The sequence below is a fragment of the Aeromonas sp. S9(2024) genome (genome assembly GCF_041403185.1).
Lineage (GTDB): Bacteria > Pseudomonadota > Gammaproteobacteria > Enterobacterales > Aeromonadaceae > Aeromonas > Aeromonas enteropelogenes.
The window spans coordinates 172,093-285,136 of sequence record NZ_JBGLRE010000001.1 but is presented as its reverse complement, the minus strand read 5'-3'; the positions used below and the strand labels follow the sequence as shown (position 1 = coordinate 285,136).

Sequence of the window (113,044 nt, the reverse complement as noted above, 5' to 3'; positions counted from 1 at the left end):
TGATCCCCGTCTCCATGCTGCCGGTGGATGGCACTTACCCCACCGCCACCAGCCGCTTCGAGAAGCGGGACATCGCCCGCGAGATCCCGATCTGGCATTCGGATATCTGCATCCAGTGCGGCAACTGCGTCTTCGTCTGCCCCCATGCGGCGCTGCGGGCCAAGTTCTATCACCAGGACTGGCTGGCGAGCGCCCCCGAGGCGGCCCAGTCGGTGCCGGTGACCGCCAGGGGCTTTCCCGACAGCCGCTACACCTTGCAGCTCTATCCGGAGGATTGCACCGGTTGCGGCCAGTGCGTGCAGGCCTGCCCGGTGCGGGCCGGGGCTGATGAAGAGCACGAAGGCGAGCGCGCCATCGTCATGATGGACAAGGCGCCGCATCTGGCTGGCCAGAAGCAGGCGCTGCACTGGTTCGAAAGCCTGCCTTGGCCTGCCCGCGAGCGGGTGGATTTTTCCACGGTGCGCGGCGCCCAGTTCCTCGAGCCCCTGTTCGAGTTCTCCGGCGCCTGCGCGGGCTGTGGCGAGACCCCTTACCTCAAGCTGCTGACCCAGCTATTTGGCGATCGCATGCTGGTGGCCAACGCCACCGGCTGCTCCTCCATCTATGGCGGCAACCTGCCGACTACCCCCTGGGCCAAGAACGGCGAAGGCAAGGGGCCGGCCTGGTCCAACTCCCTGTTCGAGGACAACGCCGAGTTTGGCTTTGGCTTCCGTCTCACCGCCGATCAGCACCACGCCCAGGCGGTGGCGGCGCTGCAGGCCATGAAGGGAGATCTCGGTGAGGCACTGGTCGATACTCTCATCAATGCCCCGCAGCGGCTGGAGTCGGAGATCCGCGCCCAGCGGAGCCGGGTGGCGCAAGTGCGCGAACGACTGGAGGAGGTGCGATCAAGCCGGGCTCAGGAGCTGCTCTCGCTTATCGATCAGCTGGTGCGCCGCTCGGTCTGGATCATCGGCGGCGATGGCTGGGCCTATGACATCGGCTCGGCGGGGCTCGATCATGTGCTCGCCTCCGGGCGGGATGTGAATGTGCTGGTGATGGATACCGAGGTCTACTCCAACACCGGCGGCCAGATGTCGAAATCGACGCCGCTCGGTGCCGTCGCCAAGTTCGCGGCGGGGGGCAAGACGCTGGCCAAAAAGGATGTGGCATTGCAGGCCATCTCCTACGGCAACGTCTATGTTGCCCGCATCGCCTTTGGCGCCAACCCGCAGCAGGCGCTGCAGGCCTTGCGCGAGGCCGAGGCCTATCCGGGCCCGTCCCTTATCATCGCCTATAGCCACTGCATCGCTCACGGCATCGATATGGAGCAGGGGCTGACCCAGCAAAAACGCGCCGTGGCCTCCGGGCACTGGCCGCTGATGCGCTACAACCCGGTATTGCGCAGTGCGGGGCAGAACCCCTTTAGCCTCGACAGCCTGCGCCCCTCCATTCCGCTTGCCGACTACCGGGCCGAGGAGACCCGTTATCGGGTGCTGGCCCAGAGTCATCCGGAGGAAGCGCAGCGGCTGATGCAGGTAGCGCAGCAGGTGGCGTGGCAGAAGTGGGCCACCTACGAGGAGATGGCCACCCGCGAGGCCAGCCAGTTCCATCCACCGGTGTGAGGATGGGGGTAATTCTGTATAACGAAGCGGGCCAATGGCCCGCTTTTTTGTATTGGAAGATATGGAGTGTCGATAGGGGGAGGTATCTATCAATACGACATAAATTATGGCTGATGTGATGGTGGTTTTATTTAAAATAATATTGTTGATATCTTAATCGAAGCTGGGCAGGATATACGGTACAAAACAGGATTTTATATAAATACTTCTCGCATGATAAATTGACTTGACTGAACCTTGGAGGTGAGCATGCAAAACTCTTATACCTTATATGTAGCAACAGCAGCATTAGTTGCTGCATGGCTTACTGCTGCATTTGCATTTTTCTCGCAGTTAAACTCTAAACACACAAAGATATCTGATTTTAGACAAGATTGGATAAACAGTTTACGTACAGAAGTTTCTAGCTTTATAAGTAATTTCAATAAGTGTGTATTTATCCAAAAGAAAAGGGACAGGAACAGAACTCAGGATAATGAGATTGCTAGAAAAGAATTAGATCAACAGTTCTACGATACTTATGGTCTATTATTGCAAAATAAAGTCATGATTAGTTTGCGAATTAATAAGAATGATGCAAATAAAAACCTAAATAATTTTAATAAGAAATTGCTGAATTCATTGGATGATGCAGTGTCTGTATTGAATGATAATAAATGCCCTAACCATAATATTATTAATGACTCCATAATTAACTCGGCTAGTGGAATATTAAAGTTGGAGTGGTGTAGGGTTAAAAGAGGTGAGCTGGGGTTTGTTATCACTTATATCATTAGTTCTATTATCTTAATTTTAGGTATTGTAGGCTTGGCCACCATTTACTTAAAATTACCTCATGTATTTTCTTGACAAGAAATTACTAGGAATATCTTCAGGGTCTACTCGATGAAAAAATTGAACAATGATATTTTGGAATGAGTATTTGTTGTACGAAGTCTGCAGGGCGACGCTTTCTTTTTATGCCGTGGCAGGTAAGCTGCGGGGCAAATAGCGTCAAGCAGGAGAAGGGACGATGACAGAGCAACATATCGCCGGGACGATCGGTATTCTGGGGGCGGGTTGGCTCGGGCTGCCGCTGGCGCGGGCCCTGCTGGCGGCAGGCAAGCCGGTGGCGGTGACGGTCAGCAGCGCCGAGAAGGCGGTCCGTTTGCTGGGGGAGGGGATCCATGCCCATCCGCTGACGATTTCTGCCCATATGCCCGCCGCTGATAAAAAAGAGCAGTGGCCCATCCCCTGCGAATCGTTGGTTATCTGCGTACCGCCCAGCAAGACCGATGACTATCCGCATGCGGTGGCAAAGGCCTGTCAGCTTGCCAAAGCAAGCGGCACCCGGCGAGTGCTGTTTGTCAGCGCCACCTCGGTATGGGGCGCAGGCCAAGCGGAGGGTGAGCAACCCAAGCCGCGTCATGCCCGCGGCGAGCGGATGCTGGCGGCGGAGCAGGCGGTGCAGGCGGCCGGTTTCGAGTGCGTGATGATAGTGCGCCCCTCCGGCCTCTATGGCCCGGATCGTCATCCGGGGCGCTTTTTGGCCGGCAAGACCCTGGAAGGAGGCGCCCAGGCGGTCAATCTGGTCCATCTGGACGATGTGGTGGCCGCCTGCCTGCTGCTGCTTGAACGGGGCAAGGATGGGGATGCCTACAACCTGAGCGCGCCGGTTCATCCGCGCCGCGAGCAGTTCTATCCCTTTGCCGCGCGCCAGTTGGGGTTGCCCGCGCCGGTGTTTCTCGAGCCTGCCGGGGCGTTTTTGCCCATCGACGGGCTGCGCATCTGCGAGCAACTGGGATTCAACTATCGCTGGCCCGATCCGGCCCACTGGTTCGCCGAGCTGGCGGCCCGTGGCAATTGAGGTTTGCCAAGGGGCAGATCGCCCCCTATCATGCCGCCCATCCATGAGAGAGAGGCAGTAATGATGGTAGATACACAACGTCACCCCGATGGGGAGCTGTTGCTGAGAACTCTGGCGATGCCAGCCGATACCAACCCCAATGGCGACATCTTTGGTGGCTGGATCATGTCCCAGATGGATATAGGTGGGGGCATCATGGCCAAGGAGCTGGCAAAGGGACGTATTTGTACCGTATCCGTCGAGGGCATGACCTTTCACAGCCCGGTTAAAGTAGGGGACGTGGTCTGCTGCTACGGCCGCTGCATGAAGATCGGCCGCAGCTCCATGAAGCTCAAGCTGGAGGTGTGGGTCAAGCCGGTGCTGCGTGAAAACGACGCCCAGCGTTACTGCGTGACCGAGGGGGTCTTTACCTACGTCGCCATCGACGAAAACGGCAAATCCCGCCCGGTTCCGGTGAGCGAGTGATCAGAGCAACCGGGCATTGATGATGGATATTTCCTGCTCAAGCCCGGTTTTTTGCCGTATCATGCGTTCCAGCATCTCTTCCGACCCGACGTATTGCAGGGTGTCAAACAGGCAGAGATCGCACTGCGGGTCCCGTCTGATCTGGTAGACGGTGGCAAGTTCCACTTGATGACAATTTCCTTGTTGATCATAAAACGTCACGTTGTACCTGAGTTCTTTCGCCATGGGGGCATCTCCTCCTGGTTGAGCGGAACGGGAACTTATCAGCTTAGTCGGCACTCATGACGTTTGTGATGGTCACAGCACAATGCAAAGTAGCCAATGAAAAATAGTTATCGCATTCTGGGTACCTCTCTGCTGACCCTGGGGTTGGTGGGCTGTTTCGACGTGCCGGATCAGAACCATCTGGTGACCGCGCAAGGAATCGTGCCGGATCTCGATTGCCAGCGCCCGCCACTGGTGGCGCTGGCGACCACGGCGCTGCCGCGCGAGTTCGGCATTACCGTGTGGAATCTCTACAAGGGGCAGCGCAAGAACTGGCGCGAGGGGATGGATCAGTACGCCAAGGGGCAGGATCTGGTGCTCTTGCAAGAGTCGGCGACCCGTCCCGAGATGCTCGACTGGCTGCGCGCCGGGAATTTCCAGTGGCAGCAGTTGCAGGCCTTTACCCAGGGTTCTGTTTCGTTTGGCGTGATGACGGTGGCCAAGACCCCGCAGGCGTTCGTCTGTGGCGTGCGCTCTCCTGAGCCGCTGCTGCGTATCCCCAAATCCGGGCTGGTGAGCCTCTATCCGCTACAGGGCGATCCTGATGGCGTGCTGGTGATCAACCTCCATGCGGTCAACTTCGAGCTGGGGATGGCCACCTTCCGCGAGCAGCTCAACGATCTGACCGCGCTGGTGCGCCGCCATCAGGGGCCGGTGATCCTGGCCGGGGATTTCAACACCTGGAGCGACAAGCGCCAGTTCTGGCTAAACAAGCTGGTGGACGAGCTGGGCCTGCAGGAGGCCGTGCCCGTGCCCGACTTGCGCCGCACCGCCTTCGGCCGCCCGCTCGATCACCTCTACTACCGCAATCTGGACCTGGTGGAGGTGAGCTCGCCCGCGACCGATTCCTCCGATCACAACCCCATCGTTGCCCGCTTCGCGGCCCAGTCGCTGACCCCCTGACAAGGGATGATGTGCGAGTTTTGCCCATAAAAAATCCGGCGCCATTGGCGCCAGATTTTTTATACGCTGCTGGCGGCTTGCCAGCACGGGATGACCCGCAGGAATTACTGGTAGAGGCCCAGATGCTCTTTGGCGTAGGCTTCGAAATCGGTGCAGCCACCGATGTGCTGCTCGTCCAGGAAGATCTGCGGCACTGTATTGACCGGCTTGCCGGCGCTCTTGGCCAGATCTTCCTTGGTGATGCCTTCTGCATGGATATCCACGTAGCGGAATTTGAAATCGTCGCGCTGCTCGACCAGCTGCTCGGCGATCTGCTTGGCGCGGACACAATAGGGGCAACCCGGGCGACCAAAAATCACTGCAAACATTTTATCTCTCCGTTATGGGGTCGTTAATTGAGGCTGGGCCCAGCATAGCCTCGCCTCGTGCTGACTTAAAGCTGAAATTGTCGATACCCTGCTGCGAGTGGCTCTATCGGCTCAACCCTGTGTGGCGAGCAGCCGAGAGAGGCTCTTTCGCTCGTCGTTTCAAGCTGGGGCAGAGTTTTATCGGGGCAGCCTTACCGCTGCCCCCTGCTACTGGGTCTGTTACTGGGCGGCAATCTGGATGGGTTGCTGCTGATAGATGCTCTCCAGCACGCCTTTTTCGAACACGGTCCAGGGCCAGGGCGCCTTGCTGGCACGATAGCGCTCGTGGGTGGTCGGATCCTGCGACAGGCCGCGCTGGAAGATGACGAAGGCCTTGCGCTGGCCACCGGCGGTGTCGATGAAGCCCGCCAGGTTGGAGGTGCCTGTGATGGTGCCGGTCTTGGCATGGACCTTGTTTTTCATCATGGGGGCAGTGACGCTGCGTCGCCAAGCCAGGGTGCCATCCACCTGGGAGCTTGGCAGCAGCTTGATGAAGTCGAGCTCGGCATCATTTTTCTGGATGAAGTTCAGCACCGACAGCATCTGGCGGGCGCTGATGAGATTGTGAGCAGAGAGGCCGGAGCCGTCGGCCAGGGTGGCGTTGCCAAGGTCAATGCCGTGCTTGGTGAGGATGGCGCGCACCGCCATGGTGCCGCTGCGATAGCTACCCGGCTTGTTGTAGTAGTGGCGGCCAACGGTTTTCAGGAAGGTGTCGGCGTAGAGGTTGTCCGATTTCTTCAGCATCTTGGCCAGCATGATGGGCAGGGAGACCGAGTAGTGGGTCGCCAGGGTCTGGGCACCGACCGGTGCCTTGTGGGTGATCCGCAGCAGACCGTCGTGCTTGATGCCGGCCCGGTCCATCGCCCAGCGGATGTTGTCCCAGCCCCAGGCCTCCACGTCGTGGATGGCAAAGCGCAACCCCTGGGGCTCCTTGTTCGGGGTGATACAGCCCTTGAGCTCATAGAAGTTGCCCTTGGCCATGTCCACCTCCAGGGCGCAGAACTGGCGCGCCATGTCGCCATAGCTCATCACCTCCACGTTGTCGGCACCGACACCGATGGCGACGCCTTTGGCGACATTGCCCACCGCCGGCTTGCCGATCTGGGTGGCGGTGATGGTGGCGTAGGCGCAGTTCTTGTCGATGATGACGGAGGAGACGGGTGCTGCGAAGCAGAGGGTCTGATCCCCCCACGACCAGCCATTGCCGCGCTCGTAGCCGTTGTAGGCGCCGGTATTGACGTAGACATTGCCATTGATGCGGTTGATGCCGAGCTGCTTGAACAGGGCCAGCAGATCCATTTTCGACAGGGTGGGGTCACCGACGAAGTTGATCCAGATATCGCCGTTGATGGCGTTGCCCTGCTTGGCACCGGGCTCGGCCTGGATATCGGTGGCGAAGCGGAAGTCGGCACCCAGCTCCAGGCGGGCGGCCAGGGCGGTCAGCACCTTCATGGTAGAAGCGGGGGCAATCATGTCATCCGCGTTGCGGGCAAACTCAATGCCGTTGTTGCCCTGCACTATGATGGCGTACTGGCCACCCTTGGGCGGGGTGAGCGGGGTGGCGTGAACCGCCATGGAAACGAGGGCGCAAAAACCAATCAACAGCCGCAGCATAGGATCCTCAAACTTGATGAAGGGCGTCGGCAGTGGAGTACCGACTCTGATAATCGACGATGTTCATCTGCCGACCGGCGCTCGTCCTCAATAGAGGGCGTTGGCAGTTCGATACCGGCCGTCATAATCAAAAATTTTCTCTTTCACCTGCCAAAAACGTCCTGACTTGCGCGCGATGACGAAATCCGGGTGACGGAACTGGCCGGATACGGCCAGCACGCTCTCCAGGGTGGCAAATTCGGGCTCCAGTCCCGGGGCGGGCCAATGATGACGCACAAAGCGCTGTTGAAACAAGCGCCGTGCGCCGACGGAGTGAAAAGCGAAGTATTCGCATAGGGTAAGGCCATCCTCGTCGTGATAGGTCACCTCCAGCCGCTCCCCCTGTTTGCCACGGCCAGCGGCCAGAGTGAGGCCGGCGCAGCGGATCACCATGCAGTCCTTGAGATTGAGCGCTTCTTTAAGCTTGTCGTCCGGATCCACCAGCAGCTGATTGCAGCTCTGGCAGCGGCGGGCGGCGATGTCGTTTTCGGCGCCGCAGGCGGGGCAGATCTTGGCTCGAAAGCGGTAGTCACACTCCTCGCGGTGGCCCTCGTCATCTTCAAACAACCCCTGACAGCGGCGGCCGTAGTGCTCTATGACCTTGCCCTCTTCGTCTGTCTTGCCCCAGAAGGTGTTGGCAAAGCCGCAGGCGGGGCAGGGCACCTGCACCGGCTCGGTGCCGGCGTGGGGCCTGGGTTCCCCCACCTCGGGGGCAAACAGGTTGAAGTTGTTGCCGGCATAATCGAGCACCAGGCAATCGGTTTTGCCCGGTGACAGGCGCAGGCCGCGCCCCACTATCTGCTGGTAGAGCGACACCGACTCGGTGGGTCTGAGCATCACGATAAGGTCGACATGGGGGGCGTCAAAGCCGGTGGTGAGCACCGCCACGTTGACCAGAAACTTGAGTTCGCGGGCCTTGAACGCGCTGATAAGGGCATCGCGTTCCGGCCCCGGGGTTTCGCCGGTGATCAGGGCTGCTTTCTCTCCTTTGGCACCCAGCAGGCCGTGAATTTCACGGGCGTGTTCGACGGTGGCGGCGAAGATCATCACCCCCTGGCGCTCGGCGGCATACTCCAGTACCTGGCTCAGAATATGGGGGGTGACCCGCTCCTGACGCTTGAGCTCGCCGTTGAGATCCGCCTCGCTGAACAGGCCGTTTTCCCGCGCTACCAGCTTGCTGAAGTCGTAGTGAACGATGGGGGCATCTACCATGCGCGGCGGCGTCAGGTAGCCGTTTTTCACCATGAAACGCAGGGGCAGCTCGAACACGCAGTCGCCAAACAGCCGATCCCCGTGGCTCTTCACCATGCCGTGGTAGTGGCGCCGGTAGATCCAGCCCAGACCCAGTCGATAGGGGGTGGCGGTGAGGCCGAGGATCTTGAGGGCCGGATTAGCGGCCTTGAGGTGTTCGATCACCTGATGGTACTGGCTGTCGTCATCGAGCGAGACCCGGTGGCACTCGTCGATGATGAGCAGGGAGAAGGCGCCATCGAAGGCCGCCAGATTACGCGCCACCGACTGCACCGAGCCGAACACCACCTGGGCGCTGGCCTCCTTGCGAGACAGTCCGGCGGCGAAGATGTCGGCCTTGAGCCCCCAGGCCTCGTACTTGGCGTGGTTCTGCTCCACCAGCTCCTTGACGTGGGCCAGCACCAGCACCCGGCCGCGAGCTTTTCGCGCCAGCTCGGCGATCACCAGACTCTTGCCAGCCCCGGTGGGCAGCACGATGACGGCGGGATCCGGATGTTTGCGAAAGTGGCTGATGACGGCGTTGACGGCGTCGGTTTGATAGGGTCTGAGAACGAACATGGGGAGACTGGCTGCTGCAAGATGGCGCCATTATAGGGATTCGGTTTTTAAATGTCTGGCTTAAAAACAGAGGGCCGGCAAGCGCGGCCCTCTGGACAGGAGATGGCAATGAAGCTTAGTGGAAGGGGAACAGGTAGTTGAGCCAGCTCGCCATCCGCAGCAGCACTTTGCGCATGATGGAAACATGGTGGAAGTGGTGGGTGTAGATGGCCGCCTGGCCGCTGGCACCGGCAATCACCTGATACTTGGACCACTCGGGGTCGGTGATCTTGATGGTGACCGGCAAGCGACCCGGGCGCTGGGCGGTGCTCTGGTCCAGCAGACCTGAGTTGGCCTGTACGTTACCGGCGGCGATGGCGGGCACCACGACAGTGACTTCGCCCTTGAAGATCTTGCCGGGAATGCCGTCGATCACCACTTCGGCCTCGTCGCCAACTTCCAGTCGCTGCATGCTGTTTTGCCAGAACCAGCCCACGTAGTAGTTCTCGCTCTGGTGTACGAAGGTCATGACGGGGCGATAGAGGTAGGGGGTGGCAATCATGCCCGGACGCAGCGCCAGTTGCAGCACGAAGCCATCGGAGGGGGCAAGCACCACCGTCTGCTCGAGGTCATAACGGGCTTTCTCCAGCTGGGCCTGTACGTCGTTGACCAGGGCGCGCTGCTGATCGAGCTGGGAGACCAGATCGTCGACATTGGCCTGGCTCACGTCGAGATCCCGCTGCTTGCCGATGCCGCGGCGCAGCAACTCCTGGGCGCGGTCACGATCCAGCCGGGCGGAGCGCAGGCGTGCGTCGATGGACTTGATGTGATCCTGGTTTGACTGCAGGCGGGCCTGCAGGCTGGCAACCTGCTGCTTGAACGGCGTGTCGTCGATACGGAACAGCACGTCCCCCTGTTTGACCTGCTGGTTCGGTTTGACGGGCACCTCCACGACGCGCCCCTTCACCAGCGGCACTATAGGGGTGGAGATATAGTAGTTGCGCGCCATTTCGGAGTAGGGGTGGTTGTAGTTCATCAGCATGATCAGGGTGCCGATGATCAACACGCCCCCGAGTACCGCCGTCGGTACTGTCCACTTGTTGAGCGGGATACGGAAGATTTTGAAGATGGCCACACAGATGGCCGTGTAGGTCAGGATCAGTAGCAGGTCCATGGCTTATCCCTTTTGTTCGCTCTGTTCGATATGGTTGAGGCGGTTTTTCAGCTCGGCCAGCTCCTCCCTGAGGGCGGCGAGTTCCTCTTCATCCTTTGCCAGACGCTTGTTGAAGCCCCAGCCGCGATCGGGGCGGTAGAGGGTTGCCCAGATCCAGAGAAAGGGCCAGAGGACATGGAGGGTGAAGAGACTGACCCAACCGGCGACATGAATGGCGTCCTGATGGGGGTGGTCGCGGTGCTTGGCTATCTCGTAGGGAATATCGTGGATCACGATGATGCCGTAGAAGATGACCAACCCGACAAACACGAGCAGACCGAGTGCAAAGTAATCAAGGGACATGTAGACCTCCGGCGGCTTGAGCACCCATTGATAATTGGTTTTTGTTGCCACTAAAGCAATTAATAATCACATCGTTAACGTGATATCGCCCGACATGATAATGCGGAAAGCCTGATTTGGGATGGGGTTTTCAAGGAAGGGCGTTAATATTGTTTTCATCAAAAAGGGGGCCGCACGGGCCCCCTTTTGATTCAGGTGTTATTTGCGTCAACTCTCGCTGGTCTGGCTCACCAGTGGCTGGCGGAACTTGATCAGGAAGGTGGCGGTGATCACGGCAGTGGCGACCAGACCGATGATGGTGGAGATACCCATCTCCAGACCAAAACCGATGGGGGCGTTGGCCAGGTAGGTGAACACCACGGCAGTCATGAACATGGCCGGGATGGTGCATACCCAGTGCAGCTTGCCCTCCTTGATGAGGTAGGCGGCAGCGGCCCACAGCATCATGACGGCGGTAGTCTGGTTGGCCCAGCCGAAGTAGCGCCAGATCACCCCGAACTCGGCCTTGGAGATGATGAAACCGAGGACAAACATGGGGATGGCGATCAGCAGACGCTTGGCCATCGGCTTCTGGGTCAGGTTCAGGAAGTCCGCCACGATGAGGCGGGCGCTGCGAAACGCGGTGTCACCCGAGGTGATGGGCAGGATCACCACGCCGAGGATGGCCAGGATGCCGCCAACGGTGCCGAGCAGGCTGGTGGAGACTTCGTGTACCACGGCAGAGGGACCGCCGCTTGCCAGGGTGGCGTTGAGCGCTTCAGTGCTGTCGTAGAAGGAGAGACCCAGGGTGCACCAGATGAGGGCGATGATGCCTTCACCGATCATGGCGCCGTAGAAAATGAAGCGGCCGGATTTTTCGTTCTGCATGCAGCGCGCCATCAGCGGGGACTGGGTGGCGTGGAAGCCGGACACAGCACCACAAGCGATGGTGATGAAGAGCAGCGGCCACAGGGGCAGATCAGTCGGGTGCAGGTTGGAGAAGTCCATCCCTGTGTTGTAGAAGCCCTTGCCGGAGACGATCAGGCCGATGATGAGGCCGACCGACATGAATACCAGCAGTGCGCCGAAGATGGGGTAGAAGCGGCCGATGATCTTGTCGATGGGCACTATGGTCGCCAGGATGTAGTAGGCGAAGATGGCCATGATCCAGTAGACCAGATCGGTGGAGGTCAGGTTAGCCAGCAGGCCTGCCGGGCTCAGCACGAACACCACGCCCACCAGCATCAACAGGACTACGGCGAACAGGTTCATGAAGTGCTTGGCGGCGTTGCCCAGGTGCTCACCGACCACGGTCGGCACCGAGGCGCCCTTGGCGCGCACCGACAGCATGCCGGAGAAGTAGTCGTGTACCGCACCGGCGAAGATGCAGCCAAACACGATCCACAGCATGGCGACCGGACCATACAAGGCACCCAGGATGGGGCCGAAGATGGGGCCGACGCCGGCGATGTTGAGCAGTTGGACCAGATAGACTTTCTTGTCCGACATGGGGACATAGTCAACCCCGTCCGCCATGGTGATGGCGGGGGTTTTCAGCTCGGGTTTCGGGCCAAATATCCGTTCGATGAATTTGCCGTATACGAAATAGCCGGCTACGAGCAAGCCGACGCATAGGAAGAACCAGACCATTGTTACGCTCCTGCATTGTTATTCTTTGATGTGCATGAGCAGTCTAGCGGGGATGGGCGCTGCCGGCAGTGGAAACGGGACGAGCGGCGCCATGGCGCTGCGAGTGGTTGGTGCCTGTGATCAGGCGCACACAAACGGCCTTACTCCAGACCCAGCCTATCCTTCAACTCCTTGAGGTAGCGGCGGCTCACCGGCACCCGGGCGCCGCTCGGCGTGACTATTTCCGCCAGCTGGTTTTCCAGCAGCTGGATTTCGAAGATCGCCTCGGGGGCGATCAGATACTGGCGGTGACAACGCAGCAGCGGGCTCTTCTCTTCCAGGGATTTGAGGGTGAGCTGGGTATGAAACAACTCACCCTGGCAAGCCACATGGACGCCGCCGAGATCGGAGAAGGCATACTCCACCTGATTGATGGGCAAGAGGCGCACCCGGTTGTGCAGATAACCCGGAATGTGGTGAATGGCGGGGGCCAGCTTCTCAATCGGTTGCGGGCTGATGTCCTGGCGCAGGCGGGCGATGGTCTTGGCCAGCCGGGCGGGTTCCACCGGTTTGAGCAGGTAGTCGAAGGCGTTCTCCTCGAACGCCTGGATGGCGTACTCGTCGAAGGCGGTGACAAACACGATGCGGGGCAGGGGATCGAGCATGGCCACCAGCTCCATGCCGCTGAGCTTGGGCATCTGGATATCGAGAAACACCACTTGTGGCTTGAGCTGCTGGATAAGCGGCAGCGCCTCGATGGCGTTGGCCGCCGTGCCCAGGATCTCGATGTCGGGATAGCCGGCCAATTGCTGGGCCAGCTCTTCACGGGCGTAAGGCTCGTCATCGACAAGCAGGGCGCGGATCATGATTTCCTCCTATCAAACATGAATGGGTGCATGGGGTCGGGCACAGGGCCGGCGCTATCTCCTGCTGACGCCAGGACAGAGATAACGGCCTGCATCAGGGAGCCACTTTTGGAATGGTGCAGGAGACCCGGGTCCACTGCTCCGGCTCGCACGCAACGCTCACCCCGTAGCGCTCGCCAAAGGCGCTCTTGAGTCGCCTGTCCACTATGGTCATGCCCAGGCCATCGCCGGCCGGCTGGGGTTGCCAGGAGCCAGCGTTGTCCTCGACGTGGATGGTCACGCAGTCGGCGTGCTCCTCGGTATAGAGGCGGATCCGCCCCTGCTCCAGCAGGGTCGAGATGCCGTGCTTGATGGCATTTTCAATCAGCGGCTGCAGGGTAAAGCTCGGCAGCTGCAGGTTGGCCAGATGGGCCGGGATTTCGTTGATCACCGTCAGGCGATCGCCAAAGCGGGCGAGCTCAATCTCCAGATAGGACTGACAGTGCTCTTGCTCCTCCTGCAGGGTGCTGAGGCCGCTGTGGCGCTTGAGGTTCTTGCGAAAGAACAGGGATAGGTGCAGCAATAGCTCGCGCGCCTTGTCCGGATCCCGCCGGGTGATGGCACTGATGGTGTTGAGGGTGTTGAACAGGAAATGGGGGTTGATCTGGGCCTGAATAAGCTTGAGCTCGGATTGCACCAGCAGCCGCTGTTGCTGCTCCAGCCGACCGGCCAGCAGCTGCTGCGACAGCAGGTTGGCAATCCCCTCGCCCAGGGTGTGGTTGATCTTGAGAAACAGCCGCTTCTTCGGCTCGTAGAGCTTGATGGTGCCGATCACCCCTTTGTCCCCCTGCAGCGGGATCACCAGCACAGAGCCGAGCTGGCACTGGGGTGAAATGCTGCAGCGGTAGGGCTGGCTGTTGCCATCGGCAAACAGCACCTTGTTCTGGGCGATGGCCTCCATGGTGGTGGCCGAGGTGATGGGGGTACCCGGCTTGTGGTGATCCTCCCCGATCCCGATAAAGGCGAGGATTTTGTCGGTATCCGTGATGGCGACGGCGCCGACCCCGGTCTCTTCCTGAATAATTTTGGCGATTTTGCTGCTCGCCTCCGGGGTGAAGCCCTGGCTCATGATCCCCACGGTGCGGTTGGCGATGTTAAGCGCCTTGGCGGAGAAGACCCGTGAGAACTTCTCGTACATCAATTGCTGGTCGCGGATCATGCTGATGAAGAGCGCCGCCCCGCAGGAGTTGGCCAGGATCATCGGGGTGGCGATGGTGCGCACCAGCAGCAGCGCCTTGTCGAAGGGGGCGGCCACCAGCAAGATGATCACCATCTGCAGCATTTCGGCGTAAAGGGTGGTGAAGAAGGCAACCTTGGGTTCAAACAGCGCGCCCATCTGGCCGGATCGCATCAAGCGCCAGTGCACCAGACCGCCCAGCAGTCCTTCACAAGTGGTGGAGATGGCGCAGGCCAGATCGGTAAATCCCCCCAGGGTATAGCGGTGCAATCCCCCGGTCAGTCCCACCAGAAAGCCCACCAGCGGTCCCCCCAGCAGGCCCCCCAGCACGGCGCCGACCGCCCGGGTATTGGCGATGGCATCATCGATATCCAGCCCCACGTAAGTGCCAAGGATGCAGAAAGCAGAAAAAATGATATATATCAGTATTTTGTGTGGAAGCCTGACGGAGTAGTTGGCCAGCGGGCGCAGCAGAGGGCTTTTTGAGAAGAGATAGGCGATCACCAGGCTGACGCTCATCTGTTGCAGCAAGGAGAGAACCAACTGCATAAAAAACGCTCCTCAAGGGAAAGATTAAAAAACAGCCTGTGTCTGAACAAGTGTGATCAGGATCTTGTTCTAGGGGGCCAATTTTGCGACGCGGGCCGCCAGTTTGCCAGAACATGTGGATAAAACCATATTAAATCAGCATGTTAAATTGATATTTGTGTAAGCGAGCCGGGGTTGCTATTGGTGGATGGAGCATAAATCTATCCGCTGGATAGGCTACATGGAGGTAGCATGCTCCGCCCGGCCACTGGCTGGGCGTTTTTTATACATGGCCGGATGGCAACTTTCCGGTGGGTATTCGAGTGATTATTCCGGTTTGTCCAATGAGTTATCCCCAGCTTCTGGGGATAACTCAAAAAGCGAAGTAATAACAGAAGCGGCGAGTCAGATTGAAGAACTGGCGCTGCCCCTCATCCAGATCCTCCTGTCTGATACAGCCCGTGATGGTGCGCTCGTCTTCCCGCAGATCGATCATGGTGACGGCTTCCGGGCGCTGGGCCTTGATATAGGGGAGCAACTTGGGTTTGAGGGGCATGGTGGGCTCGGTGGAGAGCACCAGCCCTATGCTGTCGTCGGACATTTTGACCAGAGAACCCGGTGGATACACCCCCAGGACCTTGATCAGCAATTTGACCAGATTCTGGTCAAATTTTTTCTGGGACAGCTTGTAGAGCTGGCTGATGGCCTGGCTGGGGGCGGCGGCACTGGCGCTGCTGCGGGGGTGCAGCAGTTCGTCATAATAGTCCACCAGCCCGATGAGACGGGCCAGCGGTGGTATATCCCCTCCCTTGAGCCCCAGTGGATAACCGCTGCCATCGAGCCGCTCGTGATGCAGATGAGCCACCTGGCGGATCTTCGGCTCGAAGGCGTTGAGCTGGGTCAGCATGTCCAGCCCGTATTGGGGATGCATGTTGAGAAAGTTCTGCTCGGCCTTGTTCAATTCTCCCCGCTTCAAGGTGATCTGGGTCGGCACCTTCAGCTCGCCGATGTCGTGGATAAGCCCCGCCAGCCCCGCCTCTTCCAGTGCGACCGGATTCATCCCCAGCTCGCGTCCCATCAGCATGGCGATGAAGGCGACGTTGAGGCTGTGCTGCAACAGAACATCGGTATGGGGGCTGCGGATCAGATGCAGGCCGAGGGGGCCTTCATGTTCGCTCAGGCGGGCGGCGGTATTGCGCACCAGCTGGGCGGCGTTGGCCAAGCCTTCATCAGGTTTGAGGTTGAGGGCGCCCAGGGCGTCGCGAAGCTCCGACATCGACTGGCCAAAGGCCTTGTCGGCGGCGCGCATGGAGCGGCGAAAGGCTTTCTCATCGAAGGGGGGAGGGCCGGAATCTGTCGGCTCTTCTGTGGCATCCAGCTCGTCAAGATCGGGGCCAGCATCCGGTACATCCCCGCGCAGCAAGGGTTCGACGGGGAGATCGCTCTTGTCCGGGTCAACCATCAGAAGGTGGAGATCGAGGTGGCGAATGATGTCGAGTTGCTGCTGGTCTTTGATCTTGAAGGTATTAAACATAAAAGGGTGGTTGGTCCATCCGGTTGGCAGATGGATGAAGTGGCCTACCTTCAACTGTTCTATCGAAACCTGGATCAGTGCCATTGGAATGCCTGCATTTCTTGAATGCCTCTCAAACAAGCTAGCAAAATCCGATGGATAGACAACTAAAAATCCGTTTAGCACCCTTGGAGAAGGGCCAGGTTGTGACCTCTTTCTCTCTTAATTCACTCTTAAGTTTCGCCGATTAGTCTGACGCCATGGTTTTAGTCAGTTAATCCGGGTCAATCATAGGCTGACCCGTTCGCTAGGAGTTGTTAATGCGTATTGCGCTCGGTGTGCTGAAGGCGAATTTGCTGCTGGTACTGTTTTTTGCGCTGGTGCTGAACTGGCCGATCTTTTTGCATTTCTACAAGGTGCTCAGCGGTCTGGAGCATGTCAAAACCGGATTCGTACTCTCCATTCCCCTAGTGTTGGTAGCGGCGCTCAATGCCGTCTTTATTCCTTTTACCTTCCGCTTTGTCCTCAAACCCTTCTTTACCCTGCTGATCCTGACCGGCTCCATCGTCAGCTACGCCATGCTCAAATATGGCGTTGTCTTCGATGCCGGCATGATGCAAAACATAGTGGAGACCAACAGTAGGGAAGCCACCTCCTATCTGAACGGGTCGGTCGCTCTCTGGTTCTTGCTGACCGGCATACTGCCGACCCTGGGGCTCTGGTCGCTGAAGATCCGCTATCCCGCCACCTGGTACAAGGGACTGGCGCTGCGCGCCGGTTCGCTGGCGCTCTCCCTGCTGGTGGTGGGCAGCATAGCCACCCTCTATTACCAGGATTACGCCTCGGTCGGGCGCAACAACAAGTCCCTTGGCAAGGAGATAGTGCCCGCCAACTATGTTAACGGGCTCTACAAATATGTCCGTGATGTGGTCTTCGCGACTCCGATCCCCTACCAGCAGATCGGCACCGATGCCAAGCTGATCGCCAAGGATACCAAGCCGACCCTGATGTTCCTGGTCGTGGGGGAGACGGCGCGCAGCCAGAACTACTCCCTCAACGGTTATGCCAAGGCGACCAACAGCTTTACCGCAAAAGAGGAGGGGATAGTGTCGTTTCGGGATGTGCGATCCTGCGGCACGGCGACGGCGGTCTCGGTGCCCTGCATGTTCTCCAACCTGACCCGCCGCGGCTACGATGATCAGCTGGCCGGCTCCCGTGACGGTCTGCTCGATGTGCTGCAGCATGCCGGTGTCTCCGTGCTCTGGAAAGAGAATGACGGGGGCTGCAAAGGGGTGTGCCGCAATGTGCCAACCATAGAAATTGCCCCCAGGGATTATCCGGCCCTTTGCAAGGGTGACTCCTGCTATGACGAGGTGCTGCTGGAAGGCTTGGATCAGCAGATCGCCGCCATGAAGGGCAACAAGCTGGTGGCGTTTCACCTGATGGGCAGCCATGGACCCACCTATTTCCGCCGCTATCCCGCCAGCGAGCGCACCTTCGTGCCGGACTGCCCGCGCAGCGACATCGAGAATTGCAGCAACGAGGAGCTGGTGAACACCTATGACAACACCATCCGTTACACCGACAAGGTGGTGGCTCGGCTCATCGACAAGCTGAAATCCCTGGAGAGTCAGTACAACGTGGGGCTGGTCTACCTCTCGGATCACGGCGAATCCCTCGGTGCCATGGGCCTCTATCTGCACGGTACGCCCTACAAGTTCGCGCCGGATGATCAGACCCGAGTGCCGCTGCTGACCTGGTTCTCCCCCCAGTTGCAGACGGATCGTCAGCTGAACATGGATTGTCTGCAGCAGGAGGCGGGCAGCAAGCGCTTCTCCCACGATAACCTGTTCCACTCGATGCTGGGGATCATGGATGTACAGACCAAGGTTTACAACGAAGCGCTGGACCTGTTCAAGCCGTGCCGGGCGGGGTAGGGGCCTAACTCCAGGCAAACAAGCAAAACAAAACGGCAGCCCGAGGGTTGCCGTTTGTCATTATGTACCTTGCGTCACCAGGGCTACTTCTGCTCCATGATGATCTGCAGCAGATCCCCTTCCAGCAGGGCCCGTTTCACCAGGGCAAAGCCGCCGATGGTGGGCTGGTTCTGGAAGCGCGCCTTCACGATGGGCAGGCCACGGTGGAAGCTTGGCAGCGACTGGTGTTCGACACAGCGGCGGATGGCCGGGAACAGGATCTCTTCGGCGGCGGTGATTTCGCCGGCGATCAGCACCTTCTGCGGGTTGAACAGGTTGACCGTGATGGCCACCGCCCGTCCCAGATGCTCCCCCACGTTCTCGATCACGCTGTGAGCCAGTTCATCCCCCGCTTGCGCTGCCTTGCACACCTCCTGGATGGTGATGTGCTTCTCCTGCAGCGAGCTCTGGTGGCCGCGGCTGATGAGCTCCTTCACCTTGTCGACGATGGCTTCGTTGGAGGCAATGGTCTCGAGGCAGCCGAAGTTGCCGCAGTGGCAGCGCTTGCCGAGGGGTTCGACCTGGATGTGGCCGATCTCGCCCACGTTGCGGTTCTGGCCTAAGAACACCTGCCCCTTGGTGATGATCCCCGACCCCGTCCCCTGGTGCACGCTCACCAGGATCGAGTCCATGCAGTCGCGGGACTCGCCAAAGAAGTGCTCGGCCAGCGCCAGCGAGCGGGTGTCGTTGCCCACATAGCAGGGCAGGTTGAAGTGGTTCTCCAGGAGCTTCGCCAGCGGCAGGTTGCGGATCTGGTACTTGGGGGTGTAGATAACCATGCCGGATTCGGGGTTGACCAAACCCGGCATAGTCAGCGCGATGCTGATGAGATTGCGGCTGCGTTCGCTGTTGGCATCGATAAAGGCGCCAATCTCCCGCAGCAGCATGTCGACCACGGGTTGCTGGTCGATCTCGGCCACCTGGGTAATGTGCTGGTCGAGCTCCTTGCCATCGAGATCATAGAGACTCAGGTGCAGGTAGCCACGGCCCAGCTTGGCAGAGACAAATTGAAAGCGATGCTTGATGGTGGTCAGGGAGATGGCACGCCGTCCGCCGGTGGAGGCTTGCGGCGAGGTCTCCTTGATCAGGCCATGCTCGATCAGTTGCCGGGTGATCTTGGTCACGCTGGCCGGGGCCAGGTGACTCAGTTCGGCAATTTTGACCCGGGAGATGGGCCCTTGCAGGTCGATGAGCCGATACACGGCCGCACTGTTGACCTGCTTGATAAGATCTACGTTTGCTATTTGTCCGCCAGTCATGATGTCACTGTTGTGTGTAGTGTCCGTTAACCACGGTCCCGCGGACCGTGAAGTCCTGATCGAATACAGTGAGGTTGGCAATCTTGCCGACCTGGATACTACCGAGACGTGAGTCCCATCCAATGGCGCGCGCCGGGTAGAGGCTGGCCATTCTCAGTGCTTCATCAAGCGGTAATCCGACCTGTTTGACCAGATTCTCCACCCCTTCAATCATGGTGAGGGAAGAGCCGCCGAGTGTACCATTCTCGTCAATGCACTGACCATCGCGTAAAAACACGGTCGTGCCACAAAAATCAAATTTCTCAAAGCCTTCCGGCGCGCCTGCCGCCGCGGTGGCATCGGTGACCAGCACCAGTCGCTCGCCGAGGATCTTGTGGGCCAGGCGCACGTTGGCGTAGTGCACGTGGTGACCATCGACGATGACACCGGTGTAGACATCCTTGCGATCGTAGATGGCACCGACCACGCCAGGCTCGCGGCCGTTCAGGGTCGGGGTCATGGCGTTGTAGAGGTGGGTGGCAAAGCGGATGCCATTGTCAAAGCCCGCCATCGCCTGATCGTAACTGGCGGCGGTGTGGCCGGCGGAGACCAGGATGCCGGCTTCCACCAGACGGCGGATATGGGCCGGATCGTTGCGCTCGGGGGCCAGGGTGATCTTGGCGATGGCATCGGCGTTAGCACAGAAGAAGTCGATCATCTCGTCCGCCGGCTGGCGGATCTGGGCGGCAGGATGGATCCCCTTGCGCTTGAGATTGGTGTAAGGGCCTTCCAGATGTACCCCCAGCACCTCGTTGGGGTGCGCCGCCATGTAGTCGCGAGTGACGGCGACGGCCTGCTTCATGTCTGCATCCGGACTGGTGATCAGGGTCGGCAGGAAGCTGGTGGTACCGGATTTGAGGTTGGCCGCCTGCATGATGGCCAGGGTCTCCACCTTGATGTCGGTGTTGAACATCACGCCGCCACAGCCGTTGAGCTGGACGTCGATGAAACCGGCGGTCAGGTTGGCGCCCTCAAGATCGAATCGCTCGATCCCCTCGGGCAACTCATCCAGATGGGAGATGGCGACAATCTTGTCGCCCTCGATGACGACCCCGTAACCGGTCAGCACACAGCTGCCGGTGTAGAGGGTGCAGTTGGTCAATGCGTACATGTTCACTCCTTACAGGCGGCCGATGTTGGCGGCTTCCAGCTGCTGGAAGTAACGCACCGTCTTGACCTTGAGCTCCATGGTGGAGGGCTCGTCACATACCATCATGCCTTTCGGGTGCAGTTGCAGGGTGGAGATGGTCCACATGTGGTTGACGCTGCCTTCCACGGCGGCCTGCAGGGCCAGCGCCTTGCTGTGGCCGGTCACCAGGATCATGATCTCTTCGGCATCCATCAGGGTACCGACACCCACGGTCAGCGCCAGCTTGGGCACCTGTTCGGTATCGCCGCCGAAGAAGCGGGAGTTGGCGATACGGGTGTCTTCGGTCAGGGTCTTGACCCGGGTGCGGGAGGAGAGGGAGGAGGCCGGCTCGTTGAACGCGATGTGGCCGTCATTGCCCACACCGCCCATGAACAGGTGGATCTTGCCGTAGGACTTGATTTTGTCCTCGTAACGCTTGCATTCGGCGACCAGATCCTCGGCGTTGCCGTTGAGGATGTTGATGTTTTCCGGGCGAATGTCCACGTGGTTGAAGAAGTTGTTGTACATGAAGCTGTGGTAGCTCTCCGGATGATCTTCCGGCAGGCCCACGTACTCGTCCATGTTGAAGGTGACCACGTGCTCGAAGCTCACTTCACCGGCCTTGTGCAGTTCGATCAAGCGCTTGTAGGTGTTGAGCGGGGTGCCGCCGGTGGGCAGACCGAGCACGAAGGGACGATCAGCGGTCGGCTTGAACGCATTGATACGGTCAACGATGTAACGGGCTGACCAGAGGCCGACTTGGCTGGCAGATTTCAACGGGATCAGACGCATGTTGGATTCCTCGGTGTCGGTTTGCGACCGCTTGGACGGTGGCAATGGGCTAAGATGGATTCAAGTTGTTTTATAGCGTAAATAAAGATTGCGAACTAAGCCACATCTATCCGCTACCTTTATCTTGTTTGGGTGATAATGATCACGATTATCGGTTTATTAATTTGCGCAGCGAAATAAAACCCCTAGACTGCCAATCAAGCCTTGATGGCTTATGCGTCAAACGTGATAAGCACTTAATTTCTAGAAATACATTAACTAAGGAGAGGAACCGTGAACATTCTCGGTTATTTACAAAAGATCGGCCGTGCCCTGATGGTGCCGGTAGCGGTGTTGCCTGCCGCTGCGATCCTGATGGGGGTTGGCTACTGGATTGACCCGAATGGTTGGGGTGGTGACAGCGCGCTGGCTGCCTTCCTGATCAAGGCGGGCGCCGCCATTATCGACAACATGTCCGTGTTGTTTGCGGTCGGTGTCGCCTATGGTATGTCCAAAGATAAAGACGGTTCTGCCGCACTGGCCGGTCTGGTCGGTTTCCTGGTAGTGACCACCCTGCTGAGCCCGGGCGCGGTTGCCCAGATCAAGAGCATCCCCCTGGAAGAAGTTCCGGCCGCGTTTGGCAAGATCAACAACCAGTTCGTGGGTATCCTGTGTGGTGTCATCGCCGCTGAGCTCTATAACCGCTTCAGCAGCGTCGAGCTGCACAAGGCACTCTCCTTCTTCTCCGGCCGTCGTCTGGTGCCGATCGTGACCTCAGTGGTGATGATCATCGTATCCTTCATCCTGATGGCCGTATGGCCTGCCATCTATGGCGGTCTGGTCGGTTTCGGTGAGTCCATCGTGAGCCTGGGCTCCACTGGCGCCGGTATCTACGCCTTCTTCAACCGTCTGCTGATCCCGATCGGTCTGCACCACGCACTGAACTCCGTGTTCTGGTTCAACGTGGCCGGTATCAACGACATCCCGAACTTCCTGGGTGGTCAGGCTACCATCGACGCCGCTCTGGCCGCTGGCAAGAGCCTGGATCAGGTGAAAGGCGTGGTCGGTATGTACCAGGCTGGCTTCTTCCCCATCATGATGTTCGGTCTGCCGGGTGCCGCGCTGGCCATCTACCACTCCGCCAAGAAAGAGAACAAAGAGAAAGTTGCGTCCATCATGATCGCCGCCGCTTTCGCCTCCTTCTTCACTGGTGTAACCGAGCCGCTCGAGTTCTCCTTCATGTTCGTGGCGCCGGTGCTGTATGTCATCCACGCCGTGCTGACCGGTATCTCCGTGTTCATCGCCGCCTCCATGCACTGGATGGCCGGTTTCGGCTTCAGTGCCGGTCTGGTGGATATGGTGCTCTCCAGCCGCAACCCGCTGGCAACCAACTGGTACATGCTGATTGCCCAGGGTCTGGTGTTCTTCGGTCTGTACTACGTGGTCTTCCGCGCCGTCATCGCCAAGCTGAATCTGAAGACCCCGGGTCGTGAAGAGGAAGAGGAGAGCGCTCCGGCGGTTGCTCAGACTACCGACCGTACCGAACTGGCCAAGCAATACCTGGAAGTGCTGGGTGGTCATGACAACCTGGTCACCATCGATGCCTGCATCACCCGTCTGCGTCTGACTCTGAAAGATCGCAGCATCGTGGATGAGCGCAAGCTCAAAGCTCTGGGCGCGGCCGGTGTGGTCAAGCTCGGTGAGCAGAACCTGCAGGTGATTCTGGGCCCATTGGCCGAAATCATCGCTGGTGAAATGAAGGCCCTGCGTTAATCGGGCGCCAAGCTCGCCTCAAGTCTAAGTCCATTGTTGACATAACTAAGGGCCCCGCTTAGGGGCCCAATATAAAAAAAGCCAAGAAATTCCAACCTTTACTTCAAATGAGAGCAGCAGTTATGAACTTGAAACATTCTCTGTTAGCCATTGCCATGTCTACCGTTTTTGCCACCCAGGTGCAGGCAGCCGATGCCGCCAAGCAAGCCGTGGTCGACTCCCTCGCCAGCAACCTGGTGGTCAAGTATGAAGTGGTCACCAACGACGGTGCCGGTGCCGGTCTCGATTGCCAGGCGCTGGGCTCCGAGTGGGCAAGCTGCGGTGTGGCCAAGCTGCACCTGACCAACACCGGTGCCGATGTGACCTCCAAGGACTGGAGCCTCTATGTCTCCTCCATCCGCCGCATCCAGCGGGTGGACAACGACCAGTTCACCATTACCCACCTCACTGGCGACCTTTATCGTTTGACGCCGACCGAGAAATTCCAGGGGTTTGCCAAGGATGCGACCGTGGAAGTGCCGCTGGTCGTGGAGTACTGGGTATTGTTCGAATCTGACATCATGCCGAACTGGTATGTGGCCAGCGAAGGGGCCGAGCCGAAAGTGCTGGCCAGCATGAGCAATATCAATGATGCCACCACCTACGAGAAGCCGATGCCAGCCGATGGCTGGAAGCGTACCAAGGATGACAACAACATCCTGATGAACAGCGAGACCCGTTTTGCTGCCAACCAGACCAGCACCCTGCTGCCGGCAGGCAAGATCGACAACCAGATCCTGCCGACCCCGATGAAGCAGGTAGTGAAAGCCGGTCCGCAGGTCGACTTCTCCACCATCAAGCTCAATGCCCTGGATCTGCCGACCGATCGCGCCGAGACCCTGAAGGCTCAACTGACCAAGCTGGGTGTTACCCTCTCCGACACCGGCTATCCAGTGACCATCAAACTTGGCAGCAAGGTCAAGCAGGCCGAAGGCTACGACATGACCATCGGCCAGAAGGGCACCGTCATCCAGGGCCATGACATTGCGGGTGCCTTCTGGGGCGCGCAATCCTTGGTCTCCCTGCTGGGCGTCGATGACAAGCTGGTCTCCCCGATGAGTGTCGAGGATGCGCCGCGCTTCGAATACCGTGGCATGCAGACCGACGTGGCCCGTCACTTCCGCAGCCTGGACACCATGAAGAAGCTGGTTGACCAGATGTCCGCCACCAAGCTCAACGTGCTGCACCTGGGTCTGACCAACGATGAAGGCTGGCGTATCGAGATCCCGGGCCTGCCGGAGTTGACCGATGTCGGCAGCAAGCGTTGCCACGATCTCTCCGAAACCCAGTGCCTGCTGCCGCAGCTCGGCTCCGGCCCCACCAGCGACAACATGGGCACCGGTTTCTACAGCAAGGCTGACTACGTCGAGCTGGTGCGTTATGCCAAGGCTCGCGGCGTGACCGTGATCCCCGAGATCAACATGCCGGCCCACGCCCGTGCCGCCGTGGTCTCCATGGAGGCGCGCTACAAGCGTCTGATGGCAGAAGGCAAAGAGGCTGAGGCGAACCAGTTCCGCCTGACCGACCCGGCTGATACCTCCAACGTCACCTCGGTGCAGTTCTACGACAAGATGTCCTTCATCAACCCCTGCCAGCCGGGTGCCGCCACCTTCGTGGCCAAGGTGATGGATGAAGTGGCCAAGATGCACGAGGCCGCCGGCCAGCCGCTGACCGCCTGGCACTACGGTGGTGACGAGGCGAAGAACATCATGCTGGGCGGTGGTTATCAAGACCCGAACGTCACCAAACCGGAAGAGCTGGTGGGTTGGCGCGGCAATACCGACTGGAGCAAGCAGGACAAGCCGTTTGGCAAGTCCCCCATGTGCCAGAAGATGATCGAGGATGGCAAGATCAAGGACGTGGCCGAGCTGCCGGTCTACTTCGCCAAGGAAGTGAGCGAGATGGTCAAGGGCCACGGCTTCTCCACCCTGCAGGCGTGGGAAGATGGTCTGAAGTACGCCAAGGATGCCAGCGTGTTCGCCACCGACAAGACCCGCGTCAACTTCTGGGAGACCCTCTACTGGGGTGGCTTCAACGAAGCGATGAAGTGGGCTCACAACGGTTATGACGTGGTGCTCTCCAACCCGGATTACCTCTACTTCGACTTCCCGAACGAGGTGCACCCGGCCGAGCGTGGCTACTACTGGGCAACCCGTTTCAACGACACCCGCAAGGTGTTCGCCTTCGCCCCGGAAAACCTGCCGCAGAACGCCGAGACCTCGGTTGACCGCGACGGCAACGCCTTCGTGGCCAAGGGTGACCAGGAGCCGGTCAAGTTCAAGGGTATCTCCGGTCAGCAGTGGAGCGAAACCGTGCGCACCGATGCCCAGTATGAGTACATGGTTTACCCCCGTGTCTTCTCTGTGGCCGAGCGTGCCTGGCACAAGGGTGGCTTCGAACTGGATTACGTGAAGGGCCGCGAGTTCTCCGGTGAGACCAAGCACGTCAACAAAGCCACTCTGAACAAAGAGTGGAACCAGTTCGCCAACCTGCTGGGTCAGCGCGTGCTGCCCAAGCTCGACCAGGCCGGTGTCGAATACCGCCTCTCCGTACCGGGCGCCAGGGTGGTGAACGGTGTGCTGGAAGCGAACGTGGATCTGCCGGGCCTGCCCATCCAGTACAGCCTGGATGGCACCACCTGGACTGCCTACGACGCCGCGGCCAAGCCGAGCGTGACCGGCAAGGTCTACCTGCGCACTGTCAGCTTCGATGGCAAGCGTACCAGCCGTGTGACCGAGCTGAACTGATAGCTCTCAATCCATAACGCAAGGTGGGTCGCAAGACCCGCCTTTCCCAAGAGCGGTGGCTATCGGTCTTGGGAAAGGTTGACTATGCGTGTGAGCCTTTGTTGTGTGTATTGTCTGTTTTTCATCACCTTCTGCCCCGCCTCGTGCGGGGCTTTTTTTGTGCTTTTTGCTGGAGTTCTTCCCCTGGGCGCTATTTTTGGCGCGTCAATGGCATGGAACGGCCAAATTCAGGTTGAGGCAGGGCGCGTAATGAGGGATCATATCCGGCTTGACGGCGGGGGGATGAGGGTGCCAGCCGGCACAACTTCCGCCAGTGACGCTTTTTTGAGGTGAGCCATGAGTCAGGCGAACAGCCCAACTAACTTTATCCGTCAGATCATTGATGAGGATCTGGCCAGTGGTAAGCACGACCGCGTGCATACCCGTTTTCCGCCCGAGCCGAACGGTTATCTTCACATCGGCCACGCCAAGTCCATCTGCCTGAACTTCGGCATCGCCCGTGACTACCAGGGCCAGTGCAACCTGCGTTTCGATGACACCAACCCGGTCAAAGAAGACATCGAGTATGTTGAGTCCATCAAGCAGGACGTGCAGTGGCTGGGCTTCCAGTGGAATGGCGAGATCTGCTACTCCTCCGACTATTTCGACAAGCTGCACGGCTATGCCGTTGAGCTTATCGAAAAAGGGCTGGCCTATGTGGACGAGCTGACCCCCGAGCAGATGCGCGAATACCGCGGCACCCTGACCGCCCCGGGCAAGAACAGCCCGTTCCGCGATCGCTCCGTGGAAGAGAACCTGGCGCTGTTCGAGAAGATGAAGAACGGCGAGTTTGCCGAAGGCACCGCCTGCCTGCGCGCCAAGATCGACATGGCCTCTCCCTTCATGGTGATGCGTGACCCCGTCATCTATCGCATCAAGTTTGCCCACCACCACCAGACCGGTGACAAGTGGTGCATCTATCCGATGTACGACTTCACCCACTGCATCTCGGACGCCCTGGAGGGGATCACCCACTCCATCTGTACCCTGGAGTTCCAGGACAACCGTCGCCTGTACGACTGGGTGCTGGACAACATCACCATCGACTGCCACCCGCGCCAGTACGAGTTCTCCCGTCTGAACCTCGAATACACCGTCATGTCCAAGCGCAAGCTGAACCTGCTGGTGACCGAGAAGCACGTGGATGGTTGGGACGATCCGCGCATGCTGACCGTCTCCGGTCTGCGCCGCCGTGGCTATACCCCGGCCTCCATCCGCGAGTTTTGCAAGCGCATCGGTGTGACCAAGCAGGACAACATCGTCGAGATGAGCATGCTGGAAGCCTGCATCCGAGAAGATCTCAACGAGAATGCCCCGCGCGCCATGGCCGTGCTGAACCCGGTGAAAGTCGTCATCGAGAACCTGGCGGCCGACGAAGTGCTGACCGCGCCGGCTCACCCGAGCAAGGCCGAGATGGGCACCCGCGAGCTGAATTTCACCCGCGAGATCTTCATCGACGATGCTGACTTCAAAGAGGAAGCCAACAAGCAGTTCAAGCGTCTGGTGCTGGGCAAGGAAGTGCGTCTGCGCAACGCCTATGTCATCAAGGCTGAACGGGTCGAGAAGGATGCCGACGGCAAGGTCACCTGCATCTACTGCAGCTACGACGCCGACACCCTGGGCAAGGATCCGGCCGATGGCCGCAAGGTGAAAGGGGTGATCCACTGGGTCAGCGCTACTCACTCCCTGCCTGCCGAAGTGCGTCTCTATGACCGCCTGTTCAAGGTGCCAAATCCGGGTGCCGAAGAGGACTTCGAAGCCGCACTCAACCCGGACTCCCTGGTGATCGTCCAGGGTGCCCGCGTCGAGGCTTCCCTCAAGAACGCCCAGCCGGAGCAGGCTTACCAGTTTGAGCGCGAAGGCTACTTCTGCGCCGACAACAAGCTCTCCAGCCCGGAGCACCTGGTGTTCAACCGCACCGTGGCCCTGCGCGACTCCTGGGGCAAGGTAGAAGGCTAAGCGAGCAGGGCAGGGGTGACCCTACCCTCTGTTTGGCAATTCGCTTCGCCCGCGACAATAAAAAAGCCAGCTGATGCTGGCTTTTTTATTGTCCGTCATTCAGTGTGTCTGGCGGCTCAGTCGTCGTGCTTGCACTCGCCTGCGGCACAGTGACCATAGAGGTAGAGGCTGTGGTTGGTGAGACGAATGTTGTGCTTCTTGGCGATGTCGCGCTGACGTTCTTCGATCACCTCGTCGGAAAACTCGATCACCTTGCCGCAATCGAGGCAGACCAGGTGATCGTGGTGCTCCTGGGTAGCCAGCTCGAACACCGACTTGCCCCCCTCGAAGTGGTGTCGGGTGACGATGCCGGCATCATCAAACTGGTTGAGAACACGGTAGACGGTGGCAAGACCGATCTCTTCGCCAAGATCGATAAGTCGCTTATAGAGATCTTCGGCGCTGGTGTGTTGGCAGTCCGGCTGTTGCAGGATTTCCAGAATTTTGACTCGGGGCAAGGTGATCTTGAGCCCGGCCTTTTTTAACGCTTGGTTGTTGTCTGCCATATTCTACTTATTCGCATTCTCGGAGGTGGGTTTATTCTGAGGGACTGCCGCGGGAATGGCAACCTTGAACTCGCTTGGCCTGTCATTATAGGGCGGCATCCCCAAAAATAAACCCGCTAATTCAAAGGGTTTAGCGAGAGATCCCGCTTTGTATCGAAAAAATCTATCGTGAGGTTCGGCTTGTCGACAGCCTGTATGTTGATAAAATGTAACTTCTGTATATCTGGTCGGATGAGATCCATGGATTGGCTTTTTGACAAGGCAGCGCGAGTGCGCCGCGCCCTCAATGCCTGGCCCCCTTTCTGGGGCGCCGGCATCAAGATAGAGACCCTGAGCGATGACTTTCGTTATTGCAGGGTGACCCTCAAGTCCCGCTGGTGGAACAAGAACGCCAACCGCACCCAGTTCGGTGGCAGCATGTTTGCCATGACGGACCCCATCTATCCACTGATGCTGATGGGACACTTCAAGAATCGTTACTACGTGTGGGACAAGGCGGGCAGCATCAATTACATCAAGCCCGGCAAGGGCAAGCTGGTGGCCGAGTTCACCCTGACCGAGGGCAAACTGGCATCGATCGTGGCGGCAACGGCTGAGGGGAACAAGCACTTCCCCGAGTTTGAAGTAACGGTGCAGGACAGCCGGGGCGAGCTGGTCGCTCAGGTCAAGCGCACCCTCTACGTGCGGGCACGGCCGGAACACAGAAATGGCGCAGAATGACGCTTGTACAAAAACAACAAGGGCCCCGTCGGGGCCCTTGTTGTGTTCAGAGAAGATATAGGGGCGGGATCACTCCAGCTCGGCCAGGCACATCTCTTCATGCAGCTGTTTGCACCAACCCTTGACGCGCTCGGCAGTCAGCTCCGGCTGGCGATCCTCGTCGATACCCAGACCGACGAAGTGCTTGTCGTCCACCAGTGCCTTGGAGGCTTCAAACTCGTAACCGGCAGTCGGCCAGTGGCCGATGATGATGGCGCCTTTGGCTTCGACGATGTCGCGCAGGGTGCCCATGGCATCGAGGAAATATTCGGCATAGTCTTCCTGATCGCCGCATCCGAAGATGGCGACCAGCTTGTTGTTGAAGTCGATTTCGCCCAAGTCAGGGAAGAAGTCATCCCAGTCGGCCTGGGCTTCACCGTAGTACCAAGTCGGGATACCGAACATCAGCAGATCGAAGCTCTCGATGTCGGCCTTGCTGCTCTTGGCGATGTCACGGACTTCAATCAGTTGCTTGCCCAGTTCTTTCTGGATCATCTTGGCGACAGCTTCGGTATTACCGGTATCGCTGCCGAAAAACAGACCTACACTTGCCATAGTGTTTAGTTACCCGTGTTTGGTGTTAATGCTTAACGCTCAGACTGCAATGTCCACCGGATAGGCGGACTCAATCTGTTGTTTCAGGATAGATTGGATCAGCTCGGCTCGGCTGATGTTCTGTTGTAACGCAAGTTGGTTCAGGCGCTCCAGCAACTCGGCCTCCACCTTTAACTCTACCCGCTTCAGCCCATTTTCCCGATCGCGTTTAAGCTGGTTACGCTTGTTGATCTTGAGCTGGGTCTCTCGGGGGAGTGGGTTGGTCTTTGGCCTGCCGGGGCGCTTCTCATTTGCGAACAGATCCAGTGTTGTTCGATCAGTTTGCTGTTTGGCCATACATCACAGACGAAAAAAAGTTAGCCGAGACCTGAGCCTTCCCAGCCCAGTTCAATCAGCCCCTTGGCGACAAAACCTGCGCAACCCAGAAACAGTACCAACCAGACGATGAAACGGCCGAAACGGGGCACGTTGCCGCGTTTGAGGACGTCCTGAATGGCAAGGCCAATCAATATGAAGATGGCCACAAAGAATAACTTCAGGCCCAAACTTTCGATCAGGTCGATATGTTCACTTAGCATGGATTGCGCACACTCCTTATGACCGGCGCACTATATCACAAAGGATTTGAAACTGTTAACCGCCTGTCGACAGGAAATCCACAACCAGTTTGTTGAACAAAACCGGCTTTTCCGCATGCAGCCAGTGACCGGTTCCGGCAATGACCCGCACTTTTGCCGCCGGAAACTGGGCAAGCGCCGTCTCGCTGTACCGAGGTTGCATATAGTCCGAGTCGCCCCCCTTGATGAAGAGTACGGGCCCCTCGAAGCGGCGATTATCCTCAGGCCAGCCCATGATGTTGGCGTAGTTTTGCTCAAGGGCCGGCACGTTGAAACGCCAGCCCCAGCCCGCCTCGGTTTTGGCAAAGGATTTGAGCAGGAACTGGCGAACGCCCGGGATCTCTATGTACTGGGCCAGCAGTGCTTCCGCTTCGCTGCGGCTTTGTGGGGGCGTGGCCAACGTGGCGTTGAGGCCGGCAAACACATTCTGGTGGCGGGAGTGGGGATAGGCCACCGGCGCCATGTCGGCAACGACCAGCTTGGTGACCCGCGCTGGCGCCAGTTTGGCAACCTGCATCCCCACCTTGCCGCCCATGGAGTGGCCGATGAGCGTCGCCTCAGGGATGGCCAGTTGATCCATCAACGCCAGGATATCGTTGGCCTGGGCGGGGTAGTCCATCTTGTCCGAGTGGAAGGAGGCGCCGTGGTTGCGCAGATCGACGCTGATGACCCGATAGTGTTCACTCAGGGCACGAGCCAGCAATCCCAGGTTATCGAGGCTGCCGAACAGGCCGTGGATAAGTATGACGGCCGGCCCCTGGCCCTGCTCTTTGAAGTTCAATTCGTGATTATGTTGCAAAATAACACCTTCCCGCTCATGAGTTCGAATGGTGACATGGCTTAACGCACTGGAAAGAAAAGCTTTTCATATCCTGGATAGAGATTTTGTGTGGTTTTTTTTCTAAAAAATCCCATCCGAATTGGCTATCAGTGCGGCCGATCACACACTTGGCCCGCCATTATGCCGTATTCTCGATGAGATTCATGTACATCTGCCAGCCCCTGGCTTGGGCTGTCGGGTCTGCCTATGTATAATCGCCGCATCCGAATTTCGACGAGTCCAGCGCATCCCTATGAAAACCATCGAGCTTGATGACGATCTCTACTTCTATATCGCCAGCCAGACCCGGCACATTGGCGAGAGTGCCTCCGATATTCTGCGCCGTCTGCTGGAACAGCCTGTCCAGGTGACGGCGCCCGTGACCGAGCCAGTCACGGCACCGCAGCCCGTTGCGGCGCGCAGCAACCAGGGGGTGCAGGCGCTGCTCGATTCCGGTGAGCTGCAAAAAGAAGAGAAGTCCATCAACCGCTTCATGCAGGTGCTCAGTACCCTCTACCGGGATGATCCGGCCGGGTTCACTCAGGCTACCGAAATCAAGGGGCGCAAGCGTGTCTATTTTTCGCGGGATCCCGACGCTCTGCGTGCCAGTGGCAGCACCACCAAGCCCAAGCCGGTGCCACAGACCCCGTTCTGGGTGATCACCAATACCAACACCAGCCGCAAGCAGAACATGGTGGCCCAGCTGATGAGCAGCATGGGGTATGACGACGAGGTGATCGCGCAGGTGTGCGGCGCAATTTAACGGTTCATCAGACTCAGGCCTTGGTCACCAAGGCCGCCATTACGCAAGGACAACGCCATGGCTCAGCATGCTCACGCCGGTCAGCCGGCCCGTTTAAGTGATCTGACCAACATCCCTCGTCTGGTCAGCGCCTACTACCTCAACAAGCCGGACATGAGCCGCCCCGAACAACGCGTGGCGTTCGGTACCTCCGGCCATCGTGGCAGCGCCTTGCACAGCGCCTTTACCGAATCCCACATCCTGGCGGTGACCCAGGCGCTGGTGGAGTACCGCCAGCAGGCCGGTATCACGGGCCCGCTGTTTGTCGGCATGGACACTCATGCTCTCTCCGAATCCGCTTTTGCCAGTGCGGTGGAAGTGCTGGCGGCCAACGGCGTCGAGACCCGCATTCAGGCCGGCCTCGGCTTTACCCCGACCCCGGTCATCTCTCACGCCATCCTGCGCTACAATGCTGGCAAGCCTGCCGCGCGCGCCGACGGCGTGGTGATCACCCCGTCCCACAACCCGCCGGAAGACGGTGGCTTCAAATACAACCCGTCCCACGGCGGCCCCGCGGAAGGGGAGATCACCAAGTGGGTGGAAGACCGTGCCAACGCGATTCTGGAAGCGGGTCTGGCCGGCGTGAAGCGCATGCCGTTCGCCGAGGCGCTCAAGAGCCCGTTCGTGGTCGAACACGACTATGTCACCCCCTATGTGGATGACCTGAAGAACGTGCTGGACCTAGAAGCCATCAAGCAGGCCGGCATCAAGATTGGCGTGGATCCCCTGGGTGGCTCCGGCGTCGCCTACTGGGACGTCATCGCCAAGACCTATGATCTCGACATCGAAGTGGTCAACTATCGCGTCGATCCGACCTTCTCCTTCATGACCCTGGACAAGGACGGCAAGATCCGGATGGACTGCTCCAGCCCGTTCGCCATGGCGAGCCTGATTGCCCTCAAAGACAAGTTCGACATCGCTCTTGGCAACGACCCCGATTACGACCGTCACGGCATCGTCACCAAGGCGGGCCTGATGAACCCGAACCACTATCTGGCGGTGGCCATCCAGTATCTGTTCACCCACAGAACCGGCTGGTCCAAGGATGCTGCCGTCGGCAAGACGCTGGTCTCCTCCTCAATGATTGACCGGGTTGCCGGCGAGATTGGCCGCACCCTGAAAGAGGTGCCGGTCGGCTTCAAGTGGTTCGTGGATGGTCTCTACAGCGGTGAGTTCGGCTTTGGCGGCGAAGAGAGCGCGGGTGCCTCCTTCCTGCGCAAAGATGGCACCGTCTGGACCACCGACAAGGATGGCTTCATCCTGGCGCTGCTGGCTGCCGAAATTCTGGCAGTCACCGGCAAGGATCCCCAGGCGCACTACGATGCCCTGGAGGCCAGGTTCGGCCGCTCCAGCTACCGCCGTATCGACGCGCCGGCCAATAGTGCGCAAAAAGCGGTACTCTCCAAGCTCGATCCGGCACTGGTCGAAGCCTCCACCCTGGCCGGTGAGCCCATCGTCGCCAAGCTGACCAAGGCACCCGGCAACGACGCTGCCATCGGTGGCCTCAAGGTGGTGACCGAGAACGGCTGGTTCGCGGCGCGCCCCTCCGGCACCGAGTCCATCTACAAGATCTACATGGAAAGTTTCAAGGGCGAGGAACACTTGGACCTTATCCAGCAGGAAGCCCAGCAGATCGTCTCCGCAGCCCTGGCCAAGGCTGGCGTCTAGGCAAGGCCTAACGCCGGAGCCTGAATTCCCCGGGCTGACATGCAACGAGAAAGAGGAGCCATGACGGCTCCTCTTTTTTGTCTGTGCAGACAATGACTGCTGCCCGTGGCAGGCGGTCAGTGTCTTACAGACAGGCCTGCATCTGTGCCAGCACGATCTGAACCTTGGCGGGGTCCGGATGGGTGCGTCCCAGCACGCGCAAACCCCACAGCATGGTCATCAGCAGGGCGGCGGTCGCCGCCACGTCTCTATCCGGCGCCAGTTCCCCCTGCGCCTGTGCCTGTTGCAACGCCTGCGTCACCAGTTGCTCGACCTCGGCGAGGTGCGTGCTGACTGCCGCCTGTATGGTGTCGTGGTGGCGCCCTACTTCCAGCAAGGTGTTGACCAGCAGGCAGCCGCGATGGGCCTCGCAGGCGATGGCATCCCGGGCCACGGCATCGAGCAGCGCCCGCACGCCCGCCAGGGGAGAATCCTCCGACGCCAGCAGCGCGCGGATCTGTTCCAGGCTCTTGGCAGAATAACGCTGCAACACCTCGATGAAGAGTCCCTCCTTGGAGGAGAAGGCCCCGTACAGGCTGCTGGGCTTGAGCCCCATCTTCTCGACCAGCGCCGCTATGCCGGTGTTGCTGAATCCCGTGTCCCAGAAGGCGTCGAGGGCGATGTCCAGGATGTTATCTCTGTCAAATGATGCGGGTCTTGCCATGGTGTCACCTGCCGTGAGGAGATTGTTTTTTAGTGATCGCTACAAAATGAGCTTGACCGACTGCCGGCCTCTGATTGATATTGTAGCGACCACTACAAAAAAGGATGACAATCATGCAGACTCTGGAACAAAAAATCAAAGCCTACGACGAGATCAAGCAGAGCAAGGTCCCGGCTCATATTCTGGCGGTGATGGATCAGGCGACCGAGCAGCTCAGGGAAACCACCCTCGAACAGGGGGCACTCACCACTGGCGCGCAGATCCCCGATTTCGCGCTGCCGGATCAGCACGGGGTGACCCGTCCGCTCTCTCACTACCTCGCGCAGGGACCGGTCGTGCTCAACATCTACCGCGGCGGTTGGTGCCCCTACTGCAATCTGGAGATGCAGGCCCTCAACGCCGTGCTGCCGGAGTTTCGGGCTCGTGGCGTCAACCTCATCGGACTGACTCCGGAGAAACCGAGCTCGGCTCAGGATACCCTCACCGCCAACGGGCTGGCGATCACCGTGCTCAGCGACGAAGGCAACCGGGTGTCGGCCTCCCTGGGACTGGTATTCACGCTTACCGAGGAGCTGCGCCCCATCTATAAGAGTTTTGGCATCGACATTCCGGCGAGCAACGGGGATGACAGCTTCACTCTGCCGGTGCCGGCCACTTATGTGATTGGCCAGGATGGCACCGTGCTCTATCACTTCGTCAACGTGGATTACACCAAGCGGGTCGAGCCTGCGACCCTGGTGGCCGTGCTGGACGAGCTGGCTGCGGCGGGGAAAATATAAAAAAACAGCGCCGGCTTGCCGGCGCTGCTGCTCTTTGTATTCAGGTAGAGAATAAACCCGGCATGGCACTCCTTGCCGGGTTGTCTTTTTGCCGAGCCTATCAGTATCCGCCGCGGGCGCTCTTGACCGCCAGCCCCAGCTGCCACACCGCCATGGCGTAGTGGGTGCTGTGGTTGTAGCGGGTGATGGTGTAGAAGTTGGGCAGTCCGTACCAGTATTGGTAGCCGGTGCCGACATCCAGACGCAACAGGCTCGCCTCGCTGTGATTGCCGAGGGAGCTGGTGGGGGTGAGACCGGCGCGACGCAAGGAAGCGATGGGGTAGCGGGTCTGGAAACCATGTTCGTAGCCGGGCATCTGGCCCTGACCACGCACGGCCACCGGTTGCCCCTTCTCCCAGCCGTGAGCCTTGAAGTAGTTGGCCACGCTGCCGATGGCATCCACCGGATCCCAGAGGTTGGTGTGGCCATTGTTGTTGAAGTCCACCGCATAGCGCTGGAAGCTGGACGGCATAAATTGGCCATAACCCATGGCCCCTGCGTAGGAACCTGTCGGCGCGGTGGGGTCCATCCCCTCATCCCGGGTCATCACCAGGAAGGATTCCAGTTCGCCGGTGAAAAATTCCGCCCGGCGCGGGTAGTCAAATGCCAGGGTGGCCAGCGCATCCAGGATGCGGGTCTTGCCCATCACCCGACCCCAGCGGGTTTCCACGCCGATGATGCCGACGATGATCTCGGGCGGTACTCCATAGCGTTGCTGAGCGCGGTTGAGCTCGCTCTCGTACTCGCGCCAGAACGCGACGCCATTTTGCACATTGTCCGGGGTGATGAACTTGGCGCGGTAGCGATTCCAGGCACCGGTCGGGCCTGTGGGCTTGCTGCTGCTCGGCCCCTGGGCATCCATCAGGCGGATGATCCAGTCATAACGCTCGGCCTGGGCCAGCACCTGATGGAGGTGGGCACTGTCAAAACCATGCTTGTCGACCATCCGCTGTACGAACCTGTCCACGTTGGGGCGATTGGCGAAATCCCCCTTGCTGATCCCCTGTGAATAGACGGGCTTGCTCGGCGGCGTCTGGTTGATAAAGGCGCTATTGGGCTGGGGTTTGACCACGGGCTTGGCTTCAGGCGTGCTGCTGCAGCCGCCGATCAAGGGGAATACGGAGAGAGTGAGTAGACAGACAAGGCGACGCATAGGGTTCTCATGAGCCTGAAAAAGAGTGCCGACATGGTAAAACATTGCCATCCATGCGCAAGTGCCAGTGCAGTGTGGCTGGCGCTTATTTTGTTCCCTGACGCAGGGTATGGTAGCCGCTCCAGAGCCGGGTCAGGGTGGTGATGAGACAGAGCAGGGCAAAGCCGTAGGCGAGTGACGCAAAACCGGCGGGCCACAGACACATCAAGACGAACAGGGCGATGGTTTCGCTCCCCTCGGTCAACCCTCCGAGGTAATAGAGCGACTTGTGGTGATAGACGGGGTTATCGATCCCCCGCTTGCCCGCCATGATGGCGAAGGCGAGAAAGCTCGAGCCCGTGCCCATGAAGGCAAACAGCAGGGTGGCGGCGGGCAGGGCGTTGGCGGGGTCGCTCAGGGCGAACCCCAGCACCACGGCGGCGTAGAAGATGAAGTCGAGGGTGATGTCGAGAAAACCGCCGCAGTCGGTGATCCCCGTCTCCCGTGCCACGGCGCCATCCAGCCCGTCCAGCATGCGATTGAGCAGGATGGCGAGCAGTGCCCAGAGATAAAGGTCAAAGGCCAGCAGCGGCAGTGCCAGCATGCCGATGGCAAAGCCGGTGAGACTCACCTGGTTGGCGCTGATCCCCATGCGGCACAAGGGCTTGGCCAGCCGGGTGAGGGGGCTGCGAATGACGGGGATGAGGTAGCGATCGAACAAGGTCAGGATCCTCAGCAAACAGGGATGGAAAGGGTGAGGTCGAGGATGGTGCCGGGAGCATCCTCTTCATCGTGAGTGACCAGGATGGCGGGGATCGCCAGCATCCTTATCTGCTCGAACACCAGAGCGCGAAATGCCGCCCGCAGCGGCTTGTCGAGGCGGGAGAAGGGCTCGTCCAGCAGCAGGGCTTGCGGTTCGGCCAGCAGAGCCCGCAGCAGGCTGACGCGTGCCTTCTGGCCGCCGGAGAGCGACCCCGGCAGCTTGTCTGCCTGATCCGCCAGCGCCACCTGTGCCAGGGCCTCCAGCGCTTTCGCCCGCCGGGCTCCGCTTCCCTTGAGGGAGGCGGGCATGCCGAACATCAAGTTCTCGGCCACCGTCAGGTGGGCAAACAGCAGGTCATCCTGAAACAGCATGCCGATGCGCCTCGCCTGCGGGGGAAGGGGGGTGAGCCGTCGCTCGCTGAGCCGGACGTCCCCTTCCAGCCGAAGGGGCCCCTTGGGGGGCAGGACGCCCGCCAGCGCCGCCAGCAGCGAGCTCTTGCCGCAGCCACTGGGGCCCATCAGGGTCAGCACTTCGCCGGGGGCGATGGCGAGCGCGGGTAACGACAGCAAGGGAGCTTGCCCAAGGTAGAGGTGAAGGGGCGTGGTGCTTAGCATTGAGACGTTCCGTGTTTATCGGGCGCCCTTGAGCGCCGGGTTGAGGCGACCTGGCAGCCAGAGCGCCAGCAGATAGATTGCCAGTGGCACTAGCAGTTGCAACAGGCCGTAGAGCCCGGCCAGCCGCCGGTTGAGGCCGCTGCCGATGGCCACCGCCTCCGTGGTGATGGTAACCACTCGTCCTGCGCCAAACAGCAGGGTCGGCAGATATTGGGCGAGGCTCACTGCCGCTCCCACCGCGAACGAGAAAAGCAGCGGACGGGCCAGCAAGGGTCCCTTCACCCGCCACCAGGTGCGCCAAGGGCTGGCGCCGAGCAGGAGCGCCGTCTGGGTGAGACGGGGATCGAACTGGCGATAGGGGCCGTGCAAACAGAGATAGACGTAGGGAAACACGAACAGCAGCTGGCTCCAGAGCACCCAGCCCCAGTCAATCCCGCCACCCAACCAGTCGAGTCCGAGCCGGATGCCAAACAGCAGGCTGGCCTGGGGCAGCAGCAACGGTAGGCAGATGAGCCAGAGCGGCCAGGGGCGACGCCCCTGCTGCGCCTCCAGACTCAAGACCACTAGCAACAGGGCCAGCGCCGCGCTTGCCAGGGCCAGCAGGGCGCTGTCGATGAGCAGGGGCATCAGGTCCGGCAGCAGCACCAGCCAGTGCTGGCCGCTCCACTGGCTTGGCCACAGATCCGGGAAGGACCAGCGCCGCGCGAGCGACCAGAGCAGCAGGGCCGTCAGCACAGCTAGGTTAATGGCAAACAGGACGGCGACACAGAGGCCGGCCAGCCTGGCCGCCAGGGGGCGCGATGTGCGGCGCTGTCCGTCGAGCCAGGTCTGCTTGCCATACCTCTGATGGGCCCACTCCAGCAGGCGCAGCACTGCCAGCAGCAACAGGCTGATGGCCAGCAGCAGCAGGGCGCCGCTGGCGGTGACGCCGCGCCAGCCAAGATCCGGATCCTGATACCAGAGCCACAGCCTGACCGCCAGCGGAGCGGGGGCATCCGGGCCCAGCAGCTGGGCGAGATCCACCACCGCCACCCCGTAGGCGGCGACCGCATAGAGGGGCAGGCGCAGGGCGGGCCAGAGGGCGGGCAGCAGCAGACGCCACCAGATCTGCGGGGCGCTGAAGCCCAGGCTCGCCCCGAGCCACTGCTGGCGCGCCAGTTTGGCGGGCTCCAGCGCCGCCAGCGTCATCAACAGCAGAAACGGCGTCTCCTTCATGATGAGGGCCAGGATCAGGCCAAGCCCCCAGGGATCCCGGATGGTCTGCCAATCGGGGGGAAACTCGAACCCGGTCAGGGAGGGAGAGACGAGGCGCAGCAGCCAGCCTGAGGGGGCGAGCAGAAAGGCAAAGCCGATGGCGAAGGCGACGTGGGGCAGGGCCAGCAGGGGGGAGAGTAGGCGGCGCAGCCAGCGAAAACAGGGGCGCTCGTCACCCTGCTGACCGCTTTGTGCCAGCAGCAGAGCGGTCAGCAGCAGGCTGCCGAGGGTCGAGGCCGCGCCAATCCACAGGCTCAGGGCCGCCGAGTGCCAGAGTCCGGGCTGAGCCAGCAGGCGATGGAGGTTTAACTGGCTTAGCCCGCAGCCCAGCAGTTGCCACACCCCCACCAGCACGGGCGCCGCCAGCAGGAGGGCGCAAGCGCAGGTGAAGAGGGGACGCCAGCCTGGCAGCCGGTTGTCGGTGGTTGATGGCATCAGTGGCCGTAGCGTTCGGCCCAGGCTTCTTCAAGCCTGAGCTGCCAGCTGGGGTGGGGCTCTGCCACCGCCTTGAAGCGCAGCGCCGGCGTCTGGCTGGCCGAGGCGGGCAGGGCGTCGGCCCGCAGCACGCTGGGATCGCCCCAGAAGGCGGGATCGGCCTTGCGAGCCTGGGCCGCCGGGCTTAGCAGGAAATTGGCCGCCACCTTGGCGCCGGCACGGGCGCTGGCGTTGAACGGGATGGCGAGAAAGTGGCTGTTGGTCAGGGCCCCCTTTGCCATGGCCACCGCGACCACGCCAGGTGGCAGGGCACCGTTTTGCACCGCGCTCTGGGCCTCTCCCGGGTTGAAGCTGATGGCCATGGCCAGCTCGCCGTCATCCAGCAGCTGGCGGGTCTCGGCGGCGCTGGCAGGAAACAGCTTGCCCTTGCGCCAGAGCGCCGGGTGCAGCTCATCGAGCCAGGCCCAGAGGGGCACAGTCAGGCGGTCAAACTCGGCATCGGTCGCCTCCCGATAGAGGGGGGCGGGATCCGGGGTGAGCTCCAGCAGGATTTGCTTGAGAAAGCTCGAGCCGTGGAACTGGGGCGGCTTGGGATAGGTGAAGCGGCCGGGGTTGGCCTTGGCCCAGGCGAGCAGGGCTGTAGCCGAGGTGGGGGGCGTGGTGACCTCCTCTCCGTTGACCATCAGGTTGAGCTGGCCTATGCCCCAGGGGGCCTCGAGCCCCGCTACCGGCACGGTGAAGTCCTCACTCACTGGCAGACTGGTATCCACCAGAGCCATGTTGGGCAGCTCCCTGGTGAAAGGGGCCCCCAGCAGTTCCCGTTCTTTCATCGCCTTGAAATTCTCGCCATTGACCCAGAGCAGATCGATGGGACCACCGGTGTTCTTGCCCGCCTGTTTATTGGCAAGCAGCTGGCTGACGCTCGGGGCGATATCATCCACCTTGACCTGCACCAGCTTGACCCCGTACTGGCGCTCGAGCTCCTGCCCGGCCCACACCAGATAGCCGTTGATCTCCGGGCTGCCGCCCCAGGCGTTGAAGTAAACAGTCTGGCCTTTGGCCTCGTCCAGCGTCTGCTGCCAGCGGGCATCGGGGGCCGGGTTCTCGCCGGCAAGCAGGGAGCCGCTTGCCAGCAGGGGCAGGGCGCAGACCAGGGTTTTGAGCAGGGGCAGGGTCTTGAACATGAGTGTCACCTAAGGGATCAGGCGCCGCGGCGCCAGTTGTGATAACGGGCCAGCAGGGCCAGGATGCGGGTGGGCTGGTGGGCCCGTTTCCACTCGCCGGCCACGTATTTGTTCCCCTCCATCAGGGTGGGATAGGCGTGGATGGTGGCGAGGATCTTGCTAAGCCCCAGCTTGTGGCGCATGGCGAGGACGAATTCGGCAATCTGCTCGCCGGCGTGAGTGCCCACTATGGTGGCACCCAGGATCTTGTCCTTGCCCGGCACGGTCAGCACCTCGACAAAGCCCTCACGCTCACCGTCGGCGATGGCGCGATCGAGCTCGGCCAGCTCGAAGCGGGTCGCCTCGAACGCAATGCCTTGCCCCTCGGCCTCCTTGCGATTGAGGCCCACCCGGGCAATCTCGGGGCTGGTGTAGGTAGCCGCCGGGATCACCCGGTAGTCGGCGCGAAAGCGCTTGAACTGGCCGAACAGGGCATTGACGGCGGCATACCAGGCCTGATGGGCAGCAAAGTGGGTGAACTGGTAGGGGCCGGCCACGTCCCCCACCGCCAGAATGCTGGGGTAGTTGGTGGCCAGAAAGCCGTCGACCGCGACAGTGCCGCGCGGCGCCAGCTCTACCCCCAGCTCTTCGAGCCCGAAGCCGCTCACGTTGGCGACCCGGCCCAGCGCCAGCAGCAGCTGATCCCCTTCGATTACCTGGGTCTCGTCCCCCCGGCGAAGGTGCAGCCGGATGGGCAGCCCATCCTCTATGGCTTGGTATTGCGCCCGCTCGGCGCGCCAGCCGGTGAGAAGGGTGACGCCATCCCGCTCCATCTGGTGGCGCAGTGCCTCGGCCACCTCCCGCTCCTCTCGTGGCAACAGCTGATCGGCCAGCTCCACCAGGATGACGGGGATGCCGAGCAGAGCGAAGCTCTGGGCCAGCTCGCAGCCGATGGGGCCGCCGCCGAGCACCAGCAGGCGGCGCGGCGGGGTGCGCAGCTGCCACAGGGTGTCCGAGGTGAGGTAGGGCACCTCATCAAGTCCCGGTAAATCGGGCACCAGCGGTCTGGCGCCGGTGGCGATGACTATGTGGCGGGTGGTGAGGCGCTGGCCGTTGACGTCGACCTCCCAGGGGGAGACCAGCCGAGCCGCTCCCTCGATACACTCCACCCCCAGCCCCTGGTAACGCTCGACAGAGTCGTGAGGCTCGACCTCCCTGATCACCTGGGCGACCCGTTCCATCACGGCGGCAAAATCAGCCTCGCTCTGGCTCGGACTAAAGCCGAGCTCGCCCGCCTTGCGCTGCTCGGCAGCAAAGCGGGCGGCGCGGATCAGCGCCTTGGAGGGGACGCAGCCGGTGTTGAGGCAATCTCCCCCCATCCTGTGCTTTTCGATCAGGGCCACTTTGGCCTTCACCGCTGCAGCGATATAGCTGGTGACCAGGCCGCCGGCCCCGGCGCCGATCACCACTAGGTTGTAGTCATACAGGATCGGTTTTTGATAGGGGGCGTGCAGGCGACGCAGGGCCAGAGTCTGCGCCAGTTTTTTCATCAGCCAGGGCGTCAGCCCCAAGAGGGTCAGCGCCACCATCAGGCCGGGGGAGAGAATATTGCCGGTGCTGGTAAGGGTTGCCAGCTCGCTCCCTGCCAGCACGAAGACGAAGGTGCCGGGCAGCATGCCAAGCTGGCTCACCCAGTAGTAGGTACTGACTCTGATGGGAGTCAGCCCCATCAGCAGGTTGACCAGAAAGAAGGGGAAGATGGGGATGAGGCGCAGGCTCAGCAGATAGAAGGCGCCATCTTTTGCCATCCCCGCCTGGAAGGTGGCCAGCTTGTCGCCAAAGCGGGCGCTCACCCAGTCGCGCAGCAGGAAGCGGGCACTGAGAAACGCCAGGGTGGCCCCCAGGGAGCTGGCAAACGAGACCAGCAGCAGCCCCCAACCGATACCGAAGACCGCGCTGCCCGCCAGGGTGAGCAGGCTGGCCCCCGGCAGGGAGAGGGCGGTGCTGAGCACATAGATCACCAGAAACAGCAGGCTGGCCGCGACAAAATGGCGGTCGACCCAGAGCGCCAGGCTCTCCTGGCGAGCCTGCAACTCGGAGAGGCTCAGATAGTGGCCGAGATCAAGCGCGAAAAAGGCGCCGATGAGGCACCCCATCACCAGCAGAAGCAGCAGACGGGCTCGCGTCATTTGGCGTCCTTGTCGACGTAGGCATCGGTCGGGCGCGCTGGCTGCACCGGCAGTTGGCAGAAACCCTGGGGAGCGATGTCGAGGGCCGCATTGAACTTGGCCGACATGTTCTGGAAGGCGATAAGGCCGGTCAGCTCCACCATGGCATCGTCATCGAACCACGGCTTGAGACGGGCAGCCTGCTCGTCGCTCACACCATCCAGCCCTGTCATCGCCTCTGTGTAGTCGAGCACGGCCCGCTCCCGCTCGTCGAACAAGGGGCTTTCGCGCCACTCGGCCAGGGCTTCCACCTTCTCGCTGGAGCCGGCCCGCTTGATGAGGGTCATGGCATTGATGTCGACGCAGAAACGGCACCAGTTGAGCTGGGAGACCCGCACCGTCACCAGGGAGCGCAGCACGGGATCGATGGGAGAGCGTTTGCGGTTGATGACACCATAGAGGGTCGCCACGGCGGCAAACAGCCTGGGGGAGCGGCCCCAGCACTTGCCCGGGATCAGCACCTGGCCGTAGTTGCGTTTTTGCAGCCAGAAAAAGGGGCGGATAAACCAGGCATACTCCTGATCCGGTTTGACCTCGACGCGCATTGCTACTCCTCTTCTTTGTTCTTCTTCATCATCTTGGGTTTGTAGGCCCCACCCAACCGCTCGTTGAGCCGCTCCAGAAAGCAGTTGATCCGTACCCGGTTGGTGCCAAGGTCACTGCGCCCCTGACGGGAGGCGGAGCGCATGTCGATGCGGGTCTCTTTGGGGCCGGCAAAGACCCGCAGCGCCACATCATCCTGAAAGCCGAACCAGGGGGTGGTGACAACGGCATCGAGCCCGTGGGGGCTCGGACGTACCTGCCAGCCCAGCTCTGTCATCAGTGCGTTGGCCTCGTCGATCACCTCGGCCCCGGAGGCACGGGTATAGAGAGGACCGGGGTTGCCGGCAAAAACTTTCAGGGGAGGCGCATTGACGGGCAGATCCGCCGGGGTTCTGAGTTCGCTGGCCCAGCTCAGGGCGGGGGGATGATAGGGATCCGTGCTGACATCGTTGGTCAGTGGCATGCGCCACGCCTGCACCAGGAACAGCAGGGGCAACAGCAGCGGGATGGCCCCCCACAGGTTGGATGCCTTGTTTCGGCTCCAGGGCAAACGTACCAGCAGGAAGAGGGAGAGCAACGCCCCGGCCAGACAGAGGGTAAAACCCAGCCACCAGGGCCAGAGATGGATACGGCTACCGAGGGCCCCTACCAGAGGAACGAACCAGGCCAGCAGTGGCCACAAGATGGTGCTGGGCATAGGGCGGGATCCATGGATTGAGTGGGCAATGCCGAGAAGGATAAACCTAATAGCCTGATAACGTTAGCAAATTGAAGCTTGTTTGGCGATTTTTTGGCCATGGAGGCATGAGGAGAAAAGGAAGGTGCCCGCAGGAGGAGCACCACAGGGGAGCGCATTAGTTGCGGTAGAGCACCTTGATCAGGTGAAAGCCGAACTTGGTACGCACCGGCCCCAATACCTTGAGCAACTCCCCCTTGAAGACGGCATCGTCGAAGGATTTGACCATGTCCCCTTTGGAGAACTCCCCCAGATCGCCGAAGCGCTTGCCGGAGGGGCAGGTGGAGAAACGCTTGGCCATCTGGCCGAAGTCGGCGCCCTTTTCGATCTTCTCCTTGATCTCCAGACACTGTTTCTCTGTCTTGACCAGGATGTGCTGGGCACAGGCTTTTTTCATGGGGCGCTCCTCGGGTTAACGGGTGGATGGCAAATCGGGGGCGCAAGGGTACCCCAAATTGCCCTCCGCGTCAGCCGTCCGGGTAACGTTTGGCAGAGCCTTGCCGCCATCAGGGGGGGCTGCTGGTGGCCAGTTGCGCTCTGGGGCGAGCTTGCCAGAGGATTTCCAGTCCCAACAGGGCATAGAGGCTCCAGATGGCCAGAGGGTTGAGCCATTCGCCACCAAGCTGCATCGTCAGCAAGGCAGCTGCCGCCAGCAACAGTGTGATGCCGGGCAGGCGCCAGTAAGCGGGCAGGGGCGCCAGCAACGCCATGGTCAGCAGGATGGCGAGACCAAATGGCAGGTTGAGTGCGGTAAAGGCCAGCGCCTGCTGGCCGTTCATGCCGGTCAGCAGAGCCAGCAGGGCGCTGCAACAGGCGAGAAAGGTGATGAATTCGAGCCGGTCGGCAATGTAGTCAGCCATCTGTTCGCTACGGGCATGCATGATGGGATCTCCTTCGGTTGATGGCTTGAGTGTGCGCGAGGGTGTCAGACAAGGGCAGCGGGATAATTCGATTGCACTGAACGAGCCAGTCTCAATCCCGCGTGGCACGGGCCTTGCCGCGGGATTGTGGGGTTTAAGAGGCTGGCTGCTCAATCGACCGGCAGGTTCCGACAAGCCTTGTCGTGGCACACCCACGGACGCGCTGTTCGACGTGGGCTGGGAGTGATGGAGATTTATCCGGTTTCAGATGGCTAGCGCTATTTTGGGTCGGCGAGCGAGGCCAAAGGGGGCACCTGGCTGCGCATTTTGTGGCCAACATCTTAAAATCTATGGCGAATTTGCCAGACCGGCGGCTCTGTCGTTGGCAAAAGCCTATGTTAGGATAGGGTTCGCCATATGTTGGTGCGCTCTTGGTCCGACCCCGTGCATGACTGCGTTCCCCCGCTTTGCGGGCGAGTGGCTGCAGCGGGCTGTGCCAGCGTGCGTCTTTATATTCGTTACCCAACTTTCAGGAATATCGACCTTTGACCGGATGCAATCCATCCCTGCCGGCAGGGCGTCCACTGTCCGGCTCCGCCTGTCGCCGCGGCCTGCTGATCCTGGCGCTGGGCCTGTTTCTGTCGCTCCTGGCGACGCCAGTTCTGGCGGCCAAGCTTACCTATCAGGTCAAGGGAGTGAAAGGGGACAACAAGGACAACGTTGAAGCCTATCTCAACGCCCTGCCCGTCTATCAGGAGCGCCAGTATCGCCCTGCCCGCCCCAAGATCATCGAGAGCGTGCAAAAGGCGCTGCAGGTGTATGGCTACTACGAGCCCAAGATCACCCTCAGCCGCGACGAGAAGAAGCCATCCCGGGTCATTGTTACCATCGACAAGGGGGAGCCGGTCATCGTCTCCCGTCTCGACGTCTTGCTGGAAGGGGATGCCAGCAGTGACGAGCGCTACAGCGAGCTGCTGGATCAGTTGCCCCTGAAAGAGGGGGAGCCCCTCAACCATGCCAAATATGAATCCATCAAGGCCGATCTCGGCAGCCTGGGGCTGGCGCGCGGCTATTTCGACGCCAAGCTGAGCAAGAGCCAGGTCAAGGTGTTCCCCGACAAGGGCACGGCGGAGATCTTCATCCTGTTCCAGTCCGGTCATCGCTACCGTTTTGGCGATATCCGGTATGACGCCACCCCCGAAGCGCTCAAGCTGATCAAGCCGCTCATCACCATCAAGGATGACGAACCCTATCTGGCCATCCGCCTGGCCGAGATGTCCCAGGATATCTCCTCCACCAAGCTGTTCCGTCAGGTGGATATCAAGCCCCAGATCAGCGAGGCGACCGATTACCGGGTGCCCATCTCGGTGACCCTGGCCAACCGGGTCGATCACGAAATAGAAGCGGGTCTGGGCTATGCCACCGACGTGGGGCCGCGGATGAGCGCGACCTGGGAGAAGCCCTGGGTCAACCGTTACGGCCACCGCCTGTTTGCCACCGCCAAGGTGTCGGCGCCGGAGGCGGAGCTTAGCTTCGACTACCAGATCCCGGTGGGCAACCCGCTGCGGGACTACTACTCCATCCAGAGTGGCTATCAGTACAAGGACAACAACGACACCCGCTCCGATCTCACCACCATAGGGGTGCACCGCTGGACCCGGCGGCCGGAGAGTTGGGATCGCGATGTCTTCATCCGTCTGGAGAACGAGGTCTATACCCAGGGCATGGACGAGGGGAACAGCTTGCTGGTGATCCCCGGCGTCTCCTGGTCGCGGCTGCGGGTGCGGGGCGGCCTGGTGCCGGACTGGGGGGATCGCCAGCAGCTCACCCTGGAGTTTTCCGATCCCACCTGGGGATCCGACATCAGCTTCGTGCGGATATGGGGCCGCAGCAAGTGGCTGCGAACTCTGGGCGAGGATCATCGCTTCCTGATGCGGGCCGAGCAGGGGGCCATCATAGGGGACAGTTTCTCCCTGGTGCCGCCATCCCTGCGCTTCTTCACCGGTGGCGATCAGACGGTGCGTGGGTTTGACTATGAAACCATCTCCCCGACCGGGCCGGATGGCAAGCTGACCGGGGGCCGTTATACCAGCGTGGCCAGCCTGGAGTACAACTACCGCTTCAGCGAGAAGTGGCTGGGGGCCCTGTTCGTGGATGGCGGTACCGCCACCGTCGATTACAGCGAGCCGTGGAAAATCGGTACCGGGATCGGGGTGCGCTGGGTTACCCCCATCGGTCAGGTCAGACTCGATCTGGCGGTCGGGGTATCGGAAGAGGATAAGCCCGTGCGGCTGCATTTTGCCTTGGGGCCTGAATTATGATCTGGGTAAAGCGTCTTTTTCTCTGGCTGATGGGCCTCGTTTTTCTGCTGCTCATCGGCGTCAGCCTGCTGGGCTTCACCCATCAGGGCAACAAGTGGCTGTGGCAACAGGCCAAGGGCGCTCTCCCTTCCCTCAAGGGGGAGCTGGTGGCGGGTCAGCTCGGTTATGGCTGGACCCTGGAAGGGGTCGGCTGGCAGGATGCGCTGGTGGATGTTTCGGTCGATCGCGCCGTGCTGGACTGGGATCTTGGCAAGCTCCTGCAGGGCAAGCTCTGGATAAAATCTCTGGTGGTCACCCATCCGGTGGTGAAGGTTGCCGACTCCGAATCCACGCCGCCAGAGCCCTCCGAACCTTTCGTCTGGCAACCACTGCCCCTCAAAATCCAGATAGACACCCTGCAGGTGGCCGATCTCGATCTGGCCGTGCCCGGTGTGGCCGTGACCCTGGGATCGCTGGATATCGGCGCGACCCTCGATCGCAAGGGGCTGATAGTGCGCGGCCCCGTGCTGGATGGCTTGAGCGTCACCCTGGCTGACTCGCCGCCAGCCAAAGAGGCGGCCGAAGAGAGTGCCAAGGCCGGGAAAACGGCTCAGGACAAGGCTCAGGGCCAGGCTCAGGATAAGGCGAGCGGGACAAGCAACAGCGAGTCAACTCAGGCTGATAAAGCTGCACCCATCGAGCTGCCCGCCATTTCCCTGCCATTCCCCGTCCAGCTGGAAGGGGTGAGTCTGACCCGTTTTCGTTATCAGCAGGGCGATCTGATCGAAGCCGTCGACAAGCTGCACCTCTCGGCCGGCGCCGAGGATGATCGCATCGAACTGCGCGAGCTTTCGCTGCGCCACGCCATGGCCGATCTGGTCCTCAAGGGGAATATTCGCCTGGGCGATGATTATCCGCTGGATCTGACCCTGGATGCCAAGGCGCGCAAGGGCTTGCTCGATGGCGAGCTCAAGGGGGAGCAGGCCACCCTGGCCCTGAGCGGGTCGGTCGGCAAGCTGGATCTGGCATTGCAGGCCAAGGGGCCGGTAGCCGCCAGCCTCAAGGGGTCGCTGGCAGCCCTCGACCCGGATCTGCCGTTTGATCTGGCACTCGACTGGAAGAGCCTCGGCTGGCCCTTGCACAAGCCGGCCAAGGATGAGCCGAATTACCGGCTGGACAAGGGGAGCCTGACCGCCAAGGGCAAGCTCTCCGGCTATCAGTTTGCCCTCAAGACGTCGGGTAAGGGGACGGATGTGCCGCCGTTCAAGATTGTGCTGGACGGCAAGGGGGATCTCGAACAACTGAGCAAACTGGCCCTGCGGCTCGAGGCTCTCAAGGGGGAGTTGACCCTGGATGGCAAGCTGGCCTGGCAAAAGGGAGTCCACTGGCAAGGGAGCACCCGCTTCAAGGGGATCAATCCGGCCGAGCTGGTGCCGGATCTCAAGGGCACGCTGGCCGGGGAGATAGAGAGCCGTTTCGTGATGGACGAGGCGGGCAGCTGGGAGCTGAACCTGCCCACCCTCAGGGTGGATGGCAAGCTCAACCAGTATCCGCTGGCCATCAAGGGGGAGGCGAGCGGCAATGACAAGATGGAGTGGCGCATTCCCGGGCTGTCGCTGCAAAGCGGCCCCAACCGGTTGCAGGCCAAGGGGCAGATCAGCCAGCAGGTGTGGCAACTGGTGGCCGATCTCGATGCTCCCAATCTGGCGGGGCTCTACCCCGGTCTGAAGGGGGACATCAAGGGACAGGTGCGCCTGGGGGGCAATCAGCAGGCGCCTCGGGTGACCACAGAGCTTTTGGCCAATCGCCTCTATTATGCGGGCACCAACATCAAGGGGATCGCCATCAAGGGCAATGCCCTGGTGGGTGACAAGCCTGCGGGTGAGCTGGCGCTCACCGTGGCCAGCCTGACCCAGGGGGAGACCAAGCTAAGCCAGTTGGCTCTGGCCCTCGACGGGGATCTGGCGCGCCATCAGCTCACCCTGACGATGAAGGGCGATCCGGTGGCCGCCAATCTCAAGCTGGGTGGCGGCGTGCGCGGGGATCACTGGCGCGGAACCCTCTCCGAGCTCAAGCTCAAGACCCCCTTGCGGCGCTGGAGCCTGACCACCCCCTGGGCGCTGGATCTCGATCTGCCGCGCCAGCGCCTGGCGATGGGGGATCTCTGTCTTGACTCCCAAGGGGCCAACCTCTGCATCAAGGGCAGTCAGGTATCGGCCGAGCAGGGGGCGCTGGAGTTTGCCCTCAACGGGTTTGATCTCAAGCGGCTGCGCCCCTGGCTGCCGGACAACTTCCGCTGGCAGGCGGTGCTCTCCGCCGATGGCCGTGCCAGCTGGCGCGGCAGCCAACCGACCCTGCATGCGGTGGTGCGCACCACGCCGGGTTCCTTCGTGGCCGACGACATCAAGACCGATTATCAGCAGTTGGCGCTGGCCGTGGAGTTCGAGCGCCAGCAGGCGGCGATCCGCCTCGACTTCGCCTCGCAGCAGATCGGCAATATCGATACCGACCTGCTGATCAGGGAGCCCGCCGGTCGCGGCCAGCTCGGGGGCCAGCTCAAGTTTGACGATCTCAAGCTCGACACCTTTGCCCCCCTCATTCCCGAGGTGCGCTCCCTGCAAGGGGTGATCTCCGCCAATGCCCGCTTCGAGGGAACCCTGGCATCCCCCCTGCTGTTCGGTCAGCTCAATCTGCTGGATGGCGAAGTGCAGACTCACTCCGATATGGTGACCCTCTCCAAACTGGTGACCCGCCTCAAGATCGAGGGCAACCGCGCCGAGCTGGATGGCTCCATGCTGGTGGGCAAGGGGCCGCTGGCCCTCGGCGGCTGGCTCAGCTGGGCCAAGATGCCGGTGAGTGGCAGCCTGACCATCCAGGGGGATGAGCTGGAGGCGCAATACCCGGGCATGGGCCGGGTGCGGGTTTCACCGGACATCGCCATCTCGTTGGGGGAGGAGACCCGCATCACCGGCAAGGTGGATATTCCCTGGGCGCGGATCCTGGTCAAAAGTCTGCCGGACTCGGCGGTTGCCGTCTCCGATGACGTGACCGTGGTGTACGACGATCTGCCGCCACCGCCCCCCCAGGCCAGCCTGCCACTGCTGATGAAGGTGGCGATCCGGCTTGGTGACGACGTGAAACTGGAGGCGATGGGGCTCAAGACCAATGTCTCCGGCGGGCTCAATATCAATCAGGATCCGGGCAAGCCACTGGCGGGCAACGGCCAGCTGGTGCTGACCGACGGCCGCTTCAAGGCCTATGGCCAGAACCTCATCATCAAGGAGGGACGGATCATCTTCTCCGGTCCCCTCGATCGCCCCTTCCTCAATATCGAGGCCTATCGTGACCCGGATACCATAGAGGATCAGGTGACGGTCGGGGTACGGGTGACGGGGCCGGCCACTAAGCCGGAGATCAAGGTCTATTCCGAACCCCAGATGGCCCAGTCCGAACAGCTCTCCTATCTGTTGCGCGGCAAGGGGCTGCAGACGGGCGGCGAGGATGGCGGCTTCAACGGCCTGCTGGTGGCCGGCGCGGTCAGCCAGGCCAACGGCGTGGTGTCGAGCATCGGCGAGGCGCTGGGGATGAGTGATGTCTCCCTCGATACCGCCGGCAGTGGCGACGACACCCAGGTGACTCTCTCCGCCTATCTGCTGCCCGGTTTGCAGTTCCAGTACGGGGTGGGGGTATTCAGCCCGATCGCCGAGTTCAAGCTGCGCTACGAGGTGCTGCCGCGACTCTATCTGCAGGCCATGAGCGGGGTCGCCCAGGCGGTGGATGTCTTCTATCGCTTCACCCTCTAACGGGGGCGACCGTGACTGACGAAACGGGAGGCGCTAGCCTCCCGTTTTTTATTCTGATGGAGGGCAAGAGGAGATCAGCCTGACATATGGTGGGCCGGAAAAGCGAAAACCCGGCGCAAGGCCGGGTCTTCTGAATGATGGTGGAGGGAGAAGGATTCGAACCTTCGAAGGCAGAGCCGTCAGATTTACAGTCTGATCCCTTTGGCCGCTCGGGAACCCCTCCACGGGGTATTGCAAACAGATTGTGGCACTTGAAATGGTGGAGGGAGAAGGATTCGAACCTTCGAAGGCAGAGCCGTCAGATTTACAGTCTGATCCCTTTGGCCACTCGGGAACCCCTCCACAAGTGCGAGGCGCATACTAACAGATCTTCCGCTTTTGTGAACCCCCAAGCGGGATTTTTCCATTAAAAGAATCGGATTGATGGCCGATAAGAAGTGAAATCGCCATTTTCAAGAGTTATGCCATGCTATCCCGCTCAATCCGTGATCACCTGCTCGTCGATGAGGGCCAGTTGGGGCAACGCCTCAACCTGGATCTGCAGCATGGCGATCGGGCGGATTTTCGGCTGCACCTGGCGTTGCTCACCGATTCGGTGGAGGAGCAGCCCTGGTTTGATGCCAAGCCGGCCGCCGCGCCGGATGAGCGGGACTGGCGGGCCCATTTCGGGTTGCGCCCGGCAGAAGCCTTGATGGCAGAAGAGGCGACCCGCGACAGCAGTGCCCTCAACGAGCGGTTGCAGCAGGGGGGCAGCATGGTGGATGTGCGGCTGTGGCTGGCATTGCAGCCACAGCCACTGGTGGCAAAGCAACCGCTGCTGGATGAGGCGGTCTACGACAACCTGACGCCACTCGGGCGCGAGCGGCTGCGGGGAGCACTTGCGGATGAGCCTCGTCAGGAAGATCCGCTGGTGCTGTTGCCTGTGCTGGATCGCCTGCAGCAGGGAATCGATACCCGGCTCCACTGGCTCAGTTGAGCGAGACGGGTTGCACGAAGGGCGGTTCGAGTCGCCCATGTCGGTAAGCGAATGCGGGTATGCAGCAGGCATACAAAAGGCGGGATATCCCGCCTTTGTGTTGAGTGACTGAGTTAACCTTGCCGGGAGTTATGCGTCGGCTTCATCCGGTTGTGGCATCTCCTTGCGTGTGCCATTGGCGCGACGGGCGATCGGCTTTTCGGTGTGGCGGTTGATTTGACGCTCCAGTTTTTGTCCCAGTTCATTGATGGCGGCGTAGAGATCCTCATGCTCTGACTGGGCAAACAGCTTGCCGTTGGGGATGCCAGCAGTGGCTTCGACGATAAACATCAGACGCTCTTTGGACACAATCACATGGGGTGTGATGAGAGGCACCTGAAGACGCTCGAGCTTGTCAAAACGGGATTCGATGCGCTCGCGGATAGCCGGGGTGATGTCGATGATTTTGCTGGTAATTTCGATTTTCATATTGGCCCCCTTCGGGTCGTCTTGCTTGTGTCTTCACCTTCAGATTACTCATCGGTGGCATTGAAAATGTGATATTGGTCACAAAATCTCCTGCCATGTATTTAGCGATTTGTAAATTGTGAGCTTTTCCGGTTTCGTGCCAAAAATAGCTTGAGCTCCTTGAAACTGGCAGGCAGTATGACGGGAATAGGATCGTTTCTGTCCCTTCTTGGCAGCACCTTGTGTCGACTTCTTGTCCGGTTCGCCCGGTTTTCCCCGCTCGATACTGCATGTTAGCCCCCTCTCTGTATTGTCTTTGAACTCATGAGTCGATGTGGGGAGTGGTTGTGCCCGTTCTGCCTGGACATCAAACGTGAGCGATTGTTGTGTTGGAGTTGTAGATGAAGCAGCAAGCCACTCAAATCATGTGGTTTTATGATCGGCAGCATGATCAGTGGAGCCTCTCCGATCAGGGCGCCTACCAGCAGTGGCAGGGGGAGGGGAAACACCCCTGGGCAGGTTGCCTGCAGCCGGAAGATGAAGCGGGCTTTGCCGATTTTTTGGCGCGTCTGCATCAATCCACCTTGCCGGAACAGTTCATCGGCCATCTCAAGGATGAACGGGGCCTGTTCAGTCACGTGATCTGGAGTGGGCAATACGTTCCCAGCCAGCAGTTGTGCTGCGGCTGGTTGGCGCCCCTTGACGGGATGAGCGCGGCGGCCGAATCACTCAATCTCGCCCAGCCATTGCAGACCTCATTGCTGACCCGCCTGGCGCAGGCGCTTTCTGCCTGTACCGGTACCGATTTTTTCAACACCCTGGTCAACCAGCTGACTCACATCCTCAAGGTGGATGCCGTCTGGGTGGGTGAGCTGAGCGGGGTGGACAGGATCAAGGTGCTGGCTGCCGACGGGCTGGATATCCGGGATTACCCCCTGGCGGGCACCCCGTGCCAACAGCTCTATCGGCAGGGAACCAGCTGTCAGGTGAACCTGGATGAGCTGAGCGAATGCCAGACCCCCTCCCGACCCGGACAGCGCTATTATGGCCAGCCGCTGTGCGATAGCCGGGGCCAGCTGCTGGGGCATCTGGCCCTGCTCTACTCCGCTCCCGCTGACATCGCAAACCTCGACTCCGTGCTCAACACCTTCTCGGTACGCATGGTGGCCGAGTTGGAGCGGCTGCAATCCGATGCCCAGATGCGGCTCTCCGCCGTGGCCTTTGAAACCCACGAGGGGATCATCATCACGGATCCCGGTTTCAAGGTGCTGCGGGTCAATCACGCCTTCAGCCAGATCACCGGTTTTGACAGCCAGGCCGTGCTGGGCCTGCATCTGGAAGAGGATCTCTGGCCCACCATGGGAAAACCGGGCTACGAGCTCAATACCCTGAGCCGCTGGCAGGGGGAGACCCAGCGGCGCCATGCCGATGGCCACGTCTATCCCCAGTGGGAAATCGTGACGCCGGTGCAGGATGAGAAGGGGGAGATCAGCCACTTCGTCATCTGCTTCGAGGATATCTCGGAGCGCAAGGCGGCCGAGCTGCGGATCCAGGATCTGGCCTATTACGACGAGCTGACCGGTTTGCCGAATCGGCGCCAGTTGCACGAAACCTTGGTGCAGACCTTCAACGAGGCCAGTCGCAATGGGTTGATCGGGGCTCTGCTGTTTATCGATCTCGATCACTTCAAGACTATCAACGACTCCCTCGGCCACGCCACCGGTGACTGGCTGCTCAAGGAGGTGGCGACACGTCTCAAACGGCTGGTGCGCCAGGGGGACTGCCTCGCTCGCCTCGGTGGCGACGAGTTCGTGCTGCTGCTGCCTTCCCTCTCAGCCAGCCCGCCCCAGGCCGAGATGCAGGCCGACATCATCGCCGAGCGCCTCATCACCGAGATTGCCTCCCCTTACAGCCATGGCGGGCAGGTATTGCATATCGGCGCCAGCGTCGGCATCACCCTGTTTCCGGATCGGGAACAGGGGGTCGACGATCTGCTCAAACAGGCGGATACCGCCATGTATCAGGCCAAGTCTGCCGGCCGCAAGACGCGGCGCTTCTTCGATGCCTCCATGCAGCATCAGGCGGATCGGCGCTTGCTCATCCACAACGAGCTGCGCAACGCCCTGAACAAGAACGAGCTGACCCTCTATTATCAGCCGCAGCACCTGGTGGATGGCGGTGATCTCATCGGCATTGAAGCCCTGATCCGCTGGCAGCCGCCGGGCCGGGCCCTGGTCTCGCCCGCCGAGTTCATCCCCATTGCCGAGGAGACGGATCTCATCGTCGACATCGGCAATTGGGTGTTGCATGAGGCGTGTGTCCAGTACGTGTTGTGGGAGGAGAGTGGCATCCACATTCCCCAGATCTCGGTCAATGTGAGCGCCAAGCAGTTTCACGCCACCGATTTCGTCGAGCGGATCCACGATGTGCTGGCACAAACCGGCATGGATCCGGCCTGCCTCAACCTGGAGATCACCGAGTCGGTGGTGCTGGGCCATGCCGAGGACACCATTAGCAAGATGGCGGAGCTCAAGGCCCTTGGCATCAGCTTTGCCATCGACGATTTTGGTGCCGGCTACTCGTCCCTGAGCTATCTCAAGCGGCTGCCCGCCGACGAGCTCAAGATCGACCGCTCCTTCATCCAGGACATTCCGCGGGATGGGGACAACATGGCCATTGTCGAGGCGGTGATCGCCATGGCGCGTCACATGGGGTTCAACGTGACGGCGGAAGGGGTGGAGTCGCGCCAGCAGCTTGAGTTTCTCAAGGCGCAGGGGTGCAGCTTCTACCAGGGCTACCTTGCCTCCAAGCCGTTGCCAGTGCCTTATCTGGAGAAATATGTGCAACGGCTGGCCAAACCCGAGTACCAGCGCGACGTCCACCTGGCCTGCGCGGAAAAATAGTCGTCATCCCCGCTTTCGCACCGCCCGGCTGCGGGTAGAATGGGCATTTCCGGATCCACCGCCTGCGGGCGGTGGCGTGCTTCCCAATGGAGATGTTCAGTGAAAGCTGTGTGGGGAATTCTCTTAACGACACTGTTTGCGCCAGGGATCATGGCCCAGACCCAGGATCAGAGTCTGTATCGCCAGGCCTATGATGCCGTGCGGGCCAACGATCAGGCCCGTTTTCAGCAGCTTCGCGCTCGCTTGACCCATTATCCTCTGCTGCCCTATCTCGATTACTTCCAGCTCGCCTTTCGGCCCGGGGCGGCCGATTATCAGGATGTGACCCGTTTCATCCGCCAGCATGGGGATACCCCCCAGTCCAACCGGCTGGAGCGTACCTATCTGACCTATCTGGCCCAGAGCCAGCAGTGGTCGCAGTTCCTGCGCTTCTACCCGGCCAAGCCCAAATCGACCGACCTGCTCTGCATGCACTATCAGGCGCTCTATTACACCGGCAAGACCAGGGAGGCGTTGCAGGGGGCGGGCAAGATGTGGATGAGCGGGCAATCCCGTCCCGATGCCTGTGATCCGCTGTTCACCCTCTGGCAGGGGGCTGGTCTGCGAACCCAGGACAAGATCTGGCAGCGGATGACGATGGCCTTCGAGGCGGCAAATCCCAACCTGATCCGCCATCTGGGGGCCTCCCTCGGTACCGGCCTGCAGGGGTATGGCAACCAGATGGTGACCCTGTTCGAGCAGCCGGCCAAGGCGATGAATCCCACCTACTTCAGCAACAACCCTTACTCCAGAAAGTTGTTGTCGCTGGGGCTGACCCGCTATGCCAACCAGCAGCCGGAGGCTGTGCTGCGCCAGCTCGACCTGTTTCGCAGCCGCTTTGGCCTGAGCCAAGACGAGATCACGCCGGTGGAGCGGGCTATCGCCCGCCGCCTGCTGCTGGATCGTTCGAGGAGCGAGCGCCAGTGGCTGGACAACACGGTCAGGTTGCTGGCCGATCCGGACATCACCGAATTGCGAGCCAGGCTCGCCATCTGGGAAGAGGATTGGCGCGGTCTCTCCGGCTGGGTGAAAATGATACCGATGGCACGCCAGAAGGAGGATCGCTGGCGCTACTGGATGGCCCGCTCGCTGGAGGTACAAGGGCAGCAGAAGCAGGCCCGTGACCTCTACCTGGAGACCGCCAATCTGCGTGGTTTCTACGGGTTTATGGCCGCCCAGCGCACTGGCGCCCCCTACCGGATGAAGAACCAGACGGTGCCGCATGTACCGGACTGGCGCAGCGCGAGCCGGCGTTGGCCCTTCCTGCTTCGGGTGCAGGAGCTCCTGGCCATGAACGAGGTGGCGGCTGCCCGTTCGGAGTGGATCCACAACATGGATCGCAACCCGGTGGCCCAGCGCATCGAATTTGGCCACATCGCCCTCAATCGGGGCTGGCATGATCTGGCGATCCTCGCCAGCATCCGTGCCGAGGCCTGGGATGCCCTCGAGTTGCGCTTCCCCAAACCCTACAAGCAGACCTTCAGTCAGGTGGCCCGCGAGCGGGCGGTCAACATGAGCCTGCTCTACGCCATCTCCCGCCAGGAGAGCGCCCTCTACCCGCGGGCACAATCGCCGGTGGGGGCGAGGGGCCTGATGCAGCTGATGCCGGCGACCGCGAAAGAGACTGCCGGCAAGATTGGGGTACCCTATCGCAGTGAGCAGCAACTGTTTGATCCTGCCATGAATATCCGTTTGGGCAGCGCCTATCTCAAACGCCTGCTGGATGTCTATGACGGCAACCGGATCCTGGCGGCGGCGGCTTACAACGCAGGCCCCGGCCGGGTGAAGCGCTGGCGTGAGCAGAGTGCCGACAAGCCGATGGATGTCTGGGTCGAAAGCATCCCCTACCGGGAGACGCGCAACTATGTGCAGAACGTGTTGTCGTTCGATCTCATCTATCAGCACAAGTTTCAGCAGCCGCTGCGGTTCATGTCCGATCGCGAACTCAAGCACGGCTATTGAATGCGGGGGCCGCTGGCCCCTGCCTGTTACCCGGCGCCGGGTATCACGGCGCAAGAATTTGTTACCAAAGGAAACCTGTCAGGTGACCTGGCTCCGGGAATCGGATCCGCGAGCAGGATATACTGGGCCGTCGGTACCGACAGGTTCCCCACAATAAAGGAATGGATAGTGGCAACGATTAAAGACGTTTCTCAGCTGGCAAATGTGTCCATCTCAACCGTCTCCCGGGTGATCAACAACACGGCACAGGTCGCGCCGGAAAAGCGCGAGGCCGTGCTGGCTGCGATGAAGGAACTCAATTTTCGTCCCAACAGCTTTGCCCAGGCCCTGGTCAGCAAGCGCTCCAACTGCATCGGCGTGCTGGTCGGCGATCTCTGTGGCGGCCCCTTCTTCGCCCAGATGATGCGAGGCATCGAAGCCATGGTCGATCGGGCCAACAAGTTCACCATAGTGATGTCAGGCAACCATGACATCACTCGCGAGCGTCATGCCATCCAGGCACTGCTGCAGCGCCAGTGTGACGCCCTGATCCTGCACAGCAAGGCGCTCCCCGATGAGGAGCTGAGCGAGCTGGCGGCAGGATCCACCCCTGTGGTCTTTATCAACCGCCAGGTGCCGGGAGCCGAAGATCGCTGCGTCTGGCTCGACAACCAGGCCGGTATCACCACGGCGTGCCAGCATCTGCTGGAGGCCGGCCACCGCAAGATCGCCTTTATCACCTCGGACGATGAAGAGTTCGTCGACGGTCAACAGCGCATGGCGGGCTACACCCAGACCCTGGCCCAGGCCGGTATCGCACTGGAACCGGCCTTGATCGGCCGTGGCTTTGCCGATGAGAACGGCGGTTATGTGGCGATGAACGAGCTGCTCTCCCGCGGGGTTGAATTTACCGCCGTGCTTGGCTTCAACGATGCCATGGTGGCGGGAGCCATCTCCTGTCTGCTGGAGCGGGGTTACAAGATCCCGCAGCAGATCTCGGTGGTGGGGTTCGACGATATTCCTTACGCCCGCTACATCTATCCCAAGCTCACTACGGTGCGTTATCCCATTGAGGAGATGGGGAGCCGTGCCGCCGAGCTGGCCCTTCGCCTGCTCGATCACAAGCCGGCCGACGGTCTGGCACTCAAGTTTGAAGCCAGGCTGGTGGAGCGCGAGTCCGTCGCCTGACGCCCGCCAAAGAGAGTAAAAATGTGGCCCCGTCGGGGCCATATTGCGCTCTGGTACTGTATCTGGAATGCTGCCGTTTTATCTCAACTTGCCAGCGCAATCCGCCGCCGGCGTCTTGCCTCCACCCCTTCGGCCAGCGTGTCGAGCAGTACCAGGGTCTGTTCCCAGCCGATGCAGGCGTCGGTGATCGACTGGCCGTAGCACAGTGGCTGGCCACCCTTGATCTCCTGACGCCCTTCACACAGGAAACTCTCCACCATCACGGCAACGATCCCCTGGTTACCAACTGCCAGCTGATTGGCCAGATCCTGTGCCACCCGCAGTTGACGAAGATGTTGCTTCTGGCTGTTGCCGTGGCTGCAATCGACCATCAGCCGGGGAGCAAGGTGGTGTCGTTGCAACAGTAAACAGGCTTGTTCCACGGCATCATGTTGATAGTTAGGTTGGCGGCCGCCACGCAGGATCAGGTGGCAATCCTTGTTGCCGTGGCTACGAACCAGTGTCATGCGCCCCTCACCATCCGGTTGGGTGTAGAGGTGGGCTGCCCGACTGGCAAGGATCGCCTCCACGGCGACCTGGACATTGCCATCGGTACCATTCTTGAAACCGATGGGGCAAGGGAGCGCAGATGCCAGCTGGCGGTGGAACTGGGATTCGGTGGTGCGCGCTCCGATGGCTCCCCAGCTGATAAGGTCCCCCAGATAGAGCATGCTGGTGAGATCGAGAAACTCGGTAGCGCAAGCAAGGCCCACTTCTCCCAGCTCCAGCAGCAGAGCGCGCGCCTGGTGCAATCCCTCCGCCAGTCGGTCACTACCATCGAGGCAGGGATCGAAGATAAATCCCTTCCAGCCGAGGGTGGTACGTGGTTTTTCGAAATAAGTGCGCATCACCAGCAGCAGTTGATCGCCGTAGCGTGTCTGCAGCTCGACCAGCCGAGCGCCATAGTCGCGGGCGGCGATCGGATCGTGAATGGAGCAGGGGCCAATCACCAGTAGCAGGCGATCCTCCATGCCTTGCAGGATCTGGCTGGCATGGTGGCGGTGGCAGCCGATCCGGTGGGCAAGCCGGGTGGGGCAGGGGAGCGTCGCCAGCAACTCGCCCGGAGTGGGGAGAGTGGCAAGTGGCGATGCGTTCAGTAGTGAGGGGAACATGAAAGATCCTCGAACAGAGTGAAAATCTGCATGCTCATTGCTATCCAGTGGGACTTGTCCCTTGTTGTCGTAAATTGCGGCACGGGAAGGTTCCCGTGCCGCGTGGAGGGCCGGTTCAGAAACGGGCCGAGCCGCTGATGTAATAGCTGCGGCCCGGTTCCACGTTTTGGAAGAGGGCATCTTTCTCTTGCAGACGGACATCGGTCAGGTTGGTGATGCCGACTCGCAGATCAAAGTTGTTGGTTACCTTGAAGCCGGTGCCAAGATCGAACGTCTGGTAGCTGGGCAACTTATGCAGCACAGTTGCCTTGTTGACGGTCTGCTCCGCAAACTGGGTGCCCGTGTAGGTCGTGCCTACGAAGGCATTCACCCGCTCGGTGGCTTGCCAGGTGAGCCTGGCGTTGGCCTTGTGCTCCGGGCGCTCGGGCAGGGGCTGGCCTTGTTCCCCTTCCGCCTTGAGGTAGGTGTAGTTGGCATTGAGGCTGAGATCCTCGAACAGATCGAGGCGACCGGTCAGCTCCAGTCCCTTGGTCGTGGCCTTATCCAGGTTGTACCAGGTACGATCTTTGGAGTTGGGTATCTGCTTGAAGGTCAGCATGTCTTCTATGTCGGAGTAGAAGAGGGTGGCGCTGGTTTCCCAGATACCTTCCCCTGCGATGATCCCCAGCTCGTAGTTGGTGCTGGTCTCGGGTTTGACCTTGTCGCTGCCGTAGATGAGGCAGCTGCCACCGCAGCTCTCGATGCTGTAACCCTTGGAGTATTGATGCGGAGCCGGCGCCTTGAAGGCCTGGCTGACGCCGCCCTTGACGGTCACCAGGTCGCTCAGCTCATAGACCAGATAACCGCGTGGCGTGAAGTGGCCGCCATAGATCTCGTGGTGATCGTAACGCCCCCCGAGGGTCAAGGTCAGGCTATCGGTCAGGCCGATCTCGTCCTGGGCAAACAGCGCCTCCTGGGCGTGACTCTCCCTGCCGCCGATATCCTTGTAGCTCACCGTATCCACCAGCTCCCGGTCGAGATATTCGCCGCCGAAGGTCAGATAGTGATTGGCCAGCATCAGATTGGTGTAACCCTTGAGAGTCAGGGTGTTCTCCTCCAGCTCGCGCTGCTGGGGGGCTGAGTAGCTGGTGTTGAAGTCGTCGATCCGGGAGCTTTCGTAATTGGCCATGACGGTGGTGTCACCCCAGCTCCAGTTTCCCTTGTGAGTCAGGCCAAACAGATTGCGGTCGTTCTGCTGCTGGCGACTGTGCACCTTGTTGCCTGTTTTGCGGAAAATGTCGAGGGGCCGTTCGTCCTGGTTGTAGAGATAGTCGAGTTCGAAGCGTTGTTGCTCATCCACCAGCCAGCTCAGGGTGGACGCGAAGTTGCGCGTCTGTTTGGCTTCGATGAGGGGAATGCCGTCGGTTGCCTCTGTGGGTGTCCAGGCCTGGCGATCATAGACTTCGCCGTTCATCCGGATCAGCAGGTTGTCGGTGAGCGGGCCGGTAAAGCCCAGGTTGGTTCTGTGCTGCTCGCCGCCATCCTTGCCTTCTATGGCCTTGAAGTCGGCATCCGCCGCCCCCTGCCACTGCGTGCCTGGCTGCTTGGTGATGATGTTGATGACACCGCCGATGGCGTCGGAACCGTAGAGCGCTGACATGGGGCCGCGGATCACCTCGACCCGCTCGATCATGCCAAGGGGAACCGGAGTGTTGTCGAAGTTGCCGCCGCGCCACAGGGCATTGGAGGAGGAGAGGCGTTTGCCATCCACCAGTACGAGCGTGTACTTGCCCGACATGCCGCGAATGCCGATATCGCTGCGACCATTGGTATCGGTTTCGGCCTGGATACCCACCTCGTGACGCAGCAGATCCGAGAGATCGTTTACCGGTGCCGCCTTAATCTGTTCGGCGGTGATGACAGAGATGGAAGCTGGTGCCGAGCGGGTGTTGTGTGCCGTGGTGGTGACGGTGATCACCTCGTCGGCTTGGGGCGTGCTATTGGCGGCTGTGGCTTGCTGGGTCAGCAAGGCCACTATGGTGGTGGCCAGTAGCGTGGGGGTGACAAAACGGGAGGCTGAGGATTTCATTATTTATATTTTCCATAACATTCAAATGATAAGCATTATCATTATCAAATTGCTTTTGCCTCGTTCGCAACTCTTTTTTTAGCTTTCTTTCAAAGATTCATACGCTCCCCTTTTTGACAGAAAAGAAGTTAATGATATTGATTATCATTTGTATTGATCCCAGTTTTGCTCCTTGCTAGGATGCCGCTCACCTTGTTGCCAAGCGAGTCGAATGACGGGCTTGTCAGCATCAGGCAGAGATTCATTCCAAGGAGTAGCACCCTCATGTGTGACTATGTACAGGAAGAAGAGTGGCCCGCCACTGTGGCTGATCTGGACAGAGCCTGCTGTTTTGCCAGTGGTGAGCGGGTACTGCTCACCTCGGGCATTCACGACAGCTTCACTGGCATCGCACCGGGTCAGTTGCTGAGCCATTTGCGTCAGCTGCGCCGACAGGGCATGACCAATCCCGTCGCGATTGGCGCCATCCCCTTCGACCCCCGAGCCCCCTGGCATCTGGTGATCCCGGAACAGTGGCAATGGATTGCACGGGAGCGCCTGTTGCCCAGCTGCCACTGCCAGTTGCACGGCATGGTGCGTGAGGTGACCGATGCGGCTCACTATCAGGGGGCAGTGCGAGAGGCCCTGCAGCAATTCAGCGAAGGCCAGCTTGAGAAGATAGTGCTTTCGCGAGCCATTGATGTGCAGAGCGCGCAGCGTACTGCCCCTTCGCAAGCCTATGGCAGCCTGCTGGCCCAGAATCCCGGGGCCTATGTGTTTCAGGTTCCGCTTCCCGAGGGGGAGACTCTGCTGGGCGCCAGCCCGGAGTTGCTGATCTCGTGCAATGACATGACTGTGGTGAGTAACCCGTTGGCAGGCTCCCGTCCCCGCCACGCTTTTTGCGAACAACAGGCAGCCTGCGCCGATCTGCTGCAGGCACGCAAGGATCGCTATGAGCATGCGCTGGTGGCCGATGCGGTCGCGGCCGCGCTCTCTCCCTTCTGTCGCGAACTCGAGGTGCCGGTTGAGCCGCAGGTGATCGCCACGTCCACCATGTGGCACCTCTCGACCCGGATCGAGGGACGGTTGCGCGAGCCATCTACCGCGCTGGAGTTGGCACTGGCGCTCCATCCCACCCCGGCAGTATGTGGTACTCCCCAGGAGGAAGCCCGCCAGGCCATCGCCCGGCTGGAAGGATATGATCGTCACTTCTACAGTGGCGCAGTGGGGTGGATGGATGCCGATGGCAATGGCGAGTGGGTGGTCACTATTCGCTGCGGCATGCTGGCCGGGAAGACGTTGCGTCTCTATGCCGGCGCCGGGGTGGTGGTAGGTTCCTCGCCCGAGGCGGAGTGGCAGGAGACGGCCGCCAAACTCGGCACCATGCTGCGTGCCTTTGGCCTCGAGAGCCGTGAGCCGGAGGTGGCTGCATGAAGCCGCTGGTCCCCTTTACTCCCTGGCCCGCAGAACGCGCAGCCCACTATCGGGCGCAAGGGTGGTGGCGCGGTCAGCCGCTTACCGCCCTACTGGATGAGTCTGCAGAACGTTATCCCGATCGCACAGCCCTCATCTGCGGCGAGCGTATCCTGAGTTATGGCCAGCTGCGTTGTGAGGTCGATGCATTGGCGGTGCGGCTGGCCGCCCGCGGGCTCGGTCACGGCGATACCGCGCTGGTGCAGTTGCCCAACTGCGCCGAATTCTATATCTGCTGGTTTGCCTTGATCCGCTGTGGCGTGGTGGCGGTACATGCCCTCTTCAGCCATCAGCGGCGCGAGCTGGTCGCCTTTGCTCGCCAGATTGATCCCTCGCTGCTGGTACTGAGCCCTGTTCATCCGGGTTTTGCGGGAGAGGCGGGCAGCCTGGCAGCCCTCGAAGCGCTGGTACAGCCATCCTGCCAGACGCTGCTCTTCGAGCCTGTAGACGGGGAGGCGTCAGCGCAAGGGTTTGCATGGCGTGGGCCGGAACCCGTTCCTGTTGCAGATCATCCGGCACTTGTTGCAGTGGCGCACCCTGTGCCGACCCCGGCCGATCAGGTTGCCTTTTTCCAGCTCTCCGGTGGCAGCACAGGCACTCCCAAGCTGATCCCCCGTACTCACGACGACTACGGCTACAGCGTGCGCCAGAGTGTAGCGGTCTGCGGCTGGGACGAGCGGGTCATTTATCTCTGTGCCCTGCCTGCCCCTCATAACTTTGCCCTGAGCTCTCCCGGAGCGCTCGGCGTTTTTCATGCCGGCGGCTGTGTAGTGATGGCGCCGGAGCCTTCACCGGCAACCTGTCTGCCACTGGTACAGCGTTACCGGGTCAACTGGGCCGCACTGGTACCCCCCGCCCTTGTGCTCTGGCTGGAGGCGGCAGGCCATTATCCGCAAACGTCCCTTGAGTGGGTGCAGGTGGGGGGCGCGCGCCTGAGTCCTGCGCATGCCGAGTCGATAGAAAACCGTCTGGGTTGTCGCTTGCAGCAGGTATTCGGCATGGCGGAGGGGCTGGTCAACTACACCCGCGCCGAGGATGACCACTGGCATCTCGTCAACACCCAGGGACGTCCGATGAGCCCGGGAGACGAGGTGGAGGTGCGTGACAGCAACGGGCGCACCTTGCCCGATGGCGAGTGCGGTGAGCTGTGGACGCGCGGACCCTACACCTTCCGTGGTTACTACAAGGCCGAGGCCCACAATCTGCGGGCCTTCGATCGGGATGGCTTCTACTGCACCGGCGATCTGGTCTGCCGCTTGCCCGGCGGCCATTTGATGGTGGTCGGCCGCAACAAGGATCAGATCAACCGGGGTGGGGAGAAGATCGACGCCCTTGAGATAGAGGAGCTACTGCTCACTCATCCCGACGTGCGGCAATCGGCGCTGGTGGCCATGCCCGATCCGCTGCTGGGGGAGCGCAGTTGTGCCTTTCTGATGAGCCGAGAGTCCCTCAATTTGCCCCGTTTGCGTCGTTTCCTGCGAGAGCAGGGGGTGGCGGATTACAAGTTGCCAGATCGCCTGGTGCTGGTGGATGAACTGCCCCAGACCCCGGTTGGCAAGATAGACAAACAGAAGCTGCGCGAGCAGCTTGCCAAGGAGTGTGCATGACCATTCAAGCCCTTGATGCCTACCCGCTACCCACCGCAGAAGAACTGCCCGCCGCACGGGTCAACTGGCCCTTCGAACCGGGCCGCGCCGTGCTGCTGATCCACGACATGCAGCGTTACTTTGTCGACTTCTACGGGCCGGACAACCCGCTTATCAACCAGGTCGTCGACAATATCGTGCTCCTGAGCCGCCAGGCCCGGGCTCTCGGCATGCCGGTGGTCTATACCGCCCAGCCCGCCGAGCAGAGTCCGGCTGATCGCGCCCTGCTAAGCGACATGTGGGGGCCGGGTTTGACCCGCTCGCCGGAACGCCAGCCCATTGTCGCGGCGCTGACGCCACAGCCGCAGGATACTGTGCTGACCAAGTGGCGCTACAGTGCTTTTTGCCGCTCCCCCCTTGCTGATCTGATGGCTGGATGGGGGCGGGATCAGCTGGTGATCTGCGGTATCTACGGCCACATCGGGGTGATGCAGACGGCGGTCGATGCTTTTATGCGCGACATACGCCCCTTCCTGGTGGCCGACGCCATCGCCGACTTCTCTCGCGAGGATCATCTGCTGGCTCTCTCTTATGTCAGCCGCAATGCCGGTCGGGTGCTCACGGTGGCAGAGGTGCTGGAGGCTGCAAACCCCGTTCCGCTTAGCCGTGCGCTGTTGCAGGCGCAGGTATTGGCCCGTTTGCCAGCAGAGATGCAGCAGACGCTGCCGGCAGAGGATGAGAACCTGCTCGACTACGGCCTCGATTCTCTGGCGGTGATGGGATTGGTGGAGGAGTGGCGCCAGCGTGGCCTGGAGGTTGAACTCGCCGAACTTGCTCGTCAACCGACGCTGGCTCACTGGTGGTCGCTGCTCTCCCGTCACGCCGAACAGCCGGAGTGCACCCCATGAGCGAATGGCAAGGCAAAATCGTCTGGGTGACCGGCGCAGCGCAAGGAATAGGCCATGCCGTGGCGCGCACCTTTGCCGAGGTGGGGGCGAGCGTGGTGGTGCTCGATCTTCAGTTGGTCGAGGCGCTGCCCGGCAATGTGAAGGGGGTGGTGATCGATGTGAGCGACAGCGAGGCCATCGTCCGCTGCTGCGAGCAGTTGCTCGAAGAGGGGCTGGGGCCCGATGTGCTGGTCAATGTTGCCGGCGTGCTGGCCACCGGCAGGCTCGACGAAGTGGATGACGTCCTGCTGGCGCGCACCTTTGCCGTCAACACCTTTGCCCCCTTCTACCTGATGCGGACTCTGGCCCCCTGGTTTCGCACGCGACGAGGCGGTGCCATCGTCAATGTCTCCTCCAATGCAGCCAAGGTGCCGCGAGCGGGGATGGGGGTCTATGGTGCTTCCAAGGCTGCATTGACCAGCCTCACTCTGACGGCGGGGCTTGAGCTCGCCCCCTACGGGGTGCGTTGCAATCTGGTGTCACCGGGGTCGACCCAGACGCCGATGTTGTGGGGCATGTGGCAGGACGGGGAGGGGGAGCGGAGAACCATCGCCGGGCTCCCCGAACAGTTCAAGCTGGGGATCCCCCTTGGCAAGCTGGCCACACCGGCCGACGTGGCGGCCTGCGTTCTCTTTCTCGCCTCCGATGCTGCCAGCCATGTCACTCTGCAGGATCTGGTGGTCGATGGCGGCGCCACTCTGGGCGTCTAGCCCCGCATCTTCAGATGTCGCGGGTATCGCCCTTTTCTTACATTGAGGAGGCTCTGCTTCCTCGCTTTTCAAGCGCTCGGGGAGGCGAAAACGCTACCCGGTCGATGTTGCGCAAGGATATTCCCATGGAACAGACAATGGCGATGCGTGCCCCGCACCAGGGCGGGGACAAGCCGCGCTGGCCACTCACCGCGGCGCAGGCGGGCATCTGGTTTGCCCAGCAAAAGTACCCGGAGAGTCCGGCTTGCAACACGGGAGAGTACTGGCTGCTGGAGGGGACGCTCGCCCCTCACCACTTCATCCGGGCGGTGCGTCAGACGCTCGATGAGATCCCCGGTTTGCACTGCGCCTTTGTGGCAACGGGGGAGGGCCCCTTCATGGAGGCCAACCCCGCCTGTTGGCAGATGGCAGAGCGGGATCTGCGCCGTGAGGCCGAGCCGCTCGCAGCCGCGCTGGCAGAGATGGAAACCCTGTTGGCGACCCCCTTCAATCTGGCCGAGGGCCCGCTCTTTGCCACCTCCCTCTACCGCCTTGCCGACCGGCAGTGGGCCTGGCTTATCGCGGTGCACCATATCGCCATCGACGGTTTTGGCCTGCGCCTGATCTGCCAACGCGTGGCGCTCTGGTACGAAGAGCTCTGCCGCGGGGGTCTGCCAGCCCCATGCCGTTATGCCACCCAGACCGAGCTGCTGGCTGAAGAGGCTGATTATCAGGCATCCCCCCGTGCCGCGCGGGATCTCGACTTCTTCGTGCAGCAGTTGGCTGGCGTGGAGAGCCCGGCGTCGCTCTCCCGTCGTCCGGTGCAGGGGCCGGGATACATCCATCGCCTCGAGCAGCGTTTGGCTGGCCGACTGTGGCAGGCGCTGGTGGCGCGAGCTGGCTGCTCTTCCTACCATCCATACAGCCTCTTGCTGGCGGCGGTAGCCAGCTATGTACACCGGATGAGCGGTGCTGGCGAGGTAGTGTTGGGGATCCCCCTGATGGGGCGGCTGGGCTCACAGGCTGCCGATACTCCCTGTATGAAGGTCAATGTGCTGCCCCTTCACATCGAGATGACAGGGGCAAGCCGGGTTGGCGAGCTGCTGGCGCAGGTAGAGCGGCAATTTGCCGCCCTGCGTCGCCATCAGGGTTGTCGTCAGGAGCATTTGCAGCAGCGTCAGCCCGGGCTGCCGCTCTTTGGCCCTCAGGTCAACCTGATGCCCTTTACCCGCACCCTGACTTTTGGCGAGGTACGCGGGGAGGTACGGGTACTGGCGGCGGGGCCGGTGGAAGAGTGCGCCTTTTACTTTGCCGAGGAAGCAGGCGACGTCACCCTGACCCTTGAGACCCATCAGGGGCGCTTCAGCCGTCAGGAGAGTGAGCGCCATCTGGCCCGTCTGGTGGCCTATCTGGCGGCCTGGAGTGATGCCGGTGATGACATTGAGGCCGTGCGTCTGCCGCTGCTGCTGGCTTGTGAGCAGGCAGAATTGGCACGCTGGAACGAGACCAGCCATCCGTTACCATCCACCACGCTGAGCACCCTGCTAGGCGAGGGGTTGGCCGCGGCCAACCCCACCGCCATCGCCCTTGAATGTAGTGAGGAGCGCTGGTCAGTGGCCGAGCTGCGCCAGCGCACTCGCCAGCTGGCCAGCTATTTGGTGGGGAGGGGGATAGGTCCCGGTTGCCGGGTGGCGGTGGTGATCCCCCGCTCGCCCGAGCTCATCTTGGCCCAGCAGGCCATCATGGCGGTGGGGGCCGTCTATGTGCCGGTCGATCCAGACTATCCGGCAGAGCGGATCGGCTACATTCTGGCCAGTAGCGAACCTGCGCTGTTATTGACTTGCCGAGCCCTAGCCATGTCGGTGGCGCCCGATATACCTGCCGTCTGCCTTGATGCACCGGAGGTGGCGAAGACGCTGGCGGCGGTGGCTCCTTGCACCTTGTCGGCCCCCAAACCGGAAGATGCCGCCTACATCATCTACACCTCGGGTTCGACCGGCCGCCCCAAGGGGGTGGTGGTGAGCCATGCTGCCATCGTCAACCGACTGCTCTGGATGCAACATATGTATCCCATCGGTCCAGCGGATCGAGTGCTGCAAAAGACGCCGGCCGGTTTTGATGTCTCCATCTGGGAGTTCTTCTGGCCTGTTATGACGGGGGCGCGGTTGGTGCTCGCCAAACCGGGCGGCCACAAGGATCCCGCTTATCTTGCCGCGCTTATCGAACAGGCGGGGATCACCACCTTGCACTTCGTTCCCTCCATGTTGCAGATCTTCGTCGGTCAGGCCGAGCCTAAGCGTTGCCGCACCTTGCGCCAGGTTTTCTGCTCCGGCGAGGCGTTGCCGGCCGATCTGGTGCAGCGCTGGTATGGCGCTTTTGCCGCGCCCCTGCACAACCTCTATGGCCCGACCGAGGCGGCGGTGGATGTCACCTGGTACCCTTGCCGTGCGGATGAGGAGGTGACCAGCGTGCCCATCGGCTATCCGGTCTGGAATACCTGTATCCATATTCTCGATCCCTGGCTGCAGCCAGTGCCACCCGGTGTAGCGGGAGAGCTCTGGATAGGGGGCGTACAGGTGGCAGAAGGCTATTTCGGACAGCCTGAGCTTACCGCCGAGCGCTTTATTGCCAACCCCTTCGGGGCGGGGCGTCTCTATCGAAGCGGCGATCTGGCCGCCTGGCGCGAGGATGGCGCCATCGAGTATCTGGGGCGCCTCGATTTTCAGGTGAAGATCCGCGGTCAGCGCATCGAGCTGGAGGAGATTGAGCTGGTGTTGCTGCAACATCCCAGCGTGGCGCAGGCAGTGGTGCTGGCCCCCGAGTTTGCCCAAGGCGATCGCCGCCTGGTGGCCTATGTGGTGGCCGCCGATGAGGGGGAGTTGACGCTGGCAGAGCTGACGCCTGCGCTCAGTGCCGCGCTACCCGACTACATGGTGCCGGGGCTGCTGGTGACGCTGGCCGAGCTGCCGCTCACTCCCAACGGCAAGCTGGATCGCAAGGCATTGCCGCTGCCAGATCTTGCTACCGCAGTTGGCCAGCAGTTGCCGCGAACCCTGCTGGAGGAGCGGCTCTGCCGTCTCTTTGCCGAGGTGCTGGGGCTGGTGCGGGTCGGCGCCGGGGATAACTTCTTTGCACTCGGCGGCCACTCTCTGCTGGCAGCGCAACTGGTGGTACGCATTGAAGAGGCGCTCGGCCAGACGCTTTCCCTGGCCAGCCTGTTCGAAACACCTAGCCCTGCTCAGTTGGCACGGCATTTTGGCGGCGAGCGAGAAGGGATGCCAATGCTGTTGCCACTCAGGGGGCGCAGGGAGGAGGCGGGGCTATCCGGTCCAACCCTTTTCTGTGTCCATCCCGCCGGTGGCCTTGGCTGGTGTTATGCCTCGCTGGTGGCCCATCTGCCTACCAGCATGGCGGTCTATGCCCTGCAGGCCCGGGCCCTCTGCCAGCCGGATGCCCCTTTGCCCGCCACATTCGATGAGCTGGCGCTTGACTATGTGACCGAGCTGCGCCGCCATCAGAGCGAGGGGCCTTACTGGCTGCTTGGCTGGTCGATAGGTGGCATGCTGGTTCACAGGATGGCGGCCATGCTGCAAGAGCAGGGGCAGGAGGTGGCCATGGTGTTGCTGCTCGATGCCTATCCCTGTCACCAGTGGCACACCCAGCCGCTGCCCGACGAGCAGCACATGCTCGATGCTCTGTTGCGGATGGGAGGCATTGCCATGTCGGACGCGGCGCTGGGTTCCCTCACTCGTGAAGAGGTGGTTGCCCGGTTGGGGGAGGAAGGAAGTGCGCTGGCCATGCTCGATGAGCAAGTGGTGAGCACCATGATCGGGCTGATTGACCACAATAACCGGCTGATCCGCCAACCTGTCGACTACAGCTATCACGGAGAGGTGATCTTTATCGAGGCGTTGGGCTCCCGTCAGCCCTGGCTGGATGGCCGTGGCTGGGAGACCCTGACGCGAGGGACGATCCACTATCAGCACTTCCCGTGTCTGCATCAGGAGATGGTGCATCCTGACTGGCTGGCGAAGATAGGTGAGCTTGTCTGCAAGCGCCTTCAGGCAGCAGAGCGGGAGGTGCAGTCGTGACCCCGGTCGCTGCCATCAGGGAAGCGCTGCTGGTAGGCAAGCTGGTGGGGCTTGGGGAGCCGCACTGGCACCCCGCATTTATCAGGCGCCAGCACGCCTGGCTTTGCGATCCGATGCTCTGGGGGGTGATGACGGATCTGGTGCTTGAGTGCGGCAACCGCCGCCATCAGGGTTTGCTCGACACCTGGCTGGCGGGAGCAGATTGCTGGCAGGGAGAGCCGCTCACGCTGGAGAGCCTCTATCCGGTCTGGCTGGACTCCAGCGCTTTCACCGCCTGGATGCCCCCCGAGTTTCCAGCCCTCTTCGCTGCCTTGCGCCAGAGCAATCTGGCGCGTCCTGCGCAACTGCGGTTGCGGGTTCATCTGTGCGAGCCGCCATTCGAATGGCAGGAGCTGACTCCCGAGGCGTGGCGATATCACAACAGGGGGCGGGATCAGGCGATGGCCGACTGTATCGCCGGGTTGCCCGAGCGCGGTGTGGTGGTGCTGGCGGGAGCGCGCCATCTGCTCAAAGCGGCGGGCGATCCCCATTTCTCGCTGCCAAGCCTTGGTCAGTTGCTGGAGATGGTCAATCCGGGGCGATTGCATGTGCTTTATCCCTGGCTCACTTCAGCTCCGATGGGGGAGGGAGTCAGCGGGGTGGACGGGCTTACTACGGCCGAGATCTTTCCTCACTGGCCGGTCCAGCTCCCCCTCGATTCACTTATCGATCAACGGGTCTGGGTCGCAGGCGCCGAACGGCAGATACAGACTTGTCCGATCCTGCAGACAGAACCCTGGCGAAGCAGGTTGCGTGCCCGGGTTCCCTTGTTGCCTCCGAGAATGGCTAGCCAGCTGACACGCTGGCTGGATTGATACCAAGGAGTTTGACTCCCTTTTGGGTGTATTGGCGTTCTGTATCAGCCCCAGAAAACCTGCACCATTTACGGCATCACGCCACCTCTTTCGACGAAAATTCAATTTATTTACTATTTCAAAGAAGTTTCTACTGGTCTTACCTGGCTGATTCCCTTTGCTTTTTCATTAACATGATATTTACATTTGAAATGTCACCACTCCCGGTGGCGTTCTCAACGGCAAGGAGCCAGTTATGACCCATGTCGACATCCCTTTCCTTCGTTACCTCGATGCGGAAGGGGGCCAGGTTGCTAACCTGCCGACCTGGCTGGACAAGGCGATACTGCACACCTTCTACCGCAACATGGTGATGGTGCGCAGCTATGACAAGAAAGCGATCGCGCTGCAGCGAACCGGCAAGCTCGGTACATTCCCCTCCCATCTCGGGGCGGAGGCGGTCGGCGTCGGCATTGGTCTTGCCATGCAGCCGCAGGATGTCTATGTGCCCTACTACCGGGATATGCCCACCCTCTACGTGCGGGGCGTGCCCATGGAGAAGAACCTGCAGTATTGGGGAGGGGACGAGCGGGGCAGCTATTTTCTCAAGGCTGACGGCACTCCCTCGGAGGATCTGCCCATCTGCGTACCTATCGCCACCCAGATCACCCATGCCTGCGGCATTGCCGCCGCGTTCAAGCTGCGCAACCAGCCCAGGGTTGCCGTGGTCACCATCGGCGATGGCGGCACCTCCAAGGGGGACTTTCTGGAGGGGCTCAACTGCGCCGGCGTCTGGCATCTGCCCATGGTCATCATCATCAACAACAATCAGTGGGCCATCTCGGTGCCCCGCAAGTTGCAGTCGAGCGCCCCGACCCTGGCCCAGAAAGGGATCGGGGCCGGAGTGCGCAGCCTGCAGGTCGATGGCAACGATGTGGTCGCTGTCTACGATGCCGCTCGCAGTGCCATCGAGCGGGCTCGCACCGGCAAGGGGCCGACCCTGATCGAGGCGGTGAGTTATCGCCTCGGGGATCACACCACCGCCGATGATGCCACCCGCTATCGTGACGGGGCTGAAGTTGAGGCCGCCTGGGGCCGCGAACCGGTCAAACGGCTGCGCCAGTTCATGCACAGCCAAGGGTGGTGGGATGAACAGCAGGAGCAGGCATTGCTGGCCGAGGTGAGCCAGGAGGTGGAGCTGGCGGTGGCACGCTACGAGGCGATGCAACCCCAACCACCGGAGGCGCTGCTCGATTATCACTACGCCGAACTGCCCGCCGAGCTGCTGCCCCAGCGCGAGCGGATCATTGCCAAGGGGATGAAGCGGGAGGCTGGCCATGAGTGAGATGAGTCTGCTGGAAGCGGTCAATATGGCCCTTCACTACGAGATGGAACATGACCCCGACGTGGTGGTGCTGGGGGAGGATGTGGGGGTCAATGGCGGGGTATTTCGCGCCACCGTGGGCCTTCGCGACAAGTTCGGTTTCAAGCGGGTGATAGATACGCCGCTGGCCGAGGGGCTGATTGCCGGGGTGGCGGTCGGCATGGCGACCCAGGGGCTCAAGCCGGTGGCCGAGTTCCAGTTTCAGGGGTTTATCTTCCCCGGCATGGAGCAGATCATCTGCCAGGCGGCCCGGATGCGCAACCGTACGCGCGGCCGCCTCTCCTGTCCCATCGTTTATCGTTCCCCCTATGGAGCCGGCATCCACTCGCCCGAGCACCACAGCGAGAGCGTCGAGGCGCTGTTTGCCCATATTCCGGGGCTGCGGGTGGTTATCCCCTCCAGCCCGCGGCGCGCCTATGGTTTGCTGCTATCGGCCATCCGCGATCCGGATCCCGTGATGTTCTTCGAACCCGATCGCATCTATCGCTCCATGAAATCCGACGTGGTGGATGATGGCATCGGTCTGCCGCTGGACGTCTGTTTTACCCTGAGGCCCGGGCGAGATATCACGATCGTTGCCTGGGGTGCCTGCATTCAGGAGGTGATGCGGGCGGCGAACCTGCTGGCCGAGCAGGATATCCAGTGCGAGGTACTGGATTTGGCCACCATCAAGCCGCTGGACATGGAGACTATCCTGGCTTCGGTGCGCAAGACCGGCCGCCTGCTGGTGGTGCACGAGGCGTGTGGCAGTTTTGGCGTGGGCGCCGAGATCGTGGCGCGAGCGACCGAGCAGGCATTGACCTCCCTCAAGGCACCGCCAAAGCGCCTGACCGGGGTGGATGCGGCCGTACCCTACTATCGCAACGAAGAGTATTACCTCATCACCGAGCAGGATATCGCGGATGCGGCTCACCAGCTGATGGAGAACTGGTCATGAAATTTTTCAAATTACCGGATCTGGGCGAAGGACTGGCCGAGGCCGAGATTGTTGAGTGGAAGGTGAAGGTCGGCGATACCGTGGCGGTCGATCAGGTGTTGCTCTCGGTCGAAACGGCCAAGGCGCTGGTGGACGTGCCCTCGCCAGTGGCGGGGGTGATCGCCCGCCTGTGTGGTGAGGAGGGGGATATCCTCCATATCGGTGCCCCGCTGGTGGAATTTGAAGGGGGCGAGGATGACGGCACAGTGGTGGGCAAGGTGAGCGCCCATCTGCATCATATCGAGGATCACTTCGTGGTGGGGGCCATTGCGCCCGGCGGCACTCTGGTGCGGGCCATGCCTGCGGTGCGCCTGCTGGCCCAGAAATTGGGGCTGGATATCGAGCGACTCAAGGGGAGCGGCAATGCCGGCATGGTGACCGAGCAGGATGTGCAGGCGGCCTTCGAAGCGATGCAGGGCAGTGGCAACGAATTTCTCAAGGGATCGCGCCGGGCCATGGCCAAGGCGATGGAGATCTCCCATCAGACGGTGGTGCCGGTCAGCATCACCGACGAGGTGGATTTGCGTCACTGGCGAGCCGATGAAGACGTGACGGTACGTCTCATCAAGGCCATCGGCGTGGCCTGTCGTGCAGAGCCCTCCATGAACGCCTGGTTCGATGGCGAGACCCTGTCAAGGCGGCTGTTCAACGAGGTCAATGTGGCCATTGCGGTGGATTCCAGACATGGGCTCTATGTGCCCGTGATGGAGAACGTCGCCGAGAGGGAAGGGGCCGACATCCGCCAAGGGCTGGATCGGATGATAGCCGACGTGAAGGCCCGTGCTGTGCCGCGCGAGATGCTGCAGGGGGCGACCATCACGCTGACCAACTTTGGCGCCATCGCGGGCCGCTACGCCAGCCCCATAGTGACGCCGCCCCAGGTGGCCATCATAGGGGCCGGGAAATTGTTCGAAAAAGTGGTCTTCATTCACGGGGAGGCCAGACCGGTTCGGGCACTGCCTTTGTCGATGACGTTTGACCACAGAGCCTGCACCGGTGGTGAGGCGGCACGCTTCCTAAAAACCCTGGTACAAGCACTGGAAGCGCCGAGTCTGTAAACGATTGTGCCCTGCTCCCGCAGGGCACAAATTTGTTTGCGTAATCTACAAAGCCACGTATAATCCTATTCAGCTTGAAAGGGCGATAGTTATGTCAATGAATTTGATGTTTTACATCTTTTCCTGTTGTTCATAAGTTAATCCCGTTTTTTGAGCTTTACCCGCTGAAAAGCATAAGTAATTATTTTGAATACAGGTTTAAAGATATGTCTAACATGATCACCGGTACCGTTAAGTTTTTCAACGAAACCAAAGGTTTTGGCTTCATCCAGCAAGAAAACGGCCCGGACGTTTTCGTTCACTTCAGCGCCATTCAAGGTAACGGTTTCCGTACCCTGGCTGAAGGTCAGCGCGTACAGTTCTCTGTGACCCAAGGTCAGAAAGGCCCGCAGGCTGAGAACGTAACTGCTCTGTAATCTTACAGAATTTAAGAAAGCCGTGGTGCCTCAGGTACCACGGCTTTTTGTTTATCTGGAGCCCGTCAGGGCTCAGGACGCGGGTTGAATCATGCTGCTGCCACTGCTGATCCTTGCTACCTCAATGTCGACACCGGAAGTGCCGGTGCAAGCTGCCATGCAGGCACACAGCGTCTGCCGGCAATTTGTGGCGGTGCGTCTGGGCAGTGATCGCCAGCCTGACGAGATACAGGCCCGGCCTCTGCCTGGCAAGGAAGGGGAGTGGCTGGTGGACGGCACAGTAAAAGGACCCGAAGGTCCTTTGCTGTTTGCCTGTCACCTGCATCAGGGACGGCATTGGAAATTGCTGAATTTTTCGCTCTGGGCACCGCAACCCGTCAAACAGGCTTGAGTGCGACTAGCAGGTGCTGCAGATGCTCCACCATGGTCATGCCAAACGGGGTGAGATAGCCGCCATCTTCCGCGCTGATGAGTCCCTGCTGATGCAGGCGAGCCGCCGCCTGGCACAGCTCCTCGGACATATCGCTGCGCAACTTGATCCCCAGGCTCATGTTGGCTGGATCAAAGCAAGCCAGTATCTTCAACTGGTTTATCACGTCATCCGAAATCTGATCGATACCAATCATGGATCCACTCCTTACGCTAAAGATGTAAGCAAACTAGCATCCCTGTCGCCACTTTAGTGGGCGCTGGCTCAAATTATTGCGCTTTGCAGGGGGCGTATGGGGTGAATGCTGTTTTTTTGGTCGTTATCAAGTACTTGGCGCTCGGTTTATCGAAAGGTTTGGGCCGTACAAACATGATAGGATAGGTCACTCCTTTTATATCGGACGGTCCGTCGGCGACTGTTCGCTCGGTTCAAGGTATCGTCCATGGTCAAGGTCAAGATCACTCTGGTATCCCTGCTGCATTCACTATCTGCCCGTTTTCCCGTCTATCAGACGTCATTGCTGACATCCCTGCTGGACTCCTGCCAGGGGGAGGTATGGCTGCCCGCTCGCAAGGGGAACGATGTCGCCCAGCTGCGCAAACACGCCAAAGGGGCGTCAGCTGGTGAGCTGGTCTCCCTCGATGCGGGCTGGTGCGACTTTGCCACCGGCGCTAGTGGGGTGACGGCAGAGCTCGATGCCCTGGCCAACTATGATGCCGAGATGATGGACAACCTCCTGATGTATTGGCACAGCGCCGCCAAGATCAACAGTCCCATCACCGACAACCTGTTCGAACTGCGCCGCGAGGTGGTGGATGAAGCCCATGGCACCAAGCTGGCGCAGGCCTGGCAACAGCAGCAGCAACAGCGTTTCGAGCAGCTGATGGCCGCGGCGGCCAGTGGCCGTGATCAACTCTGCTTTGTGGAGGTCGAATCCGCCTACTGGCTGCGCCAGAAGCTGAGCGAAGTGGCTGAGATCGAACTGGTTACCCCCGAACTTTGACGAAATATCCTGGTAGGAGCCGCTATGTGGCGTGCTTCTGCCCTATTCTTGTGGGCGTCCCAACCCCTCATTCGGTGCCAGGGGCGGCGAGCTGGACAAGCTGACCACAAGATGTGAACATGGCGCCCTTTTATCGAGAGAGAGACTTGGCCGATGAGCTATGAACTGAGCGACACCGAACGCAATGCCGCGCTGCAACTGAATGCCGACTACCGATACGATCACTTCATCAGCAAGCTGGTCGAGCATGAAGAGCTCTACGTGCTGACCGATGAGCACGGCGTCATGATGCTGACCACCGACGATGAAGACTGCATCCCGGTATGGCCGCATCCCGAGTATGCCAAGGCGTGGGCCGAAGGCGAGTGGGCCGACTGCAAGCCACAGTCCATCACCCTGAAGGTGTGGCTGGAGCGCTGGATCGACGGCATGGAGCAGGACGAGCTGTGTGTCGCCGTGTTCCCGACTCCGGATCAGGAAGGTATCGTGCTGGAGCCGGCCGACGTGGCCGACGCCATCGCCCAGAAGCAGGCCAAGCGCGGCTAAGCGACGGCGACCTGTCCCCGCACCCGGTCAGTTGCAATAACAAGACCTCGCCAATGAGCGGGGTCTTTTGTTGGGGTGGAGAGGGGCGGTCAAGGCTGCAGGTAGGTTTTGTCTATTCGCACGACCGGGGGGAAAGTCTGGCCACGCTTGATGGCCGCCTTCGTCTCGGTTTTCAGGGCCTCGTCAATCCACAGCAAACCGCCGTAACTGTAGCCACTGTTGCCCCCGTCCAGGGGCCAGTAGAGCAGTTCGCTCTTGGGCGTGGCGGGCACCTTGGGCAGTTTTATCCAGCGCCAGGCCCCTTCCCGGGTATAGGGCACCTGATAGGCGGGTACGAAGCTGGCCAGCTCATAGAGCCGCTGCTGGATCTGCCGTGACAGCGCCGCCTTTTTGGCGAAGTCGAACTCCTTGTCGTACTGCTCCACCAGGGCCGAGATGGCGTCATCATCGATGTTCATGATGTTGTTGGTCTGGGGCTTGTTGGCGTTGACCTTGTGGAAAAACTCCCAATAGGCAGGATAACGGCCACCGCTCCAGGCCATCCAGGCACTCTGGTGCTTCTTCTCCAGCATGGATTTGAAGCCGGCCGAGGCATCCATCAGGTTGAGCTCGAGATTGAGCCCCGCCTTTTTCGCCTCTTCCCGCAGCAGGGTCAGGCGCTGGGCATGTTCCGCCGTGGTGTAGGTGATGGTCAGGGTCAGCGGTTGTCCCTTGTTATCCTGCAAGATCCCGTTTGGCCCCGCCTTGCTGAAGCCTGCCTTGGCAAAGTACTCTCGGGCGAGTTTGGGGTCGAAGGGGCGCGCCTTGATCTCGGTATTGGTAAAATCCCCCTGGCCCGATCCGTAACTGTTGAGACGCTGATAATCTCCTCGCAGCAGGGTGGTGAGCATCTTGTCGAGGTTGAGGGCGTACTGGATGCCGAGACGCACGTTGAGATCTCGCAGCAAGGGATCCGCCGTGTTGAGGTAGAGCCCCATGGGAGATTGCGGGGTCTGGTTATAGAACCAGGTCCGCTCGATATAGCCCTTCTCGAACTCGGCCGTTTTGGTCTTGTCGTGCCACCAGTTGGGCATGGTCAGGCCAAAGGTGTCGAGATCGCCGCGCAGAAAGTGCTGCCAGGCGATGTTCTGATCCCGCAGTACCTTGATCTCAATCCTGTCCGGGTTGAAGCGGTGCTGAAAGTAGCGCTCCTCATCTCCCCACCAATCCTTGACCCGCTCCAGGGTGATGGACTTGCCTTTTTTCACCTCGCCGATCCGGTAGGCGCCGGTAACCGGCAAGACCTTCCAGTTGTACTCCTTGACCCAGTTGGCGGTGAGCTTGATGGCGTGGCTCGGTACCGGGGTGAAGGGCAGGGAGTCCAGCAAATCTTGGCGGCTCTTCTCGCTGCCGCTGGTGATGGCCAGGGTATGATCATCAAATTTGGTGACGTCGGTTATCTGGGTGCTGTAGTAGTTGTTGTACCAGGGGTCGTTGATCTCCTTGCTGCGCAGCATCTTGAGGGCGAACAGCCAGTCATCGGCGGTGACCGGCTTGCCGTCCGACCAGCGCGCCTTGGGGTTGATGCGAAAATAGAGGGTCTTGTTGTCGGGTCCGAAGGCCCACTCATTGGCCAGCAGCGGCATGGGATTGCCGGTCAGCGGATGGGTACCGAGCAGAGGCAGGTTGGTCTCCCTGACATAGCCGGCAAAGCCGCCATTGGAGTCGGGTCCGTAGACGCGCAGGGTGAGCGGGAAACTGGTCATGAAAGTGTGGAAGGTGCCGCCCCGTTTGGCCACCGGATCCCCATAGACGGGATCCGTGTTGTTGCTCTCCCACGTGAGATCGGTCGGCAGGGCGGCGCTCCAGCCAACCTGGCTCCAGCACAGGGTCAGGGTGATGGTGGTGGCGCGGATCAGATAGGGGAAGGCTCGCCCCCCGGCGGCGATGGTCGATGGCATATCCTTGCTCTCCTGTTGGCTGCATCCTGCAGGTCACTCATGGGTGACACCACTCCCGATGGGGATTGGGCCATCATGGAAATTTTCCCCGAGCAGGTCAATGGTCAGAGGCAAATAACGCGAAGCAATCAAGGGGTTGGCTGTGGCCTCAACCAGCGCAGCCGTCCCCCCAGCAGGTGCACCACGAAGCCGAGCAGCACCAGGGCCGAGCCCAGCCACTGCAAGGGGGTGGGGTGTTCGTCCAGCAACAGGGCCGCCGCCACCATGCCGACGCAGGGCACCAGCAGGGAGAGGGGGGCCACCTGGGCAACCGGGTAGCGTATCAGCAGCCGCCCCCACAGGCCGTAGCCGAGCCAGGTAGCGATCAGCGAGAGGTAAAGCACGCAGAGTACGCCCTGCCAGCTGATGTGTTGCAGGCTGCTCGTGATGCGTTCGGGCCCCTCGAACAACCAGGAGAGGGCGAGAAACGGCACTATGGGCACCAAGCCACCCCAGGCGATGAGGCTCGGCAGGGCGGCTTGATAGCGCAGACCAATCTGGCGATTGATCACGTTGCCAAGGCCCCAGCAGGCCGCGGCACAGAGGGTCAGGGCAAAGCCGAGCAGGGTCAGGTTACCCGCCCCCTGGGTCGCGATAAGGTAGAGCCCAGCACCTGCCAGCGGCAGGGCAACCCAGTGGTGGGGTTGCCAGCGCTCCCCCAGCCAGAACATGGCAAACAACAGGGTGAAGAGCACCTGGGATTGCAGCACCAGGGAGGCCATGCCCGCCGGCATGCCGAACTTCATGGCGCAAAACAGGAAGGCAAACTGGCCCAGACTGATGGTGCCGCCATAGGCCAGCAACCAGCGCCAGGGCAGAGCGGGTCTTGGCACCAGCAAGATGGCGGGGAAGACGACGCCGATAAAGCGCAGTGCCCCCAGCAGCAATGGCGGGATCCCCTCCAGCCCCCACTTGATCACCACGAAGTTGAGTCCCCAGCAGAGGATGACCAGGGCGGCCAGACATTTATCCTTGATGTGCATCTTGGGTCCTTGTGCGAGAGACGCAGCCCACAGGTGGTCTGCCTGCGGGCGGCGCAAGGGGTTGAGCATACTCCGGGCAGGGTGGCGGGCGTCAAGTCATCCGGCTGCGCGGGACGCCGGGGTTGGCCTGATGAGCGGGCTCAGGCTGTGACGCAGTGCAGGGTGAGGCCGCGGGCTGAGAGCGCCGCCCGCATGGGGGCAGGCAGGGCATCGTCGGTGACCAGCACGCCGATCTCACCGGGTTTGCCGAGGGGGCTCGGGTGAATGGCGCCAAACTTGCTGCTGTCGGTGATGACCACATTGGTTACTCCCTTGGCCAGCACGCTGTTGACCACGTCGGCCCGCATTATGTCCCGGCTGGTGAATCCTACCTCGGGGTGAAAGCCATCGACCCCGATAAAGGCTTTGGAGAAGTGCACCTGCTCGATGCAAAGGCGGGTCAAAGGCCCCACCACGCTCTCGCTCTGGTGCTGGAACAGGCCGCCGAGCAGCACTACCTGGGCCTGGGTGTCTTTGAGCAGGTGGGCGATGTAGCTGCTGATGGTGATGATGGTGACCCGCTTGTGCAGGGCCAGGTGGCGGGCCAGCAGGGCGTTGGCGCTGCCCCCCTCGATAAAGACCGTCTCGCCATCTTCCACCAGCTGGGCGGCCCGCTCGGCGAGGCGCTCTTTGAGCAGATAGTTGATGTTCATCCGGGCGTCCGGGTCATCGCTTTCCAGCGCCATGGCCGAGCCATGCACCCGTTTGAGCAGACCCTGTTTTTCCAGAGCGGTGAGATCGTTGCGCACCGTGACTTCCGACACGCCGGTATGTTGCGCCAGCTCGGCGACGCTCATCTTGCGGGCCTGATGGACCAGGGTGAGGATCTGTTGGTGGCGTGGGTTCATGGGGGCTCGCATACAAGAGTCGGTGATGGCAGGAGCGCTTGGCGCCTGCCGCTAACATGGGTCCGGCCTCATCGATGTGCCTTGAAGCAGCGACATATGAGCCAGGCGGGCAATCATAACATCTTGCCCTCTGTCCGTGGAGCCGGGATGGCCCGGACCAGGGGCATGGTAAAGGTGGCGTGCTCCTCTGCGAAAAAAGCGGGAGGGCATGGGCCCCCCGTCCGTTGTCAGAGGCTGTGTTCGGTGCGGGCGATGATGTCGTCCTGGGCATCCGGAGAGAGGGCCGTAAAGAAGGCCGAGTAACCGGCCACCCGCACCACCAGATCCCGGTATTGATCCGGGTTGGCCTTGGCCGCCAGCAGGGTCTCCCGCGAGACGATGTTGTACTGCACGTGCCACCCCTTGTGCACCTCGAAGAAGGTGCGCAGCAGGCTCATCAGCTTGGCCTTGTCCCGTGCGTTCTCAAGGCTCGCCGGGCTCAGCTTCTGGTTGAGCAGCACGCCGCCAAGGATGGCCGGGGTGGGCAGCTTGCCGATGGAGTTGAACACCGCCGTTGGCCCCAGACGATCCGAACCCGACGCGGGGCTTGCCCCCTCCGCCAGCGGGGTGCGGGCATGACGGCCATCCGGGGTGGCCATGGTGGCTGCGCCAAAGGGGACGTTGGCCGAGATGGAAGAGGTGCCGGCATAGTAGGTGCCGCCGATGGGGCCGCGGCCGAAGCGGGTATTGTGCAGCCCTTTGAGTTCGTCGATGTAGCTCTGGTAGGCCTGTACCAGCAGCAGATCCACCTCGTCCAGATCGTTGCCGTATTTGGGGGCCGCGTTGGTGAGGCGCTGGCGCAGCTGCTCGCCGGCGAGCCCCGCAAAGTCCTGTTCCAGCGCATTGGCCAGCTCGCGTTGATCCACCATGCCCTGTTCGAACACCAGTTTCTTCAGCGCCGCCAGGCTGTTGCCCAGATTCGCGATCCCCACTTGCAGGCCGGAGACCCAGTCATAGATGGCGCCTCCCTCCTTGATGGTTTTGCCGCGCTCGATGCAGTCGTCCACCAGGGTGCTGCAGAGGATGTCGTGAGCTTGCGCTTCCAGCACGCTGTCGACCACGCAGTCGATCTCGATGGACTTGCGGGTGAAATAGCGTACCTGCTCGTCCCAGCGGGCCATCACCTCGTCAAAGTTGCTGAATGATCCTTCCCGCAGCGACTGCGACTGGGGCAGGAAGATCTTGCCCGTGGTGGCATCGCGGCCGCCATCCAGCGCCGCCAGCAGGATGCGGGCGAAGTTGATGAAGCTCATGCCGGTGCAGCGATAGCCCCATTTGCCGGGCACTGCGGTCTCGATGCAGCCGATGGCGGCGTAGTTGTGGGCATCCTCCACGCTCACGCCGAGCTTGATGAATTCGGGGATCACCACCTCGTCGTTGTTGAAGGCGGGCATGCCAAAGCCGCAGCGGATCACCTGGATGCAGGCATCGAGGAAATCCTCGCTCATGCCGGCATGGTAGCGCACCGAGAGGTTGGGCTGGGTGGAGCGCAACTGGCCGCAGGACTCCAGAATCGCGTAGGAGAGGCCGTTGACCGCGTCATGGGCCTGGCCATCCCGCCAGATCTGGCCGCCAATCGTCACGTTCTGATAGAGCGGGCTGCCGGCGGAGGCCTTGGAGTGGGTGCCGGAACGGATCTTGTTCACCTCCAGCAGTTTCAGCCAGCAGCCCTGCAGCAGCTCGATGGCGTGCTCGCGCGGCAGGGATTCTGACAGCTCCACTTCGCGGCGATACCAGGGGTAGAGGTACTGGTCCATCCGGCCAAAGGAGACCGAGTGGCCGTTGGACTCGATCTGCAGGATGAGCTGGATGAAGTAGCAGAGCTGCAGCGCCTGCCAGAAGGTCTCCGGAGGCTGGTGGGCGATGTGGGCGCAGTTGAGCGCGATGGTCTCAAGTTCACTGCGGCGATCGGGGCGCGATTCCTGTGCTGCCATGTCGCGGGCCAGCGCGGCGTAGCGTTCGATGTGCTGGCTGACGGCATCGAAGGTGATGGCGACGGCCTGCAAAAACTGCTCGCGCTGCAGATCCGCCCAGTCAGCCAGATCCAGCCGGCCGCGTCGCTCGGCCACCTTGACCTTGAACCCATCAAGCCCCAGGGTGAGCAGCTCCTCGTAGTTGACCGCAAGGTGGGCATCTCCCGAAGTCATGTTGCCCTCGGCCTTGATGATGCCGCTCTCCAGCAGTCCCTTCTGTTCATCGGTAAAGAGGCCGTAGCAGCGATCCTGTACCGTCTGGCCACGCCAGAAAGGGGTGAGGGCGTGGATAGCCTCCTTGTCCTCTTCGCTCACCGCAAAGCCGGCACCGGGCCTGTCTGCCAGCTCGTCGATCTCCTTCTCAATCCAGCTGACCGTGTACTCGGGAAAGAGCGGCGCGGCCCGCACCTGGCTTGCCTGGTTGCCGACTATGAGCTCGTCGTGCCTGATCCAGATGGTGCGCTCCCGGAGGTGGTGGGCCAACGCCAGGGCGCGGCGCACCGGTAGCGGGCGGGCAAGGTAAGCCTGGTAGGCTTGTGTGTAGTGGCGGACCCGCTCGGTGCAGACCGGTGGCTGGACTATGTGGATCAGGCTCTCTTTGTGGGCGCGGATCCGCGGGGTGAGGGTGGTGAGGTCGAGCTGGGTCATGATCTTATCCTCTGGTGGGTCTGTGTCTGCGTCATGGTGGTGTGCCTATCCCCGGGTGATGGGGGTCAGCCCCCGTTGCCGGGCGCAATCATGGGCAAAGGCGAGCAATTCGGGGGCATCCAGGGGTTGGCTGGGGGCCTGATAGGGCTGATCCAGCAGGGCATATTTGCCCATTCCCAAGGTGTGGTAGGGGAGAAAGTGGATCTCCTGCACGCTGCCAAGGCTCGCGGCGGTGTCGACGATGGCCGCGATGCTGGCCTCGTCGGCGTTGAAACCGGGAACAAGTGGCACCCGGATCTGCATGGGAATACCGGTTTCGGCGAGGCGTTTGAGGTTATCCTGCACCCGTGCCACCTTGCCGAGGGTCCACTCGAAGAAACGCGCCTGGTCGACGTGTTTGAGGTCGGCCAGCACCAGATCCAGGTGGGGAAGGCTTGGCTCAATCTGGTGCCAGGGCACGTGCAGGCAGGTCTCCACCGCGGTATGCAATCCCTCCTGTTTGCAGCGGGCCAGCAGGGCGGCTGCGAAGTCGGGCTGCATGAAGGGCTCGCCACCAGAGAGGGTGACCCCGCCGCCGCTGCGCTCGAAGAAGGGGCGATCCCGCAAGATGGTAGCCATGAGGCTCTCCAGACTCTCTTCCCGGCCGCACACCTGCAGCGCTTCGCTCGGGCAGAGATCGCGCAGTCGCTCTACGTCCTGCTTAGCGAGGGCGGCACGATCCAGCTGAATGCCCCGGGTGTCACGCAAGATTGCCGGACAGGCCTGGCTGCAGAGCTGGCATCCCTCGATGCATTGGCGCCGGTCGAGTAGGATGTCCGGTCTGGGAGAGCGGCTTTCCGGGTTTTGACACCAGCGACAGGCCAGGGAACACCCCTTGAGAAACACCAGGGTGCGAATGCCGGGGCCATCGTGAGTCGAGTAACGTTGCAGGTCGAAAATCATACCGCCTCCTTTTGTTTTTATTTTATTTGCTTTCATTCGAAAGTTGATTTGATTTTGATCAAGAGTTTTGTGGATGTTTTATCGCTAGAATGACGGCAGATTGAACACCCCAACCTAAAGGAGTCAGAGATGGAGTTGTATCTCGATACCGCCGATGTGGCCGCGGTGCGCCGTTGGTCACGGATCCTGCCGCTGGCTGGCGTCACCACCAATCCTTCCATCACCGCTGCTGGTGGTATGCCGCTGCCCGAGTTGCTGCCCGCTCTGCGCGAGGTGCTGGGGCCCAAGGGGCGGCTGTTTGCTCAGGTGATGGCCAAGAGCGAGACCGAGATGGTGCGCGAGGCGTTTGCGCTGCGGGAGCTGGATCGGGATCTGGTGGTCAAGATCCCGGTTTGCGAAGAGGGGGTGGCGGCCATCAAGACCCTGACAGCCAACGGGGTGCCGACCCTGGGGACTGCCGTCTATACCCCGTTGCAGGGTTGGCTGGCGGCGGTGGCCGGGGCCGAGTACGTGGCGCCCTATGTCAACCGGCTGGATGCCCAGGGGGGCGATGGCATCGCCACTGTGCAGGAGCTGCAGCAACTGCTGGCGCTGCACGCCCCCAAGAGCAAGGTGCTGGCGGCTTCCTTCCGCACCCCGCGTCAGGCCCTTGACTGCCTGCTGGCGGGTTGCCAGTCCATCACTCTGCCGCTCGACGTGGCGGAACAACTGCTCAATGTGCCGGCAGTGGACGCGGCGCTGGTCAAATTTGATCAGGATTGGCAGCGCGCCTTCGGCCGCTGAATCGAAAAGGAGTGACAGGGGAGGGGACGTGTCGCCGGCCGACTAGACTGGAAGAAGGTGGCCAATCTGGATGGCCACCATCGGGTTTGTCGGAGGTATCCCATGAGCGATCATCTGCTTCTCCCCCATGGCGAGGATCTGCGCCGGGCGGTGCGCTGGCTCAGCGAGCATCACGAATACGATATCGCCGCGATTGAAGAGGTCAGCTTGCGCTTTGATCTCTCGCCGCTGGATGAGGAGTTTCTGATCCAGCACTGGCTCGGCAGCCAGCGCCAGTCCTGACAAGCCGGGGGAACGTCAGAAGAAGTTGGCGAGGTTGATGCCGTACTCTTTCGGATCGACCGTGCTTTCGATGCTCTCCTGCACGTTGCTTTTGGCCAGATCCAGCCACTGCACCTCGAGGTAATGGCGCTGGGTGGCATGATAGATCACCTTGACCACCGGCTTGAGCGGCTGCTGTTCGTTGCGCTGCATCACGATGGCCAGCCGCTGGTTCGAGAGCATGACCAGGGTACCCACCGGATAGACACCCATGCATTTGATGAATTTGGTGACCAGCTCGGCATCAAAGTGCTGGTTGATCCCCTTGAGCAGGATGCGAAACGCCTGGGTCGGCTGCATGCCGGTTTTATAAACCCGATCAGCGGTAATGGCATCGTACACATCGACGATGCAGCTCATGCGGGTATGGAGGGAGAGTTGATCCCCCCTCAGCTTGCGGGGATAGCCGCTGCCATCGAGTCGCTCATGGTGATTGGCGGCCACCTCCAGCATGGTGGCCGTGATGCCCTTGGTATTTTTCAGGATGCCGTAACTGTGCACCACGTGCTGGCGCATGATGGCGAACTCTTCGTCGGTTAATTTCCCCGGTTTGTGCAGCACCTCGTCCGGGGTCATGATCTTGCCCACGTCGTGCAGCAGTCCCCCCAGGGTCAACTCCTTCAAAACGCTGCGCTCCAGCCCCAGATAGCGGCCGAAGTTGGCCAGCAAAATGGCCACGTTCATGGAGTGTTCCATCAGGTAGGCATCCTTGGCCCGGATGCGAGCCAGGCAGAGCATGGCATCACCGTGAGTGAACATGGTGTCAACCATCTCCTCGGCCACTTCCGCCAGCGGCGTGATGTCGATGGGTTCACCAGCCTTGAGATGGCGGATGAACTTGCCCTGCAGTTCGCGGGCCTCCTGATAGAGGCGACGGATCTTCAGCTCCCGTCCTTCACCGCTGCCGCGAAGATGGCGCTCGCCGTGGGTGGTACTGGTGCCGGGATCCGGCGCAGCAAGGGCGTCGCTGTCGGCACTGCCCAGTTTGCTGCGGGCCAGATCGATACGCACCGTCAGTACCCCCAGTTGGATCAGATGGTCGATTTGCGCCTGGTTGCTCACCAGTCCCATCTGGGCAATCTCCATCCCGCCTGTCTGACTGGCGATGGCGATGACATACATGCCGGGTTTGAGTTTGTTGACGGGAATGACGGGATAGGATGCTTGAGACTTCATGGTGCTTCCTGACTTTTATTATTATGGGGTCGTGCCAATGAACCGCACCGTTGCAGTGTACCATCGGATAATGGCTTCGTCACAATTGCGCACGCCTTAACGGTGGCGTTGTCGCCCCTGCCCGATATAATGACGCCCCTTTCGTTGTTGGACTCCGAGGTTGTGAATGCGGCTTGATAAATTTATTTGCGATTGTTCCGATTTGACCCGCTCGCTCGCGGGCAAATTGATCCGCCAGGGAGAGGTGATGGTGGACGGGATTGTGGTCAAGCAGCCTGCCTTCCACATCAATGAAGAGAGCCAGATTGAGTTCGACGGTGTCACCCTGACCCTGGATCGGCGCAACCGCTACTTCATGCTGCACAAGCCGGAAGGCTATGTCTGCTCCAACGACGACCCGGATCATCCGACCGTGTTCTTCCTGATGGATGAACCCGCCATGGGCAAGCTGCACGTGGTGGGCCGACTCGATCTCGATACCACAGGCCTGGTGCTGGTGACCGACGATGGTCAATGGTCCCATCGCATCACCTCGCCGCGCCACGAGTGTGCCAAGACCTATCACGTCTGGTTGGCCGATCCGGTGAGCCCGGATGCCGTCGCGCTGTTTGCCGAAGGGGTGTTGCTGCGCAGCGAGACCGAGAAAACCCGCCCTGCCCAGCTGGAGATTCTGGGTGAGTGCGAGGCACGTCTGACCATCCACGAAGGCAAGTACCATCAGGTGAAGCGGATGTTTGCCGCCATCGGCAACAAGGTGATCGGCCTGCACCGGGAGCGAGTTGGCGGCCTGCAACTGGATGATGACCTGGCTCCCGGTGAATACCGTGAATTGACTGCCGACGAGATCGCCCGGTTCTGATCCCGCCGCGTCAAGTCTCGGGCGTCAGAGCGTACTGACGCCCAGCACCAGCGCCGTGCCCAAGGTGGCCAGCAGGGCGCCGCCCCAGGCAGCTGCAGAGGGGCGCTCCCCCGAGTGCCACCAGAGCAGCGGCAACAGGATGACAGGGGTGGTGGAGGAGAGAATGGCGACCATGCCGACCTCTCCTTCACGCAATGCCACCAGGATCAAGGTCATCCCGAGGGCCATCGCCAGAAAGCCGTTGACGGCGATCATGCCGAGGATCCGCGGCGTGACGGGTTTGAGGGGCATGGCCAGGGGCAGGCGCACCAGCCGCAGGGCGCAGTGGGCCAGCAGAGCGCTGCCCATCCTGATCCCGGAGGCACTCACGGCGTCCACCTCGCCACTCATCATCACCGGCTTGGCAATGATGGCCCCCACGCTCTGGCAGAGGGCGGCAGTCAGGCCAAGGCCAATGCCCACGGCCAGGCTGCCGCGGATCTGCTCCCATGCGCTGCTCGAACGTCGCCCGAACAGGATCGCCAGCATCACCCCGCTAAATACCAGCAAGGCCCCCAGCAGTCGCCAGCCGGTGAGCTGCTCGTTGAACAGCCACAGGCCAAGCAGGGCGGAGAAGAGCGCATGGCAGGAGAACAGCAGACCGCTGCGTCTGGGGCCCAGCCGGTTCATGCAGGCGAACAGGGCGGTATCCCCGATGAAGATGCCGACCAGCCCGGAGAGCGCCAGCAAGGGGAGGGTGGAGGTCGACAGCGTCTGCCAGCCACCGGTGAAGAGGCTCATGGTACCGAGCATCAAGGTGACCAGGAACATGCGCCAGCGGCTGTAGGCAAATGCTCCCAGATGGCGGGCCGGTGTGACCGAAATCAGGGCGGCCACTGCCCACAAACTGGCCGAAGCGAGGGCCAGCCATTCATACCCCATACAAAACTCCTGAAAAAATTAACCCGAAAGACTCCATCTCTCGGGCAAGCCCGATACAATACGGGGCGTTTTCGGGGATAACAAGGGCGGCATCAGGCATTCATCAGGCGCGCCGTCGGCCTTCCCCCCTGCAGGTGGTTTATTCGAGGTTGTTGTAATGCGGTATGGTTTTTCCCCCGGGCTGACACGACGCTGGCTCTCCCCCTTCCTGATTGGTGTGTTGAGCGGACCGCTGGCACACGCTACCCCGGTTGAGCAGCAGCCTCAGCTTTCCGACAGGCAGACCCTGGTCAAGGGCAATAGTGCCGAACCCGAATCACTCGACCCTGCCCAGGTGCGCTCCGGCTTTCCCGGCGAAGTGGTGCTGGTGGATTTGTTCGAGGGGCTGGTCAATGAAGATGGCCAGGGCAGGATAGTGCCCGCCCAGGCCCAGCGCTGGGAGACCAGTGACGATGGTCTGGTGTGGCGCTTCTTCCTGCGCCCTCAGCTCAAGTGGTCCAACGGCGAGCCGCTGGTGGCCCGGGATTTTGTCTACGCCTGGCGGCGGTTGCTGGATCCGGCGCAAGGTTCCCCTTCCGCGGGCCTTCTGCTGGCGACCGGCATCAACAACGCCCAGTCCATTTACGCCGGGGCGCTTGAGCCCGATATGCTGGGGGTGGAGGCCGAGAGCGATCAGATCCTCAAGGTGACGCTGGAACGTCCCGTACCCTACTTCCTGCAGCTCATCAGCCAGCGCCCCTTCGTGCCGGTCAACGAGAAGGCCATCGCCAGCTTTGGCAAGCAGTGGAGCCAGCCCGGCAAGCTGGTCAGTAACGGCGCCTACAAGCTCGAGAGCTGGGTGCCCAACGAACGGCTCGAGGCGCAGCGCAATCCCCACTATTGGGATGACGCCCATACCCGCATCCAGCGAGTGACCTATCTGCCGCTCGCCTCCCAGCATGCGGAGCGGCTGCGCTACGAAGCGGGGGAGATCCAGCTCACCAACAAGGTGGCGCTCGAGTATTACCAGAAGATCAAGCAGGCCACCCCCGAGCGGATCTGGGGTCTGCCGCTGCTGGGTACTTATCTCTATACCTTCAACCTGCGCCGCCCTGAGTTGCAGGATGTGCGGGTGCGCCGGGCGCTCTCCATGGCCATCGATCGCACTCTGTTGACCGACAAGGTGAGTGGCCAGGGCGAGCAGCCTGCCTGGTCCCTGCTACCCGAGATGCCGGGGTATGACGCCCTGCATCCGGCGCAGGCGTCACTGGATCAACCGACCCGACTGGCCAAAGCCGCCGAGCTGCTGGCCGAGGCCGGTTACAGCCGCGCCCGTCCCCTCAAACTGACCCTGACCTATAACACCTCGGAGAACCACAAGAAGCTGGCTCTGGCGGTCGCCGCCATGTGGAAGCCGCTGGGGGTGGAGGTGACACTCAACAACATGGAGTGGGCGGCCTATCAGGTGGCGAAGGACAGCGGTGACTTCATGGTGGCGCGCTCCTTCCTGTTCGGTGATTACGTGGAGCCTTCCGCCATGCTCAACAGCTTCCGCTGCCAGGACGTGCGCAACGAGAGCGGTTACTGCAATCCCGACTTTGATCTTTTGCTGGAGCAGGCGGCCAACACCCTGGATGCGTCGAGCCGGCGCGCGCTCTATCAGCATGCCGAACAGTTGCTGGTCGACGAGGTGCCCGTCATTCCCGTCTACCACTACAATCAGATGCGTCTGGTCGATCCCGCTTTGCGCGGATTACCGAGCCAGAATCTGAAGGGGGCGATTGCCACCAAGGATCTCTATTTCAGCCCGCAGTGAGGAGCATTTCATGAAACTTGCCATTATTTCCGACATCCACGGCAGTATCATCGCCCTGGAGCGGGTGCTGACCCAGCTCGAGTCCTGGCAGCCGGATCACTATCTGCTGCTGGGGGATCTGCTCAACCACGGGCCGCGCAATCCGGTACCGGAAGGGTATAACCCGGCCGCGGTTGCCGACCGGCTCAACGGCCTGGCGCCGCAGATCCTGGCCGTCAGAGGTAACTGTGATTCGGAAGTGGATCAGATGCTGCTGCGTTTTCCCATTACCGCCCCCTACAACCAGTTGCTGGTCGATGAGCGGCGCTGGTTTGTCAGCCACGGTCATCTTTATCATCCCGATGACATAGCCTTGCCGGCGGGCAGTCTGTTTCTGAGCGGCCATACCCATGTGCCCGTGCTGGAGTGGCAGGGGGAGCGCATCTTGATGAATCCGGGGTCTATCTGTTTTCCGCGCGGCGACTTGCCGGCCAGTTATGGCCGTTATGACGCTGGCGTACTGACGGTCAACGCCTGTACGGACGGAAGGGAATTGCTGAGACTGGTGCTCTAGCCAAGCGGGAGAAATGCAAAAGGCCTGATGGGGAGATCAGGCCTTGATGCCGTAGGAGCGGGTCCCGGAGCGGGTATTGCCCTTGGCGTCATAGGTGAGGCTGTTGCGATCGCGCAGTTGGCTCAAGAAGCCGGCGAGGCGGCGATTCGATACGATGCTTAGTTCGAGCAGGCGACCATTTATGTCATTCTGGCTCTGGCAGGCATCCAGTTTTTCCCGCAGCTGTACCATCTGGTCTGGATAGGCAGCCAGCTGCTGCGCCAGATCAGGCAACGCTGCCAAGGTCTTGTCTAGTGCCTCAATGGCGCTCAGCAGCTGTTGTTTGCGCTCGCTCAGCTCAGGCAGGGCCAGTGCCTGATGCTGTTTGAGCAGGTTGAACTCCTCTTCCAGAATGCCTTGCATTCGGGTGAGGTAGTCATCCTGAGTGTGCAGTAACGAAGGCAGGTCCATCATCCCAGCATTTTATCCAGGTTGGTTTCGAAGCTGAACATCTTGCGGGCAACCGCTTCATTGTTGACCTGGTACTCGCCACTGGCAACGGCCTTTTTCAGGCGTTCGACTTTGCTCTCATTGCCGGTCGAGGCCGCATTGAGGTTTTGTTGCATCTTTTGCAATTGCTGGGCCTCGTTGGTCAGGGAGACAGAATCCTGTCTGACCGCCGTGGACTTATTGTCGGGGGAAGAGGCAACCGATTTGCTGCCTGTTCCTTGGCTGTTACCGGTATTTTGCAACCGATTGTTCGCCAAGTTGTTGATATTGTTGATGGCCATTTTGATTACCTTCGTCTGCTTTAAGGTTTGCTTACCTGTTTATCGGTACGCCAGGTCAGAACTTTAGAAAAAAGTTGTCGACGATCCGGATATTAGAAAGTGACCGTGACGGCACCCACTGCGCTGACCTTTCCCTGCACGGTTTTACCGGAGCGAATGTTGACGAGCCTGATGATCTCTCCGAAGCTGCCATCTTGCAAGGCTCGGGCCATTGTTTTGATTTCAAAGTGGTTATTTTCTGCGGTCAGGGTGACCTGATCCCCTTTGCACACCACGCAGACCTGACTTAACCGGACGGGTTGTCCCGGCTTGAGTTCTCGCTTGCTGCGCACACCTATAAGGGCAGTGGTGTCACTGAGGTAGTCGCCCCGGATCAGAGTCTGATCCAGATAGGCCAGTACCAGCTGGCTTTCGGTCAGCAGATCCCCCTTTGCGACCGGGTTGGCGACGGTGACATAGGGTTTTTGGATGCTCACCCGCACAGGTAAATAGACATCCCAGGGTTTGTCTTCCTCGCACTTCATGTAAACTGTTGTATTACGGCGAATTTCCATTTTTGCCGGGAGGGAGATGGTCAGGCTGTCTTCACAACGGGTCAGCGGGAGACGTTCATCCAGGGTCGCTGCAGTGACCTCCGCCCTGGCATCAAGCGGCACAGCCAGTTGCTCGTAGACGAATTCTTGCGCTCTTTCTTGCAGGTAATCCGTGACGTCCGACGCGTAGCTGGAGGAGATGCTGCCGAAAAAAAGGCTGATGAGTAAAAGTCGATTAATCATTTTCGCTCGTTGGTCGATAAGTTATCCACGCATATCACCAAATTAACTATGATTGCTTCAGGATTTGTTCGTTTCTACATCGATAGTCTGACGCAATCCATTACGCATGCATGAACAGTGCCAAGCGTTTTTAGGGAGTGTTTATGGCCAGTATTCTGGACTCGGTCAACCAACGCACCCAGCTAGTGGGACAAAACCGGCTGGAGTTGTTGTTGTTTCGTCTCAATGGTCGTCAAAGATTTGGCATCAACGTATTCAAAGTACGTGAAGTGCTGCAGTGTCCCCCTCTGACCGTGATGCCCAAATTGAATTCCTGCATTCGCGGGGTCGCCCACATTCGTGGCCAGACCATTTCGGTCATCGATCTGAGCATGGCGATGGGCAAACGTCCCATCGAAGATCTGAGCAAGTGTTTCATCATCATTTCTGAATACAACCGTTCCATTCAGGGATTCTTGGTGCACTCGGTCGAGCGCATCATCAACATGAACTGGGAGTCCATTCTGCCCCCCCCCAAAGGTGCGGGTCGTATCAACTACATGACGGCCGTCACCGAGGTGGATGGGGAGCTGGTCGAGATACTGGATGTAGAGCGCATCCTGAACGAGATCTCCCCTGTCTCAACTGAAGTGAGCCAAGAGTTGGTGGAAGCGAGCGTTGAACACCCGACACTGGGTCGTCCCGTGCTGGTGGCCGATGACTCCTCTGTTGCTCGCAAGCAGGTGCAGCGTGCGCTGCAGGCTATCGGGGTGGAGTGCGTGCTGGCCAAAGATGGTCGGGATGCACTGAACATGTTGCTGGAGATGGCCAAAAATGGCCCGATCAAGGATCAGATTGCACTGGTCATTTCGGATATAGAGATGCCGGAAATGGATGGTTATACCTTCACGGCTGAAATCCGGAATAATCCCAACCTCAAGGATTTGCATGTTATTCTGCATACATCCCTCAGCGGAGTATTCAACCAGGCAATGGTGCAGAAAGTCGGTGCGAACAATTTTATTGCCAAGTTTCAGCCCGATGAATTGGCCAAGGCCGTACAAAATGCACTCTGATAAAAGAAGAACAGCTGCATGAAGACACTTTCGGACGACTTATACAAACAGTTCAGCAATTTTCTGGCGATACAGAGCGGGATTGTGCTGGGCGATAACAAACAGTATCTGGTGAAGAGCCGTCTTTCACCCTTGATGGCTCAGTTTGGCATTGAGAGTCTGTCTGATCTGGTTACCCGTGCAATGAGTGTGCGAGAGCGTGACCTGAAAATGGCGGTAGTGGATGCCATGACCACCAACGAAACCCTCTGGTTTCGCGATACCTACCCCTTTCAGCTGTTGACCGACAAGATCTTTCCCGAACTGGGCAAGAGTGGCCGCCCTGTTAAAATCTGGTCTGCGGCCTCTTCATCCGGACAGGAACCCTACTCGATAGCCATGACGGCGCTGGAGCAGCAGATGAAAAAGCCGGGCACCCTGCCGGGCGGCGTCCAGATCGTGGGAACCGATATTTCGACCACCATGCTTAACCAGTGCAAGGAAGGGGTGTATGACAGCCTGGCGCTGGCTCGCGGCCTCTCTCCCGAGCGCAAGAAGATGTTTTTCGAGCCCTGTGGCGACAACAAGATGCGGGTGGTCGAGCGAGTCAGAAAATTGACCACCTTCAGACCGCTCAACCTGCTGGAGAGCTACAGCCTGCTCGGCAAATTTGACATTATTTTCTGCCGCAACGTACTCATCTACTTTGCGCCGGAAGTGAAGTCGAAGATCCTTAACCAGTTTGCCACCAGCCTTAACCCGGGTGGTTACCTGATGCTGGGGGCGTCTGAGTCGCTGGCCGGGCTGACCGACAGGTTCGAGATGATCCGCTGCAATCCGGGGATTGTCTACAAGGTCAAATAGGCCTTGGAGGCTCGCCATCCAAGGGTTTGCGGGATCCTCTCGCATCATATGAATCATCAATGAGGGAAGCGACAGCTTCCCTCATTTTTTTATCTGACTGTACCTGTCTGCGCTTGATCGTGACTGACAGTATGCCTGCCTCCTTGAACGACCCACCGCCAAGCCGGGGATTGCCTGTCTGGGCATTCTATTGATATGAAACCTTTCTGGCATAGCTCTTGCTAACAAATACTCCAAGCAGGAGGTGTGCTATGGCTATTTCATTCGACAAGGCATTCGGGGTTCACCAATACACCCTTAGCGTGCGTGCCAAACGGGCAGAGGTGCTGTCCAGCAACATTGCCAACGCGGATACCCCGGGTTTCAAGGCCAGGGATCTCAATTTCGCTCAAGCGTTGCAGGAAGCCCAGCATCAACAGGGGTTTGGATTGGCGACCACCAGTGAAAAGCACTTTGCCCTGAATATGGATGCGCCGGGAACCGTGCAGTACCGCAACCCGCTGCAACCTGATACCGGTGATGGCAACACGGTGGATGTGCAGCAGGAGCGCAGCGAGTTTTTGCGAAATAGCCTTGAGTATCAAACCTCCCTCGAATTCATGAATGGCAAGATCAGCGGCCTGCTCAAGGCCCTGAAAGGAGATCAGTGATGAGTTTGTTCAAGGTCTTTGACATAGCAGGCTCGGCCATGAGTGCCCAATCGGTACGACTCAACACTGTGGCCAGCAATATGGCCAACGCAGACAGCGTCAGTTCGAGTGTGGAGGCAACTTACCATGCCAGGCGGCCAATTTTTGCCGCCCAGCTTGACCAGGCCATGTCGGATAAACAGGGGTCAGTCGGCGTTGAGGTGAAGGGGATAGTCGAGAGCAAGGCTCCTTTGCTCAAAGAGTACAACCCCAACCATCCCATGGCGGACAAAGACGGCTTCATCTTCAAGCCCAACGTCAACATGGTGGAAGAGATGGCTGACATGATCAACGCCTCGCGCAGTTACCAGACCAACGTTCAGGTTGCAGATTCGGCCAAGAAGATGCTGCAGCAGACGTTGAACCTGGGCAAATCTTGATAGGAGTGCTGTCACATGGTTGATATCACCAATACGCTGGGCGGGGTCAGTACGACAAGCCAGACATCGGGCTCGAGCACGACCCCGAAGAAAGAGCTGGATCAGGCGTCATTCCTGAAACTGCTCACCATGCAGCTCTCTTATCAGGATCCGTTCAAACCGGTGGATAACGCCCAAACGCTCTCGCAGATGACCTCCATGTCGACGTCGGATGCCATCAACCAGCTGTCGACCCAGATGGGGAGCCTCAACGACCTGATGACCTCCAGCCAGGCGCTGCAGGCGTCGTCTCTGGTGGGGCAGAGCGTCCTTATTCCCTCGGATACTGGTTATCTCGATACAGATGGCCAGGTTTCCGGTGTGGCGGCCGTCGGTGGGCAAAAGCTTTCCAACCTCAAGATCACGGTTGAGGATGAAAAGGGTCAGGTCATCAAGGACTTCGTCATCAATGGTGAGCAGCAGGGCAACGTGCCGTTCACCTGGGATGGTACCGACAAGGATGGCAAGCCTGCTCCAGCCGGCAAATACAAGTTCAAAGTCAGTGGTACCGATGCCAGTGGCAAATCGGAGAGCATACCTGCACTAACTTACGGCCAGGTAGAGAGTGTGACCCTGGGGAGCTCGGCTTCTCCCACCCGGGTACAACTCAAAGGGCTTGGGTCCATCCTGCTGACGGATATCCTGGAGATCTCCGGCACCAAGAGCAAACCTGAAACAACCCCCACGCAACCAACTACACCTAATTCCTCAGCAGTGATTTAAGGAGCTGAACATGTCATTTAACAACGCTTTAAGTGGTGTCAACGCGGCACAGAAAGACCTTAACGTCACCGCTAACAACATCGCCAACGTCAACACTACCGGCTTCAAGGAGTCACGTGCCGAGTTTGCTGACGTCTATGCCAACTCCATCTTCGTCAACGCCAAGACCCAGGTCGGCAACGGCGTGGCGACCGGTGCGGTGGCGCAGCAGTTTCACCAGGGGGCGCTGCAGTTCACCAACAACTCGCTGGACCTGGCCATCCAGGGCAACGGTTTCTTCGTGACCTCGGACGGGCTGACCAACCTGGATCGCACCTACACTCGTGCCGGGGCTTTCAAGCTCAACGAAAACAGCTACATGGTCAATAACCAGGGCCACTATCTGCAAGGCTACGAGATCAACGATGATGGCACCCCCAAGGCGGTGAGCATCAATGCGACCAAGCCGATCCAGATCCCGGATCGGGCCGGTGAGCCGGTGCAGACCAGCAAGATAGAGGCGAGCTTCAACCTGCCTTCAACCGCGACCCCGCTGCCGGCGGGTAATGCTGCCGCGGATGCCTCGACCTTTGATCCGAAAGATTCGAAAACCTACTCCTCTTCGACTTCCGTGGTGGTTTACGACTCGCTGGGTGAACCCCATACCATCACCCAGTACTTTATCAAGGAGGCCGATCCGGCCGATCTGACCAAGCCGGCCGATCCCACCTCCTGGCGCATGTACCTGTATGAAGGGGACAAGCCCATCGATATCGTGGGGGGGACTGCCCCGACCATGGCCACCGGCCTGAACCAGGCGCCACAGGGGGCCAAGATCCAGTTTGGGGCCGATGGTAAGATGATCACCCCGACCAGCCCTGCCGTCATCACGACCGAAGCGCTGGGGGCCGGTGGTGCCGGCATCATTACCAACGGCGCCGATCCGACCCAGCAGGTGGAGATCAAGCTGGGCACCGTCACCCAGTATGCCTCTCCGTTCGAAGTCAACAAGTTGACACAGGATGGTTCCACCGTCGGTCGCCTGACCAAGGTCGAAATCACCCCGGATGGCATCGTCTCCGCCACCTACAGCAACGCAACTACGGTCAAGGTCGCCATGGTGGCCATGGCCAAGTTTGCCAACTCCCAGGGGCTGACCCAGGTGGGGGACACCTCCTGGCGCGAATCCCTGCTCTCTGGCGCCGCTCTGCCCGGTACGCCCAACTCGGGTACTTTCGGTAGCATCAAGTCGTCGGCACTGGAGCAGTCCAACGTCGACTTGACCAACGAGCTGGTGGACCTTATCACGGCGCAGCGCAACTTCCAGGCCAACTCCCGTTCGCTGGAAGTCAACAGCTCACTGCAGCAGACCATATTGCAGATCCGCTGATCTCTCTGATAGCGAGGCGCCTTTAGGCGCCTCGCGCTTTTCTGTCCCGCCTTCGACTATCCGCAAATCATCCCGTCACCGAGCCAAATTTACGCTGTTGGCATCCAAATTGCAGTTATCCCCTCAGAGTCATCTGTTTGACGGAGGATCCCATGGATCACCTGCTTTACATCGCCATGTCCGGGGCCAAGGAGAACATGAACAGTTTGGCTGTTCGTGGCAACAACTTGGCCAACGCCAACACCATCGGCTTCAAGTCTGATTTTGAGCAGGCCAGAAGCATGCAGGCGTTTGGCGAGGGCTTGCCGTCACGGGTATTTGCCATGACGGAGCGGCCGGGCCAGAACCTGCAGCACGGCATGCTGATGACGACCGGGCGGGATCTGGACGTGGCCGTGGATGGCCCGGGCTGGATTGCTGTACAGGACCCCAAGGGGGGAGAGGCTTTTACCCGCATGGGTAACCTCCAGGTGAGTGCCACGGGCAATCTGCAGACTTCGACCGGGCTCAACGTCGTGGATGACGGTGGCCGCCCCATCGTGCTGCCGATGCCAATGGAAAAGATCGAAATCAACCGGGATGGCACCATCAGTGGCCGTCCCGAAGGGGCCGCCGCCAACCTGCCGGAGGATTTCCAGCGGATCAAGCTGGTCAACCCGGCCGCCGATGCGGTGGAGAAAGGGCAGGATGGCCTGTTTCGCCGCAAGGATGGCCAGAACGAGGCGGCCTCCGCCAATGTCGGCCTGATTGCCGGCTCCCTTGAGGGGAGCAACGTCAATGTGGTTGACGAGATGACCAACCTGATCCGGCTGCAACGTCAGTTCGAAACCCAGGTCAAAATCATGAAGACGGCCGAGGAAAATGACGAGGCCCAAACCCAGCTGCTGCGTATCAGCTAATCAAGGAGTTTTACATGAATCCTGCACTCTGGATCAGCAAGACCGGGTTGGATGCCCAGCAGACCAACATCTCGGTCACCTCGAACAACCTGGCGAACGCCAGCACCGTCGGCTTCAAGAAGTCGCGGGCCATCTTCGAGGATCTGCTCTACCAAAACATCAACCAGCCAGGTGGCCGCTCCTCGGCGGATACCGAGCTCCCCTCAGGCCTGATGCTGGGGGCCGGTGCCAAGGTGGTGGCGACCCAGAAGAACCACAGCCAAGGCAACGTCCAGACCACCGACAACTCGCTGGACCTGATGATCAGCGGCCGCGGCTACTTCGAAATCCAGCTGCCCGATGGCAGCGCCGCCTATACCCGTAATGGCCAGTTCACCCTGAACGATGAGGGGACCATAGTGACCCCGGGCAACGGTTATCCTCTGCAGCCCGAAATCCAGATCCCGCAGGATGCCCAGAGCGTCACCGTGGGGGAGGATGGCCAGGTCTCGGTCCAGCTCAAGGGCGATGGCGCTTCCCAGGTGGTGGGCCAGATCAATATCTCGGATTTCGTCAACCCTACCGGCCTGCAGCCGATGGGGGAGAACATGTTTGTCGAGACCCAGTCCAGCGGCGCGGCCATTCAGGGCACCGCTGGGGCTGACGGGATCGGGGTGATCAAACAGGGCATGCTGGAGACCTCCAACGTCAACGTGACCGAGGAGCTGGTCAATCTCATCCAGGCACAGCGTGTCTACGAGATGAACTCCAAGGTGCTCTCCGCCGTCGATTCCATGACGTCCTTCCTGATCCAGCGAACCTAATTAGGAGGTCCAGAATGAAAGCCGTATGGATGCTGGGATTACTGGTGCTGGGGGGCTGCTCGTCCACGCCCTATACACCCAGACCGGATGACCCCGAGTTTTCTCCCGTCTACGGGGAGTCGGAGCCGGTATCGGTCAAACCCACCGGAGCTATTTTTCAACCGGATCAGGTCAATGGCATCTATTCGGACATCAAGGCGCACAAGGTGGGTGACATCATCACCATCGAGCTCGCCGAATCGACCTCGGCGTCCAAGAAGGCCAACACCCAGAGTGGCAAGGACAACAAGTTCAACCTGGATACCGTCACCCTGGGTGGCGTGCCGGTGACGGCCAGCCCCTACGATCTCTCCGCCAACATCGGCCAGAACAGCGCCTTCAAGGGGCAGGCCAAGGCGGATCAGAGCAACAGTCTGCAAGGCAACATCTCGGTCAGCGTGGCCAAGGTACTGCCCAATGGCAACCTGCTGGTGCGGGGCGAGAAGTGGATCATGCTCAACAACGGCAACGAATATATCCGCATCACGGGTCTCATTCGTCCCGAGGATGTCTCCTCGGAGAACAGCGTCTCCTCCCAGAAGGTGGCGAATGCCCGCATCTATTACGGCGGCACCGGTGATCTGGCCAATAGCCAGGAGCAGGGATGGCTCACCAGCTTTTTCAATGGTCCCTGGTGGCCGCTCTAGGAGATTTTATGAAGTCACTGCGTCTTGTGGTCCTGCTCAGCTGCCTGTTGCCCCTGGGGGCGGCCCACGCTGCCCGCATCAAGGACATCAGCTCGGTGGAAGGGGTGCGTAGCAACCAGTTGATCGGTTATGGCCTGGTGGTGGGTCTGCCCGGTACCGGCGAGAAGAACAACGCCTTCACCGAGCAGACCTTCCGTACCATGCTGAACAACTTCGGCATCAAGGTACCGGACAACATCAAGCCCAAGATCAAGGACGTGGCGCCGGTGGCCATCCATGCCGATCTGCCCCCCTTCTCCAAGCCGGGGCAGACCATAGACGTGACCGTTTCCGCCATCGGCGAGGCCAAGAGCCTGCGTGGTGGCACCCTGCTGCAGAGCTTCCTCAAGGGGTTGGATGGCCGGGTTTATGCGGTTGCCCAGGGCAGCCTGGTGGTTGGCGGTCTGGGGGCCGAGGGGGCCGATGGTTCCAAGGTGGTGATCAATACCCCGACCGTGGGGCGCATCGCCAATGGTGCCACCGTGGAGCGGGAGGTACCGAACTCCTTCAGCCAGGGGGATACCATCACCTTCAACCTCAATCGCCCGGACTTCACTACCGCCCGCCGTCTGGCGGATGTGGTCAACGATCTGGTCGGCCCCAACACGGCCCTGGCCCTCGATGCCACCTCGGTGCAGGTCTATGCGCCGCGGGATCCGGGCCAGCGTGTCTCCTATCTCGCCACCATCGAGAACCTGGAGGTGGATCCGGCCAACGAGGCGGCCAAGATCATCGTCAACTCCCGCACCGGTACCATCGTCATCGGCAGCGAGGTACGCCTCAAGCCGGCCGCCGTCAGCCATGGCGGCCTGACGGTCACCATCGCGGAAAACCAGCAGGTGTCCCAGCCCAATCCGCTCTCCGGCGGCCAGACGGCGGTCACCAACAACTCCACCATCAATGTGCAGCAGGCCGAGGGACGCATGTTCAAGCTGGATACCGGCGCGACCCTCGACGATCTGGTGCGGGCAGTGAATCAGGTCGGGGTGGCCCCCGGCGATTTGATGGCGATCCTCGAGGCGCTGCAGCAGGCGGGTGCCATCGAGGGCCAACTGGTCATATTGTAACAAGCGGCAAGGGGTTGCCGTGGGCGGCAATGAGGTATGAAAAATGGCAGAATTTGACAGCAACAGCGGCATGAATCTCGGGGTCGTACAGGATATCCAGAACCTGGATCGCCTGCGCCAGATGAGCCAGAGCGAGAGCAAGGAGGGGAAAGCAGAAGCGCTGCAAGCCGCCTCCCGTCAGTTCGAGTCCATCTTTACCCAGATGCTGTTCAAGGGGATGCGCCAGGCCAACCAGGTGCTGACCCAGGACAACCCCATGAGCAGCAGCTATACCCAGTTCTATGAGGGGATGCTCGACGAGCAACGGGTCGCCGACATGTCCAGCAAGGGGGGCCTGGGGCTGGCCAACATGGTGGCCAAACAGCTTTCGCCCGAGACCTTCACCCACAGCGATGGCCGCATCCTCAAGATGCCCCAGCGTACCGAGCGGGTCTACAAGCCCTATCAGCCGCCCACCGCTGCCGCCAACGATTTGATTGAAGCCTCAAAAGTTGGCAAAGATTTTGCTGAAAAGGAGATGGCGCAAGAGAAACGTGACCTTGCCGCGCCGCGCCGGACTCACCGCACCGTGCCCCCGATGGGGCCCAGACACAGCGCTGGCGCGACTGCGCAGGATGGCAGCCAGGGTTTTGACACTCCGCAGGAGTTCGTCAACCGCCTGATGCCGCTGGCCAAGAAGGCGGCCGACAAGCTGGGCCTGAGCCCGGCGGTGCTGGTGGCCCAGGCCGCCCTCGAGAGTGGCTGGGGCAAGCGGGTGATCCGGGATGGCGAAGGCCAGATAACCCACAACCTGTTTGGCATAAAGGCCGATCCGCGCTGGCAGGGGCCAAAAACCGTGGTCAGCACGCTGGAGTATGAACAGGGAGTGGCCTCGCGCCAGAAGGCGGCCTTCCGTTCTTACGAATCGTTTGAAGAGAGCTTCAACGACTACGTGGATTTCCTCACCTCGGGCACCCGCTACAAGGGGGCGCTGGCCAAGGTGGACAGTCCGGACCGCTACTTTGAAGCCTTGCAGCAGGCGGGATATGCCACGGATCCCCACTATGCCAGGAAACTGAAACAGGTATTGCGCAGCGATGCCATAGCCCAATACAACGAAAGGGAGCTGTAACATATGGCAAGCGATCTGCTTGGAATTGGTACCTCGGGCGTGCTGGCACAGCAACGCCTGCTGCAGACGACCAGCAACAACATAGTCAACCTCAACAGCCAGGGCTATGTGCGCGAACGGACGCTGGTTTATACCAATTCCATCGGATTGGGCACGGGGGACATGGTGACCGAGCGGGTCATCAACAGTTACGCCCAGGGGGAGATGCGCCGGGACACCTCGGCCTATCACGCCTCCGCCACCCGCTTTGAACAGCTCTCCACCGTCGACGGCCTGCTCGGGGATACCAGCAACAGCGTCGGCACGGCCATTACCTCCTATTTCAAGGCGTTTCACACCGCCAACGAGTCTCCTGCCGAGATTGGCGGGCGCAAGACCACCATGACCGAACTCGGCAACCTGGTGAACCGCTTCCATACCCTCTCAGGTCAGTTCGACACCCAGATGGATACCATCAACAAGCGTATCGAGGACGAGACCAAGCAGGTCAACAGCCTGCTCAACAGCATCAATGACCTCAACCAGGCCATCCTGCGCACCCAGGGCTCCCCCGAAGAGAACCTGATGCTGTTCGATCAGCGGGACGAGGCCATTCGCAAGCTCTCCGAGAAGATGGACATCCGCACCGTGCCCCAGGCCAATGGCAGCATGCTGGTCAACCTCAGCACCGGCCACTCGCTGGTGCTCGACGGCGGCGTGGCCCAGTTCCAGACGGTGGCCGGCGATCCGGACTCCCGCTCCCTGGAGCTCAAGCTGACCATGGGCAAGAATGAGGCAGATATCGACCACACCATCTTTGGTGGCGCCCTGGGCGGTCTGTTTGCCGCCCGCGGCGATCTGGAGCCGACCCAGCGTGAGCTGGGCCAGTTGGCCATTGCCATGGCCGATGCCATGAACCGCCAGAACCACCTCGGCATGGATCTGGACAACGAGATCGGCGGCGACATCTTCTCCCTGCCCAGCAGCAAGGGGTTGCCCTACAGCGACAACGCCGGTACGGCGGGGGCCACGGTCAACTTCGTGCCCGGCAAGGGGGGGGAAGTGACCACCTTCGATTACGAGATCCAGTTCAGCAGCGCGACCGGATACGAGGTGTTCTCCCTGGACAAGGACGGCAACCGTACCTCCATCACCACGGGCACAACACCGCCGACGACCTTCGAGATCCCGGGCCATGGTCTCTCGGTGGATCTCACCGGGGCGCCTGCTGCCGGTGACAAGCTGTTGCTGCAACCGACCAAACACGCCGCGGCCGGGGTGGAACAACTGATCACCCGGCCCGAAGATCTGGCCCTGGCGTCGCCCCTCAAGGGGGACAAGGACAGCAACAACTTTGGCAGTGCCGAGATCAAGCTGAACGGCATTTTCAACACCGGGACCGGTTCGAGCTTCGGCGCGAACAATCTGGATCCGGCCGCGCCCCAGGTCATCAAGATCGACAGTGCCGGCAACTACGAAGTCTACGCAAAGGACGGTACCACCCTGATCGGGGTGGCTCCCGCCTCCAGCAAGGGGCAGAACCTGATGGGGGCCATCGTCAACCCCTTCCCGGCGGGCACGCCTGTCTACAGCGATCCCAAGCAGACGCCGGGCTATGAGTTCAGCATCACAGGAACGGTCGAGCCCAAGGATACCTTCACCATCAGCTACAACGAGGATGGCTTTGCCGACAACAGCAACGGCCTGGCGCTGGCCGAGCTGCAGAACAAGGATTTGGTGCGCAAGAGCAGCAGCGGCAATACCAGCAACGACAAGATGACTTTCAACGAAGCCTATTCCGGCTTGGTGATGGGGGTGGGGAACAACACCAGCCAGGCGCGCACCCAGCTCAAGGCCAACGAGGCCAAGCTTATCCAGAGTTCCGGCATCTACGAAAGCGTGTCAGGGGTCAACCTGGAGGAGGAGGCGGCAAATCTGATCCGCTTCCAGCAATCCTATGCCGCCTCGGCCCAGGTGGTCAGCACGGCCAAGACCATCTTCGACACCCTGCTCTCTTCCGTGAGGTAAGTTCATGCGTATCACCACCAACATGATTTACAACCGCAGCCTCAGCTCACTGAACAACGCCAACGAGCGGATCGCCAACGCCTATGAGCAGTTGCAGACCGGCAACAAGTTCAAGACGGCGGGGGAGGATCCCTCCGGCATGAGCCAGAAGATGGCCCTCACCAAGGAGATCGACCTGTTCAAGCAGTACGGGGTCAACGGCAGTCTGCTGGAGAACAGCCTGGGTCACGAGGAGACGGTGCTGAGCTCCATCAACACCGCCATGATGAGCGCTCAGACCCTGATCCAGAAGGCCAACAACTCGGCGGTCAGCTTCGATGACCGCAAGGCCATCGCCAGCGAGCTGGAAGGGCTGCAACAGCAGATTTTCGACCTGATGAACAGCAAGAACTCCCAGGGGGAGTACATCTTCGGGGGCAACCAGAGCAAGAACCAGCCCTTCATCAAGGATGCGAGTGGAAACTATGTGTTTCAGGGAGACACGGGCCAGCGCAATATCCAGGTCTCGCCCACCGTCGAGATCGCGGCCAACGACTCGGGCCAGGGGTTGTTCCAGATCGTGGCCACCCGCCGTACCGCCAGCGCCACTACCGGTAACCTCAAGGTGGAGATTGCCGATCAGGGCAACTTCGACAGCTTCTACCGCAATAACTACGACTCTTCCCTCGCCAGCAACAAGTACACCATCACCACTACGGCGGGTACCCCGGATACCTACGAGATTCTGGACGCTGGAGGCAACCCGGTGCAGTCTGGGGATTATGTGGCGGGTAACAAGATCCCCTTCAACGGGATGGAGCTGACCCTGGATCTGCCGGCCGGTGGTGCCGCCCAGGAGCTGGTGCTGGATCCGCCGCAAAACGACAATATCCTGAACGGCATGTCGAACTTCATCAACGACCTGCGCGATCCTTCCATCACCCCGGAGAACTTCCAGCTGTCGGTGGCCGACGCGAGCGTGCACATGAACAACGCCCGCTTCAACATGGATCGTGGGCTGGGGGATCTCGGCAGCCGGATGAACAGCCTGGAGCAGGTGATGAACTCCAACGAGGGGCTCAGCACCCTCAATACCGAGGCGCGGGCCAAGGTGTCGGAAGCGGATCTCTACGATGTGATCTCGACTCTGGCCAAGGAGGACGCCGCCCTGAGCGCCTCCCAGCTCTCGTTCAGCAAGATAAGCCGCTTGACCCTGTTCGACTACATCCGCTGATGCATGAAATAACAAAAGGCCCTTCGGGGCCTTTTGTTATCCCGCCTTACACCCAATCCGCCGACAATTGTAACAAGCTGTTGCGTATGGCTATTTTTGCCGCGCCCTGGGTTGACCCCTCTGGCCGATTGGCTGATCATGCCGCTCGCACAACAGGGGTTGTGCGTATTATTTGCAGCATCTCGTTAGGCGAGGCTCCTGTATAAACACAGGCCACTGATCTCACGACGTCCAGAGACGCCCAAGATCAGGACAGTTTTCATCGGATTAAGGTGTCAACCCAAGTGGCTTCCGGCATGCCGGATACGTTATGCAGTGCTAAAGCTGGTACGTGGGGATGATGACACGCCGAACGGCGTCATTTCCTGCCTATTACTCGTCAATCAAATTGCTGTTTTCTTGTCGTCGCATCCGGCGCCCTGCCGGATGTGTTCAGGCTTGCCTGAAATCACATGAGGATATCTGTGATGAAGAAAACACACACCCTTCTCAATCGTCATCAACTGCTCGATCTGGCGGCCCTGCAGGGTTGGCTGGCGCACAATCTGGATCCGGTCCAGCGCGCCGATCAACTGCTGACCCTGAAGGCCGAAGAGCTCAACTGTGTCTTTGACACCCTGCCGGTCACGCAAGGGGGCGCCCTGCTGGGGTCGCTGCCGGCGGAGAGTGCCAGCAACCTGCTGCTGAGGTTGCATGGCAGCATCGTCAGCGTGCTGCAGGAGGCTATTCCCCGTCGGGAGATGGTGACCATATTGCGCAAACTGGGTCGCAAGGATCGCCCCCGGCTGCTCGAGCGTTTTCCGGCGCAGGCCAGGGAGATGTACGAGGCCCTGCTGGATTGGCCCACCGAATCGGTAGGGGCCAACATGCGCCAGGAGTATCTGGCGGTGCGGGAAGCCGACTCTGCAGGCCGGGCCCGGCAACTGCTCCACGATGCCTGGGACAACGCCAGGCTGTTTCGCCAAATCTACGTCGTCAACGGGGAGGGCAAACTCCTGGGGAGCATCTCCCTCAAGGCGCTGTTGATCGCAGATCCCCAAGCGAGCGTCGCGACCCTGATGGACAGGGAAGCTGTGCGGATCAATGCACGGGCGGATCAGGAGCTGGCGGCGCGCCTGCTGATCGACCGTGACCTCCAGGTATTGCCGGTGGAGGATAGAGGGCGCCTGGTGGGGATCTTTCACCTCGACGATGCCGCCGACATTCTGGAGCGCGAATCCACCGAGGATGCCGAGATGCAGGGGGGATCATCGCCCCTCGATACCTCCTATCTGCAGGCGACCCCCTGGCAGCTGTGGCGCAAGCGGGTAGGTTGGCTGCTGGTCCTGTTCGTGGCCGAAGCCTACACCGGCACCGTATTGCGGGCGTTTGAAGAGCAGCTGGAAGCGGTCATCGCCCTGGCCTTCTTCATTCCGCTGCTCATCGGCACCGGCGGTAACAGTGGCACCCAGATCACCACCACGATCGTGCGCGCCATGGCGGTGGGGGAGGTGAGCCTGCGCAATCTGGGCTCGGTGCTGAGAAAGGAGCTATCCACCGGTGTGCTGATTTCCCTGGCCATCGCGCTGGCCGCCTGGGCGCGGGCCTGGAGCCTGGGGGTTGGGCCCGAGATTGGACTGGTGGTGACCCTGACCATCATCGCCATCGTGCTGTGGAGCGCCACTGTCGCTTCGGTGATCCCCATGGTGCTGCGTCGCTTTAGGATTGATCCGGCCGTAGTGTCGGCGCCCTTCATCGCCACCCTGGTCGATGGTACCGGTCTCATCATCTACTTCGAAATTGCCAAGCTCTTGTTGCCCCAACTGCAGGGGGCGTAAGCAAGAAGCCCGTCAGCAAAAAGGCAGCCAGTGGCTGCCTTGTTGCTTTGCTGTGAGTAGCCGGTTTGTCAGGTGAGGTGAAACAGCAGGGGCCAACCCTGCTCCTGGCAGTAGCGCTGCTCTTTCTCGAGGTTTTGCATCAAGAGCCGGTTCTCCTCGCACCAGCTGGCGGGCAGGTTGACCACCAGCTGATCGCCGGCTGCCTGCACGTGCAGCTCGGGCAGCAGGTCATCCTGGCGCTTGTGGTGGGCCGCCACGGCGAGGCGCAGGATGCGGATGCAGCGCAGCACCGTCTGCTCGTCGTGGTTGGGCAGGGCGGGCAGCTCGGCGAGCTTGAGGCCCTTGCGCTGGAAGCGTACCAGGGCCGCCAGCAGGGCCTGATCGTCCTGGTTGAAGCCGGGCAGGTCGGTGTGCTGCAGGATATAGGCGGAGTGGCGGTGAATGCCGCTGTAGTTGATGGCAAGGCCAATCTCGTGCAGCCGCGCCGCCCAGCCGAGGATGGCGCGATAGGGTTCGGTCGGCATCTGCCAGGGCGCTTGCAAGGCATCGAACAGGGCCAAGACACTCTGCTCGACCCGGGCGGCCTGCCTCTTGTCCATCTTGTAATGTAGCCCGAGAGCCTGGGCGGTGCGCTCGCGAATGTCGTGGTGCTGCAGCCGTTCCTCGAATTCATAGAGCAAGCCTTCGCGCAGGGCGCCGTCGGAGTACTCCATTCGCTCGATGGGCAGTGAGGTAAAGAGCCCGAGCAGGATGGCCACCGCGGCGGCGAACACCTCCTGGCGCTCCTCCGAAAGGCCGCTCAGCTTGAGATTGTCCACCCGCTTGCGTTCAATCATCTCGGCCTTGAGTCGCTCCAGCCCCGCCAGGGTGATACCGCCGTCGGTCCAGCCTTCCCCCTGCAGCACGTCCCGCACGGTGCGGATCGACCCCGAGCTGCCGAGGCAGCTCTGCCAGCCGAGCTTGCGGTACTGGTTGATGATGGGAGCGAGCTGGTGCTGGGCCTCCAGCACGGCGTTGGTGAAGGCCTTCTCGGTGAGCTTGCCGCCGGCAAAGAAGCTTTGGGTAAAGCTGACGCAGCCCATCTTGCGGCTGGTGAGCGCCTTGTGTTCGAACCCCTCGCCGACGATGAGCTCGGTGCTGCCGCCGCCGATGTCCACCACCAGCACCTGACCCTCGATGTGCTGGGTATGGGCGACCCCCTGATAGATGAGGCGCGCCTCCTCCTGACCGCTGATGATCTCGATGGGGTGGTTCAGCACCTTGGCCGCCTCGCTCACAAACTCACGGGCGTTGCTGGCGCGGCGCAGGGTATAGGTGCCGGCGATGCGGATATGCTCCGGCCTGATGTTGGTGAGCCGCTCGGCAAACAGCGCCAGGCAGGCGAGGCCGCGGGCCATCGCCTCCGGGCTCATCCGCTTTTGCTCATCCATCCCTTCTGCCAGCCTCACCCGCTCCTTGATGCGATCGACGATGCGAAAGCGCCCCTCCGAGAGGTGGGCGATCACCATGTGAAAACTGTTGGAGCCGAGATCCACGGCGGCATACAGACTATTGTCCATTGTTGGCCTCGATACGTTTGAGGTAGTCGTAAATCGCGACCTGGGAGCGGATCTTGCGACGGTTGCCCCGCTTCACGTATTCGTTCTTCTGGTCGGCATCGATGACCCGCGCCTTGCAGGTGTCGCTCAGTTGCAGCTCGAGAATGTCGAGGATGCGCTGCTTGAGCCGCTCGTCATAGATGGGAGTGCCCACCTCGATCCGCCCGTCAATGTTGCGGCTCATCCAGTCGGCGCTGGAGATGTAGAGCTGGGGATTGCCCTTGTTGTGAAACACCATCACCCTCGGGTGTTCAAGGAAGCGGTCGATGATGCTGATGACCCGGATGTTGTCACTGAGGCCCGGCACACCCGGGCGCAGGGCGCACATGCCGCGGATGATCATCTGGATGGGCACCCCGGCCTGGCTCGCGGCATAGAGACGGTTGATGAGGTCTCTGTCCACCAGGTTGTTGATCTTGAGAGTGATGCCGCTGGGCTGGCCCGCCTTGGCGTTGGTGAGCTCGTTGTCGATCATCCGGTAGAGCTGGCGGCGACTGTTGATGGGGGAGACCAGCAGGTGGTTGAACTTGTAGCGCCGATAGGGGTATTCGATGTACTCGAACACGCTCTCCACCTCGGCGGTGATGTCCGGGTGGCGGGTCAGCAGTGAGAAGTCGGTGTAGATCTTGGCGGTCTTCTCGTTGAAGTTGCCGGTGCCGATGTGGGCATAGCGCACCGCTTCGCCATGTTCGTGGCGAGTGATGAGGCAGAGCTTGGAGTGGATCTTGAGGCTCGGCACCCCGAACACCACCTTGACCCCCGCATTGGTCAGGATATTGGCCCAGTCGATGTTGGCCGCCTCATCGAAACGGGCGCGCAATTCCACCACTACCGTCACCTTCTTGCCGTTGTTGGCTGCGTCGATGAGGGAGTGGATGATCCGCGATTTCTTGGCGACCCGGTAGATGTTGATGCGAATGGCACTGACCGCCGGATCGAACGCCGCCTGGCGCACCAGCTCGGTGAAGTGGTGGAACTTGTGGTACGGGTAGTAGAGCAGTATGTCCTGCCTGGTGATGGCGTCGAAGGCGTTGACGAAACCGTCGAAGTCGCGGCACTCCAGGGCCGGCAGCTTGGGGTTTTCCAGATAGTCCCGCCCCACGTTGGGGAAGCCGATGAAATCCTTGAAGTTGTGATAGCGCCCGCCGGGCATGATGGCGTCGTAGGAGCTGATCTGCAGCTTGAGCTTCAGGAAGCTTATCATGGCGGCCGGCATCTCACGCTCGTAGACGAAGCGTACCGGCATGGCGGTGAGGCGCTGCTTCAGGCCATCACTCATCTTGTCCACCAGGCTCAAGTCCAGCTGATCCGAGAGGTCATACTCGGCGTCGCGGGTCAGCTTGACCGCATAGGCGGCAATCTCGTCGTAATCGAAGAAGCCCTTGAATATCTCGTCGAGACAGAAGCGGATGACGTTGTCCAGGATGATGATCTGCTTCTTGCGCCGGGTGCCCTCCGGCGGCAGCTGGAAGAAGCGGGGCAGATCGTCGGTGGGTACCTCCACCAGGGCGTACTGGATCACCTGGCCATTCTTCTTCATCTCGATGGCCAGATAGGTGTACTCGTCTTTCAGGAACTTGACCGGGTTGACCTCCTTGTTGAGCAGGATCGGGATGATGTGGCGCAACACCTTCTCCCGGAAAAAGACACGCAGCCATTTCTGGATGTTCTCGGAGAGCTGGTTCTCGTTGACCAGGAAGATGTTGTGGCGGGCCAGGGCGATCAGCAGCTCCTTGTAGGTGTTGTCGAACGCCTCGCCAAGGGCCATCACCTTCTGCTGGATGGCCCGCAGCAACACCTTGGCTTCGTCATCGCCGCCGTGTACCTCGTTGATCAGGATGCGGCGCTTGACGTCAGATACCCGCACCTTGAAGAACTCGTCCTGGTTGGACGAGAAGATCCCGAGGAAGCGGACCCGCTCGATGAGGGGGACCGTCTTGTCCATCGCCTCTTGCAACACCCGTTCATTGAATGAGAGCCAGCTCAGCTCTTTCTCTTCATACAGCTTGTCGGTGCTCATCTTGTGCCTCTGTGTCGATCCGTTTTAGGGGCTGGTATGGCGTGAATATATGACAGTTCAATGACAAAAATATTACTCGCCAACCCCCTCGTCGATATCGACCACCAGATCGTCGGAGAGGGACTCCAGTGCACCGATCAGGGTCTCCATTTCGAGCTCGTCTGGCAGGGCGACCAGCGCGTGGGCATAGAAGAGCGGGGCGCCGGAATGGGGGGCCGGTTCACAGCCGGTGGTGAGATCGGCCACGTTGATGTTGAGCTGGCGCAAGATGCTGGCTACCTCGTGGACAATACCGGGGCGATCGTTGCCGGTGACCGTCATCATCATCTGGTTGACTGGCTCTGCCGAGGGGGTTCCTTCGGCGAAGCTGATGGTGAGACCAGGCAGCATGGCCAGCGCCTCGCACAGGCTGCGATAGTGCTCTTCGGGAACCGATACATGGAGGATGCCGGCAAACTGGCCTGCTAATTCACTCATGGCACTGCCCAGCCAGTTGCCCTGCTCGCGGCTGATGACGGCCGCCAGGCTTTCGACGATCCCGGGTTTGTCTGCACCGATCACGGTGACCACCAATTGCTTTTGCATCCTGCTCTCCTTGGAATGGTTTTTGGTCCGGCCGGGATGTCGTCGCGAGTGCAACGCCATCTCAACCGACCCTAGCATTGTGCCTGCTGTGGCAGGCCATATGAAGCCCCGTCCGCTGGCAAATGGACAAAAAGCGGGGCGTTTTGTTTATCCACCTCAATTGCCGGCTGCCTTGTGCCACGACGGCTGTGGTAGAGTGAGCGCCCTGTCGTGTCGTGAACTGGATCGCGTTTTCATGAATATCCTCATCCTTTCGGGTTTGCTGTTGCTGGCGCTGCTCGTGCTGGCGATCGTCTGGCGTCGGGGTCGGCGCCCGCAGCGTCTGCCCTATGAGCTGCAGGAGACCCTGCTAAACCCCGCCGAACGGGCCTTTCTCACCGTGTTGGAACAGGCGGCAGGGGAACAGGCCAGGGTCTTTGCCAAGGTGCCGGTGGCCGATGTGCTGGCGCCACAGGCCGCTCTTGGCAAGGGCAAATGGCAGCAGTACGCGGGCAAGATAGGGGGCAAGCATTTTGATTACCTGCTGTGCCATCCCGCCGATCTCTCTTTTGTCTGCGCCATCGAGCTCGATGAAAGCGGCCCCCGCCACCAGAAGCGCAAGGTGCGTGACAGCTTCCTGAAGGCGGCCTGTGATGGCGCCGGTTTTCCCCTGCTGCAGATCCCCGCAGGCAGCCACTATCTGGTGGAAGATCTGCGCGAGCAGCTTCAGCCGCTGTTGACCAAGAGGCGTGAACCGCAGGCCGATGAGCTGCTGCCCGGGGAGCGGCGAGAACCTACCTTCAACCCGTTGTTGCTCGATGGGGTCGATGTGGAAGGCAAAGAGCACAAGCGGGCTGCCCCCCTGGCCGGGCTGTCGTCAACCGAACCCGAGTTGGCTGTCACCAGGACAACCGTCGTGTCCGAGCCAGCAGAAGAGGAGCTGGCCGCTCTGCTGTTCGACGATCCGGAGGATGATGAGGAGCAAGACGCCCCCCACTGTCCTCGCTGCGATGCCCCGCTGGTGGAGCGGGAAGCCAAAAAAGGCCCTCATGCCGGCCGGCTATTTCTCGCCTGCAGTCGTTTTCCCGAGTGCCGTTACGTAGCTCCTCACCATTCCCGTCACTGAGCTTGTCGGGAGTGCCGACATGGCCCGCCTGGCGGGCCGTTTTCCCCGTTTCTGCTTGCGCAAAAAAATCGTTGGCAAAATTTATCTTCTCCCCTCTTTGTGTCGATACACTTACCCTGACTACGACAATTTTTGACAATGTGTCGGATTTTTGGCACTTTGTGTGCCGCAAAGGAACCGTCAACGAGCGTTTTATAATCAAATAAAACAATAAGTTAGCTATGTAATCGCGAGAGGTGGATATGGTGGAGATGGGCGTGTTGATTGTTGATGCCGATGAAGCACGGCGTCAGCAATTGGAAACAGTGCTCTCGTTCATGGGGATCCCGTGGCAGGATGTGGCCGAAGGGGACCTCGACGTTGCCATCGAATCCGCCGGCCCGCTGCAGGGGGTATTGGTGGGTGAGCTGACGGAGCGCCCCTTGCCCGAGCTGCTGGCGG

General features: G+C 60.6%; 99 protein-coding genes, 2 tRNA genes and 1 riboswitch (2 of these 102 running past the window's edge). Of the genes, 53 read left to right on the top strand and 48 right to left on the bottom strand.

Annotated features, from left to right (window positions below; all coding sequences use genetic code 11):
• The 4 genes from nifJ to yciA all read left to right on the top strand — a co-directional run.
• Positions 1-1,604, top strand: partial view of a pyruvate:ferredoxin (flavodoxin) oxidoreductase gene (nifJ, locus tag ACB028_RS01230; protein ID WP_371143293.1) — the 3' end only. 1,972 nt of this gene lie to the left of the window's left edge; 1,604 of the gene's 3,576 nt are visible here — the last part of the coding sequence; the start codon falls outside the window, past its left edge; its stop codon occupies positions 1,602-1,604.
• A gap of 249 nt (positions 1,605-1,853) precedes the next feature.
• The gene (locus tag ACB028_RS01225) at positions 1,854-2,453 is read left to right on the top strand and encodes a hypothetical protein (RefSeq protein ID WP_371143292.1); all 600 of its coding nucleotides are present in this window, start codon (positions 1,854-1,856) and stop codon (positions 2,451-2,453) included.
• Positions 2,454-2,616: 163 nt separating this feature from the next.
• Positions 2,617-3,450 (top strand): NAD-dependent epimerase/dehydratase family protein, encoded by an 834-nt coding sequence (locus ACB028_RS01220; RefSeq protein WP_371143291.1) that lies wholly within the window; start codon positions 2,617-2,619, stop codon positions 3,448-3,450.
• Positions 3,451-3,510: 60 nt separating this feature from the next.
• A complete protein-coding gene (gene yciA / locus ACB028_RS01215; RefSeq protein ID WP_042025585.1) occupies positions 3,511-3,915 on the top strand; it encodes an acyl-CoA thioester hydrolase YciA in 405 nt (134 codons plus the stop codon).
• Here the strand turns inward: yciA and ACB028_RS01210 are convergent, their stop codons facing one another.
• Positions 3,916-4,140: a hypothetical protein gene (locus ACB028_RS01210; RefSeq protein WP_026458683.1), complete on the bottom strand. Its 225-nt coding sequence runs from the start codon at positions 4,138-4,140 to the stop codon at positions 3,916-3,918.
• A gap of 96 nt (positions 4,141-4,236) precedes the next feature.
• On the opposite strand from ACB028_RS01210, the gene ACB028_RS01205 reads away from it, so the two are divergent.
• Positions 4,237-5,082, top strand: a complete 846-nt coding sequence (locus ACB028_RS01205; RefSeq protein ID WP_042072039.1) for an endonuclease/exonuclease/phosphatase family protein — start codon at positions 4,237-4,239, stop codon at positions 5,080-5,082.
• 104 nt (positions 5,083-5,186) lie between these two features.
• Here ACB028_RS01205 and ACB028_RS01200 read toward each other — a convergent pair whose 3' ends face one another.
• From ACB028_RS01200 to ACB028_RS01160, 9 genes are all read right to left on the bottom strand, one after another.
• A complete protein-coding gene (locus ACB028_RS01200) occupies positions 5,187-5,450 on the bottom strand; it encodes a GrxA family glutaredoxin (RefSeq protein ID WP_026456982.1) in 264 nt (87 codons plus the stop codon).
• A 219-nt stretch (positions 5,451-5,669) separates the two neighbouring features.
• Entirely contained in the window at positions 5,670-7,103 is a 1,434-nt protein-coding gene (gene dacB / locus ACB028_RS01195; RefSeq protein WP_371143290.1) for a D-alanyl-D-alanine carboxypeptidase/D-alanyl-D-alanine-endopeptidase, read from the bottom strand.
• An 87-nt stretch (positions 7,104-7,190) separates the two neighbouring features.
• The gene (locus ACB028_RS01190) at positions 7,191-8,951 is read right to left on the bottom strand and encodes a DEAD/DEAH box helicase (protein WP_371143289.1); all 1,761 of its coding nucleotides are present in this window, start codon (positions 8,949-8,951) and stop codon (positions 7,191-7,193) included.
• Positions 8,952-9,066: 115 nt separating this feature from the next.
• A complete protein-coding gene (locus tag ACB028_RS01185) occupies positions 9,067-10,104 on the bottom strand; it encodes an HlyD family secretion protein (RefSeq protein WP_026457467.1) in 1,038 nt (345 codons plus the stop codon).
• A 3-nt stretch (positions 10,105-10,107) separates the two neighbouring features.
• Entirely contained in the window at positions 10,108-10,446 is a 339-nt protein-coding gene (locus ACB028_RS01180; protein WP_026457466.1) for a DUF3302 domain-containing protein, read from the bottom strand.
• A 207-nt stretch (positions 10,447-10,653) separates the two neighbouring features.
• Entirely contained in the window at positions 10,654-12,075 is a 1,422-nt protein-coding gene (locus ACB028_RS01175) for a carbon starvation protein A (RefSeq protein ID WP_042025591.1), read from the bottom strand.
• 140 nt (positions 12,076-12,215) lie between these two features.
• Positions 12,216-12,920 carry a two-component system response regulator BtsR gene (gene btsR / locus ACB028_RS01170; protein WP_042072035.1) on the bottom strand — a complete coding sequence of 235 codons (705 nt, stop codon included), beginning with the start codon at positions 12,918-12,920 and terminating at the stop codon, positions 12,216-12,218.
• A gap of 94 nt (positions 12,921-13,014) precedes the next feature.
• Positions 13,015-14,685, bottom strand: coding sequence for a LytS/YhcK type 5TM receptor domain-containing protein (locus ACB028_RS01165; protein ID WP_371143288.1), 1,671 nt, complete (start codon positions 14,683-14,685; stop codon positions 13,015-13,017).
• A 352-nt stretch (positions 14,686-15,037) separates the two neighbouring features.
• Positions 15,038-16,282, bottom strand: coding sequence for an HD-GYP domain-containing protein (locus ACB028_RS01160; protein WP_201977025.1), 1,245 nt, complete (start codon positions 16,280-16,282; stop codon positions 15,038-15,040).
• 215 nt (positions 16,283-16,497) lie between these two features.
• Here ACB028_RS01160 and ACB028_RS01155 point away from each other — a divergent pair, with 215 nt between their 5' ends.
• On the top strand, positions 16,498-18,114 hold the full coding sequence (locus ACB028_RS01155) for a phosphoethanolamine transferase (RefSeq protein ID WP_371143287.1): 1,617 nt from the start codon (positions 16,498-16,500) through the stop codon (positions 18,112-18,114).
• Between the two features lie 83 nt (positions 18,115-18,197).
• Here ACB028_RS01155 and ACB028_RS01150 read toward each other — a convergent pair whose 3' ends face one another.
• From ACB028_RS01150 to nagB, 3 genes are read right to left on the bottom strand one after another with little or no spacing between them, the layout of a single operon-like run.
• A complete protein-coding gene (locus ACB028_RS01150) occupies positions 18,198-19,412 on the bottom strand; it encodes an ROK family protein (protein WP_042025596.1) in 1,215 nt (404 codons plus the stop codon).
• A gap of 4 nt (positions 19,413-19,416) precedes the next feature.
• The gene (nagA, locus tag ACB028_RS01145) at positions 19,417-20,562 is read right to left on the bottom strand and encodes an N-acetylglucosamine-6-phosphate deacetylase (RefSeq protein WP_026457908.1); all 1,146 of its coding nucleotides are present in this window, start codon (positions 20,560-20,562) and stop codon (positions 19,417-19,419) included.
• A 9-nt stretch (positions 20,563-20,571) separates the two neighbouring features.
• On the bottom strand, positions 20,572-21,372 hold the full coding sequence (nagB, locus tag ACB028_RS01140) for a glucosamine-6-phosphate deaminase (protein WP_026457909.1): 801 nt from the start codon (positions 21,370-21,372) through the stop codon (positions 20,572-20,574).
• 273 nt (positions 21,373-21,645) lie between these two features.
• On the opposite strand from nagB, the gene nagE reads away from it, so the two are divergent.
• The 3 genes from nagE to glnS all read left to right on the top strand — a co-directional run bounded on the left by nagE (position 21,646) and on the right by glnS (position 27,908).
• A complete protein-coding gene (gene nagE, locus ACB028_RS01135; protein WP_042025599.1) occupies positions 21,646-23,124 on the top strand; it encodes an N-acetylglucosamine-specific PTS transporter subunit IIBC in 1,479 nt (492 codons plus the stop codon).
• Positions 23,125-23,246: 122 nt separating this feature from the next.
• Positions 23,247-25,910: a beta-N-acetylhexosaminidase gene (locus ACB028_RS01130; protein ID WP_371143286.1), complete on the top strand. Its 2,664-nt coding sequence runs from the start codon at positions 23,247-23,249 to the stop codon at positions 25,908-25,910.
• A 336-nt stretch (positions 25,911-26,246) separates the two neighbouring features.
• Positions 26,247-27,908: a glutamine--tRNA ligase gene (gene glnS / locus ACB028_RS01125; RefSeq protein ID WP_371143285.1), complete on the top strand. Its 1,662-nt coding sequence runs from the start codon at positions 26,247-26,249 to the stop codon at positions 27,906-27,908.
• A 116-nt stretch (positions 27,909-28,024) separates the two neighbouring features.
• Here the strand turns inward: glnS and fur are convergent, their stop codons facing one another.
• Positions 28,025-28,453: a ferric iron uptake transcriptional regulator gene (gene fur / locus ACB028_RS01120; RefSeq protein ID WP_026457520.1), complete on the bottom strand. Its 429-nt coding sequence runs from the start codon at positions 28,451-28,453 to the stop codon at positions 28,025-28,027.
• A 240-nt stretch (positions 28,454-28,693) separates the two neighbouring features.
• On the opposite strand from fur, the gene ACB028_RS01115 reads away from it, so the two are divergent.
• Positions 28,694-29,173, top strand: coding sequence for a DUF4442 domain-containing protein (locus tag ACB028_RS01115; protein WP_371143284.1), 480 nt, complete (start codon positions 28,694-28,696; stop codon positions 29,171-29,173).
• Between the two features lie 69 nt (positions 29,174-29,242).
• Here ACB028_RS01115 and fldA read toward each other — a convergent pair whose 3' ends face one another.
• From fldA to ACB028_RS01095, 4 genes are read right to left on the bottom strand one after another with little or no spacing between them, the layout of a single operon-like run.
• Positions 29,243-29,767, bottom strand: coding sequence for a flavodoxin FldA (gene fldA / locus ACB028_RS01110; RefSeq protein ID WP_042072025.1), 525 nt, complete (start codon positions 29,765-29,767; stop codon positions 29,243-29,245).
• Between the two features lie 39 nt (positions 29,768-29,806).
• The gene (ybfE, locus tag ACB028_RS01105; protein WP_026457523.1) at positions 29,807-30,103 is read right to left on the bottom strand and encodes a LexA regulated protein; all 297 of its coding nucleotides are present in this window, start codon (positions 30,101-30,103) and stop codon (positions 29,807-29,809) included.
• Between the two features lie 20 nt (positions 30,104-30,123).
• Positions 30,124-30,345 (bottom strand): DUF2788 domain-containing protein, encoded by a 222-nt coding sequence (locus ACB028_RS01100; RefSeq protein WP_005334296.1) that lies wholly within the window; start codon positions 30,343-30,345, stop codon positions 30,124-30,126.
• Positions 30,346-30,400: 55 nt separating this feature from the next.
• On the bottom strand, positions 30,401-31,183 hold the full coding sequence (locus ACB028_RS01095) for an alpha/beta fold hydrolase (protein ID WP_371143283.1): 783 nt from the start codon (positions 31,181-31,183) through the stop codon (positions 30,401-30,403).
• A gap of 274 nt (positions 31,184-31,457) precedes the next feature.
• Between ACB028_RS01095 and seqA the strand changes: the two genes are divergently transcribed.
• Together seqA and pgm are read left to right on the top strand one after the other, a co-directional pair.
• Positions 31,458-31,967 carry a replication initiation negative regulator SeqA gene (gene seqA, locus ACB028_RS01090; RefSeq protein WP_026457525.1) on the top strand — a complete coding sequence of 170 codons (510 nt, stop codon included), beginning with the start codon at positions 31,458-31,460 and terminating at the stop codon, positions 31,965-31,967.
• 57 nt (positions 31,968-32,024) lie between these two features.
• A complete protein-coding gene (gene pgm, locus ACB028_RS01085) occupies positions 32,025-33,674 on the top strand; it encodes a phosphoglucomutase (alpha-D-glucose-1,6-bisphosphate-dependent) (RefSeq protein ID WP_371143282.1) in 1,650 nt (549 codons plus the stop codon).
• Positions 33,675-33,798: 124 nt separating this feature from the next.
• On the opposite strand, the gene ACB028_RS01080 is transcribed toward pgm, so the two are convergent.
• Entirely contained in the window at positions 33,799-34,377 is a 579-nt protein-coding gene (locus ACB028_RS01080; protein ID WP_061475518.1) for a TetR/AcrR family transcriptional regulator, read from the bottom strand.
• 113 nt (positions 34,378-34,490) lie between these two features.
• Between ACB028_RS01080 and ACB028_RS01075 the strand changes: the two genes are divergently transcribed.
• Positions 34,491-35,156: a peroxiredoxin-like family protein gene (locus tag ACB028_RS01075; RefSeq protein ID WP_371143281.1), complete on the top strand. Its 666-nt coding sequence runs from the start codon at positions 34,491-34,493 to the stop codon at positions 35,154-35,156.
• Positions 35,157-35,256: 100 nt separating this feature from the next.
• Here the strand turns inward: ACB028_RS01075 and mltB are convergent, their stop codons facing one another.
• The 10 genes from mltB to ACB028_RS01025 form a co-directional block, all read right to left on the bottom strand.
• Complete coding sequence (gene mltB, locus ACB028_RS01070) at positions 35,257-36,348, bottom strand: lytic murein transglycosylase B (RefSeq protein WP_371143280.1); 1,092 nt, start codon at positions 36,346-36,348, stop codon at positions 35,257-35,259.
• Positions 36,349-36,433: 85 nt separating this feature from the next.
• On the bottom strand, positions 36,434-37,048 hold the full coding sequence (locus ACB028_RS01065; protein ID WP_026457892.1) for a CDP-alcohol phosphatidyltransferase family protein: 615 nt from the start codon (positions 37,046-37,048) through the stop codon (positions 36,434-36,436).
• An 11-nt stretch (positions 37,049-37,059) separates the two neighbouring features.
• Positions 37,060-37,704 (bottom strand): ATP-binding cassette domain-containing protein, encoded by a 645-nt coding sequence (locus ACB028_RS01060; protein WP_371143279.1) that lies wholly within the window; start codon positions 37,702-37,704, stop codon positions 37,060-37,062.
• A gap of 15 nt (positions 37,705-37,719) precedes the next feature.
• Positions 37,720-39,393, bottom strand: a complete 1,674-nt coding sequence (locus tag ACB028_RS01055) for an ABC transporter permease (RefSeq protein ID WP_371143278.1) — start codon at positions 39,391-39,393, stop codon at positions 37,720-37,722.
• Complete coding sequence (locus ACB028_RS01050; RefSeq protein WP_371143277.1) at positions 39,393-40,577, bottom strand: ABC transporter substrate-binding protein; 1,185 nt, start codon at positions 40,575-40,577, stop codon at positions 39,393-39,395. The genes ACB028_RS01055 and ACB028_RS01050 overlap by 1 nt, the downstream gene beginning before the upstream one ends.
• A 17-nt stretch (positions 40,578-40,594) precedes the next feature.
• A complete protein-coding gene (locus ACB028_RS01045; protein WP_371143276.1) occupies positions 40,595-42,745 on the bottom strand; it encodes an FAD-dependent oxidoreductase in 2,151 nt (716 codons plus the stop codon).
• Positions 42,742-43,329, bottom strand: a complete 588-nt coding sequence (locus ACB028_RS01040; RefSeq protein ID WP_371143275.1) for a carboxymuconolactone decarboxylase family protein — start codon at positions 43,327-43,329, stop codon at positions 42,742-42,744. Before ACB028_RS01040 ends, ACB028_RS01045 begins: the two co-directional genes overlap by 4 nt.
• 2 nt (positions 43,330-43,331) lie before the next feature.
• Positions 43,332-44,024, bottom strand: a complete 693-nt coding sequence (locus ACB028_RS01035) for a DUF1499 domain-containing protein (protein WP_371143274.1) — start codon at positions 44,022-44,024, stop codon at positions 43,332-43,334.
• A gap of 157 nt (positions 44,025-44,181) precedes the next feature.
• A complete protein-coding gene (locus tag ACB028_RS01030; protein ID WP_026457964.1) occupies positions 44,182-44,460 on the bottom strand; it encodes a peptidylprolyl isomerase in 279 nt (92 codons plus the stop codon).
• Between the two features lie 109 nt (positions 44,461-44,569).
• Complete coding sequence (locus ACB028_RS01025) at positions 44,570-44,944, bottom strand: hypothetical protein (RefSeq protein ID WP_371143273.1); 375 nt, start codon at positions 44,942-44,944, stop codon at positions 44,570-44,572.
• 524 nt (positions 44,945-45,468) lie between these two features.
• On the opposite strand from ACB028_RS01025, the gene ACB028_RS01020 reads away from it, so the two are divergent.
• Together ACB028_RS01020 and ACB028_RS01015 are read left to right on the top strand one after the other, a co-directional pair.
• The gene (locus ACB028_RS01020; protein WP_371143272.1) at positions 45,469-47,244 is read left to right on the top strand and encodes an autotransporter assembly complex family protein; all 1,776 of its coding nucleotides are present in this window, start codon (positions 45,469-45,471) and stop codon (positions 47,242-47,244) included.
• The gene (locus ACB028_RS01015; protein ID WP_371143271.1) at positions 47,241-51,026 is read left to right on the top strand and encodes a translocation/assembly module TamB domain-containing protein; all 3,786 of its coding nucleotides are present in this window, start codon (positions 47,241-47,243) and stop codon (positions 51,024-51,026) included. Before ACB028_RS01020 ends, ACB028_RS01015 begins: the two co-directional genes overlap by 4 nt.
• 138 nt (positions 51,027-51,164) lie before the next feature.
• Here the strand turns inward: ACB028_RS01015 and ACB028_RS01010 are convergent.
• A tRNA-Tyr gene (locus ACB028_RS01010) sits at positions 51,165-51,249 on the bottom strand.
• Positions 51,250-51,283: 34 nt separating this feature from the next.
• Positions 51,284-51,368, bottom strand: a tRNA-Tyr gene (locus tag ACB028_RS01005).
• A 124-nt stretch (positions 51,369-51,492) separates the two neighbouring features.
• Between ACB028_RS01005 and ACB028_RS01000 the strand changes: the two genes are divergently transcribed.
• Positions 51,493-52,002 (top strand): VC2046/SO_2500 family protein, encoded by a 510-nt coding sequence (locus tag ACB028_RS01000; protein WP_371143270.1) that lies wholly within the window; start codon positions 51,493-51,495, stop codon positions 52,000-52,002.
• Between the two features lie 129 nt (positions 52,003-52,131).
• Here the strand turns inward: ACB028_RS01000 and hpf are convergent, their stop codons facing one another.
• Entirely contained in the window at positions 52,132-52,470 is a 339-nt protein-coding gene (gene hpf, locus ACB028_RS00995; RefSeq protein ID WP_371143269.1) for a ribosome hibernation-promoting factor, HPF/YfiA family, read from the bottom strand.
• Positions 52,471-52,850: 380 nt separating this feature from the next.
• Here hpf and ACB028_RS00990 point away from each other — a divergent pair, with 380 nt between their 5' ends.
• The 3 genes from ACB028_RS00990 (at position 52,851) to ACB028_RS00980 (ending at position 58,520) form a co-directional block, all read left to right on the top strand.
• A complete protein-coding gene (locus ACB028_RS00990) occupies positions 52,851-55,352 on the top strand; it encodes a putative bifunctional diguanylate cyclase/phosphodiesterase (RefSeq protein WP_371143268.1) in 2,502 nt (833 codons plus the stop codon).
• Positions 55,353-55,451: 99 nt separating this feature from the next.
• On the top strand, positions 55,452-57,353 hold the full coding sequence (locus tag ACB028_RS00985) for a transglycosylase SLT domain-containing protein (RefSeq protein WP_371143267.1): 1,902 nt from the start codon (positions 55,452-55,454) through the stop codon (positions 57,351-57,353).
• A gap of 168 nt (positions 57,354-57,521) precedes the next feature.
• Positions 57,522-58,520, top strand: a complete 999-nt coding sequence (locus ACB028_RS00980) for a LacI family DNA-binding transcriptional regulator (protein ID WP_201940169.1) — start codon at positions 57,522-57,524, stop codon at positions 58,518-58,520.
• Positions 58,521-58,603: 83 nt separating this feature from the next.
• On the opposite strand, the gene ACB028_RS00975 is transcribed toward ACB028_RS00980, so the two are convergent.
• Together ACB028_RS00975 and ACB028_RS00970 are read right to left on the bottom strand one after the other, a co-directional pair.
• Positions 58,604-59,671, bottom strand: a complete 1,068-nt coding sequence (locus ACB028_RS00975; RefSeq protein WP_371143266.1) for a 3-deoxy-7-phosphoheptulonate synthase — start codon at positions 59,669-59,671, stop codon at positions 58,604-58,606.
• Positions 59,672-59,786: 115 nt separating this feature from the next.
• Complete coding sequence (locus tag ACB028_RS00970; protein ID WP_042072001.1) at positions 59,787-61,739, bottom strand: TonB-dependent receptor domain-containing protein; 1,953 nt, start codon at positions 61,737-61,739, stop codon at positions 59,787-59,789.
• A gap of 264 nt (positions 61,740-62,003) precedes the next feature.
• Here ACB028_RS00970 and ACB028_RS00965 point away from each other — a divergent pair, with 264 nt between their 5' ends.
• The 11 genes from ACB028_RS00965 to ACB028_RS00915 all read left to right on the top strand — a co-directional run bounded on the left by ACB028_RS00965 (position 62,004) and on the right by ACB028_RS00915 (position 75,562).
• A complete protein-coding gene (locus tag ACB028_RS00965) occupies positions 62,004-63,152 on the top strand; it encodes an isochorismate synthase MenF (protein ID WP_371143265.1) in 1,149 nt (382 codons plus the stop codon).
• On the top strand, positions 63,149-64,798 hold the full coding sequence (locus ACB028_RS00960; protein WP_371143264.1) for a (2,3-dihydroxybenzoyl)adenylate synthase: 1,650 nt from the start codon (positions 63,149-63,151) through the stop codon (positions 64,796-64,798). The genes ACB028_RS00965 and ACB028_RS00960 overlap by 4 nt, the downstream gene beginning before the upstream one ends.
• Positions 64,795-65,685 (top strand): isochorismatase family protein, encoded by an 891-nt coding sequence (locus ACB028_RS00955; protein ID WP_371143263.1) that lies wholly within the window; start codon positions 64,795-64,797, stop codon positions 65,683-65,685. The genes ACB028_RS00960 and ACB028_RS00955 overlap by 4 nt, the downstream gene beginning before the upstream one ends.
• Positions 65,682-66,434: a 2,3-dihydro-2,3-dihydroxybenzoate dehydrogenase gene (dhbA, locus tag ACB028_RS00950; protein ID WP_371143262.1), complete on the top strand. Its 753-nt coding sequence runs from the start codon at positions 65,682-65,684 to the stop codon at positions 66,432-66,434. The genes ACB028_RS00955 and dhbA overlap by 4 nt, the downstream gene beginning before the upstream one ends.
• Positions 66,435-66,559: 125 nt before the next feature.
• Positions 66,560-70,504: an amino acid adenylation domain-containing protein gene (locus ACB028_RS00945; protein WP_371143261.1), complete on the top strand. Its 3,945-nt coding sequence runs from the start codon at positions 66,560-66,562 to the stop codon at positions 70,502-70,504.
• The gene (locus ACB028_RS00940) at positions 70,501-71,358 is read left to right on the top strand and encodes a hypothetical protein (RefSeq protein WP_371143260.1); all 858 of its coding nucleotides are present in this window, start codon (positions 70,501-70,503) and stop codon (positions 71,356-71,358) included. Before ACB028_RS00945 ends, ACB028_RS00940 begins: the two co-directional genes overlap by 4 nt.
• Positions 71,359-71,593: 235 nt before the next feature.
• Positions 71,594-72,682: a pyruvate dehydrogenase (acetyl-transferring) E1 component subunit alpha gene (gene pdhA / locus ACB028_RS00935; protein WP_371143259.1), complete on the top strand. Its 1,089-nt coding sequence runs from the start codon at positions 71,594-71,596 to the stop codon at positions 72,680-72,682.
• Positions 72,675-73,658 carry an alpha-ketoacid dehydrogenase subunit beta gene (locus ACB028_RS00930; protein WP_124239729.1) on the top strand — a complete coding sequence of 328 codons (984 nt, stop codon included), beginning with the start codon at positions 72,675-72,677 and terminating at the stop codon, positions 73,656-73,658. Before pdhA ends, ACB028_RS00930 begins: the two co-directional genes overlap by 8 nt.
• Positions 73,655-74,755: a dihydrolipoamide acetyltransferase family protein gene (locus tag ACB028_RS00925; protein WP_371143258.1), complete on the top strand. Its 1,101-nt coding sequence runs from the start codon at positions 73,655-73,657 to the stop codon at positions 74,753-74,755. The genes ACB028_RS00930 and ACB028_RS00925 overlap by 4 nt, the downstream gene beginning before the upstream one ends.
• Before the next feature lie 206 nt (positions 74,756-74,961).
• Positions 74,962-75,171 (top strand): cold-shock protein, encoded by a 210-nt coding sequence (locus ACB028_RS00920; protein ID WP_005302803.1) that lies wholly within the window; start codon positions 74,962-74,964, stop codon positions 75,169-75,171.
• A 91-nt stretch (positions 75,172-75,262) separates the two neighbouring features.
• Positions 75,263-75,562 (top strand): hypothetical protein, encoded by a 300-nt coding sequence (locus tag ACB028_RS00915; RefSeq protein WP_371143257.1) that lies wholly within the window; start codon positions 75,263-75,265, stop codon positions 75,560-75,562.
• On the opposite strand, the gene ACB028_RS00910 is transcribed toward ACB028_RS00915, so the two are convergent.
• Positions 75,549-75,797 (bottom strand): TIGR02647 family protein, encoded by a 249-nt coding sequence (locus ACB028_RS00910; protein ID WP_026457400.1) that lies wholly within the window; start codon positions 75,795-75,797, stop codon positions 75,549-75,551. The two genes, ACB028_RS00915 and ACB028_RS00910, sit on opposite strands and share 14 nt — an antisense overlap.
• Before the next feature lie 246 nt (positions 75,798-76,043).
• Here ACB028_RS00910 and ACB028_RS00905 point away from each other — a divergent pair, with 246 nt between their 5' ends.
• Positions 76,044-76,604 carry a hypothetical protein gene (locus tag ACB028_RS00905; RefSeq protein WP_371143256.1) on the top strand — a complete coding sequence of 187 codons (561 nt, stop codon included), beginning with the start codon at positions 76,044-76,046 and terminating at the stop codon, positions 76,602-76,604.
• A gap of 153 nt (positions 76,605-76,757) precedes the next feature.
• A complete protein-coding gene (locus ACB028_RS00900; RefSeq protein ID WP_026457402.1) occupies positions 76,758-77,150 on the top strand; it encodes a DUF2750 domain-containing protein in 393 nt (130 codons plus the stop codon).
• 89 nt (positions 77,151-77,239) lie between these two features.
• On the opposite strand, the gene ACB028_RS00895 is transcribed toward ACB028_RS00900, so the two are convergent.
• From ACB028_RS00895 to ACB028_RS00875, 5 genes are all read right to left on the bottom strand, one after another.
• Complete coding sequence (locus ACB028_RS00895) at positions 77,240-79,090, bottom strand: extracellular solute-binding protein (protein WP_371143255.1); 1,851 nt, start codon at positions 79,088-79,090, stop codon at positions 77,240-77,242.
• 128 nt (positions 79,091-79,218) lie between these two features.
• Complete coding sequence (locus ACB028_RS00890) at positions 79,219-80,112, bottom strand: EamA family transporter (RefSeq protein ID WP_371143254.1); 894 nt, start codon at positions 80,110-80,112, stop codon at positions 79,219-79,221.
• 140 nt (positions 80,113-80,252) lie between these two features.
• Positions 80,253-80,999 (bottom strand): DNA-binding transcriptional regulator YciT, encoded by a 747-nt coding sequence (locus ACB028_RS00885; RefSeq protein ID WP_371143253.1) that lies wholly within the window; start codon positions 80,997-80,999, stop codon positions 80,253-80,255.
• Positions 81,000-81,226: 227 nt separating this feature from the next.
• Complete coding sequence (locus tag ACB028_RS00880) at positions 81,227-83,659, bottom strand: formate C-acetyltransferase/glycerol dehydratase family glycyl radical enzyme (RefSeq protein ID WP_371143252.1); 2,433 nt, start codon at positions 83,657-83,659, stop codon at positions 81,227-81,229.
• Positions 83,660-83,704: 45 nt separating this feature from the next.
• Positions 83,705-84,601: a glycyl-radical enzyme activating protein gene (locus tag ACB028_RS00875; RefSeq protein WP_026457585.1), complete on the bottom strand. Its 897-nt coding sequence runs from the start codon at positions 84,599-84,601 to the stop codon at positions 83,705-83,707.
• A gap of 129 nt (positions 84,602-84,730) precedes the next feature.
• Between ACB028_RS00875 and fsa the strand changes: the two genes are divergently transcribed.
• Together fsa and ACB028_RS00865 are read left to right on the top strand one after the other, a co-directional pair.
• Positions 84,731-85,384, top strand: a complete 654-nt coding sequence (fsa, locus tag ACB028_RS00870) for a fructose-6-phosphate aldolase (RefSeq protein ID WP_026457584.1) — start codon at positions 84,731-84,733, stop codon at positions 85,382-85,384.
• Between the two features lie 102 nt (positions 85,385-85,486).
• Positions 85,487-85,666: a hypothetical protein gene (locus ACB028_RS00865; RefSeq protein ID WP_026457583.1), complete on the top strand. Its 180-nt coding sequence runs from the start codon at positions 85,487-85,489 to the stop codon at positions 85,664-85,666.
• Positions 85,667-85,681: 15 nt separating this feature from the next.
• Here the strand turns inward: ACB028_RS00865 and ACB028_RS00860 are convergent, their stop codons facing one another.
• Entirely contained in the window at positions 85,682-86,881 is a 1,200-nt protein-coding gene (locus tag ACB028_RS00860; protein ID WP_371143251.1) for an HD-GYP domain-containing protein, read from the bottom strand.
• 166 nt (positions 86,882-87,047) lie between these two features.
• On the opposite strand from ACB028_RS00860, the gene rsuA reads away from it, so the two are divergent.
• Positions 87,048-87,740, top strand: coding sequence for a 16S rRNA pseudouridine(516) synthase RsuA (rsuA, locus tag ACB028_RS00855; RefSeq protein WP_225632947.1), 693 nt, complete (start codon positions 87,048-87,050; stop codon positions 87,738-87,740).
• Positions 87,741-87,764: 24 nt separating this feature from the next.
• Here rsuA and ACB028_RS00850 read toward each other — a convergent pair whose 3' ends face one another.
• Positions 87,765-88,661, bottom strand: a complete 897-nt coding sequence (locus ACB028_RS00850) for a DMT family transporter (RefSeq protein ID WP_042025434.1) — start codon at positions 88,659-88,661, stop codon at positions 87,765-87,767.
• 157 nt (positions 88,662-88,818) lie between these two features.
• Between ACB028_RS00850 and ACB028_RS00845 the strand changes: the two genes are divergently transcribed.
• Together ACB028_RS00845 and yfcE are read left to right on the top strand one after the other, a co-directional pair.
• On the top strand, positions 88,819-90,456 hold the full coding sequence (locus tag ACB028_RS00845; RefSeq protein WP_371143250.1) for a peptide ABC transporter substrate-binding protein: 1,638 nt from the start codon (positions 88,819-88,821) through the stop codon (positions 90,454-90,456).
• A gap of 10 nt (positions 90,457-90,466) precedes the next feature.
• Positions 90,467-91,009 carry a phosphodiesterase gene (yfcE, locus tag ACB028_RS00840; protein ID WP_371143249.1) on the top strand — a complete coding sequence of 181 codons (543 nt, stop codon included), beginning with the start codon at positions 90,467-90,469 and terminating at the stop codon, positions 91,007-91,009.
• 36 nt (positions 91,010-91,045) lie between these two features.
• Here yfcE and ACB028_RS00835 read toward each other — a convergent pair whose 3' ends face one another.
• The 3 genes from ACB028_RS00835 to flgA form a co-directional block, all read right to left on the bottom strand.
• Complete coding sequence (locus tag ACB028_RS00835) at positions 91,046-91,462, bottom strand: flagella synthesis protein FlgN (protein ID WP_042025436.1); 417 nt, start codon at positions 91,460-91,462, stop codon at positions 91,046-91,048.
• Positions 91,459-91,779, bottom strand: a complete 321-nt coding sequence (flgM, locus tag ACB028_RS00830; RefSeq protein WP_371143248.1) for a flagellar biosynthesis anti-sigma factor FlgM — start codon at positions 91,777-91,779, stop codon at positions 91,459-91,461. The genes ACB028_RS00835 and flgM overlap by 4 nt, the downstream gene beginning before the upstream one ends.
• A gap of 92 nt (positions 91,780-91,871) precedes the next feature.
• Positions 91,872-92,555: a flagellar basal body P-ring formation chaperone FlgA gene (gene flgA / locus ACB028_RS00825; protein ID WP_124239744.1), complete on the bottom strand. Its 684-nt coding sequence runs from the start codon at positions 92,553-92,555 to the stop codon at positions 91,872-91,874.
• A gap of 143 nt (positions 92,556-92,698) precedes the next feature.
• Between flgA and ACB028_RS00820 the strand changes: the two genes are divergently transcribed.
• From ACB028_RS00820 to mgtE, 14 genes are all read left to right on the top strand, one after another.
• Positions 92,699-93,610, top strand: a complete 912-nt coding sequence (locus ACB028_RS00820; RefSeq protein ID WP_042025439.1) for a chemotaxis protein CheV — start codon at positions 92,699-92,701, stop codon at positions 93,608-93,610.
• An 18-nt stretch (positions 93,611-93,628) separates the two neighbouring features.
• Positions 93,629-94,453, top strand: a complete 825-nt coding sequence (locus tag ACB028_RS00815; protein WP_042025440.1) for a protein-glutamate O-methyltransferase CheR — start codon at positions 93,629-93,631, stop codon at positions 94,451-94,453.
• A gap of 251 nt (positions 94,454-94,704) precedes the next feature.
• Complete coding sequence (gene flgB, locus ACB028_RS00810; RefSeq protein ID WP_026456458.1) at positions 94,705-95,103, top strand: flagellar basal body rod protein FlgB; 399 nt, start codon at positions 94,705-94,707, stop codon at positions 95,101-95,103.
• A complete protein-coding gene (gene flgC / locus ACB028_RS00805; protein ID WP_026456459.1) occupies positions 95,103-95,522 on the top strand; it encodes a flagellar basal body rod protein FlgC in 420 nt (139 codons plus the stop codon). The genes flgB and flgC overlap by 1 nt, the downstream gene beginning before the upstream one ends.
• Before the next feature lie 15 nt (positions 95,523-95,537).
• A complete protein-coding gene (locus ACB028_RS00800; protein ID WP_371143247.1) occupies positions 95,538-96,284 on the top strand; it encodes a flagellar hook assembly protein FlgD in 747 nt (248 codons plus the stop codon).
• A 10-nt stretch (positions 96,285-96,294) separates the two neighbouring features.
• On the top strand, positions 96,295-97,653 hold the full coding sequence (gene flgE, locus ACB028_RS00795; RefSeq protein WP_026456461.1) for a flagellar hook protein FlgE: 1,359 nt from the start codon (positions 96,295-96,297) through the stop codon (positions 97,651-97,653).
• Between the two features lie 152 nt (positions 97,654-97,805).
• Positions 97,806-98,552 carry a flagellar basal-body rod protein FlgF gene (gene flgF, locus ACB028_RS00790; RefSeq protein ID WP_026456462.1) on the top strand — a complete coding sequence of 249 codons (747 nt, stop codon included), beginning with the start codon at positions 97,806-97,808 and terminating at the stop codon, positions 98,550-98,552.
• 14 nt (positions 98,553-98,566) lie between these two features.
• Positions 98,567-99,355: a flagellar basal-body rod protein FlgG gene (gene flgG / locus ACB028_RS00785; protein WP_026456463.1), complete on the top strand. Its 789-nt coding sequence runs from the start codon at positions 98,567-98,569 to the stop codon at positions 99,353-99,355.
• 14 nt (positions 99,356-99,369) lie between these two features.
• Entirely contained in the window at positions 99,370-100,041 is a 672-nt protein-coding gene (flgH, locus tag ACB028_RS00780; RefSeq protein ID WP_026456464.1) for a flagellar basal body L-ring protein FlgH, read from the top strand.
• An 8-nt stretch (positions 100,042-100,049) separates the two neighbouring features.
• Positions 100,050-101,147, top strand: a complete 1,098-nt coding sequence (locus ACB028_RS00775) for a flagellar basal body P-ring protein FlgI (RefSeq protein WP_371143246.1) — start codon at positions 100,050-100,052, stop codon at positions 101,145-101,147.
• 43 nt (positions 101,148-101,190) lie between these two features.
• Positions 101,191-102,258 carry a flagellar assembly peptidoglycan hydrolase FlgJ gene (gene flgJ / locus ACB028_RS00770; protein ID WP_042025444.1) on the top strand — a complete coding sequence of 356 codons (1,068 nt, stop codon included), beginning with the start codon at positions 101,191-101,193 and terminating at the stop codon, positions 102,256-102,258.
• Positions 102,259-102,261: 3 nt separating this feature from the next.
• On the top strand, positions 102,262-104,265 hold the full coding sequence (locus ACB028_RS00765) for a flagellar basal body rod C-terminal domain-containing protein (RefSeq protein ID WP_371143245.1): 2,004 nt from the start codon (positions 102,262-102,264) through the stop codon (positions 104,263-104,265).
• 4 nt (positions 104,266-104,269) lie between these two features.
• Positions 104,270-105,478, top strand: a complete 1,209-nt coding sequence (gene flgL / locus ACB028_RS00760) for a flagellar hook-associated protein FlgL (RefSeq protein ID WP_124238183.1) — start codon at positions 104,270-104,272, stop codon at positions 105,476-105,478.
• Between the two features lie 174 nt (positions 105,479-105,652).
• Positions 105,653-105,822, top strand: a riboswitch (M-box (ykoK) riboswitch).
• 123 nt (positions 105,823-105,945) lie between these two features.
• Complete coding sequence (gene mgtE, locus ACB028_RS00755; RefSeq protein ID WP_371143244.1) at positions 105,946-107,295, top strand: magnesium transporter; 1,350 nt, start codon at positions 105,946-105,948, stop codon at positions 107,293-107,295.
• A 68-nt stretch (positions 107,296-107,363) separates the two neighbouring features.
• Here mgtE and ppx read toward each other — a convergent pair whose 3' ends face one another.
• From ppx to ACB028_RS00740, 3 genes are all read right to left on the bottom strand, one after another.
• Entirely contained in the window at positions 107,364-108,854 is a 1,491-nt protein-coding gene (gene ppx / locus ACB028_RS00750) for an exopolyphosphatase (protein ID WP_371143243.1), read from the bottom strand.
• On the bottom strand, positions 108,844-110,913 hold the full coding sequence (gene ppk1 / locus ACB028_RS00745; protein ID WP_371143242.1) for a polyphosphate kinase 1: 2,070 nt from the start codon (positions 110,911-110,913) through the stop codon (positions 108,844-108,846). The genes ppx and ppk1 overlap by 11 nt, the downstream gene beginning before the upstream one ends.
• A gap of 72 nt (positions 110,914-110,985) precedes the next feature.
• On the bottom strand, positions 110,986-111,498 hold the full coding sequence (locus tag ACB028_RS00740) for an ACT domain-containing protein (RefSeq protein ID WP_342017008.1): 513 nt from the start codon (positions 111,496-111,498) through the stop codon (positions 110,986-110,988).
• Positions 111,499-111,733: 235 nt separating this feature from the next.
• On the opposite strand from ACB028_RS00740, the gene ACB028_RS00735 reads away from it, so the two are divergent.
• Entirely contained in the window at positions 111,734-112,603 is an 870-nt protein-coding gene (locus tag ACB028_RS00735; protein WP_371143241.1) for a DUF2726 domain-containing protein, read from the top strand.
• A gap of 242 nt (positions 112,604-112,845) precedes the next feature.
• Positions 112,846-113,044, top strand: partial view of a sigma-54 dependent transcriptional regulator gene (locus ACB028_RS00730; RefSeq protein WP_061475492.1) — the 5' end (the start) only. It continues 1,223 nt past the right edge of the window; only the first 199 of its 1,422 coding nucleotides appear in the window; the start codon lies at positions 112,846-112,848; the stop codon falls past the right edge of the window.

What these genes read in the sequence shown, in the direction of transcription:
- hpf (WP_371143269.1), bottom strand. Translation starts at nt 52,470, where the DNA reads ATGAAAATCGAAATTACCAGCAAAATCATCGACATCACCCCGGCTATC.
- ACB028_RS00900 (WP_026457402.1), top strand. Translation starts at nt 76,758, where the DNA reads ATGAGCTATGAACTGAGCGACACCGAACGCAATGCCGCGCTGCAACTG.
- ppk1 (WP_371143242.1), bottom strand. Translation starts at nt 110,913, where the DNA reads ATGAGCACCGACAAGCTGTATGAAGAGAAAGAGCTGAGCTGGCTCTCA.
- ACB028_RS00920 (WP_005302803.1), top strand. Translation starts at nt 74,962, where the DNA reads ATGTCTAACATGATCACCGGTACCGTTAAGTTTTTCAACGAAACCAAA.
- flgF (WP_026456462.1), top strand. Translation starts at nt 97,806, where the DNA reads ATGGATCACCTGCTTTACATCGCCATGTCCGGGGCCAAGGAGAACATG.
- yciA (WP_042025585.1), top strand. Translation starts at nt 3,511, where the DNA reads ATGATGGTAGATACACAACGTCACCCCGATGGGGAGCTGTTGCTGAGA.
- yfcE (WP_371143249.1), top strand. Translation starts at nt 90,467, where the DNA reads ATGAAACTTGCCATTATTTCCGACATCCACGGCAGTATCATCGCCCTG.
- ACB028_RS00990 (WP_371143268.1), top strand. Translation starts at nt 52,851, where the DNA reads ATGAAGCAGCAAGCCACTCAAATCATGTGGTTTTATGATCGGCAGCAT.
- ACB028_RS00850 (WP_042025434.1), bottom strand. Translation starts at nt 88,661, where the DNA reads ATGGGGTATGAATGGCTGGCCCTCGCTTCGGCCAGTTTGTGGGCAGTG.
- ACB028_RS00735 (WP_371143241.1), top strand. Translation starts at nt 111,734, where the DNA reads ATGAATATCCTCATCCTTTCGGGTTTGCTGTTGCTGGCGCTGCTCGTG.
- ACB028_RS01210 (WP_026458683.1), bottom strand. Translation starts at nt 4,140, where the DNA reads ATGGCGAAAGAACTCAGGTACAACGTGACGTTTTATGATCAACAAGGA.
- ACB028_RS01075 (WP_371143281.1), top strand. Translation starts at nt 34,491, where the DNA reads ATGCAGACTCTGGAACAAAAAATCAAAGCCTACGACGAGATCAAGCAG.
- ACB028_RS00820 (WP_042025439.1), top strand. Translation starts at nt 92,699, where the DNA reads ATGGCCAGTATTCTGGACTCGGTCAACCAACGCACCCAGCTAGTGGGA.
- ACB028_RS00815 (WP_042025440.1), top strand. Translation starts at nt 93,629, where the DNA reads ATGAAGACACTTTCGGACGACTTATACAAACAGTTCAGCAATTTTCTG.
- flgB (WP_026456458.1), top strand. Translation starts at nt 94,705, where the DNA reads ATGGCTATTTCATTCGACAAGGCATTCGGGGTTCACCAATACACCCTT.
- glnS (WP_371143285.1), top strand. Translation starts at nt 26,247, where the DNA reads ATGAGTCAGGCGAACAGCCCAACTAACTTTATCCGTCAGATCATTGAT.
- flgM (WP_371143248.1), bottom strand. Translation starts at nt 91,779, where the DNA reads ATGGCCATCAACAATATCAACAACTTGGCGAACAATCGGTTGCAAAAT.
- flgE (WP_026456461.1), top strand. Translation starts at nt 96,295, where the DNA reads ATGTCATTTAACAACGCTTTAAGTGGTGTCAACGCGGCACAGAAAGAC.
- rsuA (WP_225632947.1), top strand. Translation starts at nt 87,048, where the DNA reads ATGCGGCTTGATAAATTTATTTGCGATTGTTCCGATTTGACCCGCTCG.
- ACB028_RS01035 (WP_371143274.1), bottom strand. Translation starts at nt 44,024, where the DNA reads ATGCCCAGCACCATCTTGTGGCCACTGCTGGCCTGGTTCGTTCCTCTG.
- ACB028_RS01200 (WP_026456982.1), bottom strand. Translation starts at nt 5,450, where the DNA reads ATGTTTGCAGTGATTTTTGGTCGCCCGGGTTGCCCCTATTGTGTCCGC.
- ACB028_RS00930 (WP_124239729.1), top strand. Translation starts at nt 72,675, where the DNA reads ATGAGTGAGATGAGTCTGCTGGAAGCGGTCAATATGGCCCTTCACTAC.
- ACB028_RS01080 (WP_061475518.1), bottom strand. Translation starts at nt 34,377, where the DNA reads ATGGCAAGACCCGCATCATTTGACAGAGATAACATCCTGGACATCGCC.
- pdhA (WP_371143259.1), top strand. Translation starts at nt 71,594, where the DNA reads ATGACCCATGTCGACATCCCTTTCCTTCGTTACCTCGATGCGGAAGGG.
- ACB028_RS01155 (WP_371143287.1), top strand. Translation starts at nt 16,498, where the DNA reads ATGCGTATTGCGCTCGGTGTGCTGAAGGCGAATTTGCTGCTGGTACTG.
- ACB028_RS00965 (WP_371143265.1), top strand. Translation starts at nt 62,004, where the DNA reads ATGTGTGACTATGTACAGGAAGAAGAGTGGCCCGCCACTGTGGCTGAT.
- ACB028_RS00910 (WP_026457400.1), bottom strand. Translation starts at nt 75,797, where the DNA reads ATGATTGGTATCGATCAGATTTCGGATGACGTGATAAACCAGTTGAAG.
- flgG (WP_026456463.1), top strand. Translation starts at nt 98,567, where the DNA reads ATGAATCCTGCACTCTGGATCAGCAAGACCGGGTTGGATGCCCAGCAG.
- ACB028_RS01015 (WP_371143271.1), top strand. Translation starts at nt 47,241, where the DNA reads ATGATCTGGGTAAAGCGTCTTTTTCTCTGGCTGATGGGCCTCGTTTTT.
- flgH (WP_026456464.1), top strand. Translation starts at nt 99,370, where the DNA reads ATGAAAGCCGTATGGATGCTGGGATTACTGGTGCTGGGGGGCTGCTCG.
- btsR (WP_042072035.1), bottom strand. Translation starts at nt 12,920, where the DNA reads ATGATCCGCGCCCTGCTTGTCGATGACGAGCCTTACGCCCGTGAAGAG.
- ACB028_RS00905 (WP_371143256.1), top strand. Translation starts at nt 76,044, where the DNA reads ATGGTCAAGGTCAAGATCACTCTGGTATCCCTGCTGCATTCACTATCT.
- flgA (WP_124239744.1), bottom strand. Translation starts at nt 92,555, where the DNA reads ATGATTAATCGACTTTTACTCATCAGCCTTTTTTTCGGCAGCATCTCC.
- fldA (WP_042072025.1), bottom strand. Translation starts at nt 29,767, where the DNA reads ATGGCAAGTGTAGGTCTGTTTTTCGGCAGCGATACCGGTAATACCGAA.
- ACB028_RS01055 (WP_371143278.1), bottom strand. Translation starts at nt 39,393, where the DNA reads ATGCCATCAACCACCGACAACCGGCTGCCAGGCTGGCGTCCCCTCTTC.
- ACB028_RS00925 (WP_371143258.1), top strand. Translation starts at nt 73,655, where the DNA reads ATGAAATTTTTCAAATTACCGGATCTGGGCGAAGGACTGGCCGAGGCC.
- nagB (WP_026457909.1), bottom strand. Translation starts at nt 21,372, where the DNA reads ATGCGTCTGATCCCGTTGAAATCTGCCAGCCAAGTCGGCCTCTGGTCA.
- ACB028_RS01025 (WP_371143273.1), bottom strand. Translation starts at nt 44,944, where the DNA reads ATGCATGCCCGTAGCGAACAGATGGCTGACTACATTGCCGACCGGCTC.
- ACB028_RS00945 (WP_371143261.1), top strand. Translation starts at nt 66,560, where the DNA reads ATGGAACAGACAATGGCGATGCGTGCCCCGCACCAGGGCGGGGACAAG.
- dhbA (WP_371143262.1), top strand. Translation starts at nt 65,682, where the DNA reads ATGAGCGAATGGCAAGGCAAAATCGTCTGGGTGACCGGCGCAGCGCAA.
- ACB028_RS01100 (WP_005334296.1), bottom strand. Translation starts at nt 30,345, where the DNA reads ATGCTAAGTGAACATATCGACCTGATCGAAAGTTTGGGCCTGAAGTTA.
- ACB028_RS00885 (WP_371143253.1), bottom strand. Translation starts at nt 80,999, where the DNA reads ATGAACCCACGCCACCAACAGATCCTCACCCTGGTCCATCAGGCCCGC.
- ACB028_RS01185 (WP_026457467.1), bottom strand. Translation starts at nt 10,104, where the DNA reads ATGGACCTGCTACTGATCCTGACCTACACGGCCATCTGTGTGGCCATC.
- pgm (WP_371143282.1), top strand. Translation starts at nt 32,025, where the DNA reads ATGGCTCAGCATGCTCACGCCGGTCAGCCGGCCCGTTTAAGTGATCTG.
- ACB028_RS00890 (WP_371143254.1), bottom strand. Translation starts at nt 80,112, where the DNA reads ATGCACATCAAGGATAAATGTCTGGCCGCCCTGGTCATCCTCTGCTGG.
- ppx (WP_371143243.1), bottom strand. Translation starts at nt 108,854, where the DNA reads ATGGACAATAGTCTGTATGCCGCCGTGGATCTCGGCTCCAACAGTTTT.
- ACB028_RS01030 (WP_026457964.1), bottom strand. Translation starts at nt 44,460, where the DNA reads ATGAAAAAAGCCTGTGCCCAGCACATCCTGGTCAAGACAGAGAAACAG.
- ACB028_RS01000 (WP_371143270.1), top strand. Translation starts at nt 51,493, where the DNA reads ATGCTATCCCGCTCAATCCGTGATCACCTGCTCGTCGATGAGGGCCAG.
- ACB028_RS01130 (WP_371143286.1), top strand. Translation starts at nt 23,247, where the DNA reads ATGAACTTGAAACATTCTCTGTTAGCCATTGCCATGTCTACCGTTTTT.
- ACB028_RS01220 (WP_371143291.1), top strand. Translation starts at nt 2,617, where the DNA reads ATGACAGAGCAACATATCGCCGGGACGATCGGTATTCTGGGGGCGGGT.
- ACB028_RS01045 (WP_371143276.1), bottom strand. Translation starts at nt 42,745, where the DNA reads ATGACGCGAGCCCGTCTGCTGCTTCTGCTGGTGATGGGGTGCCTCATC.
- ACB028_RS01160 (WP_201977025.1), bottom strand. Translation starts at nt 16,282, where the DNA reads ATGGCACTGATCCAGGTTTCGATAGAACAGTTGAAGGTAGGCCACTTC.
- ACB028_RS01190 (WP_371143289.1), bottom strand. Translation starts at nt 8,951, where the DNA reads ATGTTCGTTCTCAGACCCTATCAAACCGACGCCGTCAACGCCGTCATC.
- ACB028_RS00915 (WP_371143257.1), top strand. Translation starts at nt 75,263, where the DNA reads ATGCTGCTGCCACTGCTGATCCTTGCTACCTCAATGTCGACACCGGAA.
- ACB028_RS01150 (WP_042025596.1), bottom strand. Translation starts at nt 19,412, where the DNA reads ATGACTGGCGGACAAATAGCAAACGTAGATCTTATCAAGCAGGTCAAC.
- ACB028_RS00875 (WP_026457585.1), bottom strand. Translation starts at nt 84,601, where the DNA reads ATGATTTTCGACCTGCAACGTTACTCGACTCACGATGGCCCCGGCATT.
- flgC (WP_026456459.1), top strand. Translation starts at nt 95,103, where the DNA reads ATGAGTTTGTTCAAGGTCTTTGACATAGCAGGCTCGGCCATGAGTGCC.
- ACB028_RS01165 (WP_371143288.1), bottom strand. Translation starts at nt 14,685, where the DNA reads ATGCAGTTGGTTCTCTCCTTGCTGCAACAGATGAGCGTCAGCCTGGTG.
- ACB028_RS01225 (WP_371143292.1), top strand. Translation starts at nt 1,854, where the DNA reads ATGCAAAACTCTTATACCTTATATGTAGCAACAGCAGCATTAGTTGCT.
- ACB028_RS01115 (WP_371143284.1), top strand. Translation starts at nt 28,694, where the DNA reads ATGGATTGGCTTTTTGACAAGGCAGCGCGAGTGCGCCGCGCCCTCAAT.
- fur (WP_026457520.1), bottom strand. Translation starts at nt 28,453, where the DNA reads ATGGCAGACAACAACCAAGCGTTAAAAAAGGCCGGGCTCAAGATCACC.
- ybfE (WP_026457523.1), bottom strand. Translation starts at nt 30,103, where the DNA reads ATGGCCAAACAGCAAACTGATCGAACAACACTGGATCTGTTCGCAAAT.
- ACB028_RS01180 (WP_026457466.1), bottom strand. Translation starts at nt 10,446, where the DNA reads ATGTCCCTTGATTACTTTGCACTCGGTCTGCTCGTGTTTGTCGGGTTG.
- ACB028_RS00740 (WP_342017008.1), bottom strand. Translation starts at nt 111,498, where the DNA reads ATGCAAAAGCAATTGGTGGTCACCGTGATCGGTGCAGACAAACCCGGG.
- ACB028_RS00955 (WP_371143263.1), top strand. Translation starts at nt 64,795, where the DNA reads ATGACCATTCAAGCCCTTGATGCCTACCCGCTACCCACCGCAGAAGAA.
- flgL (WP_124238183.1), top strand. Translation starts at nt 104,270, where the DNA reads ATGCGTATCACCACCAACATGATTTACAACCGCAGCCTCAGCTCACTG.
- ACB028_RS01175 (WP_042025591.1), bottom strand. Translation starts at nt 12,075, where the DNA reads ATGGTCTGGTTCTTCCTATGCGTCGGCTTGCTCGTAGCCGGCTATTTC.
- ACB028_RS00845 (WP_371143250.1), top strand. Translation starts at nt 88,819, where the DNA reads ATGCGGTATGGTTTTTCCCCCGGGCTGACACGACGCTGGCTCTCCCCC.
- ACB028_RS00975 (WP_371143266.1), bottom strand. Translation starts at nt 59,671, where the DNA reads ATGTTCCCCTCACTACTGAACGCATCGCCACTTGCCACTCTCCCCACT.
- mltB (WP_371143280.1), bottom strand. Translation starts at nt 36,348, where the DNA reads ATGCGTCGCCTTGTCTGTCTACTCACTCTCTCCGTATTCCCCTTGATC.
- ACB028_RS01050 (WP_371143277.1), bottom strand. Translation starts at nt 40,577, where the DNA reads ATGTTCAAGACCCTGCCCCTGCTCAAAACCCTGGTCTGCGCCCTGCCC.
- ACB028_RS00895 (WP_371143255.1), bottom strand. Translation starts at nt 79,090, where the DNA reads ATGCCATCGACCATCGCCGCCGGGGGGCGAGCCTTCCCCTATCTGATC.
- ACB028_RS00960 (WP_371143264.1), top strand. Translation starts at nt 63,149, where the DNA reads ATGAAGCCGCTGGTCCCCTTTACTCCCTGGCCCGCAGAACGCGCAGCC.
- seqA (WP_026457525.1), top strand. Translation starts at nt 31,458, where the DNA reads ATGAAAACCATCGAGCTTGATGACGATCTCTACTTCTATATCGCCAGC.
- ACB028_RS00835 (WP_042025436.1), bottom strand. Translation starts at nt 91,462, where the DNA reads ATGATGGACCTGCCTTCGTTACTGCACACTCAGGATGACTACCTCACC.
- ACB028_RS00865 (WP_026457583.1), top strand. Translation starts at nt 85,487, where the DNA reads ATGAGCGATCATCTGCTTCTCCCCCATGGCGAGGATCTGCGCCGGGCG.
- ACB028_RS01060 (WP_371143279.1), bottom strand. Translation starts at nt 37,704, where the DNA reads ATGCTAAGCACCACGCCCCTTCACCTCTACCTTGGGCAAGCTCCCTTG.
- fsa (WP_026457584.1), top strand. Translation starts at nt 84,731, where the DNA reads ATGGAGTTGTATCTCGATACCGCCGATGTGGCCGCGGTGCGCCGTTGG.
- mgtE (WP_371143244.1), top strand. Translation starts at nt 105,946, where the DNA reads ATGAAGAAAACACACACCCTTCTCAATCGTCATCAACTGCTCGATCTG.
- ACB028_RS00860 (WP_371143251.1), bottom strand. Translation starts at nt 86,881, where the DNA reads ATGAAGTCTCAAGCATCCTATCCCGTCATTCCCGTCAACAAACTCAAA.
- ACB028_RS00970 (WP_042072001.1), bottom strand. Translation starts at nt 61,739, where the DNA reads ATGAAATCCTCAGCCTCCCGTTTTGTCACCCCCACGCTACTGGCCACC.
- ACB028_RS01040 (WP_371143275.1), bottom strand. Translation starts at nt 43,329, where the DNA reads ATGCGCGTCGAGGTCAAACCGGATCAGGAGTATGCCTGGTTTATCCGC.
- dacB (WP_371143290.1), bottom strand. Translation starts at nt 7,103, where the DNA reads ATGCTGCGGCTGTTGATTGGTTTTTGCGCCCTCGTTTCCATGGCGGTT.
- ACB028_RS00880 (WP_371143252.1), bottom strand. Translation starts at nt 83,659, where the DNA reads ATGACCCAGCTCGACCTCACCACCCTCACCCCGCGGATCCGCGCCCAC.
- flgJ (WP_042025444.1), top strand. Translation starts at nt 101,191, where the DNA reads ATGGCAGAATTTGACAGCAACAGCGGCATGAATCTCGGGGTCGTACAG.
- ACB028_RS01205 (WP_042072039.1), top strand. Translation starts at nt 4,237, where the DNA reads ATGAAAAATAGTTATCGCATTCTGGGTACCTCTCTGCTGACCCTGGGG.
- ACB028_RS00775 (WP_371143246.1), top strand. Translation starts at nt 100,050, where the DNA reads ATGAAGTCACTGCGTCTTGTGGTCCTGCTCAGCTGCCTGTTGCCCCTG.
- nagA (WP_026457908.1), bottom strand. Translation starts at nt 20,562, where the DNA reads ATGTACGCATTGACCAACTGCACCCTCTACACCGGCAGCTGTGTGCTG.
- ACB028_RS00765 (WP_371143245.1), top strand. Translation starts at nt 102,262, where the DNA reads ATGGCAAGCGATCTGCTTGGAATTGGTACCTCGGGCGTGCTGGCACAG.
- ACB028_RS00800 (WP_371143247.1), top strand. Translation starts at nt 95,538, where the DNA reads ATGGTTGATATCACCAATACGCTGGGCGGGGTCAGTACGACAAGCCAG.